Origin of the sequence: Gluconobacter sp. DsW_056 (genome assembly GCF_002153595.1) — a bacterium.
GTDB lineage: Bacteria > Pseudomonadota > Alphaproteobacteria > Acetobacterales > Acetobacteraceae > Gluconobacter > Gluconobacter albidus.
In genome coordinates, this window is sequence record NZ_JOPF01000010.1 from 57672 (window position 1) to 173014 (window position 115343).

Sequence of the window (115343 nt, forward strand, 5' to 3'; positions counted from 1 at the left end):
GACGTTCTTTCAGGCACTCGGCATTCCGGGCATTGGCACCATCATGAACATCGTGGTGCTGACGGCCGCGCTCTCCAGCCTCAATTCCGGCCTGTATTCCACAGGGCGTGTGCTACGCGCCCTCGCCCTTGGCGGCTCCGGCCCGAAGGCTCTGGGCAAGCTGAACAAGAGCTCTGTCCCCTATGTCGGCATTCTCACCACACTGGCCGTGTATCTGGTGGGCGTGATGCTGAACTACCTCATCCCGTCGCGCGTCTTTGAAATTGTTCTGAATTTCTCGGCGCTGGGCATCATCAGCACATGGGGTTTCATCCTGCTGTGTCAGCTCCGCCTGCGGGCCGCGATCAATCGCGGTGACATCATGCCGACGGGCTTCAACATGCCGGGCGCGCCTTATACGACATGGGCGACCCTCGGTTTTCTGGGCTTCGTTCTGGTTATGATGGCTTTCGACTACCCGGACGGCACGATCACGATCGGCGCCATCCCGCTGATCGGCGCCGTGCTGATCGGGGGCTGGTGCCTGCTGGACCGCAGCCGCCGCCACGGCTGACCCCGTTTTTCCGGCTTCCGGCACAAAAAAGGGCGCTCCAAGGAGCGCCCTTTTTCATGTCCGCATGATGCGACGCCTTACTTTGTCCGGCCCAGTTCGGACCACAGATAAGCGTAGCTGAGCGCCTGCGTCTGGGCGATTTCCTTCTGGCTGGCCCCGAAACCATGACCGCCCGCGACCTGCTCCCAGTAATAATAGGGGAGTTTAAGCTCGCTCATCCGCCATGCAAAACGCCGCGCATGAACGGGACCGACGCGATCATCCTTCGTCGTCGTCTCGATGAACGGCACGGGATATTTCACATCGGGCCTGAGGTTCTGAAGCGGCGAAATTCCGCGCAGGAATGCCTTCTGCTCAGGGATGGAGACCGTTCCATATTCCCCGACCCACGACGCCCCAGCGGACATGTGTTCATAGTTCATCATGTCCAGAAGCGGCACTTCGATATCGACGGCCTTCCAGAAATCCGGATGCTGCGTGAACTCGACACCCATCAGCAGACCGCCATTGGAACCGCCCTGAATCGCCAGATGCTGAGGCGAGGTTACCTTCCGGTCCATCAGGTCCTTCGCCACGGCAGCAAAGTCGTCATAAATCCGCTGGCGATTGGTCTTGAGACCGGCATCGTGCCAGGCCGGCCCAAATTCGCCGCCGCCGCGGATATTCGCCAGAACATACACCCCGCCGCGCGACAGCCAGTTATTGCCGATCCCTGCCGAATAGAACGGGAAAAGCGGCACTTCAAACCCGCCATAAGCATAAAGCAGCGTCGGGTTGGTCCCATCCAGTGTCATGTCCCGGGGGTGGACGATGAAATACGGGATGCTGGTGCCATCCTTCGAGCGAACCTCCTGCTGCTCCACCGCCATTTTCGAGGCGTCGAACTGCGCTGGCAGCGTATGGAGCTTCTGGACCGATGCCGTATCGCTGTTGATCTCCCACAGCGTGGTCGGGCTCAGGAAACCGCTGGAAACGGCATAGGCCACCGGGCTGTCCTCGTCGACACTGGCCAGACCCACCGACATGTTCTCCGGCAGAGGCAGATCCCGGTGCGTGAAGGCCGCGCCCGTGGGCGTGTAGATCGAGGCCTTGCCTCGCACATTGTCGTACAGCGTGACGATCAGATGGCCATGGCTCGTGGACACTTCCTCGATCATCTGACGGCCCGTCGGCGCAACCAGAAGCTGGGGTGCGACCGTTGCCGCAGCCGGATCGACCAGCACCACGCTCCCCTGCGGGAAGGACTGCGCCCCGACCTTCCAGTCTTCCTTGAGCTGAACCACCAGGCGGCCATTGAACAGCCCGGCGACATCCGCCTTCAGGGGAATGGCGACCTGCGTCACCTGACTGTCCCGATACAGGAACAGCTTCGATGAAAACGCATCCAGGCCTTCGCGGATCAGCGTGACCTGGTGTCCTGCGCCGTCATGCAGCACTTCCGGCCCGACTTCGACGTCCTTCCGGTTTCCGGTGAAGACCGTCTGCGCCTGATCGAGAGACTGGCCGCGCTTGAGAAGCTTCACGATGTATGGATAGGAGGATTCCGTCACATCCGCAGACGCCCAGGGATAGCTGACCAGAAGCGTGTCACGGTCCAGCCAGCTTGAATCCTGCTTGGCATGCGGAAGGTTGAACCCGCCCTCGACGAATTTTCCAGTCCGCAGATCGAATTCCCGAACGGTCTTGGCATCTTCGCCACCATCGGAAAGATGGAGCAGGCAGAGATTCTGCTGGCTGTGCAGGCAGTCCACCCCGCCATAGACCCAGTTACGCTTTTCCTTCGCCGCCAGCGCATCCAGATCCAGCGCGACGGTCCATTCCGGATGATCGGTCGCATAGGAATCCGGCGTCGTCCGACGCAGGACGCCCCGCAGATGTCGGTCATCACGCCAGAAATTGTAGATCATCCCGTCGATCTGGATGGGGGATGCAAGACGGTCATGCGTCTGAAGCAGTTTCAGAGACGTCGCATACAGGCTCTGGTAAAGCGGGCCATGCCCCAGAAGGCGCAGGGTACGGTCGTTCTGATCCTTCACCCAGGCCATCGCCTGCGCGCCATTGATATCGCTCAGCCAGGCGGGAATGGTGTCGGGAACATCCGCCGCATGAAGCGGCGTGAACATGCTGCCAGTCAGCAGAGCGGCCAGACCGGCACGGCGGAAACTGCGGAAAACTGTCACTGTAACAATACCTTCTGATTGTTTCAGAAGGAAACTGTCATTCCACCAGCGAAACCGCAAGTGTCGCCCCCGCAGGCGGCAGCCAGACCAGACAGGTCGTGCCCTTGCCCGGCGCGCTCGCAATCCGCAGACGGCCGCCATGCCGGTCCAGAATATGCCGCACGATGGACAGACCCAGGCCCGTCCCCTGCCCGGCTCCATCAGTCGGCGCACCCACACGATAGAAACGCTCAGTCAGGCGCGGCAGATGATGGGCTTCCATCCCGCAGCCATTGTCCTCGATCCCGAGAATGACGCCCCCATCCGCAGGCCACCGATCATCGGGGATGACGGCGCGCCGGGCCGACAATGTGATGGTCAGGGGTTCATCCTCCCTTGCACCATAGCGCAGGGCATTTTCGATCAGGTTGAGCAGCACCTGCACCATCTCATCCTCGTCGGCCCGCACCATGAGGTCGTCTTCGACTTCCAGGGTCAGCGTACGTCCTTCCTGTTCAAAACGCGGCGCGACCTCCCCAAGCACGACGGCCATCAGATCGGCGACATCCACCAGATCGCGGGGACGCTGATGCTCATGCGCCTGAACGCGCGACAGATACAGAAGGCGGTCGATCAGCCGTTTCAGCCGCTCGGACTGCTGTCGCATGATGTCGAGAAACTGCCGCCGCATGACCGGATTTTCCCCGGCTGCCCCCTGCAACGCGTCGATGAATCCGCTCAGCGATGCCAGAGGCGTGCGCAGTTCGTGGCTTGCATGCGCCACGAAGTCCGTCCGCATCCGGTCCGCAGCCCGGGCCTCGCTATGATCGTTCAGTACGACCAGCACACGCTTGTCCTGGCCTTTGCCGCCCGGCAGACGGCGCAGCATCAAGTGAAGCGTTCGCGGAACCGGCACATCGAGCGTGAAGGTCGTGGAGCAGACAGGTGGCAGGTCACTCCGGCTGCTACTCTCCCCCGTCCCGGACGGTGCCGGAACGCGCAGAGCCGCCGACAGGGCCGAGCGGGCCGCCGGATGACGCAGGATCGCGCCCACCGTCTCCCCGAACTGGGACGCCGCTGCCTCATTGACCTGCACGATGGCCCCGAGCCCGTCCAGCACCACGGCGCAGGCAGGAAGCGGATCGACCGGCAGATCAGCCGGAGACACGGGCTTCAGATAGTCGTCAGGAGGTGAGGTCGGAACGCGCGGCTGTCGCAGCAGGAGCCAGACTGCCAATATCCATCCCGCGAGCGCCACACAGACGAGGACCATGCCGACCTGCAACGGCAGCGTATCTGCTACAGGCGGAAGGCCCCCTCCCGGCAGTGCTCCGGAAAGCGCTCCTGCCGGCACCCGTCAGGCGCCGTCCGTCGTCGGGCCATCATCCAGCGCGTAGCCGGCCGCGCGCACGGTCCGCACCAGATCGACCTCGCCCGGCCCGTTGATGGCCTTGCGCAGACGCCGGATATGGACGTCGATCGTCCGGATCTCGACATGGATGTTCTGCCCCCAGATCCTGCGCAGCAGATCCTCGCGGGAAAATACCTTGCGCGGATTGCGGATCAGCAGGTCCAGCAGGCGATATTCCGTCGGCCCCAGAGACAGCATCCGACCGCCACGCTCCACGCGGTGCGTTTCAGGGTCGAGCGTGATATCCGCGAAGGACAGACGGTCATAGGACGACTGGTGCCGCCGCAACAGGGCGCGCAGACGTGCATCGAGCGTATCGACGCTGCACGGCTTCATCAGATAATCGTCCGCACCCGTGTCCAGCCCACGGATCGCATCCTGCTCGGCCGAACGCGCCGTCAGCAGCAGAACCGGCACGTCGCGCAGGGCAGGATTGGCCCGGATGCGACGGCACACATCCAGTCCGGACAGACCCGGAAGCATCCAGTCCAGAACAACGGCATCCGGACGGGACGTCTCCAGCGCCAGAAGCGCCGCTTCTCCATCTTCTGCCGTCTCGACGCGGTAGCCGCGCTGCTCGAGATTGTAGCAGGTCATCAGCAACAGGGCCGGATCATCCTCGACGAGAAGAACGAGTCCCTTGGCGCGCGCGGGGGATGGGGCCTTCACCGGACGTCCGGCTCCTGCATTGTTTCCGCCACGGTCAGAGCCGAGGCCGGCCCACCGCGCGGCCGCAGGGACGGCAGATTGTCGCCCGTCACGGCGTAAAAGACGCGCTCGGCGATATTGGTCGCATGATCGCCGATCCGCTCAAGGTTCTTGGCGATGAACAGCAGTTCCGTGCAGGCGCGGATGTTGCGGGCATCTTCCATCATGTACGTGACGAGTTCACGGAACAGGGCCGTGTAGTATTCGTCTACCGCACGGTCCGAGTGCCAGACTTCCATGGCCCGGTTGGAATCCTGCTGTGTGATCGCATCAATCGAACGGCGCAGGTTTTCCTGCACCAGACGCCCCATGCTGCGCAGCCCCGAGAGCGAAATCTGGTTTTCCGGCATCCGGATTCGCAGCGAACGGCGCGCGATGGAAGACGCATAATCGCCGATCCGCTCCAGATCGCCGGTGATCTTCAGGGCCGCCACGATCTCGCGCAGGTCGCCCGCCATCGGGCTTCGCAGCGCCAGAAGACGGATGGCAAGACCTTCGACCTCACGTTCGAGCTGGTCCACTTCCGGGTCCTGACGCGCCGCCGCATCGGCGGCTTCCTCGTTGCGGTCCGCAATGGCGGACAGCGCGAGGGCAACCTGATTTTCCACGATGCCGCCCATCTGCGCCATCATGGAGCGGAGCTGGCCCAGCTCCTGTTCGTAGCTTTTGACGATATGGGATCTGTCAGCCATGACGCGTTATCCAAACCTGCCGGTGATGTAGTCCTGGGTCTGCTGCTGCTTCGGATTGGTGAACATCCGGTCTGCGCTGTCCACTTCGATCAGACGCCCCATGTAAAAGAACGCCACCTGATCCGCACAGCGTGCAGCCTGCTGCATGTTGTGGGTCACGATCGCAATCGTGAATTCTTCCTTGAGTTCGTCAAGCAGTTCTTCGATACGCGCCGTGGAGATCGGGTCCAGAGCCGAGGTCGGTTCGTCGAGCAGCAGGACTTCCGGGCGCGTCGCAATGGAGCGCGCAATGCACAGACGCTGCTGCTGGCCACCGGACAGGCCGGAAGCCGGAGCATTCAGACGGTCCCGGACTTCGTTCCAAAGCGCCACGCGGGTCAGGACGTCCTGAACGCGCGCATCCATGTCCGCCTTGTTCATTTTCTCATGCAGACGCACGCCAAACGCGATGTTGTCATAGATGGACATCGGAAACGGCGTCGGCTTCTGGAACACCATGCCCACGCGTGCGCGCAGGATGTTCAGGTCCAGATCGTGATCGAGAATATTGCGCCCGTCGAACATCACCTCACCGGTCGCGCGCTGGCCGGGGTACAGGTCGTACATGCGGTTAAAAATCCGCAGCAGCGTCGATTTACCACAGCCACTCGGCCCGATCATGGCCGTCACGCGGCGGGCCGGAAAATCCACCGAAATGTCGTGCAGGGCGTGGTTTTCGCCATAATAGAAATTCAGGTTGCGGACAGCCAGCGCCACTTCAGGGCTCTTCGCCACCTGCGGATCAGTCTCGGTCATCATGGAATCCTGTGTCATCCCCTGCAGTGTTCCCGGGGTCATCCGCGTCGCGCCGAGACGCGGACGGCAATATTGATGGCCAGCACACCCATCGTGACCAGCAGCGCACCGGCCCAGGCAAGCTGTACCCAGTCTTCATAGGACGCGCCGGCATACTGGTAGATCGTCACCGGCAGGCTCGCCATCGGGCGGGTGAGGCTGAAAGACCAGTTCTGGTTGCCCAGCGACGTAAACAGCAGCGGCGCCGTCTCGCCACTCACACGGGCCAGCGCCAGCAGGATGCCCGTCAGCACGCCCGTCTTGGCGGAGCGCAGGCACAGCGAAAGCGTGACCCGCCAGCGTGTCGCACCCAGAGCTGCGCCCGCTTCGCGCATGGCGGTCGGGACGAGACGCAGCATGTCTTCGGTCGTGCGGACAATGATCGGCACGGCCAGAATGGCCAGTGCAACGGACCCGGCCAGCGCGGAGAAGTGGCCGAATGGCGCGACCATGACCTGATAGACGAACAGACCGACCAGAATGGACGGCACCGACATCAGCACGTCCGAGACGAACCGGACGCAGGATGCGAATTTGTTGGTGTCCGTGCCATATTCCGAAAGATAGATGCCGCACCCAAGCCCCAGCGGCGTCGCCATCAGCAACGCCATAAACGTCTGGATCAGACTGCCGACAATGGCGTTTGCCAGACCGGACGACGAGCCCGGCGGCCCCATCGGCTTCATGATCGCGGCAGCGGACAGCCCGGCAAGCCCGCGGGACAGAAGGGTCCAGAGAATGGATGCCAGAACCAGCACCAGAATGCCGGCCATGACCATCCCGAAAGCGGTCGCCACATGATCGGCGCTCCGACGGCGGGCGGCACGGGGATTGGGCTTCCAGCCGTTGGTGGAAACGACGGTATCGCTCATTTCGTATTCCCCCGCAGCATCCGAGCCAGCGCCAGACTGGCGAATGACAGCAGCATCAGGATGAAGCCCAGCGCCAGCAGCGCGGAAAGGCGCAGCGAACCGGCCGGACTCTCCGGAAACTGAAGAGCGATCAGGGACGCAACCGTGCTGCGCGGCGCAAACAGCGACCAGCCGACAGCCGTGACGTTACCGATCACAAAGGTTACGGCCATGGTCTCGCCCAGGGCACGGCCCATGCCGAGCACGATCGCACCGATCATGCCTGAGCGGGACCACGGCACCACGACTTTCCACATCACATCCCAGCGCGTGGCGCCAAGGCCATAGGCGCTTTCACGCAGCATGTTGGGCATGGCGGCAAAAACGTCGCGCATCACAGCCGTCATGAAAGGGGCGATCATCACGGCCAGCACCAGACCTGCCGTCATGAGGCCCGTTCCGAACGGCGCGCCGTGAATGATGAATTTAATGCCCGGAACATGCTTGAAATGATGCGTCAGGAAAGGCTGGACCGTCCGCGCCATGAAGGGGACGATCGTGAAAAAGCCCCACATACCGAAAATGATCGATGGAACCGCAGCCAGAAGCTGCACGGCCGTTCCAACGATCGCCGCAATCCGGGGCGGCGCCATCGCTGTCAGCCAGAACGCCGTACCAAAGGCCAGTGGCAGTGCAATCGCCACGCCGATCAGCGTGCTGACAATCGTTCCGAACAGCGGCGCCCAGGCGCCATAAAGATCGGCGACCGGATTCCAGACATCGTGAAACGCAAATCCGAGACCAAAGGTCCGAAAGGCCTGGCTGCCCCCAATGCCCATGAGGACCACGAGGCCGCCCAGCACCACCAGGACCAGCAGCGCCGAAGCCGCCACCAGAAAGTGGAAGGCAGTATCAGGCCCGCTGCGGCGGCTTCCACTTCTGGAAGCACCGGCCGTATCGCGGGCCTCTTCGGACGGCGTGGCTGTGGCAAGGGTCATGCGTGAGAAGCTCTGACTTGAAAAACGGGCATTATCCGGCAGCCGCAGCCACCACATCAGTGCATTAGCCCTCCTGTCAGGGAAGAACAACCGGAACAGGAACGACACCGGATGAAAGATTTATGTCATCACCGCCCCAGATACCCGAAACAGGCCTTGCCGAACCTTGGGAAAAGCCGGGGATGAGAGCCTGTCCTAAAACCGAAAACCATCAGGTCAGAAATGGAAAGCCCTTCATAAGGAACCACCCTGCGGATAACACGTTTGAGACACCGACAGCCCCGCATCACAGCGGAGTGCCAAGATATCTCAGCGGTTATGATGGCTCCCAAAACGGGCCTCAGACCAATGCTCAGGAGTATTCCCATGGTTTCCAGAACAGACCGTCACGTGACGCAGAACAACACTGCGGACAACACCAAGAATGTTTCCATCGAAACGCTCAACGCACGCCTGTCGGACCTGATTGATCTGGCACTGATCACCAAACAGGCACACTGGAACCTCAAGGGACCGCAGTTCATCGGGGTCCACGAAATGCTTGATGGCTTCCGCACCAGCATCGACGGTTATTCGGATACCGTTGCCGAACGTGCCGTACAGCTTGGCGGAACAGCACTCGGAACCGTGCAGGACGTGTCCAAGAACAGCGCCTGCACGCCCTATCCGAACAATATCTACCGCGTCGCCGATCATCTCGCAGCCCTGATCGACCGCTATGCGACCGTTGCGAACAACGTGCGTGAGTCGATCAAGACAACGGACGAAGCGGGCGATGACGATACGGCCGACATCTTCACGGAAGTTTCGCGCGGCCTCGACAAGCATCTCTGGTTCCTTGAAGCCCATGTTCAGGAACCGACCGGTGAGATGCGTGATGGCGACCACAAGGGCAGCCGCGGCTGATCCGAACGGCTCCACCGGAAAACACAGAACGCCCCGCAGGCCTCCTGCGGGGCGTTCTGACGTTCAGAGACAGTGTTCGAGATGTTCCAGAGCGAAGGCCAGATTGGTTTTCGTGTAACCCAGACCGGCCCCATCTGAACGTAGTTCAGACACGGGAGGCAGGAGCGCTGTCGGATCAGGAACATTCTGGCCCGTTTCCGAAGACAGCAGCTCTGTCATTCTCCTGAAGTCCTGAAGCTGCAATGGCTGCGATGCGGAATTCGGCCCCTGCTGGACGAGCCAGTTTTTCGTCATTTCCCTGAGGTTGCCCCACTCCCTCTCGCCATCGGCAGAGACCGGCGCTGACAGAGCTGCGTGCGTGGCTTGGGCAAGGTTGAGGATATCGGCATTCGTGAGCAGAGCCGGGCGGGAAAAGGCGTCTTTCCTGCACACCCAGCCGCCTAACACCGCCGTCAGGGCTGACGCGGCCTCATGCGCAACCCCGGCCGTTTTCTCCACCCCAGGAATATGTAAATCCTCCCAAACAGACCGCGCGCAGTCGCAGACAGAGCAAGACCCCTGCCAGAATGCAGACCATGCATCGGTTTAACTCTTAATTATTCCGCGTCTATTAGCAGAACATTGTTAACAAGATAATAATTGGATTCCGTACCCGGTCAGGGTCTGTGCATCTTTATGATCTGACTGACCAGATCGTCGTAGCGGTCCAGATACGCAGTCAGGCAGAGTTCAGCTTCGGCATAGCGGCGGGCTTCCTGCCCCAGCCGACGCGCGCTGCGACGGTCCTCCAGAAGCTGGAGCGTTGTCTCGGCAATTGCGGCTGAGTCCAGAAACGGCACCAGACGGCCTGTAACGTCATGCGTGATGAATTCCCTGACCGGCGCCGTGTCACTTCCGATGATCGGGCATCCTGTCGCCATGGCTTCGCGCAGGGACCAGGACGCAACGAACGGATAGGTCAGATACAGATGGGCGTCGGACCGCCGCAGCAGGGCCCGGAAATCATCGTACTCGACCTTGCCGACAAAATGCACGCGATCAAGGTCCAGCTTGCCTTCCAGTTCGCGGAGCATGAACTCGCGCCAGCTTCCACCTCCGGGAGGAAGCGTGCCGTAGCTGACCTTGTCGCCGCCCACGAGAATGATCTGGGCGTCCCTGCGTTCGGCCAGAATGCGGGGCAGTGCGCGCATGACGACGTGAAAACCGCGATAAGGCTCAAGGTCGCGGGCGACATAGGTGACAAGGGCGTCTTTCGGCGTGATCCGTACCCCGTTGATGACGAGATTGCGCCGTCTGGCCTGGGGTTCGGGGAAGCATAGGTCCAGATTGACGCCTTCCCGCAGCAGCGAGATCTTTTCCTGCGCCCATGCCGGATAAGTGCCGAGCTGAAACTGCGTCGGACTCTGGCCGTATCCGTTTTTCAGACAAAGAGCCTGCAGATTGATCGAATTCTTGACCCTTACCGCGCCCGCCAGTTCCGGCGAAGGCGGGAATTCCGGGTCGAACCCCACGTCATTCTGATCTGCGTGGTAGAAAAACTCGAAATACCCGAGAATCGGGCAGTCGGGAAAAACGTCGCCCAGATTGAGCAGTTCGCCCCAGCCGTGATGTCCAACGATGATATCCGGCTCATAGCCCAGCCCCTTGAGCGTGCGGGCCGCGGTTGCGACGGCTTCGGCACGGAGCAGGCCGTATTCGAACTCCCTCAGATGAGGGTGTGTCTCCATCGAAGGCAGACGCGGCACGCGGTAGATGGCGCGTCTGACGCCGGGAATATGGTTGTTGTTCGCCTCCGAAATGAAGACGATCTCATGATCCTGCGCGAGAAGATGACGGACAAAATGCAGGAACTGTCCCGGGAAATTCTGATGGACGAAGAGATAACGCACGACGTCTCCGGAGCGACTGGAAGCCTCCGTGAAGTCCTGTTCGCGCACGGAGAAGACAGCAGATGGCGGCAGTTTTCAAAGAATCCGGGGAAGAAAATCCTCCTCCCCGGTCACTGTGTCAGACCTGAACGGTTCAGGAGGCCGTGACGGATTTGCGCTTTCTGGGTGTGGCAGGCTTGGCCGGGGCCTGAGCCGCTTTTGCAGCGCGGGCCTTCGGGGCGGCCTTTGCAGGGGCTGCCGGTTTCGGAGCCTCTTCTCCTTCAGGCACGATCTCAAGCAGGAAGGCTTCCAGAGGTGCGAGGCTCTCTGCCTCAAGCGCTTCGGAGCCATCCACGGGGCCAAGGCGCGTCCCGTCGATGAAAGACGCCGTAAGACGGATCCTGAGCTTCCTTGCAGACTCGCCCTTCAGGCGGACGCGCAGCCCAAGGATCGGCAGCGCCATGCCACGCGAGCCGCAATACTGCCCCCCTTCCGCCCAGGGAGACAGCCAGCCTTTGCCCAGAACCGCCTGATATTCAATATCCGACGCAGGGATGCCCTTCTCGGGAGCAATGCTGAAACCCTCGATCCAGCCCTGACTGCCCGGGATCCCCATCCAGTGCCCGATACCGCTCGTAACGTCGCCACGACGCTGGATATGCGCGGAAATGTCCTTCGAAGCCGCCTCAGTCACGGGTGCAGCCACGGGTTCAAGAACTTTGGGTGCCGGGGGAACGGGAGCAGCATCCGGAACGACCGTCTGCGCCGGAGCTGTAGCCACAGGGCCCGCAAGCTGTGCGACCTGCAGGCGCGGCGCGGCGTGAGCGGTGCCCGGTTCCTGATAGGTCGTCACAAGAACGGCGGCCGGACCACGCATGACCCGGACGAGAGCCGCGCCGTTCGAACCGCCGATCCAGCCATCCTCTTCGAAGGTGCTGACGGTCACAATCCCGGGAGGCGTTCCCGGAGCGCGTGAAATCCTGACGCCCGGCAGCCCGGCGGGGCCGGCAGGGGCCTGACCGGCTGCATGGAAAATGCAGAAAATCCCTGCATCCAGCACCATCATATGTGCACCGGCCTTGAGGTCGATGACCCGGTTCTGTCGTGGTGCTTCGGCGGCGTTAGACATTCCCTACTCCCAATTGCATCCGTTCTTGCGGGCAATAATACTGGTATGTTTCATGAACTGTCACGAATGGTCGTCACAGTTATGAGCGGTATCCCGACGATGTGTTGCAACAGCCTTCGACAAATACCGGTTCCTGTTTGAACAGCATAATGGACTGTTTCGTTAGAAAAGGTAAACCACCCCTCACCGGGCGTCGCTCCATCGTCTGAGCAACAGCATGGCAAGCTGAAATGGGGGTATCCCGAGTGGTACGGCCAGACCGGTCCCGCTGCGATTGACCCGTTCTCCCTGCGCCCCCAGATCAAAACAGACAGCCTCCAGACCGCCGCGCCAGATCTGGCCCAGAGCGTAACACCAGGTCTCGGGCGCGATAGAGGGGATCAGCCCGACATCCGGCTGCTGCTGACGGATCAGCTCCTGCACTTCGTCCTCGCGATATTCCCCCGTCACCCGCACCCCGAGCGCCATCAGGGCATCGTCGTCATGCGTATGTCCGACCAGCGAGAGTTCGATCGACAGGTGGTGCATCTGGATTTCCGCCGCCAGAGCGAGCAGCGTGTCATATCCCTTCCACTGGCTGATCCCGCCCACGACGCAAACCCGGAGCGGCTGCCCATAAGCGGCGCGATGGTCTGTCCGGATAGACCTGTAAAGCGCGGTGTCGTCTTCCAGCGCCACAGCCGCGATCGTCAGGCCGGGAAAATGCCGCCGGATGCGGCGTACGGTGTCCTCACAAGGCGCCATAAGGCGACGGGCACTGGACAATTCCCGCCCTGAACGGGCCACCAGTTCGGGGACCGGAATATCTTCCCCAAGATAGCTACCCCAGCGCGTCACACATTGTTCACATCCCGCGATGTCGGGCTCACCGCAGTAACGGCCTTCTCCATCGCAAAGCGAAATGCGCGGGCAGAACCAGACGTGATCGTGAATGAACACGTCATACGGCACGCCCAGCCTTTCATGCAGCGTCCTGATGCAGGGCGCATGACCGATCAAATGATGCCATTCGACGGCTTCAACACGCACGGCCCGGAGCACTTCCAGCAACAGGGGCAGTTCATCGGGAAGGCGGAATTTCAGGTTGGGAAAACGCCTGTCGTCCAGAGCATCTTCCAGGCGGCACCCCTGTTCATGAGGGCGCAGTGCGAGTGCGAAGCCGCCCCCGGCATCAAACATTTCGGACCGCTCACGGACCACGCGCCCCACACCGCCCCCAGCATCATGCTGCACCATCAGGAGGGCGACCCTGTTCCCGGCCAGACGGATCAGACGGGCGATATCCAGCCTGCGTCGTATGTCGTGCAGCGGGTCGGCGTCGATAAAGCGCTGCACCAGCCGGTCATAGCCCGGATGCAGGGCGTTGAGGGTTTTCAGGTTGCGGGCGCCGAGAGACTTCCGGGCCGTCCCGAATGACGCCGATCCGACATGGCCCACAAACAGTTCTGGCGCGGCGACATGCCGGAACCCCTTCGCAGAGGCCCGGAGGCAGAAATCGTTTTCCTCGCCATAGCCCTGCGCAAACAGATCTTCCCTAAATAGACCAACCTCGGCCAGGCATTCTGCAGAAATCGCCATACAGAATCCGTGAGCCGTCGGCAGTTCCAGCCCGTCGCGGGATGACGCATCTTCGTGTCTGAACGTCGCCTGACACAGCCGGTCCAGCGCGCGCATCTCCGCAAGCGACGGAACCGGATTGGGACGGTCCACGGCGGGATAGGACAGGATCGTCGCATCATTGGACAGGGGAGTAGCTGTCCCGACATCCGTAAAGGCCAGCCTCGCCCGCAGGCGCTCGACCCAGCCTGCGGGAACGAGCGTATCGCTGTTGAGAAGGAGAATATCCCGCCCCTGAGCCGCCCTCATGCCGTCATTGGCGGAAATCGGAAAACCCTGGTTCTGAGCGTGACGGATCAGCGTAATCCGGCCCTGCTCCGCCAGTTGATCGAGCTCCCACGCCAGAAGAGGCTCAGGTGTGGCGTCGTCCACGACGATCACCGGCACATCGTCTGAACATGTCGCCAGGACAGTGCGCAGACAGGCCATCGTCCGGCGTAGATCCGCGTAAACCGGGATTACGACCGCGCAGCCGGGGCTGATGCGGGGACGACGCAGGCGCGCCTTCCAGACCCTGACCTTCACGGGTCGCAGCCGGGCCGGAAGAGTGCCGGGGCGCCCTGAAAGCAGTTGCCCCACGCGCGGGTCCACCGGCGCACCCGTCAGAAGACGCCCGTTTTCGTCCCGCAAATCCAGTGGACCAGCATCCTTTTCGGGAAGACGGCTGGCCGGGACGTGAAAGACCCTCGTGCGAGCCAGAGGAATGTCGCTGTCCACGTCCTCCGCCAGTGCTTCGGCCCGGGCGGTGGAGCCATCCCAGAGAAGGATACGAGGGCTGTATTCAGGCTCAGCCGGACTCCAGATCCAGCCATTCAGGCCATCTCCGGTAGCCTCGACAAAGGATTCACACCGCGTCAGAGCGGCAATATCCAGCGGACTGCCCAGAACATGCCGGCGACCGGCCCTGATTTCCAGAAAGCGTGCCGAGCGCCAGCCTTCCGGAAGGTCGTATGTACCCCCTCCCGTCCCCTGAAGGCGCTCCCGCCCATCCAGAAACAGCCTGAACGGTCGGGATGTCCCGACGAAAACAGTGCCCGTATTAGACGCCGTCATCCAGCCCGGACGCCCTGCCGCAGACGCGATCTGCCCGGCCAGAGGATGCGTCTGAGGCGTTGCGTGAAAGCGCGACAGGGCGTCCTGCATCCGAGATGTGGCGTCGTCCGTGCGCTGGAGCCGCACAAGGCAGATAACTTCCAGAAACGCCGCTTCCCGCAGACCGAAATCCTGCCGCAGATTTTCCATCCGCACCAGACAGTCCGTAATGCGCCCAGCAGACAGGCAGGCCAGACCCACAGCCCACTTCAGATTGGGATTATGCCGCGACATTCGCTCGGCCCGTTCCAGCCAGAACAGCCCGAGGGACGTATTGCCCACCTGAAGGGCGGCCTGCCCTCGTGCGAAAGCATCCTGCGCCCGGCGGCTCATGGCCTCGCGCCACCGGCGCCTGTCTTCCGCGCTGACAGTCCGGCCGAACCCCGCGAAAGAGGCTCCCGGTTTCCGTCCGCTGGGCACGGGACGATCAGAAGCCACGCAGATCAGTCATCGTCGTCAGGCTGCGCTTCGTCCAGAAGAGCCAGTTCGGCTTCGGCATCCCTGATGTTCTGCGCTTTCGCGCGTTCCAGCCAGATGCGTCCCTCGACAGGGTCAGTGACGCCTGCCAGTCCGCGACAGAGGTAACGACCCAGCATCATCTGGGCCAGTCCGTTGCCACGCTGGGCAGCCTTGCGGAACCATATCTGCGCCTGAGGCCGGTTCTCGGGAACATCATGGCCACCGCCGTATAGCGCGGCAAGCGAGAACATGGCGTCCACATTGCCGCTTTCCGCAGCGTTTCGATATAGCGTCAGGGCTTTCTCGTGATCCCGGCGTCCATTGATGTTTCCGTCAACGAGCAGCCCGGCAACCGCGACCTGCGCCTCGGCCATGCCGGCGTCGGCAGCCTTCTCCATCCAGTACAGGGCCTGTGTCGGATCGGGTTGAACGTCACGACCTTCGAGCAGCATCCTGCCATACCAGTACTGGGCGTTGACCACACCATCCGCGGCCTTCTGCATCCAGCGCGCGGCCTCACGGCCGTTCTGCTCGCCTGTAACGCCTTCCGCATAACAGACGCCAAGATTGTAAGCTCCGACAAGATCCCCTTTTTCCGCCGCTTTTTCGAAGCGGGCATGCAGGGCCTGCTTCTCGTCAGCTGTAGCGGAGGCGCCTGCAAGGATCAGGTTTCCGAAATCCGCATCCGCATGCGTGTCCCCTGATTCGGAGGCGACTTTGAACCAGTGCGCTGCGACGTCAGGATCCTGATGGACACCGCTCCCTGTCAGATACAGCAGGCCCAGAGCCCGCGCCGCGCCCGCGTGCTTCTGCTCAGCCGCCAGACGATACCACCTGGCCGCTTCAACAAGATTGGGCGGTAGGTCTCCCCCATTGGCGCACAGATCACCGAGGAGTGCCGCAGACTGCGTGTCACCATTCGTCGCGGCCCGCTTGAGCCAGGTTTCCGCACGTCCGTAATGTCTGCGGATCCCGATCCCTTCCAGAAGCATCAACCCGTACCGCGCCTGCGCCGTGACGATGTTGCGCTCGGCCGCCTCATGGAAACAGGTGGCGGCTCTGCCGAGATCGCGGGGCACGCCTGAGCCGGACTCGTACATCCGGCCAAGAATATCGAAAGCCGTTCCAAGGCCGCCTTTCGTCGCTTCCGTCAGATGCCGGGCGGCAGCGGCAAGCTGCTCGTCTGTCCGGGCATCCTCGAGAATGGCGAGGGCTACGCCGAGATGCCCCTGCGAACATCCAGCGGCGGCGGAACGGTCATACCAGGAGCGGGCCTGCGCCGGATCGCGCAGATCCTCCGGCCCATTCGTCAGGATATAACCCAGCAGCGCCTGTGCATCGGGCGATCCGGCCTCGGCAGCGATCCGGGCCCAGTGAATGCCAAGATGGAAATCCGGATGTCTGGGACCGGCCGAAGGCACGTGAGAAAGATCGAGCCCCTCATGTGTGGGCCGGATTTCAAATCCTTCCGGCAGCCCGACCGTATAGAGCGTCGCCAGAACAAAAGCCGCTTCGATATGACCTGTCTTGGCGGACTGATAGATCCAGCGGGCACCTTCTTCCAGACTGGGAGGAACGCCGATCCCATCCAGATAGGCCCGCCCCACACGGAACGCGGCTTCCCCGTCACCCGCAGCGGCAAGACGACTGAGAAGTGCAAACCCCTGAACTGTCTTGCCGCTTTCCGTCAGGCGGATCGCATGGTCCAGCTTCCCTTTCGAAGAAAACAGGGCAGCAAGGCGGGATTTGAACGACATGGGCAGTGCGGATCCTGAGTAACTGTCATGCTGGAACGCCCGGACGGGACCGGGCGTTCCCCTTGAGCGTTTTTAGGAACGCTCCATGTCTTTGTTATGGCTCCCTCATGCCGTTCGTCAGAGCAGGCGTGATCTTGTTGAACAGATACTGCATCACGGTCCGCTTTCCGACATCAATATCAGCCGTCAGGGACATGCCTGGCATCGGATGGAAGAACGAGGGCTGGCCGTGCAGTGTGTAACGATCAATCCGCAGACGGACACGATAGACACTCGAGCCGGTTGAATCTTCGGGAGAAGCGTTTCCACTTGCACCCGCCCCGCCGTTACCGCCCTGCGACGACGGCGTGAAGGCATCGGCACTGATGATACGGACCGTTGCTTCCGCACCGCCATACTGGTCATAGGGGAAAGTCGCGAATTTCAGGAGCGCATGATCTCCGACCTGAACGAAGCCAACGTCCTGCGACCGCATCACGGCTTCCATCTCCAGCCCGTATCCCGTGGGAACAAGGGTGATGAACTGACCCGCTGACTGCAGGACGGAGCCGACCGACCCCTGCCCGATGGTCAGGACGATACCGTCTTCCGGCGCCCGCAGAAGAACCAGGTCCTGACGAAGACGCGCTTTTTCAAACGAACTGCGGTACTCCGCCAGATGGTGCCCGGCTTCCGTCAGTTCCGAATAGATCTTGGCCTGCCAGTTACCGATATAGCCTTCACGCTCGGCCTTCATGGCGGCCAGCTTTTTTTCAGCCGAATTGGCGCTCTGCTGGGCAGCAATTTCCGAACGCTCGGCTTCCATCAGATCGGTCTGGGCCCCGAGGGTCGACAGGCGGGAGCCCACCTGATCGGCCTGTTCGCGCTGACGCATTTGCAGAACTTCGGACGCAACGCGCATCTTGCTGCCATACATGGCCGCATTGGCACGATAACCCTGAATATCGCTCTCAAGACCTGCGATCTGCTGATCGTAGTTGTCGACATGCCCCTGATATTCGGTCTTGCGGCGCAGGAATGCGGCTCCCTGCTCCACGGATGCGGGCTCGTTCAGATCGACTTTGTATTCCTGCCCGGCGGCTTCCGCTTTCAGACGGTCATACTCGGCCTGATAGGCATCACGCTGCACCCGCATGTTCGTGATGTCAGCTTCGGTTACGGTCGGATCGAGATGGGCAAGCACCTGACCCTTCTTCACGAAATCGCCAACCCGGACGTCAATCGAGCGGATGATCGCCGTTTCCAGCGGCTGCACGACGATGGTCGGCTGCGTGGAGATCAGACGACCGGGCGTCGAGACAACACGATTGATCGGAAAGAGCGCCATGGCTGCCAGAGACGCCATGAACAGGCCTCCGATCAGGAGGATGACGTAACGCGCCGAGGGTGTGGCTGGAAGATTGACCAGCCCTGCCGTCGGCGAGTGGAATTCCAGAAGTGCCAACGGAATATCGTCAGGCGCAAACGGATCCGTAGCGGTACGCGGAATGTGCTGGTTGAAGTCTTCGTCGGTCTGCCGGGGCGTCCGGTCATCCTTCGGGATCATGTCGGAAGAGCTCATGATTACTCTCCTTCAGTCAGTTGCCCGGCAGAGCCAGGAACGTCGTTGTCTGTCATGTGCCGGTTCTGCTGGAGCCAGAGCATGCGGTAGATCTCGCAGCGTTCGAGCAGAACCCTGTGCGGTGCGATATCGACCAGTTTGCCCTTGTCCATAACGGCGATCTGATGACAGTTCACAAGCGAGGACAGACGGTGGGAGACGATCACCATCGTACGCCCCTTGCCGATCCGCTGCAGATTGGCGTTCACGAGCGCTTCGGATTCCGGATCCAGAGCCGAAGTCGCCTCGTCGAGAATCATGAGCTTCGGATCACTGATGACAGCACGGGCAATTGCAAGCCGTTGCCGTTGTCCACCGGAGATATTGGTCGAACCTTCCTCGATCCATGTATCGTAACCGGCAGGCATGCGTTCAATGAACTCTTCTGCGCCTGCAAGACGGGCGGCGCGGATGGCGTCGTCAATCGTCAGTCCCGGGCGGCCAGCCGTGATGTTGTCGCGAATGGTACCGCGGAACAGGAAGTTGTCCTGAAGCACCACACCGAACGAACGTCGCAGATGAGTCAGATTGATTTCCCGCAGATCCACACCGTCAAGACGCAGATAACCGGTATAATTGCGGCTCACACCCTGCAACAGACGGGTGATCGTCGACTTGCCGGACCCTGAGCGTCCCACAAGACCGAGCATCGTTCCCGCCGGGATATCGAACGTCACATCGTTCAGGGCTTTGCTGGTCGATCCCGGATATGCGAAATCGACACTCGCGAAAGACAGCGCGCCCTTGATGACGGGGCGCATCCCACTTGTCAGCGCCTTGGTTTCCGTAGGCTGGTTCAGAACCGTTCCGGCCTCGCCAAGAGAAACGCTGACTTCGTTGAATGCTTCCATCAGTCTGGCAAGATTGACCAGCGGACTGGCAACCCGCCCGCCCAGCATCATAAAGCCCATCAGAGCACCAGCCTGAATTGAACTTGCATTCGTGAGAATCAGGTAGGCACCGATCAGGATGATGCCGCGGTTGATGAAAATTTCAAACGGCATGGCAAGCGTCTGCGGCCAGCTGCTCATGCGTCCGGCCGCCAGCTTCCAGCGGACCACTTCGGCCGTCCGGTCATCCCAGATCTCGCGTCGCGTTGATTCCAGGGCGAGTGTCTTGACCGTCCGGATACCGGCCACCGTCTCGTACAGGACAGAGCCACGCTTCATTTCCGCAAAAACCTGCCGGCCGATGGTCCGCGTGACGGGGGGCAGGAAGATCACCACGATAAGACCGATGCATCCGGCCGCAGCCAGTGTCATCCAGGCAAGGGTAGCGCTGATGACGAAGAGTACGGGAAGGATCACGACAAGTGTGAAAAGATCCAGCAGGGTTGTCATCAGCTGGCCGGTCAGAAAGTCCCGGACCTTGAAAATGGCCATGAACCGGCCAAGAATTTCACCCGTCTGTTCGCGTTCGTAGAATTCGAGCGGCAGGGCCAGCAGCCGGTTGAAGGCATGCAGCGAAATCCGGGCATCCAGACGGGTGGAGAGAATCAGGGAAAGCTCGCGCCGGGCATAGGTCAGCAGGATTTCATAGAACGACAGGATGATGACAAACCCACTCAGCGAGATGAGGGTCGCCATGGAATGGTAATTCACCACCCGGTCGACAACCTGCATCACGATCAGCGGCGGAAAGACCTGAAGAATGCTCAGCACCATCGAGGCAAAAGCGATGTCCCGCATGATCTGCTTTTCGCGGAGCACCATTTTGACGAACCACAGCAGGTCGAACTTGGCGTCGGCTTCGGATTCATCCCGGCGGCGTTTGACCAGCAGGACATCGCCGGTCCAGACCTGCATGAGCCGCAGTTCATCGACCGGAACCGGCGCATCCCCGTCTCCGCCCATCGGATCACGCAGCCAGACCACGCCCTTTTCGGCATCGGCACGGACCATGAGACCGGCCGACCCGTCCTTGAACATCAGGACGACAGGCGGGGCATTGCGGATCTTGACCAGGTAGCGCCACCGAAGACGCATCCCCTTGGCGACGGCGCCCTGATCGTTCAACCATCTCGCCAGAGTGGCGGGGGACGGTGAATCCTCCCCCGGCTCGGCCGCAAAATCGCGGATATCCAGTTCCAGGCCGTGATAACGGGCTGCGGCCAGCACGGCATAAAGCCGGATGACGGTCGGACTGACTCTTCCGCCCGGGCCTGACAAGCTCTGGGTATGCTCCACGAAATGTCCTCTATGCTGTTGTCGCGCCAAGGGCGGACCAAAGGGCGGCACCAAAGGCAGGAACGCCAGTTCGTCTTCTCATGAATAGAGAAGACTCTCTTTTCCGTCACCACCCCTACAGGCCGGAACGGAAAAATACCTGACGCCAGCATAGTCCAGAAGGATCAAAAACTCATTAACAGCTTCAGGAACAGTCCAGTCTTGCAGGCGTGTTTTTCCTGTACCCGCAATGCCGAAAACCCATTACTTCGTCGTATAGCCACCATTGACCAGGATAGTCTGTCCGGTCATCCACCAGCCGTCCGACACCAGGCAACGGACGATCGGAACAATGTCTTCAATATCAGTCAGACCCGTGCGGCTCAGCGACGAGAGGGCTGCTGCGCTCTTGTGATAGGCCACTGCTTCCGGCGCTTCCTGACCATAAAAGAACGGCGTGTCCATCGGGCCCGGCCCAATGGCATTGACCGAAATACCCCGGCTTCCGAACTCCTTCGACGCCGCGCGCGTCACATGCTCGACGGCAGCCTTGGAGCCTGCATAGGTTGAATAGAACGGCGTGTAGGCGCCCAGCAGGGACGTGACGATCGTGAGCAGCTTGCCGTTGTCGTTCAGATGACGTCCGGCTTCCTTGATGAAAAAATAGGCTGCCTTCGCATTGACCGCGAACATCTCGTCATATTCTTCCTCGGATGTCTCGAGGATTGGCTTCTTGAGGACTTTTCCGGCCGTGTTGATCGCAATATCCGGCCTTCCAAAGGCTGTGACGACCTCTTCGAACAGTCTGGAATTCGCCCCAGCGGTCGTCAGATCGGCCTGAAACGCTCGTGCCTGAACACCCCGTTCAGTGAGCGCCGCCACCGTTGCGTCCGCATCCGCTTTCGTGGCGGCGCTGTTGTAATGAATGGAGATGGCGGCCGCGCCCTGAGCGGCAAGGTCCAGAGCAATCAGCCTGCCGAGATTTTTGGCGCCCCCCGTGATGAGAGCGGTTTTTCCCTTGATGCTGTGATCGGCCATGAGAGGATGTCCTCGCGATGATGGATGATGACAGGGACTATGATTTGTCGGTAAATCCCGAAAAAGTCTGAAATTCTGATATCATCTGTCAGAATTTTCGAACAAAACACGGGAGCAATCATGGACCGGATCGACCTGCTCCGCATTTTCATCCGGGTTGCGGAAAGCGGCAGCTTCACGCATGCGTCCGATACGCTCCAGATGCCCCGCTCCACAGTCTCGACAGCCATTCAGGAGCTGGAAAACCGGCTCGGCACGCAATTGCTGGCCCGCACGACACGCTCGGTCCGCCTCACCGATGACGGGCAGATGTTTCAGCAGACGGCGCTGCGGCTTCTGGGCGATTTCGAAGAGGCCGAAAACCAGTTCCGCCTCCACAGCTCGCAGACCCGCGGCCATGTGCGGGTCAACCTGCCCAGCCGGATCGGGCGGCTGGTGGTCGCCTCCGCCCTGCCCGCATTTCTGGAGCAGTATCCTGGGCTGGATATTGAGCTCGGAATGACGGATCGCAGCATCAATCTGGCCGAAGACGGAACGGATTGCGTGCTCCGGGTCGGCCCCTTGCAGGATTCGAGTCTGATCGGACGCAGGCTCGGCCTTCTGCCGGTTTTCAACGTCGCAAGCCCGTCCTATCTGGAGCGCTTCGGCATTCCCCGGACGCCGGATGACCTGTCGGCCCATCAGGCCGTTCTCTATGCCTCCCCTTCCACCGGGCGGATCGAGGCCTGGGAATGGGAGCAGGACGGGCGGGAAGAAAGCCGCGCGGTTCAGGGGCGTGTGACGGTGAACAGCGCGGAAGGGGCGGTTGCCTGCTGTCTGGCCGGGCTCGGCCTCGCACAGCTTCCGGCCTATGACGTCCTCCCCCATCTCCGCCGTGGAGAACTCGTGGACGTCCTGCCGCAATGGCGGGCCGCGCCGCTGCCGATGACGCTGCTTTTCCCTCACAGGAAACATCTTTCCCGCAGGCTCGAGGTCTTTACGGACTGGCTGACGGGGCTTCTGGAGCAGCACTGCTTTCCGGATGACTTCCCGGGCTGAATCCGGAGGACGGGTCTTTCCTTTTCATCCTGCCTGGGCCATCTAAAGACAGACTTTTCCAGTCCTGATTGGATCTCCGATGCAGCTCTCCCGCATCTATGCGTCCCTGCCCGAACAGTTTTCCACTCCCCTCACGCCGGCGCCGCTCCGCAATCCGCAGATCGTGGCCCTGAACGAGCCTCTGGCGCGGGAACTGGGGCTGGACCCGGACTGGCTCCGCAGCCCGGCGGGACTGGCGTTTCTGGGTCAGGGAAGCCGCCCCGATGGCGCGCCTCCGGTCGCAATGGCCTATGCGGGGCATCAGTTCGGGCATTTCGTCCCAAGCCTCGGGGACGGACGGGCGATGCTGGTCGGGGAAGTCACAGATCGCGCGCAACAACTTCGGGACATCCATCTCAAAGGCTCCGGGCCGACGCCGTTTTCACGACGCGGGGACGGACGGGCGGCTCTGGGGCCGGTCCTGCGGGAATATGTGGTGAGCGAGGCCATGCACGCGCTCGGCATTCCGACCACGCGCGCGCTGGCCGCCCTGACAACGGGCGAAAGCGTGATGCGCGAGACGATGCAGCCCGGCGGCGTCATCGTGCGGATCGCGTCCAGCCATGTGCGGGTCGGAACGTTCCAGTATTTTGCGGCACAGGGAGACACACGGAGCGTTCGCATCCTCGCGGATCACGTCATCGGGCGTCTGTATCCGGAGTTGTCGGAGGCCGAAAATCCCTATCTGGCGCTGCTGGACGCCGTCACGGCACGTCAGGCGGACCTGGTGGCGCGGTGGATGCTGGTCGGGTTCATTCATGGCGTCATGAACACGGACAACATGTCCATCGCGGGCGAAACCATTGATTTCGGCCCCTGCGCCTTCCTCGATGCCTATGATCCGGCAAAGGTTTTCAGCTTCATCGACCAGAACGGTCGTTATGCCTACGGAAACCAGCCCGACATGGCCCTGTGGAACCTCGGACGGCTGGCGGAGACACTGTTGCCGCTATTGGACTCCAACCATGAAAGGGCTGTTGAACAGGCCAAAAGCGTGCTGATGCGCTTTGATGGCGTCTTCAACGAAACCTATCTCAGCGGCTGGCGCAGAAAGCTGGGGCTGGCTTTGGAAGAAGACGGGGATGCCCGGCTGGCGGGGCGACTGTTGACGGCCATGCATCGCGGAGAGGCGGATTTCACGCGCACATTCCGCAGACTTGGGGACGCCGTACGAAGCGGACGGACTGAGGACATCGTGTCGCTGTTCGGGCCGGGCTCGAAGATTGAAGAGTGGATCAGGGACTGGCAGGCGCGGCTGGATCGGGAAGAGCGCTCCGCAGAGGCCTGCCATGCCGACATGCAGGCCACGAATCCGCGCATCATTCCGCGCAATCACCGGATCGAGGAGATGATCCGCTCAGCCGTGGCGGGCGATTTTGCGCCGTTCCATCGTCTGACCGAAGCGCTGTCACATCCCTTCAAAGACGGGACGGACGGGTTTGAGACGCCACCGGCAGCTCATGAGCAGGTAAAAAACACCTTCTGTGGCACCTGATGCGCCACAGAACGACAGATCAGGCGGGCTGGGGCGTCAGCAGTCGACTGCGGTTGAACAGGCTTTTGACCTGGGCATAAAGCGCGCCAAAATCCGGCATGCAGGCATTGTGCAGCGCGCGCACGCTTTCATGCGTCGCATAAAACCGCAGGGTGTTCAGGCTTCCACACATGATGGCCGTTCCCAGAAAGACGCCATCAACATGAATGACCTTGGAACTCAGCATTGGTCTTCAACCTCGTCATGGCTCCCGCGTCGGGAGCACAGAATGTTTCCACGTTCCACACGGGCCCGGCTTCTGGGCTCCACCGATCCGGAACGCGTCACTAACGGGGCTCATGCCACATCGTTGCTTAATGGAACGTGACCTTTTTATGATACGGCGTGCCGTCTGCGGAACGATCCTGCCACTTCCCCAAGGCCCCACAGGGCGCGGGGGATGGACTCACCCCCGGCCATGCGGGAAAACGCAAACCATGTCTCGCAAAGCTCCTTCCGCTTCCCACACTGCCGCTGACCTGCCCCATCTGTGGCTGCCCTACACCCAGATGCAGACAGCCCCTTTCCCTGTGAAAGCCGTCCGCACCTCCGGCAGCCGGATCACGCTCGCGGACGGTCGCGAGCTTGTGGACGGCGTGGCCGCCTGGTGGACGGCATGTCACGGCTATAGCCACCCGCACATCCATGAAGCACTGGTCCGTCAGGCCGGGCAGATGCCCCATGTGATGTTCGGCGGGATGGTGCACGAACCGGCGATCCGTCTGGCTGCGCGGCTGGCGGCGATGCTTCCGGGGGATCTGGAGCGCGTGTTCTTCACCGATTCCGGATCGGTCGCGATGGAAGTCGCGATCAAGATGGCCGTACAGTACCACATCAACCGCGGAACCACGGGCCGGACAAAGATCCTGTCTTTCCGGGGCGGGTATCACGGGGACACGCTGGGCATGATGTCCATCTGCGACCCCGAGGAAGGCATGCACAGCCTGTTCGCCGGCGTCTTGCCTGAACAGGTTCTGGCCGATCTGCCCGTGGATGCGGACAGTCTGGTGCGGCTTGAAGCCCTGCTGGCGGAACGCGGCGACAGCATCGCAGCGATGGTCACGGAGCCGCTGGTTCAGGGCGCAGGCGGGATGCTGTTCCATGACCTGGAGGTTCTGCAACGTCTGCGCGACCTATGCGACAGGCATGGCATCCTGCTGATCCTCGATGAAATCTTCACCGGCTTCGGCCGCACAGGGACAATGTTCGCCTGCGAACAGGCCGGGATCGTGCCGGATATCGTAGCCCTTTCGAAGGCTCTGACGGGCGGCACCATGGCGCTGGCGGCCACCGTAGCCCGGCGGCATGTCTTCGAGGCGTTCCTGTCCGACAGCGCCGGGCACGCCCTGATGCACGGGCCGACCTTCATGGCCAATCCACTGGCCTGCGCGGTCGCCAACGCCTCGCTGGACCTGTTCGAGTCCGAGCCGAGACTGGAGCAGGTGGCGGCGATCTCGGCCCAGCTTGCGCGGGAACTGGAGCCCTGTCGAACGCTGCCCGGCGTGAAGGACGTGCGTGTCCTCGGCGCAATCGGCGTGGTGGAGCTTGAAACGCTGGACGATCCCGACGCCTTGCGCCGTGCCTTTGTGGAACGTGGCGTCTGGATCCGGCCCTTCCGCAACATCGTCTATCTGACGCCCGCTTTTACGATCACACCCGAAGAAGTCACACGCCTGACGACAGCCATCGTGGACGTGTTGCGGGAGGCCGCATGAGCCTGTTCGACAACCATTTCACAGCCGCCCTGAGCGAACGCGACGCCGCCGGAACACGCCGGACCCTGCGCCCGGTGGTCCGGCAGGACGGCATGATCGTCCGCGGCGGGCGGCGGATGCTGGATGTGTCGTCCAACGACTATCTCGGGCTGGCGGATCACCCCCTGCTGCGTGAACGGGCAGCGGACTGGGCGCTGCGCTTCGGGACAGGCGCGCGCGCCTCCCGGCTGGTCAGCGGAACGCTGGACCTGCACCGGCAGGTCGAGACGAAAATGGCAGCCTTCAAGGGCTGTGAGGACGCGATCCTGTTTGCGTCGGGCTGGCAGGCCAATGCGTCCGTCATGCCCGCTCTGTGTGCGCTCTCCGTCGCCCGAACAGGCGCGTCGGCGCTGGTGTTTTCGGACCGCCTGAACCATGCCAGCCTGCATCATGGCTGCGCGGCGGCGGGCGTGCGGCAGATCCGCTTCCGGCATAACGACCTGTCCCATCTGGAAAGCCTGCTGGCCCGCGAGGCCGAAAAACCCGGCCTGCGGATGATCGTGACGGAGAGCGTGTTCTCCATGGACGGAGACCGGGCAGACGTTCCGGCGCTGCGGGCACTGGCGGACCAGGCGGGCGCGTTTCTTTATATTGACGAGGCCCATGCGACCGGCGTTCTGGGACCGAAAGGTCGCGGCCTGTCCTGTGGGATGGCCGATCTGACGATGGGCACATGCAGCAAGGCGCTGGGCGGGATGGGCGCCTATATCGCGGGCTCGAAACCGCTCTGCGACTATCTGGCGAACCATGCCTCGGGCTTCATCTACAGCACGGCCCTGCCCCCTGCGGTTCTGGGCGCGATTGATGCGGCGCTGGATGTGATACCCGGTCTGGACGCAGAACGCGCCCGGCTGCTCGGACAGGCAGAGCGGCTCCGGACCATGCTGCACGGCGCTGGACTGTCCACGGCGGACTCCACGACCCAGATCGTGCCCGTGCTGATCGGGGAGTCCGAACGCGCCATGACAGTCGCCGCCCGACTTGAGGAAGCCGGGTTCCTGACCGTGGCCATCCGCCCGCCGACGGTCCCCGCGGGAACCGCAAGACTGCGGCTGGCGCTCCATGCCGGACTGGAGGATGCCGCGATCGACCGCCTCGGACAGGCCGTCATCGCTCTGACAAGAGACGTTGCATGACACGCGCGCTCTATCTCGTTCACGGCTGGGGCTTCGATATGTCCTTCTGGGCACCACTGCTGGCGCATCTGCCGGACGTGAACGCGCAGGTCGTGGATTGCGGTTATTTCGCCTCTGAAGATCGCCCTGCCCTGCCCGACATGCCGTATCTGGCGATCGGTCATTCCGCCGGATCGCTGGCGCTGCTGGGGCAGGATCTGCCGGGATGTGAGGGGCTGGTGTTTTTCAACGGTTTTCCGCGTTTCACCGCCGCCGCCGATTTCCCCAACGGCACACCCGAACGGGTTCTGACGCGGATGCGCGCACGCCTGAAACGCGATCCGGTCGCCGTATTGCACGATTTTCGGGCCCTTTGCGGAACAGAGGCGCCCCTCCCCGGTGCGCCGGATGTGGACGCGCTGGACCGGGGGTTGGAGGCGCTTCAGCATCAGGACCATCAAACGCGGGCAGCCGACTGGGGAAACAGGCTGCACTGGATGACGGGCACGGACGATCCATTCGGAGCCTCGCAGGCCGGGTTTACCTCACCGGGAGAACGGGTCGCAGGCGGGCATCTCCTGCCCCTCACCCATCCCGGACTCTGCGCGGACTTCGTGCGACGGAGGCTCGATGACGCGCCCTGACGTTCCCGACGCCGCCCTGCGCCGCAACAGCATCGCCGCGCGCTTCGATGCAGCCGAGGGCTATGACGCCGCCGCATATATCCAGCGCCGCTGCGTCACCGCTCTGATGGAGCGCATCCAGACGGCAACGGCGGAGCAGACCCCTGCCTCCATTCTGGAATTCGGCTGCGGCACAGGCTTCCTGACAGCCCGGCTTGCCGACCATTTCCCGCAGGCCTCCCTGCTGGCGAGCGATCTGGCCCCCGGCATGATCGCACGGGCCAGGCAGCACCTTGCTGAAAAATCCATCCGTTTTCACGTCATGGACGCCGAACATCCTGACGTTTCGGGACGGTTCGACCTGATCGCCTCCAGCCTGTGTCTGCAATGGTTTTCCAACAGGGCCGAGGGGTTACGCCGGCTCTGCGACCTGCTCGCGCCACAGGGGCGGCTGATGGTCGCGACCCTCCTGCAAGGCAGTCTGGACGAATGGAAACAGGCCTGTCTGGCGGAAGGCGCGCCCTGCGGCGTGCCGGACTATCCGTCCGTCCCGACCGTGGAAGCGGAATGGCCCGGCAGCGGTGTGGGGACATGGGAGGTGCTGACCCTGCACGATCCTGTCGGCAGCGCGCGGGCGTTCCTGCGGGGTCTGCGGCAGATCGGGGCGTCCCTGCCCCGCCAGGACAGCACGCCGGCCAGCATCGCAGCCCTGCGCAGGGCCATGCGTCATTTTGATCGCACGAGTTCCGGCGTGACCTACCGGATCGGCATCGGGACGTTTGTAAAGACGGAAAGAACAGAGCCATGAGGGACATCTCGACGAACTGGCAGCGTGGCGTCTTCGTCACGGGAACGGATACCGGCATCGGCAAGACTCTCGTCAGCGCCATTCTGTGCCGCGCCTGGAACGCCACTTACTGGAAACCGCTCCAGACCGGACTTGCGGACGAGGACGGCGATACGCCGACCGTGCGGGAGCTGGCCGGTCTGCCTCCGTCCCGCATCATCCCGCCCGCCTACGCGTTTCAGGCCCCGCTCGCTCCGCTGGCGGCAGGCGATCTGGAAAACATGACGGTCAATCCGGGACGGCTCGTCCTGCCTCAGGTATCGGGGCCGCTTGTCGTGGAAGGCGCGGGCGGGCTGATGGTGCCGGTGCGTGAGGACATGATGATCGTGGACCTGATCGGACGTCTGGATCTGCCGGTCGTTCTGGTCACGCGCAGCGGGCTGGGGACGATCAACCATACCCTTCTGAGCCTTGAAGCCCTGCGCCGTCGCGGTCTTCCGGTTCTGGGAGTAGTTCCGGTTGGGCCGCCCAATCCGGGCAATGAACGCGATATCGCACGCTTTGGCAAAACGCATATCCTGTTCCGGGTTCCGCAGCTTGACGCGATAACGGAAACAGTCATATCCGGATTATCCGGTCACGTTCCGTTACTTGATGTCTTGCAGCAACAGATTTCACAATAATGTGTCATCTCGGACGCATGCCATAAAAAGGCCGCGTCAGCCCTTGTGAAATAGCATCTTCGTCATAGAAGGACTCTTCGCAACGCAAGGCTTCCGGCGTATCGCTGGAACATCGGGCTTCGTTTCGGAGATGCCGACAGAAACTGGGATATTGGGAAAAGTATGAGTATCCTGCGCCGTGATCTGGTCAAGCTTGGGACCGGACTGACCCTTCTGGGAACAGCCTCCCGTATGGCCCATGCCCAGTCCACTGCTCCTCTGGCCACAGCTCCTCAGGCCGGCACCAAACCCGCTGGCACCCCTGCCCCGCAGGCGACGCCGTTTGATGACGGAACGGTTCGGCTTCTGGCGCAGCGCCTGTCGAAAAAGCCTTATTCCCCGCCGTCACAGACCCTCCCCAGTGCCATTGCGAACATGGATTTCGACCAGTTCCGCAGCATTGCCTTCAATCCAGACAAGGCCCTGTGGCACGGCCAGAATCTGGCGTTCGACGTGGAGTTCTTCCCGCGTGGCTTCCTCTACAAGCCGCGGATCGGCATGAACGAGGTCACCGGTGGGCAGTCCACGCCCATTCCCTACGATCCCGACCTCTTCACCTATGGGAACCCCGTTCTGCGCGTCACGGACGATCTCGGCTTCTCCGGCCTGCGTCTGCGCTACGCCATCAACACGGCGGGCATGATGGAAGAATGCGCGGTTTTCCTCGGCGCATCGTATTTCCGGGCGGTGGCCAAGGGCCAGAATTACGGTCTGTCAGCCCGCGCTTTCGCGAACGGCACCGGCAATCCCAAAGGCGAGGAATTCGCCCTGTTCCGGGAATTCTGGATCGAGAAACCGGAACCGGGCGTGGAGTCCATCGTCATTCACGCGCTGCTCGACAGTCCCTCTCTGGCAGGCGCGTTCCGCTTTACCATCCGCCCCGGCGATACGACCGTCTTCGACGTCCAATCCTCGCTGTTCCCACGGCAGGACATCACGGAGGCCGGCATCGCACCGCTGACCGGCATGTTCTATTTCGACGCGAACGAACGCAATCATGTCGATGACTGGCGCCCGGCCGCGCATGACAGCGAAGCCCTCCAGATCTGGACGGGCGCGGGTCAGCAGCTCTATCGCCCCCTCATCAACCCGACCGACCTCCAGTTCTCGGCCTTCGCGGACAGCAGCCCGCATGGTTTCGGCCTGATGCAGCGCAAGCGCTCGTTCCACGACTACGAGGATCTGGCGCTCAACTACCAGAAACGCCCTTCGCTCTGGATCGAACCGATCGGCAACTGGGGCGACGGCGCCGTCGATCTGGTGGAGATCCCCACCCCCAACGAGGTCAACGACAACATCGTCTCGTTCTGGCGCCCCAAACAGCCCATGAAGGGCGGTCAGGAATACAGCTACATCTACCGGATGTACTGGGGCTGGGACGCGCCCTGGCCAACACAGATGGCGCGCGTGGCAGCAACGCGGATCGGGAGCGTAACCGACCATCCGGACGCCCGCTTCTTCGCGATCGACTTTACGGGCGCGCCCTTCCAGAACGTCCCGCAGGGCACGAATTTCCATCTGATCTCGCAGGCCACCCCCGGCACGATCCGCAATGTGGTCGTCGAACCGAATCCGGAAATCCAGGGCTGGCGCGCGACCTTCGAATTCGTGCCGGGTGATGCGAAGACATGCGAACTTCAGGCCCAGCTCGCCAATGATCAGGGTCCGGTTTCAGAAAAATGGATGTATCGTTGGACGCCGTGACCGAATTGTCTTCTGCCCCTGCCCCGGAAGCTGCTCCGTTCCTGCCGCCTGAAGCGCCGCTGGCGATGAAGCCGCAGAACCTTCAGCAGCAGCCGGACCGTCATGGCCGCTCCTTCGATCCGCTGCCGACGACGCCATCGTTCCTGTGGGCACGCCGTCTGTTCGTCTTTGGTGGCGCAATGCTGCTGACAGGCTACGGAATTTACAGGATCAATCAGGTTTTCAACTCATTGGGCGTCTCGGCGCTCGGTGTCGTTATCCTGATCCTGTTCGCCATCCTCGCCTTCTGGATCGCCCTGTCTTTCATGTCCTGCCTCGGCGGCTTCCTCTCGCTGATCCGGCGGGGCGGTCTTGGGCTTGGCATCCACCGGACAGGACCACTGCCGGAACTGAAAAACCGTACGGCCGTCCTGATGCCGACCTACAACGAGGACCCGGCGCGCGTTCTCGCGGGTCTGCGCGCCATCCATGACAGCATTCTGGCGACGGGACAGATCGACGCTTTCGATTTCTTCATCCTGTCCGATACGACCAACCCGGACGTCTGGGTACAGGAAGAGCGCGCCTTCCTTGAATTTCGCAAAGCCACGAACGGCGAAAAGCGCGTCTTCTATCGCCGGCGTCACAAGAATACGGACCGCAAGGCCGGCAATCTGGGCGACTGGGTGACGCGGTTTGGCGCTTCCTACCAGCAGATGCTCACGCTCGATGCAGACAGCGTGATGGATGGCAGTCTGATCGTCCGGATCACCGCGGCCATGGAACAGCATGACGGCGTGGGCCTGATCCAGACGCTCCCCGTCATCGTCGGTGGCCGCACGCTTTTTGCCCGGATGCAGCAGTTTGCTGGCCGCGTCTACGGGCCTCTGATCGCGCATGGCATTGCCTGGTGGCATGGCTCGGAAGGCAATTACTGGGGCCATAACGCCGTCATCCGCACGCAGGCCTTCGCCGAACAGGCCGGACTGCCGCATCTGAAGGGCCGCCCGCCATTCGGGGGGCATATCCTGAGCCATGACTTCGTGGAAGCCGCGCTCATGCGCCGTGGCGGCTGGGCCATTCACATGGTGCCGGGACTGTTCGGCTCCTATGAAGAAAGCCCGCCATCACTCACGGACGTCGCCATCCGCGACCGCCGCTGGTGTCAGGGCAATCTGCAGCACAGCAAGATCCTCGGCACGAAGGGCATGCACTGGGTCAGCCGCGTTCACATGCTGACGGGGATCGGCTCCTACATCATGTCCCCGCTCTGGCTGCTGTTCCTGCTGTTCGGCATCCTGATTTCGCTCCAGTCCCATTTCTACCACCCCGAATATTTCGGCTCGAAACCGACGCTCTATCCGCACTGGCCGCGCGTCGATCCCGTGCAGGCCAAGCTCGTTTTCATCGGGACGATGGGCATCCTGCTGGCACCGAAGGCTCTGGCGTTCATTGCCATGATGTTCGATCGGGCGGCCCTGAAAGGTTCGGGCGGCGTCTTCCGGCTCGCGGTCTCCATCGTGCTGGAAACCCTGATCGGTGGCCTGATCGCCCCGATTGCCATGCTGATCCAGACGTCTGGCGTCATTTCGATCCTGCTGGGCCGGGACTCGGGATGGAATGCTCAGAACCGCGACGATGGCCGGGTTTCGCTGAAGGACGTCGCGCACGGCTACTGGATCTACACCGTGTTCGGCCTGCTTCTGGCCGTTGCGGCATGGTCTGTCTCGCAGGCGCTGTTCCTGTGGATGACGCCAGTGCTGCTCGGACTGGTGCTCGCCATCCCGCTGGCCGCGCTGACGGCGAGCCGGGACGTCGGGCTGGGCCTGCGTCGTGCCGGGCTTCTGTTGATTGAGGAGGAAACCGCCCCTCCGCCGATCCTTCAGCTCGCCGCCGCAAACGACGCCGCGCGTGAACGCGCAGCCCACGCCCCCGATGCGCCGCCGGAAGAAGCCTTTGCCGCCCTCCGGCAGAACGCGACCCTTCTCAACGCCCATGAAGGCGCCCTGCCCCCGCCCCGCAGCCCCGGCAGTCCGATTGACGCTCATCTGCTGGTGGGTCTGCTCAAGCTGCGGGAAGCTCCGTCGCTCCAGATCGCCTTGGAGCGCCTCTCCCGTCAGGAAAAGGCCGCAGTTCTGGGAAGCGCCGAAGGTCTGGAACTCATGGAAAAGCTCGCGGCCTGAACCCTGCAGGACGTCACAACACAAAAAACGCCCCGGCCATCACAGCCGGGGCATTTTTCATTGCAGACCTGTGGGTCGGATCAATTACTTGAAAGACTGGGCCTTCTTGACAAGGTCATTGCACGTCGTGACGCGCTTGTCCTTGGAGAGGGTGCCGATGTCAAAGACGTTGCCGTCCGTCATCTGAAGCAGGCCCTTGCCACCCAGCGAGTAAAACTCGTCACTGTGGACATCCGGACGCTTGGCGATGTTGCGGGCCGCAACAATCGGCGACGTTCCGAGCACCAGCTTATGGTGCGTACAGTAGTAGGTCAGACCGGCGACATTGCCAGCCTGTGCGCCCTCGATGGAGGGGAGACCATCAGCACCCAGAACGCCCGGCGACGCAGCGCTCAGGACATTCTTGCCGCCCGCGACGGCCTGAATATGAGCGCCAGGCAGCCGCGCCTGCGTCCCGGCGGGAATGGTCATCGCAGGGCTGCTCTGCGGAACCTGCGGCACTGTCTGGGCGACGGCTGCACCGGAAATGCTCAGGCCAGCAGCAGCAAGAACAGCAAAATACTTGCTTGAAATCATGATACTCTTCTTTCCACATCACAGGATGTCCTGTCTGCACCCCAAAAGGAGAAACAGAATTCATCCGGTCTGGAGCGTCCTGAAGAATGCTCCGTTGCCCTGAATAACACTTGAGACCAGTCGCAGTTTCTTGGGAGGGCTTCTTTTCCAGTCAAAGGCCGATTGAATGCCGGGCGTTTCTGCGTCACAGTTTGGTCATGTCACAGCGCCCCGATGCCCCTTCCGCCGCACCCGTTCCTCCCATCGCCCGTCGTGAACCCCTGAGCACCACGCAGCTTGGCCGCACGCGCACGGATTCCTATGCCTGGATGAAGGACGAGAACTGGCAGCAGGTCCTGCGGGACCCGTCCGTTCTGCGCGAAGATATCGCCACGCATCTGAAGGCGGAGAACGCCTATGCGGAAGCCGTTCTGTCCGGGATGGAGCCGCTGCGCGAGACGCTGCTTCAGGAAATGATCGGCCGTATTCCACCCGCGGAATCCTCGGTCCCGGTTCCTGACGGCCCGTGGGAATATTCCGTCCGTTTCGAAGACGGTGCCCAGCATCCGCTGCGGGTGCGTTCCCCACGCGGCGGCGGCGCGGAACAGGTTCTGCTCGATGCCGATGCGCTGGCCAAACAGCATGACTATTACGCGCTCTCACAGACGGACCATTCCCCCGATCACCGCTATTTCGTCTATGCAGAGGACATTCAGGGCTCCGAGGTCTATCGCATTCAGGTCGAAGATCTGGAAACAGGCACGCTCTGCGCCGAACCCGTCCCCAGCACCACGGGCAGCTTCGCCATTTCTCCGGACAGCCAGTGGCTGTTCTGGATTTACCGCGACGACAATGGCCGTCCCTCAAAAATCTATCGCCGCCCGCTGACGGGAGGCGAGGATGTTCTGGTGTTCGACGAAACCGATCCGGGGTTCTTCCTGAGCATCGGCGTCAGCGCTTCCCGCCAATGGATCGTTATCGAACGCGGCGACCACGATACGAACGAAACGCTGCTCATCCAGGCCTCCAGCCCGACGGCGCTGCCCGTCGTGGCAGCGCCGCTGGTGCGGGGCGAGCGCTATTCCCTGACGCACTGGAACGACCGCTTCATCATCCTGACCAACGCCGGTGGCGCCGTGGACTTCCAGTTCATGCAGACGCCCGACACGGCCACGAGACGCGAGAACTGGACGCCCTTCGTGCCCTACAGTGAGGGCCACTATCTGCTGGGCGCCAGTGCCTCACGCGGGCATCTCGCCTGGGCCGAACGGCGGGACGGGAACATCCATATTCTCGTGGTGCCCGAAGGCACGCAGGGCGATGTCCGGGCGCAGGCGAAAGCCATCGGGATGGACGAAGCGGCCTATGACCTAACGATGCTGGGCACACTGGAATATGACGCTCCGATCCTGCGCTACATCTACCAGTCCCCCACCAATCCGGCGCACTGGTACGATTACGACATGGCAAGCGGGGAGCGCCTCCTGCGCAAAATCCGCGAGGTCCCGTCCGGCCATGATGCAAGCCGCTACGAAACGCGCCGCCTGTTCGCAACATCGCCAGACGGCGCGCAGGTTCCCGTCACGGTGCTGATGCGCAAAGGTCAGGTTCTGGACGGCTCAGCCCCCCTGCTTCTGTATGGATACGGCTCCTACGGCATTGCCATGGACGCGGATTTTTCCACAACCGTGTTCAGTCTGGTGGACAGGGGCTGGATTCACGCCATCGCCCATGTCCGTGGTGGCTCCGAAAAGGGCTGGAACTGGTTCCTTGACGGTCGCGGGACGAAGAAGCCCAACACCTTCATCGACTTCATTGCCTGCGCCCGACATCTCGTCTCGGAAGGCTACGGCTCAGCCGGACGCATCGTCGCGCAGGGCGGCTCGGCCGGTGGTCTGCTGATGGGAGCGATCACGAACATGGCGCCCGAGCTTTTCGCAGGCATTGCCGCGCAGGTGCCGTTCGTCGACATGCTCAACACCATGTCCGACGTCTCCCTGCCGCTCACGCCGCCGGAATGGCCGGAATGGGGCAACCCGCTGGAAGACCCGGACGCGTATGACCTGATCGCCAGCTATTCGCCCTATGACAACATCGCCGCCAAAACCTACCCGCCGGTTCTGGCAATGGGTGGTCTGTCCGATCCGCGCGTGACCTACTGGGAACCCGCGAAATGGATTGCGAAACTGCGCGAAGTCACGTCCGGCGGCCCGTTCCTGTGCCGCATCAACATGGAAGCCGGCCACGGCGGCTCATCCGGCCGTTTTAAACGTCTGGAAGAAGTCGCCCTCGTTCAGGCCTTCGCCATCTGGGCCATCGACCGGCCCTGAAAAGACCAGACGAATAAAAGTTTTTGGGTTCCGCCTTTTTATAAAAAGGCGGAGAACGCCGAAGCTTTTTGAAAAAAGCTTCACCAAAAACTTTTATTCCAAAATCCTTATCTGTGGCCGAACAGATGCCGGATATCGTCACCGAAATGCTGGAAGGCGGCGTGGGTGGAGCGGTGACGGCGGTTGCCCTCTTCCGACACGACGGTCACGGTCGCCGTCATGCCGGCGGCCAGCGTCAGGTCATCCGGGATTTTGTCGATCTTCACGCGCACCGGAATACGCTGTGCCAGACGCACCCAGGTATAGACCGGGTCCACTTCCGGCAGGCCCTGCTTGTTCACCTGCGCGTTATTGCTGGCGATACCGCGCGTGATGCTTTCGACATGCCCGAACAGCGGATCGTGATACCCCATCAGATCCATGCGAACGAGATCGCCCTCATCAAGATCATGGACCTTGGTTTCCTCGAAATAACCGTCCACCCAGTAGGAGCTGGTGTCGATGATGTGGATGTTGACCACACCGGCGGTAGCGAAATCGCCGGGCCGCATGATGAGATTGGTCACGATGCCGTCGATGGAACTGCGGACCTGCGTTCGCTCAAGGTTGATTTCGGCCTGATGCTCCGCGGCTTCGGCTGCGGCGTACTGGGCCTGCATCTGCTGCGAAAGCGCTTCGTACTGCCGTTTTTCCTCGACTGAAACGGCAGTGCCGGGAATGGCCTTGCGCCACTGGGACTGCACGAGGCGGAATTCCAGATCGGCTTTGCGCTCGGCCACATGGGCCTTGGCCGTCTCCAGCGCCACCTTGAAATCGAACGGGTCGATGACGTAGAGCACCTCCCCCTTGTGGACAAACTGGTTGTCCTTCACCAGAACCTCGATGATCTGTCCCGAAACGCGCGGCGCGATATTGGCGACCTGCGCGCGCACCTGTCCGTTCCGCGTCCAGGGCGAGGCGGTGTAGTAATCCCACAGAATGACGACCACAAGCGCCGCCACTGCAAGGATGCAGAGCGTGATGGTCAGGCGGATCAGGCGATGGGCACTGGAAAGCACGGGACGGTCACCTTGGGTTCGGTTCGGGACAGGAAAAGGTCAGAGGATCAGGGTGTAAAGGCCGATCAGACAGATCAGGATGCCGAACTGGGCCAGAGGCGGATCCCAGACGAAACGCCACAGATCGAACCAGGCCAGAATCCAGCGCAGAACGGCCAGTGTCAGCAGGGCCAGCGCCAGGTTGATGACGAAAGCCGACACCAGCACGCCATCAAGGTCCACGACCTGTGTCGTCACCATCGCTTGCGTCCTATTCCATAGTGATGCACGGCCGAGCGGTTCAGACGCACCATTGTCCGCACCGATTCCAGACCGCCGATACAGTTAATGATCATGGACTGCTCCTCGCGGATGCCGTCTGAAAGCCGCTCGTAAAACATGGCCTGAAGCTCGGGAATTTCAGCTTCCAGAAGACCGAGCCTGTCATGCGCCAGCAGACGCCGCACATGGCGGACCATGGGCTTGAGGCCGGGAAGATGCGCGGCGTCATCCAGATAATGCCGGACGCGGGCAATGGTGCTGGAAAAATCCTCCAGCGCGACGAAACGGTTGAAAACCCGCCGGGAGCGCAGCCCCGGATCCTTCAACCGGTCCGTCCACATCAGGAACTGGCTCAGGCGTTCGTATTTCCGGCTCAGAAGCGGCGGCCCCATCCGCTCGCCATGCCCGGCAAGCTGCAGTTCCAGATCATGGGCAATGGAGACCGCCAGCCGGAACCGGTGCCGCCGCGCGGTCGGTGGCCAGAGCAGCACCAGCAATACGAAAGAAAGCACGGCCGCCATCGCATAGAATGTATTGCGCGTGATGAAGGCCAGCGGATCGTAGTTGTGATGGTTACCGAGCGCGATGAACACCAGAAAGAACACGCCATAGTTAAAGCCGATGGCATTGGTCTTCGGGTTCATCAGCAGCAGGCAGGAAATCACGGTCTGCGGCAGCAACACCAGCGCAAGGCTCAGCATGCTGCCCACATGCGGCAGGATCATGAAATCCAGCCACGCCGCCACGAGAATACCGGCGGGCATCCCGATGATGGCGCCCTTGCCGAACTCCGCGGTGTCGATCGCGGTGGAGGCCAGCGTCAGAACCAGCGCCGTCTGGGACAGGGATGTCACGGAGGCCGGAATGCTGGAGGCCAGACACAAAGCCGCCGCAACGCTGAAGCCCAGCAGCACGCGCATGGCGTTGATGAAGGCCGTCACGTAATCCGGATTGCTCGCAAGCTGCGCCAGTTTGAGCGCATCGCCCGCCGGGGTGGCGCGCAGGAGCGTGTTCATGCCGGTACGGATATGCAGCCGGTTGCTGAGAAGCGTCGAACACCGCTCCAGAAACCACGCCTCCCGTGCCGAGGGGACGAAATCCGGGTCTTCCGCACGGATTTTATCCAGAATCGTGTCCATCGTCTCAAGACGGGTCGTGCCGTCCTCGGAGCGCTCGTGCCAGGCCCGGACATGACGGATCAGGAGATCGGAAATGCCGCCGGTCTCCAGCAGCCACGCAATCGCACGGCTCGTGGTCAGAACCGTGAGCATGCCGATGATGCCCAGCCGTGCGCCCGCCATCCGCAGACGCCCACGCTCAACTTCCGTTCTGGCATAGGAAATCTGGGTCATGAGCGCGAGAATTTCGCCGCTCAGCCCGATCATCTGCTCAGGCGTCGCGATCGGATCGCCCATGATGGCGGATTTGCCGGTCTGCCGCACGCGATGCGACAGCGTCTCCATGGCCTTCGAAAGCCTGCGCCAGGCTTCGGGGGACCCGGAGAGAATGTTTACGACCGCAATGGACGCAACGCCGATGGCGATATCAGACGCACGCGCGATGCTGACAGGATAGATGTTCTGCGGATCATCCATGGTCGGGAGCGCCACCAGTGCGACGGTATATCCCGCCAGCAGCGCGCCGTAGGAGCGGAAATCGCGCTCAAGCGATCCCACAAACGCACAGGCCGCAATCCACAGGGCCGCGCCGCCGAGAAACAGGGCGCGCTCCTGATTGAACATCGCAACGAGAATGATAGAAACACCGACACCAAGCACGGTCCCGGCCAGACGGTAAAACGCCTTGGACAGCGCCTGTCCCCGCAGAGGCTGCGCGAGGATCATGACCGTCACACCCGCACTGGCGGGTGAATCAAGCTGGGACCAGAAGGCCGTTCCCAGCGCCAGCACAAGTGCAGACCATGTTCTGAGACTGAACTGGACCCATCCGGGACGGAAGACTGACTGTAGTGCAGCGGTCAAGAGCGATGCTCCCCACCCGACACAGACTTCATCAGAAACAGTCCCACGGCCCTCGTTACCAGAATCAGACTTCCGACCTTAAGAGCAGCGGACTGGAAAAGTTAGTCCTCGAATCTTCTGGACATGTTTTGACAGACGGCCCCGATCCCTCTGCCAGAGCGCGCCACTCAGTCTTCTTCGGCGGGCAGGGCGTTGCAGGCCGCTATCAGCTTGGGGTCAGGATGTGTGGTGGCCTTGCGGCAGTAGGTCCGCGCATCGGCACCACACATATTCGTGACATCCTCCATTTCAGAGGACAGGACATCGCGCGCAACGCCGATATCCTGATTGTGTTCGGGATCAATGCCCTCTTCCTTGCCCAAGGCCGTCTGGGCCTGATGCATTTCCTTGAGCGCGTTGATGCAGGAGTCGCCCGCGGCATCCGGATTGGTCTGGAGAACCCGGAGGATCTTGTTGATGGCGAAACCCTGCTGGTTGATCGTCGGATCGTCGTCGTTGGTCTTGGCCTCTCCGTCATCCGCTCTTGCGGCCACGGGCGCGGCAAGGGCGACGGCGAGAGGAAGAAGAGCCAGCAGCAGGGCCGGGCGGGAATGGCGCTTGATCATGAAACTGACGTTAGGAGAAAATCCCGGCCGGACAAAGACCCTGAACGACGCTGTTGCAGGTTGTTGCAAATCGGCAGCATCAAGGAATTCCGCCACACGGATGGCTTGTCAGCTTGACTCTACAGGGCGGGATGGGTAATCGGAGCCATTCTTTCGCGGGCGTTCCGGCCCGCTGTCCGGTCCGCAAGGGCCTTACCCGTCGAGAGCCTGCAACCATGAAGATCCGCAACAGCCTGAAGTCCGCCAAGGTCCGCGACAAGGACTGCCGCGTTGTCCGCCGCCGCGGCCGCGTTTACATCATCAACAAGAAGAACCCGCGCATGAAGGCTCGCCAGGGCTGAACCCCTTGGTCTGCCGGATGACGGACGGGCGGCGCTGGCTGATGGCTGGCGCCGTTCTGCTTTGTAGCCCGGCCCTTACTTTTCTGCCAGTTCACGCCGCACCCGCCGCAAATCCTGCCGCGCCCGGCCCCGCAGCGTCTCCGGCTGCCAAACCACCCACCTCCTCTCCCCGCCCGCCACGCAAGACGCTCCATGACCGCCTCATGGATGCGGAAAAAGCGCTTGCCATGGCCGGGAACGAAAAACAGGCTGGCGAAATTTCCGAACGTGCGGAAGGCCTCCGCAGCCGTGCCCTAACCGGCAGCGTGCAGATGCTCATCAGCGATTCGCATGATGCGTTGGGAAAACACGATTTCCAGCAGGCACAGGACGATCTGACTGCGGCCATCACCATCCAGCCCGACCAGCCCATCCTCTACCGTCAGCGTGCGGCCATCCGGCTGGCAGCAGGGGACAATAACGGCGCGATCACCGATCTGGGCGTCGTTCTTCAGGCCGACCCCGGCGACCCCACCGCATGGGGCATGCTCGCGGAAGCCGAACATGACCGGCACGAGCCCGAAGCCGCCCTGAGGGCGTTCCACCAGATGCTGCTTCTGAACCCGAAATCCCCCGATTCCGACACGCAGCTCAAAACACTGGAAAAGGCCCGCGACGGCCAGCAGGACTGACGTCTCTGCGCCATGGCTTGCACGTGCTGCTCTGGCAACCCCTTGTAATGTCGCGTGTTGATCCCCTGATTCCATTTTTCAGGAGATCCCCCATGACCAAGTCATCCCCCGCCCCCGAAACCGTCATCGCAGACGTCAGCTCCAAAAAGGGCTGCTGCTCCAAGATGAAGACCTGCTGTCAGAAGGCCACGCGCGCTCGTGAAATCGGCCTCGCCGGCATGACCGCCATGGCGACGTTCGGACCCAAGCGTTTCCGCCCGTATTTCCAGCAGATCCTGGCCGTCATCGCGGTCGTCACCGCTTCGGTCGAGTTCTTCCGCAAGCGCAAGGGCTGATTTTTCCAGCCTTAAAGGAAGGAAATAGGGTCGATATCAATATCGACCCTGGCTCCGCCCGTGGGTTTGATATCCCCCAGCCACTGACGCAGGATCGGCTGTACGGCAATGCCCCGCATCGTCCTTAACAACAGCCTGCGCCGGTGTCGTCCACGCAGGACAGCGAGTGGGGCCGGCGCTGGTCCCAGAACCTGCACCCCTTCCCGCTCCGGCGCGGAGAGCGCAATTTCCCGCGCCAGCGCGTCCGCCGCCTCCGCACTCGGCGCGCTCACGATCAGCGCGGCCAGCCGTCCGTAGGGCGGCCAGAACGAGGGCCGTCTCTGCTCGGCTTCCTGCTCCATGAAGGTCTGGAAATCGTTGGAGACCAACGCCGTCATGACCGGATGTTCGCCCACATAGCTCTGAAGCAGCACGCGCCCGCGATGCTCCGCACGGCCCGCACGGCCCGCAACCTGATGCAGAAGCTGCACCGTCCGCTCGGCTGCCCGCAGATCCCCGCCTCCAAGCCCCAGATCCGCATCCACGACGCCCACGAGTGTCAGTTTCGGGAAATGCCAGCCCTTGGCCACGATCTGCGTGCCGATGATGAGATTGACCTCACCGTCCGAAATCTTCCGCACGGCCTCCGCCGTGGCTGCCGGAGAACCAAGCGTATCGGACGACATCACCAGCAGTTTCGCTTCCGGAAACCGCAGTTTCGCCTCTTCCGTAATGCGCTCGATTCCCGGCCCGATGGGCACGAGCGAATTCTCGGCATGACATTCCGGGCAATCCTTCGGAATCCGCTCGTTATACCCGCAGTGATGGCAGGTCAGGATGCCCCTCGCCCGATGCTCCACCAGCCAGGCCGAACAGTTCGGACACTGCATCCGGTGCCCGCAGGCCCGGCACAGCGTCAGAGGCGCATAACCGCGCCGGTTGAGGAACAGCATGGCCTGCTCCTCTTTCTCCAGCGTCTCATCAATGGCGGTGCAGAGTTTGGGCGACAGAAACAGGCCGCGTTCCGGCGGGTCGGCCCGCATATCCACCAGTGAAACATCCGGCAGGGTCGCCCCACCATGCCGTGCGGTCAGAAGTTCGTGCCGGTAGCGTCCGCTCTCCACATTCGCAAGCGTTTCGAGCGATGGCGTGGCGGAGACGAGAATGGCCGGTGCATCCGCCAGACGGGCGCGAACAACCGCCATGTCCCGCCCATGATACATGACGCCCTCTTCCTGTTTGAAAGCGCTTTCATGCTCCTCGTCCACCACGACGAGGCCCAGATCGGCAAATGGCAGGAACAGCGCCGAGCGGGCCCCCACCACAACACGGGCACTGCCTTCCGCCACGGCGCGCCAGGTCTCGCGCCGCCGTTTGGCCCCGAGATCGGAATGCCAGACAGCAGGTTCAGCCCCGAAACGCCGGATAAAACGGTCCGTCCACTGGGCGGAAAGCGCGATTTCCGGCAGGAGGACCAGCACCTGCTTTCCCTTGGCCAGACAGGCGGCCACGGCCTCGAAATAAACCTCCGTCTTGCCCGATCCGGTCACCCCCTCCAGCAGCGTAACCTGAAACCGCCCGGCCTCGACGGGGCCGCACAATTCCTGCGCGACCTCAGCCTGTTCTTCGGAGAGTTTCGGCGCCCCATGCGCTGGGTCCGGCAGACCGAACGGAGCAGCCGGAGCAATGACGGCCTCCCGCAGCAGGCCGGCCGTAGCGAGACCGCGAATGACGGCCGCACTCGCCCCGCTGCGATCCCCCAGTTCGGCAGTGCTCAGGGGTGTGGAAGACGCAAAATTCAGCACGGACCGGCGCGCGGGCGTAATGCGCAGATCGCCTTCCGGCGCTTCCGTCCGCACCCAGCCCAGAGTGGGTTTGGGTGCATCTTTCAGATGAATGCGCGTCGCCATCGCCAGAACCAGCCCCGGCGGCGTGAGCGTATAGGCTGCCACCCAGTCGACAAAACGGCGCAGGCTCTGCGGGAGCGGGCGCACATCCAGCTTCCCGACAACGGGACGCAGACGTTCGAGCGGAAGTTCACGCCCGACCGGCAATGCGAAATCGGCAGGCAGCGTGCGATCGGTTTCCCACACGCAACCCACGGTTTCACGACGCCCCAGCGGGACCGTCACGAGGTCTCCCGGCTCAAGCGGCAGGGAAGCCAGATAGTCGAGCGGCCCCGGAAACGGCAGCGGCACGAGCACCGAAACGCGCGTTCCGGTGGAAGGTGGCTTTCGCCGGGGATCAGGCTTGGATAGGCTGCTGGATGCCATGACCGTGTCTAACCTCCCCTGCTGCGAAATGCCATGACCGCATCCCTGATGGCGCTCGATGCCCTGCGCGACTGGACCGAATGGCTGACGCATGAAAAGCGCTCCAGCCCGCGCACGGTCGAGGCGTATCGCCACGACATCCTGCTGGCGCTGACGTTTTTCCAGCAGCATCTGGGCGGGGAAGTCACGCTGGCCGATCTGGGAAAGCTGTCCCTTGCCGACCTGCGCGCCTGGCTCGCCCATGAAACAGCCCGCAGCGAAAAGCCAACCCGTCGCGCCACCAGTGCCGACTCGCGCGCACGCTCCCGGGCACGGCATGTCTCGGCCCTGCGCTCGTTCTTCCGCTATCTGGCCCTGCGGCATGATCTGTCCAATCCCGCACCGTCATTGCTCGCCACGCCGCGCATGAAAAAGCGCCTGCCCCGCCCTCTGGGGCAGGAAGCGGCCCTTGCCGCGGCCGATGGCATTTCCGATGACGCCGAAACCAGTCAGGCCGCCCTGCGGGACCGGGCACTGTTCACCCTGCTTTACGGCACAGGACTGCGGATTGGCGAGGCGCTCTCGCTCGACATCCGGGACCTGACGAATGCAGGGCAGAACATGCTTCGCGTGGTTGGCAAAGGTGGCAAGGAACGGCTCGTACCCCTGCTTCCGGCGGTTATCGAGGCGCTGGAAAGCTGGAAAGCGGCCCATCCTTCCCCCGCGCCCGATGCGCCCCTGTTCTGCGGCGTGCGAGGTGGCCGCCTCAATCCCGGCGTCGCCCAGCGCGCCATGCGAAACTGGCGCAAAGGCGAAGGCCTGCCCGATTCCGCAACGCCCCATGCGCTGCGCCATTCCTTCGCAACGCATCTGATGGAAGGCGGGGCAGACCTGCGCACCATTCAGGAACTCATGGGCCACGCCAGCCTCTCAACCACACAGGCCTATACGCTGGCCGACGAAAAACACCTGCTGGATGTCTGGCGCAAGGCCCATCCCCGCGCGGATCAGGGCTGATGAAACGCCTCCTGTCCGCCGTTCTGATTCTGGGCCTTTGCACGGCGACCGCTTCTGCGGTCCCGGTCTGCGAGATGAGCCGCGCCGTCGTGCTGCCACTGCGCGATGATGGCGGCTATCTGAGCGTCCCGGTGACGGTGAACAGCCACAATGCCTCGATGATCGTCGATACGGGATCCGAAGGCAGCCTCATGACGCCGGGCGGCGTCGCGGCCTTTCACCTGCCGCCCGACCCCGAACACCGCACCATGATGCAGGGCCCGAACGGCGCCCCGCGCGTCGTGCCGAACATTCGGATACAGGACCTCCGGCTCGGCACGCCTCATTCGGGAGAACTCGCGCTTGGGGCCGGAACGATGGCCGTCGGCATTCTGCCAGGTTCCCCCATGATCACGCCCCCCGTTTTCGGGCTGCTCGGTGCGGATGTGCTGGCGGATTACGATCTGGAATTCGACGTCCCCCACCAGCGCCTGATATTATGGCGCGTCCGCCTGGCCTCCCACGCATGCCAGCCTCCGCCCGCATGGACCGGCCACTGGACGACGATGCCCATGCACCGGATCTCAGGCCGCCTGACAGTGCCTTTCACGCTGGACGGGCTGAGCGGTACGGCCCTTCTGGACAGTGGCGCGCGCTCGCATATCGTCAGCACGGATTTCGCCCACCGCCTCGGCCTGACAGACGACCAGCTTGCCCTCGATCCGGGCGGCATGACCTCGGGCGTGGATCTGCGCGAACGTCCGTATCACTGGCACCATTTCAAACGCTTTGAACTCGGAAACACCCTCTGGAACCACCCCGTCCTGACCGTCGCGCCGGTCCACGATCAGGCCGACATGCTACTGGGCTCGGACTGGTTCGCCCACCACGAAATCTGGCTGTCCTACGCCAGCGGGCAGCTTTTCTTTCGATAAAACACAGGGGACTAGGCGATTTTGTCCGGATATTCGCGAATGCTGCGCTCAACATACGTCACAACAGCGAGCCAGAAAGCGCGGGCCGTCGGATAATCCCCCGGTTCTTCCTCACGCCGGAAATCATATAAAATCGCGGCCTCGGTCCAGCGCTCCAGCGTGACATCATCCCATGTCAGCCAGATCCGGGCATTATCAACAAGGATTTTTCTGTCGGGTCGGTAATGGCTGCAAAATGAGGCGAGGCATTCGACAAGATTATCGCCTTCGATATCCCAGTCCTGACCTAATATACCAACTCCAAGAGCCCATATACCCCGATAAATATCGTACGCTTTATCTTTGATGTCTTCTTGTGCGAGGAAGGCGCCTGATCCAGCCGTTGTCATGCTGCTTTTCAAAGTAAGGGCAGAGCAAAACAGGCCAATAAATTTGAATATTGTGAAAACTGGCTCAGAAAAAAGCCCCTTCCCGAAGGAAGGAGCCTTTTCGAAAAAACGGGATTTATTCACCCTTGAGGCGGGAATTGCACTGCGACCAGTAGCCGCCGCCCTTCTGGATCCACTTCAGGGAACCGTTGCCGCCATTTGCCTTGTTGGCGTTGTACTGGGCAACGCAGGTCTTCTGGCGCGCACGGCCGGCGGAAAGCTTGCTGAATTCCGGGGAAATAGCGGTGGGGAACACGACATTGCCCGATGACGCCGTAGACGTCTTGGGGGCGATCGGGGCTTTCGTACCGGCCGGAGACGAGTCTGCAGGCGCAGCGCTTGCCGGCGCAGCCGGAGCCGTCGTTGTGGGGGCAGCAGCCGTAGGCGTGGTGGCCGATGAAGCAGCCGGGGCGGCGGCCTTGGCCGTATCGCCACAGGAAGCGGCCTTGAACGCCTTGTAGGACTGCCCGTTCAGGGAGCCGTTCTGCTTGGCCGTCTTGAACGCGGCGTGGCATTCCTTGGCAGTCAGGGCATGGGCAGGCGCAACGCTCAGACCAGCGGCCAGCAGGGCTGCGAGGGAGAGGCCGGAAAAGGCTTTTGTAAACGTCATGCAGAAAGAACCTTCATTCTGAAATCGGCGGGAGATGACAGCCCCCCGCAGCTTGAACGCCCGACAAGCGCGATCAGTTGATGCGCTCACCGTGCAGAACCATGTCGAGACCTTCACGTTCCTCGTCCGGCGACACCCGCAGGCCCATCGCCAGATCCAGAACCTTCAGGATCACAGTCGTCATGATAACACACCAGACAACCGTCACACCGACAGCCTCGACCTGCGCGATGACCTGATGAACACTGGCAACCGTTCCTTCCGGATTGGAGGCCGTGGCCGAGAGCGGACCATAGGCGAACGCGCCGGTCAGAATGGCGCCGATGATGCCGCCCGTTCCATGAACGCCGAACGCATCGAGGCTGTCATCGTAGCCGAAACGATGCTTGAGCCATGTGGCGCTCCAGAAGCATCCCGCCCCGGCGATCAGGCCGATGACAACCGCGCTTCCCGGCAGCACGAACCCCGCCGCAGGGGTGATGGCGACCAGACCGGCCACCGCGCCCGAAATGATGCCCAGAGCCGTCGGCTTGCCGGTGCGGGCCCATTCCACGACCATCCAGGCCACACCGCCCGCAGCGGCGGCGACCTGCGTCGTCAGCATCGCCATGCCCGCGCGACCATTGGCGCCCAGAGCAGACCCGGCATTGAAGCCGAACCAGCCCACCCAGAGCAGGGACGCGCCGATAATGGCGTAGGTCAGGTTAAAGGGAGAAAAGTCTTCATGGCCCAGCCCCTTGCGACGGCCGAGAATGATGGCACAGACCAGACCGGCCACACCGGAATTGATGTGCACGACCGTCCCGCCCGCAAAATCCACCGCGCCAAGCCCGGCGACCCATCCCGTCGGGCTCCAGACCCAGTGCGCGACCGGGGCATAGACCAGCAGAAGCCAGGCAATACTGAACAGACACATCGCGGAGAACTTCATGCGATCCGCATAGGCGCCTGTGATGAGGGCCGGGGTGATGACGGCGAACGTCATCTGGAACATCATGAAGACGCTCTCGGGGATCGTCATCGTCACGGCGGCAGGGGTTCCGGCGCCGAGCGTGAAGGCGGAATCGACGCCAGCACGGAAATTGTCCGCCACACCATGCAGCATGACGCGCGACAGATCCCCGATCCACGGCGAACCGGTTGAGAACGCAAGGCTGTAACCTGCGACCATCCAGACGAGGCTGGCAATGCAGCAGATCATGAAGGACTGGATCAGCGTCGCCAGCACGTTCTTCTTGCGGACCATGCCGCCATAGAAAAGCGCAAGACCGGGAATGGTCATCATCAGCACGAAAGCCGTGCTGACGAGCATCCAGGCCGTATCGCCCGTATCAATCGGCGCGCGCATCAGAGCGCGCCCTCGCCGGTTTCTCCCGTGCGGATACGGATGAGCTGGTCGAGGCTGGAGACCATGATCTTGCCGTCACCGATCTTGCCGGTGCGGGCTGCGGTCATGATGGCCTCGATCACGTCCTCGACGATCGCGTTGGAAACGGCGACCTCGATCTTGAGCTTGGGCAGGAAGCTGACGTGATACTCGGCGCCACGATAGATTTCGGTCTGGCCTTTCTGGCGACCGAAACCCTTGACTTCGGTAACTGTCAGACCCTGAACTCCCAGCGGGGTCAGGGCTTCGCGGACGTCATCAAGCTTGAAGGGTTTGATGATGGCAGTAACGAGCTTCACGAACGGCATATCCTCGTTGCGATCGGGTAATCTTTGTCAGAGTATGCCCCAGATCATGCCAGTCTCATAATGATATTGGCAGCCCGATCATGCCGTTTCCGGTGAAATTCCCATGAATGAGAGACGCTGTTGCCCAAATACTCCGCCTCAGGGGCGTCCGGGCGTTGCAGCAGGAGGGGATGCCGGCATATCCGGGCCGCGATAGGGGCCATCCTGCGGCCGGTTAACGGGCGGGGCGACCAGAGCATCCGGCCATGCGTTCTGCTCGGGCGCGCCGGGGACGATGGCCGTGCGGCCACGCGGCAGACATTCCGGCATTTCAAGACGCAGCCGGCGCAGCATGCGCTCGCGGATGTCGCAGGCCAGATCCCACATGGAATTCGCATCAGGCGCACCGGCAATCAGACGGATGGACATGACCTGCGCGTTGCTGTCCGCGATCTGACAGCCGATGGAGGTCTTGTCCTGATCCCAGTCCGGGCACTTGGCCAGTTCCTCGAAATACATCTCCCGCAGGCGGTCTACCGGCGTCTGGTAATCCAGCCACAGGAACAGCGAGGCAATCAGGGACGGTGAGCTGTGCGTCCAGTTCTGGAACGGATTCTCCAGGAAGTACGAGATCGGCACGATATACCGGCGGCGATCCCAGGTCCGCAGAACAACATAGGTGGCGTTGATTTCCTCAACCCACGCCCAGTCCCCGTTCAGGATCAGCATGTCCTCCATCCGGATAGGCTGCGTGACGGCAATCTGGATGCCCGCGATCAGGTTCGTCAGCGCCGGACGGGCCGACAGACCGACGATCAGGGATGCCGCACCAGCAGACGCAAACAGCGACACACCGAATTTCTGGACCGAGTGAAACACCATCAGCGAGGACGCAACCGTCAGCACACCGAACGAGATCTCGATCAGACGGCGCAGGACGCGGATCTGCGTCTGATGGGAGCGGACGGTGATGTCATCCGCATGGTCCCTCGCACTGATCCGCGTCAGGTACTGATCCGTCAGCAGGCGGAACGTCCGGATGATGCCAAAGCCAAGATTGAGAATGAAAAGGCAAATGAAGACCTGTTCCAGAAACGACGTCGTCGCATCCGTAAAGCCGACCGTGGCCTGAAGGGCCGCACTGGCGGCAATGATCATCAGGAAATTGCGGATGGGCGCCCGCAGCCGCGCGATAATGGCATGAATGAACTGGATACGGCGCAGCCCCGGCAGACGCGGGAGAGCATCCGTAATGATACGGCTGGACAGAAGCGCAATACCCGCTGCGAACACCAGAACCAGAATCGAACCCAGCGGAGACGGAAGCCAGTCCAGCAGATGTCCGAGCCGCCTGATGGACCTGACGTAAGAGTTTTCAATCATGCGTTCTGCGGTTCCTTATCTTCTTGCTGTCTTGGAGCGGCTTTCCGCAAGACAACATCATCGGCCGCAGATCGTTCCCGAATCGCGTACCTAGAGTGAAATCATCAGGGGCCGTACCTGTCGAATTCCCTTCCATGAAAGCACAGAAACGTCCCTCAGAGGACCGCGACGCCTATTTTTCACGTAAAGAACACAGTTTGACTATGGCCCACAGATCCGTTTTCAGTTCGTCTTTAACGCTATAGTTAAGCAATTCAGGAAGGCCCGCATGGGGTACATTCTCGAGATTACGCGAAAACCCCTGTGGTCCGGCAGACCCGGACGCCCCCTGCTGCCGGAAGAGTGGTTCGACGTTATCCAGCAAGCATGACGAACGCCACTTCGCCGCCCGCCACCAGGACGGAAAAAGCGTGATGCCATTTAATCTGACGCCCGAAGTGGTGCGCGAAGATCAGGCCTTTCTCATCCAGTACTGCCGGGAACACCCCGAGTGCAGCTTCCATCAGGCTGCCCTCACGCTGCTTCAGATGCGTCTCGCCCGCTGCCCTTCATAAGGAAAGCGCCCCCTTCCGCTCGATCCATCGCAGGAGTAGGACAGGGGCAGGGAGATGAGTACGATGAAAAAAACCCATTACGACCTCTGCATCAACGGCGCCGGCCCTGTGGGCGCTACGCTGGCGTGTCGTCTGGCGGCAGAGGGCGTGCGCGTCCTGCTCATCGACCGCAACGCCCTGCCCGGCATGGAAGACCCCGCTCTGGACGGGCGGGCCTATGCCATCGCGGAAGGCTCCCGCAGGATGCTCGCGGACGCAGGCATCTGGGACAATCTGCCCAACGTGGCGCAGCCGATCCACGAAATCCGTGTGGCGGACGGACGCCCGCATGAGGCCCCCTCCCCGCTGACACTGCATTTCGGCCCGGAAGACGCCCCCGAAGGCCAGAGCTTCGGCTGGATGGTCGAGGCACGGGACCTCCGTCTGGCGATCAACCAGACGCTGAAGCAGTATGACAGCCTAGATGTACATGCGCCGGATCTGGGAAATTTCACGTTCCACCCCGATCATGTCTCCATCCGTCTGGCTTCAGGCAAAACCGTAACGGCGAAACTGGCCGTAGCAGCGGAAGGACGTCGTTCCCCGCTTCGCCGTCAGGCGCGGATCGGCCTGACGAAAATCCCTTATAATGAATACGGCATCGTCGCGACAATCGCGCATGAAAAGCCGCATCATGGCGTGGCGCTTGAACATTTCCTGCCGGAAGGTCCGTTCGCACGCCTGCCGATGCCCGGCACCGCTGAACACCCGCACCGCTCCGCCATCGTCTGGGCCGAAGGCGAAGGCCGCGCTCAGCGCTTCCATGACCTGCCGGACGAGATTTTCGCCCGTGAAATCAAGGCCCGTATGGCGGACGAAGATCTGGGGGAGATTACCCCGACCGGTCGTCGCTGGATCTATCCGCTCTCGGCACAGTACGCCCACAGCTATATCGGCCCCCGCCTTGCTCTGGCCGGTGACGCCGCACACGGCATCCATCCGATCGCAGGGCAAGGCCTGAACATCGGCTTCCGGGACGTGATCTCGCTCGCGGAGCTGCTGATCGAGGCGCATCGCAATCGCAAGGACATGGGAAGCCGCGACCTTCTCGTCCGCTATCAGCGCAACACCCGCCCCGGCAACATGGCAATGCTGGCCGCCACGGACGCACTCGAACGCCTGTTCGGCAACGACAACCCCGTCCTGCGCCGTCTGCGCGATATGGGCATCGCGGGCGTCCAGCGCTTCCCCGCCCTGCGCCGGGCCTTTGTCAGAAAGGCCATGGGCGTATGACGCAGGCCGCTACAGAAACCCCACCCGAGAGAACATCGGACCTCACGGCCTTCTGGCAGGATATGCAGTCCCAGGCGTGCAGTTGCCACGATCCGCTGATCCAGGATGTGTTTTCCACCAATATCGGAGACCATCCGGATTTTGCGTCCGCCCTGGCCTCCCTGCTGGGCACGAAACTTGCGGACCGCTCCATCCCGGCCACGACGATCACCCGTCTCGTCGCCTCGATCCTGAGCGCCGATCCCGACATCGCCGAAGCAGCGGCAGCCGATATTCTCGCGACCTATGACCGCGATCCGGCCTGCCCGGACCTCGTCACGCCCTTCCTGTTCTTCAAGGGATGGCAGGCGCTTCAGGCCTACAGGATCTCGCATCATCTCTGGACGAAGGGCCGCCAGCATCTGGCCCATCATTTCCAGAGCCGGATCAACGAGCTCTTTGCCATCGACATTCACCCCGCGGCCCGTCTCGGGCGCCGGCTGAGCATCGACCACGGAACGGGGATCGTCATCGGCGAGACCTGCATCGTCGAAGACGATGTGTCGCTGTTTCAGGATGTCACACTGGGCGGCACGGGCAAGTTGAGCGGCAACCGTCACCCCATCGTGCGTCGCGGCGCCATGATCGGCGCGGGCGCACGCATTCTCGGGCGCCTCGTCATCGGGGAATATGCCCGGATCGGCGCGGCCTCGGTCGTGCTGGAAGACATCCCGGCCTATTCCACGGCAGTCGGCAACCCGGCGCGGATCGTGAGTACCACCCCCCGGCCCGCCTGAAAGCCGGGCTTAAAGAAAAATCAGGGTCCGGAGCCTGCGCCCCGGACCCTGATGTCTTTTACTTGTTCGAGAACTTGAACGTCGTCGTGTAATCGAACGTCTGGCCCGGCTTGAGTTCAGTCGTCGGGAAAGACGGGTGGTTCGGACTGTCGGGATAATGCTCGGCCTCGAACGCAATCGCGTCGCCCTGACGATAGGCATGACCGGACACCCCGGCATAACCGCCATCCAGCGAGTTGGACGTATAGACCTGCAGCCCCGGCTGGTTCGTCAGGATTTCCATGCTGCGGCCCGAACGCGGATCATAGACCTTGCCCGCCAGACGCGGCGCCTGGCCAGATGGCCCGTTGACGACCCAGTTCATGTCATAGCCACGCGCATACATCATCTGCTGGTCGTTGCTGCGCAGACGGTCGCCAATGACGGTCGGCTTGCTGAAATCAAGCGGCGTCCCGGCAACAGGCGCGATCTGGCCGGTCGGGATGGATGTCGCGTCGGTCGGCGTGAAGCCATCGGCGTTAATCTGAAGGATTTCCGGCTCGATGGAGCCCGAGCCCTCACCGTTCAGATTCCAGTAGCTGTGGTTCGTCAGGTTCAGAACCGTCGGTGCATCGGTCGTGGCGACATAATGCAGCGACAGGGCGTTGTCAGTGCCCAGCGTGTAGGTCACATGCGTCGTCAGCGTACCGGGGAAGCCCTGATCGCCATCGGGGCTGACGAGCTTGAGCGTCACATACGCGCCACTGGAGTTGGTGCCGGTCTTCTCGATCGTCCAGACGTTCTTGTCGAAGCCCTTCTTGCCACCGTGCAGGGCATTCGGAGGCGCCGTCACATCCGTATGATAGATCTTGCCGTCCACGGGAAAGCTGCCGCCAGCGAGACGGTTGGCGTAACGACCGATGATGGCGCCGAAGAACAGACCACCCTTCGCGCTGTCGACCGTATAGCCCTTCAGATTGTCGAACCCGAGAACCACGTCCTGAACATGCCCTTCGCGATCCGGCGTCTCGACGGACTGAATGATGCCGCCGTAGGTGATGATGCGGGCCGTCGTGCCGAGACCGTTCTTGAGGGTCACGATCCGCACGGGCTTGCCATCCGGCGTGCTGCCCCAGGGCTGATTGGCCACGGTGGGGTGCGCCTGCGCCACACCGGCACTCAGGGCCAGAGCCCCGACAGTCGCGAGAAACGCACCCTTCGAACCGAAGAATCTGGACATTGAAAACCTCCCGGGTGTTGAGTTGAGGCCACACTGATCCCAAAAATCCCGAAGGGTCAAAGCCCTGAAAGCAGCCGCGAAGCATCTGGATCGTTAAAGCATCTGGCCTCTTCAAACGAGCAGCATTTGCAGACATACAGGGATGCACGCTATCGGAGGATACGTTATGACTACGCCCCTCCGCAGTTTTCCGCGACGGATGGCGCGTGGCCGATCGGGGTTCATGGAGTCCTTCAGGGAACGGATTACGAAAATTTCCGTTTTCCGGTGACTTCTTCGTGAGCACTGGGCCGGGAAGGGTATTTTGGGGATGGTTATGGACTTTCGGCAGGACGACAACGCAATCCGGGAGACGCGCTCACGTCGTGTGTCACGTCGCAGCAGGGCTCTCGCAGGTACGCTCGCCCTGCTAGCACTGGGCGCCTGTGGCTCACTGCGCAACCCGCCCCCGACGGATCCGGACGATCTTGCGGATTACAAGGCCGCAAACGACCCCTACGAGCCCCTGAACCGCAAGATGTACAACGTCCAGATGTGGGCCTATCACAAGGTCCTGCGTCCGGTCGGCAAGGCGTGGATCTGGGCCATTCCCAGGCCCGTGCGTCACTCCATCGCGAACATCAACGAGACATGGCGCGAGCCCGCGGTCTTCTTTTCCGACGTTGGTGCAGGCAAGCCGCGCCGCGCGGGCGACGCCTTCATGCGCTTTGCGATCAACATGAGCGCAGGCGTTGGCGGTTTCTTCGACGTCGCAGGACTGGTCGGCTACAACCAGCATGAAACCGATCCGGGCCTGACGATGGGCACCTGGGGCGTGGCGAGCGGGCCCTACCTGTTCATCCCGTTCGTCGGCCCGTCCAATTTCCGCGATGGCGCAGGTTACGGCATTGGCCAGGGCCTGACGCCGATCAACTATGTGCCCCGCGGCTATGATCTGCTAACCTTCAACTGGGCTTACAACGTGGCCGGGACCATGGAGGGCTATGCCAGCTCCATCGACCAGATCGACCATGTCGAACAGGACAGTCTGGACCCGTACTCCTATATCCGGAGTGCATGGCAGCAGAACCGCCAGAGCCAGATCGACACGATCAAGAACGACGACCGCGCAACCACCCCCGACTGGTACAACTGAGGACAACGACATGTTCAACGTATTTTCGCGCCGCACTGTTCTTGGGGCCGTTGTCTCCCTCGCCGTCGCCACCGGAGCCGCCCACGCCAACCCGGCGACGGACTTCGTCAACTCTTTCGGGGGCCGTCTGGCAGGCGTGGTCAACTCCAGCGAACCGCTTGAGCAGAAGAAGAAAGAAGTTCTCCCGCTGCTCAAGGAGAATGTCGACATTGCCGGGATCGGCCGCTACTGCCTCGGCAAATACTGGCGCACCGCGACCCCGGCCCAGCGTGACAAGTACCTCTCCCTGTTTGATCAGGTTCTGGTCAACACCATCACGGACCAGATCGGCAGCTATCAGGGCGTGAGCTTCCGCGTCACATCCACGACAAGCACGCCCGAAGGCGAACGCGTCAATGCGCTGATCGACCGTCCGGGCCAGCCGGAAGTGAACATGCAGCTGATCATCGGCGGCAACCCGCCCAAAGTCATGGACATGTATGGCGAAGGTGCCAGCCTGCGCATGAACCAGCGCGGCGATTACAGCTCCTATCTCGCGCGCCACAACGGCGACGTCGACGCCCTGAACGCCGCCCTCGAACGGCAGCTCTCAGCCCACAAGTAAGAACATCAGGCAGGACCGCGCCCGACACGGGCCGGTCCTGCCGGTGCGGCTCAGTGCACGGGGCGCTGCACCGTGACATGATAACGATAGATCGTATCCCGACCTGTAAACAGGACGTCTGTCCGCCCCTCCCGTCGCCCCATGATCTCCGCGACCTGATGGGAAACGAGGTTGATACTCAGAATATCCGGAAGTGGCGCCGAGGCTGACTGGACGTTTGAAGGCAGAGCCACAATCTCGCTCGCACCCGCCTGAAGCGTGATGGTCCGGTCCATGATATGAACGCCATTGACCACGCTTTCGACAGGCTTTGAGATCTCGGCAAAGGCCTGAGACGCAAAAGCCAGGACGACAAGTCCCAGACCTCGTGTGCAGACACTCATAAATCTCACGACAAAACTCCCGCCCCAATTGTAACAAAATTTTTCGATTTGTTATGGATAGGCAGGAGCCTCTGAAAACACAACGGCCACTTTGACCGTCCGGAAAAATCGGTGCAGGTTTGTCAGTCCGCCGTGATTTCGTAGAGAAACATTGTATCGCCATCGCGGTCGAAGGTCGCCGTATGGCGCAGTCCCAGACTGCCCAGAACCGTGCGGGAGGCCAGATTGTCTTCCCTGGCCACGGCCACGATGCGCTTCTCGCCCGTATCCAGCACATAGCGCAGGGCCGCGGCCGCGGCTTCACGGGCAATGCCGCGCCCGGCAGCCCACGGAAAAATGGAAAATCTCAGGCCCAGACCACGCCCGTCAGGGCGCTCGTGAACACCGGTAATGCCGACAAAACGGCCATTTTCGCGGATCGCAAAGATCCCCACACCGCACCGCGCCCAGAAACTGACGTCTTCCGCCATTTCCTGTTCGGTCGTGATCCGGTTGCGCACACCGCCCAGCATTTTGGCAAACGCCCCGGCATTGCCCTTGAGCGCAACCATGTCTTCAAGGTCCGGCCAGTTGACCGGAGTCAGGACAAGCCGGGCGGTTCGGATTTCACGCCCCAGCACGCAGCTCTCCCCAGACCGCAGAACCCCTCAGCGGACAGGACAGTCCCGTCCGCCGAACGCAGAATGCCGGATCAGCGGGCCAGCGGGCGGTACTTGATGCGACCAGGCTCGGTCGCATCCGGCCCCAGACGACGACGCTTGTCTGCTTCGTAGTCCTGGAAGTTCCCCTCGAACCATTCGACATGGCTGTCTCCCTCGAACGCGAGGATATGCGTGGCCAGACGGTCGAGGAACCAGCGGTCGTGGGTGATGATCACGGCGCAGCCGGCGAATTCCGCCAGAGCGTCTTCGAGAGCACGCAGCGTATCAACGTCAAGATCGTTGGTCGGCTCATCGAGCAGAATGACATTGCTGTCTTTCTTGAGCATCTTGGCCAGATGGACGCGGTTGCGCTCACCACCCGACAGGATGCCCACGCGCTTCTGCTGGTCGGAACCCTTGAAGTTGAACGCGCCCACATAAGCGCGGGACGGAACCGTGCGCTTGCCAAGCTGGATGACGTCCGTCCCGCCGGAAATTTCTTCCCAGACGGTCTTGTTGTCATCGAGCGTGTTGCGGGACTGGTCCACATATCCCAGCTTCACCGTCTCGCCGATCTTGAGCGAGCCGCCATCGGGTGTGTCATCACCCGTGATCATCTTGAACAGTGTGGACTTACCAGCGCCGTTCGGCCCGATGACGCCCACGATACCGCCCGGCGGCAGCTTGAAGTTCAGGTTGTCGATCAGCAGGCGATCGCCATACCCCTTGCTGAGGTTCTCGGCTTCAATAACCGTGCCACCCAGACGCGGTCCCGGCGTAATGACGATATCCGCCGTGCCGCCTGCGCGCTCCGCATTGGCGGCCAGCATTTCCTCATACTTCGTGATACGGGCCTTGCTCTTGGCCTGACGCGCCTTGGGCGAGCTGGAAATCCACTCCTGCTCAGCCGCAAGGGCACGCTGGCGCGAGCTTTCTTCCTTCTCTTCCTGGGCCAGGCGCTTGCGCTTCTGGGTCAGCCAGGACGAGTAATTACCTTCGAACGGATAGCCACGGCCACGCTCGATTTCGAGGATCCAGTTGGTGACGTTGTCGAGGAAGTAACGGTCATGGGTGATGACCATGACAGTCCCGGCGTAGTCACGCAGCGTCTTTTCGAGCCAGCTCACACTCTCGGCGTCGAGATGGTTGGTCGGCTCATCGAGCAGCAGGATTTCAGGCTTTTCAAGCAGCAGGCGGCACAGCGCCACACGGCGCTTTTCACCACCCGAGAGGTTCGTCACCGGGCTGTCAGCGGACGGGCAGCGCAGGGCGTCGAGCGCGATTTCGAGCTTGCGATCCAGCTCCCAGCCGTCGCCAGCGTCGATCTTCTCCTGAAGATCGGCCTGCTCGGCCAGAAGGGCCGTCATTTCGTCGTCGGACATCGGCTCGGCGAACTTCATCGAGATCTCGTTGAAGCGGTCCACGGCCTTCTTCAGCTCACCGAAACCCAGAGCCACGTTCTCACCGACCGTCAGGTTTTCGTCGAGCTTGGGTTCCTGTTCGAGATAGCCGATGCGCGCGCCTTCGGCGGCCCAGGCTTCACCACCGTATTCCTTCTCGATGCCGGCCATGATCTTGAGCAGCGTGGACTTACCCGCGCCGTTCACACCCAGCACACCGATCTTCACACCCGGCAGGAAGGACAGGGTAATGCCCTTGAAGACTTCACGCCCACCCGGATAGGATTTGGTAAGGTCCTTCATGACATAGACGTACTGGTAGGCGGCCATGGGAGGTCTCCTCGATCGGTGGGTGGGCGGGGAAAAAGCGGAACGGCGTTCCGCAGCAATCAGATTGGCACACCGTGCGCCCGGAGGGACTCGAACCCCCAACCAAGCCGTTATGAGCGGCCGGCTCTAACCAATTGAGCTACAGGCGCGCGGGTGCAGTCCGCAATCGCCCAACTCGGGTCTTTTTGCAAGGGCCGACATGGTGGAATGTGTCTTTTTAAGTTAGTGTGTCACGCCTTCCCGTTCCCTAAAGGCCGTTCAGGCGACCTTTGCTGCCGTTGCGAGATGGCCTCACTGGTCCGTATTGCCCGAAGGGATGTCCGATGCCTGCACATACCGCGAAAATACCCAGCAGTACCCATCAGACATGATACAGGCCGGGCCGGTCGCACTCATCCGCAAACTGCGATGGCTCTACGCCCCCGATCCGGTCATGGCCGGGTATGCGCTCCGGACAACCTGCACCTCCCTGCTCGCGCTCGGCATCGCGTTGTGGATGGAGCTCGGCAGCCCGCAATGGGCCGCCCTGACCGTCTGGATGGTCGCGCAGGGCACGCGCGGACGCAGCCTCGCGAAGGCCAAGTGGCACCTGTTCGGCATGGTAGTCGGCGTCATCAGCGGGATCGTACTGGTCGCCTCCTTTCCGCAGGCGCCGCTGATGTTCATTCTCCTGCTGGCGGGCGGGATTGGTGCGTTCTGCATGATCGGCACCTTCATGCCCGGTCCGGCATCCATGACGAACTACCGCATCCACGGCATGCGGGCCTCAGGCTTTACCTACGCCATCGTCTCGCTGGACGGCATCGCGGACCCGCACCATATTTTCTCCATCGCAATGGCGCGCGCCACCTATATTCTGCTGGGAATCGTGCTCGAAGCCTCGATTTCCGGACTGTTCCAGCTTGGCCTGACCAAGCGGACACGCCAACAGCTCGCCAGCACCTTCGAAAACACGCTCAAACCCGCCCTGACCGCCATCGCGGACATCCTGGTCGGCAAGGACGGAGCGATGCAGAACGTGCAGGGCATCTTCACCCAGATCACGACGCTCGGCGATCAGGTGGAGTTTGCGGAAGTCGAGCTTGGCCGCCGCGACCATGCCGGAGACCATGCCCGCGCGGCACTGGCAGACATTGCGGTCCTCCTCGCCCGCGCCCTCGATCTCGCAACCCTCATGCGCCTGCCGCTCAGTCAGGACGACATGTTCCATCAGGAAGCCGAGGCCATCCGGGACGTGTTTCTCAAACTCCCCGCCCGACTGGAAGGGACGGAGAATATGAGCGCCATTCTGGCCGACCTGCTGGCGCTGCGCCGTCAGTGCCGCCAGAAAGTGGTCCTCGATTTCAGCACTGCCCAGCCGAACGGCGCTGCGCGCGAGGCCGTCCTGCGCCACGGGATGCTCCAGCAGGCCCTCGTTGAACTGATCGACGCGCTTCGCATGGCGCTGGGCCAGTTCGAAGCCAGCCGCCATCCCGAAGCCCACGACCATTTCCATGCGCCGATCCGCTCCTACCGCGACTGGCAGCAGGCCGTCACAAACAGCCTGCGCTCTTCCGTCACGGTCTTCGGGGCGGGTCTCATCTGGATCTGCACCGCCTGGCCCAGCGGGCTGACCTTCATCATGTTCGTCTGCATCGTCTGCAGCCTGTTCTCCACGCTGGAGCGCCCCGCGCTGGCCACGCAGGCGTTCCTGCGCGGCGCGTGTTGTGCGGTCGTCGCGGCGGGTATTCTGAATCTGGCCCTGATGGGCAAATCCACGACGTTCGAAATGCTGGGCATGTGGTCGGGCCTTGCGATGATGATCGGCGGTCTGGCCTTCGCTTACCCGCCCCTGACCCTTCCGGCCGTGTCGTATAATCTTTTCCTGCCCATCCTGATCGGCCCGTCCAATCAGGCCAAAACCGACGAAATCGTCTATTTCAACACGGCCCTGCCCCTCGTTCTGGGGCTGCTCTACGCCTCATGGATGTACCGCGTCTTCCTGCCCTACGACCCGGCCCGCCAGCGCTGGACCATGCGCGAACACATTCTGCGCGACCTGCATCGCATCGCGGACGGCAGCGCCCGGGAGACGGTGGACAGCGTGGTCTCGCGCAATGTGGACCGCTTCGTCCGGCTCATGACCAATTCCGGATCCACCCCCTCGCCCGTTATCCAGGCCTATCTGACGGGAATCCTGTCAGGCATGCGCGTCATGCTCAACCTGCTGCGTCTTCAGGCCATCCGTCGCGATAAACGGCTCAGCCGGAGCGCCGCAAAGGCGCTCGCCCTCGTCATGGGGCGCATGAGCCATTTCAGCGGCCGCTATCACGGCCATTACGGCCGCACCCTGCGGGCAACGAAACTCGCGATCCTGAATCTGCGGACCTGCGAACGCACCGAATCCCGCCCCCGCGAGCGTTTCATCCTGATCGCTGCCCTGACCAGTCTGGACGTCATCGCCACGGAGCTGGACACGAACCGCGTTTTCTTCGATGCAAACAGCCCGTATCTCGACCCCTCCGTCCACTCCGAAGAACTGGAATCGACCGGCTGAACGCTGGCTGCCCCCTGACTGAATCCGGGCTGACACAATCCTCACGAACCGATCACGAAGAAATGTTCTGAAACACACTTCCCTTTTCCGGGAAACGGAGGAATTGTTCGTTTTCAGCCGCGGGATACCGCGGACGACAGGTTTAAGACCTACTGGGTTTCAGAACTAAGGATACCGTGATGTTTCGTCGTATCGTGCCCGTCCTCGGCCTCGCCCTCGGGCTCGGTCTGGCTTCCCAGGCCGCCATGGCACAGGAACAGTCCCCCCCGCCCCCGCCAGCCGTTCAGGGCACGCCAAGCAAGGACTTCACGGGCGTTTCGCCCGCCAATCTCGCCGGCATCATGAACTACTGCGTCGAGCAGCAGTACGTCTCCTATGACGAAGGCAACCCGGTTCTTTACGGGCTGAGCGAGAAGTACAAGGCAACCGAACAGACGGTCGGCAATTTCGACTACGCGCTCGGCACCGCCGGTTACTTCGACAGCAACGGCAAGCGCTTCTACCTCGTGGCCTACACGAACGAAGACGACCGCCGCGCCGCCTGTCACGCAGCCGTCAAGGCCGCACAGCCGATGCTCTGAGCCCTGCCCGCAGGACCCGGACTTTCGCAAAAACTCCCCTGCCCCACGGCACGGGGAGTTTTTTTTATGCCCACTTCCCACCGCCAGGCCGGACTTCGCCCCTTTCCGCTCTGGGCAGGGACCACAGGCGCCGGTAATATCCCCGCCTCTCCAAACAGTTCAGGACATGAACATCATGGACGTTTCCAAGATCTCGCCCGGCAAGGACCTGCCCAACGACATCAACGTCGTCATCGAAATCCCGCAGGGATCGCAGGTGAAGTACGAAGTGGACAAGGACAGCGGCGCCCTCGTCGTTGACCGTTTCCTCTTCACGCCGATGGCCTATCCGGCTGCCTACGGCTTCATTCCGGGCACGCTGGCCGCCGATGGCGATCCGGCTGACGCCCTTGTCCTGACGCCGTCCGCCGTCGTGCCGGGTGCCGTGATCCGTGCGCGCCCGATCGGCATGCTGAAGATGGAAGACGAAAGCGGCCAGGACGAGAAGATCATCTGCGTCCCGCACGACAAGGTGCATCCGCAGTTCTCCAACGTCCACTCCGTGGACGATCTGCCGGAAATCACGAAGAAGGCGATCACGCATTTCTTCGAGCGCTACAAGGATCTGGAACCCAACAAGTGGGTCAAGGTCACGGGCTGGGCTGACAAGGCCGCAGCCGGCGAAGTCATCATGGCTTCGGTCGCCGCCGCCAAGTAAAACTCCGGCTCCGGTCGAAGGAATGCCCTATGGAGCCTCCGACCGGCACCCCGATGCATATGCTTTCAAAACCCCCTGCCTTCCGCCTGAAGGCAGGGGGTTTTTGTTCGATATCACATATATTTGTGAGAAATCATGATACATGTAACATTATATTATGATCTTTACCGGTAAATATATGTTACCTCTGAGACGCTAACCTGCTTTTCCAAGGAATCAGCGGCTTGTCTCGAGTCCATCTCCACGCAGCTTTCTGCCTGGCCACCTTTCTTCCGTCCTGCGTCATGGCCCAGAGTGTTGGGACCCAGAACGCCACAGGGACCTCCTCAACGTCCAGCACGGGATCCGCATCTTCACATCGGGTACGCCCGACCTTCCCGACCTTTAATCCGGCCGGAAAAGTCACCCAGATGAAGGTCACGGCCCCATCGCAGCCCATCCCACCGGTCATCTGGCCCTCCGAAAACTCGGAACTCCCCAGCGAGCGCGTCAATACGCCCCTGAACCAGATCTATTTCGGCAATGAATGGGTTCCGCCCCTTCCCCGGCCGGAAGCCCTTCTGGTCGACCCGTTCGGCTGGAATACCTGGCTGCGCGACCGTGGCATTGCGTTAACGATGGACACCACCAACGAGTTTTCCGGCGCCATCACCAGCCCGACGCCGGGCTATGGTCTGAAACAGGGCAGCAGCAATGCAGGCCAGTACAGCCTAGAGAACGATATCGACTGGGAAAAGCTCGCCAATGTCCGCGGCTTCTCGACCCATGCGCTCGTCGTGGGCCGGTACGGCATCCCCGCCAGCCGCATGTTCGGCGACAACCTCAACCCAAGCTCCGAAATCTACGGCGCAGGCGGTAACGTGGTCGTCCATCTCGTCTACGCCTATGCCGAAGAGACCATCGCCAAGGGACGTGTGGACCTTGCGGGCGGCCGGATTCCGTTCCTGAACGATTTCTCGTCCAACCCGCTGTACTGCACCTTCCAGAACAACGCGTTCTGCGGAAACCCGAAAGCCTCATCCGACAATACGACCCATTCGTCCTACCCTGATGCAAGCTGGGCCTTCCGCGTCCGCACGCGTCCGACCATCAGCACCTACATCCAGACGGGCGTGTATTTCGCGCAGGCCGGGATCTACGGCAACACCCAGTTCCGCACGGGCTTCAAGTTCAACGGAGCAGACATCCACGGCGAGGCAATCCCCGTTGAAGCCGGCTGGGAGCCGCTGTTCGGCAAGGACAAGCTTCCCGGCCACTACAAGGTCGGCTACGCCATCGACAACGCACCCCACAAGGACAACTACTACGACGTAAACGGGCAGCCTTATGCCATCAGCGGCCTGCCCGCCCGGACCGTGAACTATTCATGGTCGGCCTGGGTTCTGGCTGACCAGATGGTCCTGCGCCATCACGTCAAGGGCAATGCCGATGCCGGCCTGATCCTGCTGGGCGGCATGTACGCCAACAGTCCGCGCACCCAGCTCCGTGGCCAGCAGTATTTCGCGGGCCTGATTGATACCGGATTCTGGGCCGCACGCCCGCTGGATACGATCGGTATCAACTTCTCCTACGTCCGCGTGGCCAAGAACGCGACCGCGACGGAACGGCTTCAGGCCCTGTACGGCATGCCGCTCATGGCAGGCTCCCTGACGCCCCAGACATTCGGTGAGGTTCTGGAAGCCACATACCGCATCCATGTAATGCGCGGCGTCACCTTCGCGCCTGACTTCCAGTATTACTTCCGTCCGGGCGCACAGAAAGCCCTCAAGGACGCCGCAATGCTTGGCTTCAAGAGCCACATCCAGTTCTTCTGAACAACACTTCGTCCGGGAAGCACGACCTCACAGGCGGCTTCCCGGACGAACCGCCTGTCCGCGCGGCGTTTTTCCAGACCATCCCGAGCTTCGAACAGTGTTCGAAAACGCAGCAGAAACTCTCCGCCCGCAACGCGGAAGAGACTGGCCGATCACTTCAATATGTTGGATTTTTTCTGGAGCGGGCGATGGGATTCGAACCCACGACCCCAACCTTGGCAAGGTTGTGCTCTACCCCTGAGCTACGCCCGCACTCCGTGGAGGGGCTTATGGCCGAAACAGACAAACCGCGCAAGAGAGAAGATGTCCTCCCGAGGCCACGTCGCGGCAGGATGCAGAAACGAAAAAAGGCACCCGAAGGTGCCTTTTTTTCACTGGAGCGGGTGATGGGATTCGAACCCACGACCCCAACCTTGGCAAGGTTGTGCTCTACCCCTGAGCTACACCCGCACTCCGTGGAGGGGCTTATGGCCGAATCAGACAAAGCGCGCAAGAGGGATTTTTCGATTCTGATGCAATATCCGCTTCCCCGCCCCCTCCGACAGGGTGTGGACTTGCACCAGGGGCAGACACATCCGATCTTTCAGGGAACTTGTCTTCCCAGCGAACGGTCCCCGCCCCCATGAGCAGCACATTCGACGAACACCTGATCGGCCAGTCTCCCAACATAGCCCCGGCAGGGACAGCCCCGACAGGCACAACCGCCACCATTATCGACGCAAATCAGTCCAGCTTCATGGCAGAAGTCGTGGAAGCCAGCCGCACGATTCCGGTTCTGGTCGATTTCTGGGCCCCCTGGTGCGGCCCATGCAGACAACTAACGCCCGTTCTGGAGAAAATCGTCCGCGCAGCCGGAGGGCGCGTCAAACTCGTCAAGGTGGACGTGGAAGCCAACAAGGCCCTGGCAGCACAGCTCGAACAGCTCGGCCTACCGCTCCAGTCCATTCCCGTCGTCGTGGCCTTCTGGAAAGGGCAGGTGCTGGATCTTTTTCAGGGCGCCCAGCCGGAAAGCGAAATCCGCCGTTTCGTGGAGTCCCTGCTCAAACTGGCCGGAGACGTCATGCCCGCCACGGAAATTCTGGCAGCCGCCCGTCAGGCGCTCTCAGACGGACACGCGGATCAGGCAGCCGGTTTGTTCTCGCAGCTTCTGGAAGCAGAGCCGGAAAGCCCGGAAGGCTGGGGCGGCATGATCCGCGCGCTCCTCGCCCTGAACGAGCCGGAAGCCGCCGAAGATGCCTCCTCGCAGGTCCCGGCCAAACTGGACACCCATCCGGAAATCACCGGTGCCCGCGCCGCGCTGGCGCTTCATGTGGAAGGCGCCAAAGCAGCCTCGGAACTCGATGCGCTGCGCCAGCAGAGCGCAGCGGCACCCGATGATTTCGATCTGCGCCTGAGACTGGCCGCCGCTCTCAATGGCGCCGGTCAGCGGGCACAAGCCGCCGATACGCTCCTGGACATTCTCCGCGCCGACCGGAACTGGAACGAGGGTGCGGCAAAAACAGAGCTTCTGCGCTTTTTCGAGGCGTGGGGACATACAGATCCTGATACGCTGGCGGCAAGACGCAAACTCTCTTCCCTCCTGTTTTCGTGAGCCGATGACCGACACGCCCGATCTCCCGCCCGGCAACGCACCGGAAGAGCTTCCTGAGGACTTCCCCCGGCGCGCTCCTCCCCTGACAGAGCTGACGCTTGCGGATATTCCGCCCCGCGTCGGCCTGTTTCCGCTGTCAGGGGCGCTTCTGCTGCCCGGCGGCCATCTGCCGCTGCTGGTCTTCGAAGCGCCTTATGTGGCGCTGCTGGAAGATGCGCTGGCCGGACGCCGGATGATCGGCGTGATCCAGCCCCTCATGGACCCTGATACGGACGAGCACCCCCTGCTCTACCGGACCGGAACGCTGGGCCGCATCACGGAATTTGCCGAACATACGGATGGCACCTTCACCGTCACCCTTCTCGGCATTTCCCGCTTCCGCCTGATCCGCGAAACCCCGACAGAACGCGGATGGCGCGAAGGCATCATCGACGCGACCCCGTTTGCCGCGGATCTGGTCGAGGAAGACCCGATGCCGATCAATCGCGAACTGCTGCTGGAAGGCCTGAAAACCTATCTCGATTCCCGCGACCTTCAGGCAAGCTGGCCGCTGATCGAGGATATGGACGATGAGACGCTACTGGTTGTCCTGCCGATGCTCGTGCCTTTCACACCAGTGGAAAAGCAGTCCCTGCTGGAAGCCATGACGCTGGATGAGCGTGCCGGGCTCTTGCTGGATCTGCTGGAGAGGGGCATGGAATAACCATGACGACTGAACTTGATCCCCGCCTCCTTTCCCTGCTGGTCTGCCCCCTCACCAAGGGACCGCTGACCTATGACCGCGAGACACAGGAGCTCATCAGCCCCCGCGCCAAACTCGCCTTCCCGATCCGGGACGGGATTCCGGTCATGCTGGCTGACGAAGCCCGTCCGATCGAGGCCTGATTTCTCCAGACCTGCCTTCCGGGCCTGACCTCAGGACCTGATCGTCAGACTTTTTCCCTGATGCCGTTGTGGGACGCCATTTTCGGAGCAGCGGGCTGCGTTCCCCGCTGCAAGGGGCGGGAATGGGCTTTGCGGACCTTGAAATTCCGCACCACGCGCGTCAGCTCCCCGGCATCGCCCACCAGTTTCTGGCTGGCGCTGCTGGTCTGATGGACAATCGCGGCGTTGCTCTTGGTCACGCCCTCCAGCTGCGTCGTGCTGGCGTTGATATCCATGATGCGCTGGGCCTGTGCCTCGGCGCCCGAGGCGATCTGCCCTACCGCCGTTCCCAGACGTTCGACCGACGTACTGATGTTGCCAAGGGCCGTACCGGTCTCGTCGACCATCTGCACGCCGCGCTGCACATCCTGCATGCTGCTGGCGATCAGGGACTTGATCTCCTTGGCCGCCGTGGCGGAACGCTGCGCCAGAGCCCGGATTTCCTGTGCGACGACGGCAAAACCACGCCCCGCATCCCCCGCATGCGCGGCTTCCACACCGGCATTGAGCGCCAGAAGATTGGTCTGGAACGCGATTTCGTCGATGACGCCGATGATCTGGACGATCCGGTTGGAGGACGAAGAAATCTTGGCCATCGCCTCGACGGTCTTGCCGACGATTTCACGGCCCTGTTCGGTTTCCTGACAGCAGTCCGCTACAGTCGTATCGGCCTGACGGGCCTCATCGGCCACGGCCTTCACCGAAGACGTCAGTTCAGCGATATTGCGGGCCACGGCCGCCAGCGCATCGACCTGTTCGGCGATGCGGCCGGTGATGTCTTCCGTGGAACCGCTGATTTCGCGGGCTCTCTGTTCCACGGCGCCCGAAGTTTCGCGAACGGCATGGACGATCCGCCCAAGTCCTTCACAGGCACGATGAAACGCACCGCCCATGCGACTTGAGCCGTTTTCCAGAGACGGGTCGATCTGCTGGACCAGATCGCCACCTGCCATGCGATCCAGCGCATCGGCCAGCGCATCCGACAAAGCGGCGAGGCTCTGGATCCGCTCGTTTTCCGCACGTGAGCGTTCCTGTACGTCCAGATTCTGGGTGTAGGTTTCCAGCCCGAGCTCCATATCCAGCAGGCCACACCGGATCAGAAGCCCGATCTGAGCAGCCGCTTCCTCGGCGGACGTGCCCTGAGCCGGGCGACGCAGGAGACGGTCCAGAAAGCTGCGGCGTGGCTCGGGCCAGTGCTGACGGAGCAGCTCTGTCACCATGCCTTCGATCAGCAGGGCATAACCGCCGACATACCACTGGGGCTTGAGGCCGATCCGGGCATGCGTATTGCCGATCGCACGGGTACTCGCGACGTAATCGGCACCGAACTCGCCTTCAAGAATCTGCTTCCAGTGCTTTTCCTGCTGGCTGCGCGCGCCATTGCGGTGCTGTTCGCTGGAAAAGAACTTGTTCAGGGCCGGGGTCTTGAGGATCCGACCATAGAAATGGTCCAGCGCAGCCCCCAGAACGCTCAGGGCCTGCGGGCGGATTCTGGCCAGATGGGCTTTCTCAGCCGCGCCGATGCCAAGAAAAAGCAGTCGTTCGGCAATGTCTGCCTTGACCTGCTCAGTCATAGTCGGAGTCTCCAGAGCGTGGATTTGGCGCATGTTCAAGCCAAAGCCCCTAACACGCCAAGTGTTACGCAATCATGAAGAAGCCCCGACGGATTTCCCGTCAGTTGGGCGTATTGTTTTTCCCGTAAGAAACTTCGGTATCAGGCGTTGCGGGGTGTGGCGCGATATCGACGCTGCCATTCTGACCGCCGAAGGACATGCTACCGGAGGATGGGCCGCTGCCGGTGTCCCGTGAGGGCGACGCTGGACTTTCCGCACCCGGCGGCATGGGCATGACCGGGGCATCATCAGCGTAAGACACGCCGCTTCCCTGACGGTGACGGGCGCTGGCATGGGAATGCGATCCGTGACCGGGGCCTGCACCCGGCGGCGGAAGGGGGGCCATGTCCGGGGACGGCCCGCTGAGCATGGAGCCGCAGCCTGTCATGGCAAGAAACGACAGCAGGAAGAGGGAAGAAACGAAACGCATGGCAGGTAACGTAGCACTTTTCAGCGGTTGACGCATCCCTTTGCGGGATGGGACACAGCGCGTTCCCGCCGCGACCAGCGGCCTGTCCAGCAAGGATGCACTCTACCATGTTCGAAGGCCGGATTACGACCCCCGCTACACGGCGGCGCGCCTGGTGGGACAGTCTGTTCGTGGACCATTCCATCTTCCGGCTCGGCTGGACAAATCTCGCCCCCGTCGTGCCGGGCAAGGTGTGGCGCTGCAACCACCCCACGCCCTCGCGGCTGCGGAGCCTGAAGCGGCGGCTGCATCTGAAAACGCTCGTAAACCTGCGCGGACATCGCAAATGCGGCTCCGATGCGCTGTCCCGCGGGGCAAGTGCGAAGCTGGGACTGGTGCATCTGGACATGGCATTCGAAAGCCGGGGCGCCCCGCACCGTGACCGCATCCTGCGGTTTTACGACATGTACCAGACGCTGGCTTTTCCCATGCTCATGCACTGCAAATCCGGCGCGGACCGCGCGGGTCTGGCATCCGGACTGGTGCTGATGTTCGAAGGCGGCTCGGCTCAGGACGCTCTGGGGCAACTGCACTGGCGGTTCGGGCATTTCAACCGTTCCCGCACCGGCATTCTGGATGCGTTTTTCCTACGCTACCAGAAGGAAGCCGAGGGACGTCTGCCGTTCATGGACTGGGTACGGAACGAGTATGACGAAGACCGGCTCCGCGCCGATTTCAAGGCCGGAAAGCTGGCCTCCTTCGTCAATGACAGCATCCTCCGCCGGGAGTAACGCTCCGGGAGTGAGGTGCTGGCCGGTCAGTCCGTTTTCGGGTCTGCCGCGCCGAGGGAGCGGATCAGGTCCAGCATCCGCTTGCGGACCGCGGGGTCCGGGATGCGGTAATAGGACCGGACCAGATCAACCGTCTCGCGGCGGCTGAACAGGGCCGCCTCGTCCACCGGCAGATCGAACAGACGCGGCGACGCAGCGCTTCGGGACGGAAGAGCGCCAAATGCGGCCTGTGTTTCGGCGAACCCCGTAACGGGCCCCTTGAAAGGCTTGGGCTGGCCAAAAACCGGGGTGAACGGCCGACCGGTCTCGGGAAAAGGCCGCGACGCAAACTCCCGCGACTCCTGAGCCTCCCGCATATCATCGAAAAAGAAGCCGACCGGGACGTCCAGAATCTGCGCCAGATCGTAAAGACGGCTGGCGCCAACGCGATTGGCGCCACGTTCGTACTTCTGGATCTGCTGGAAGGTCAGGCCCAGCGCCTCGCCAAGCTTTTCCTGCGACAACCCCATGAGGGTACGGCGCAGCCTGATACGGTTGCCGACATGGACGTCTACAGGCCCGGCCGCAGCGGAGCTGCGGGTTTCGGAGCGAGCACGATCCGAGGAAGAGGACTGTTTTTCTGGCACACCATGATGGTTAATAAAACTACAACAGCTTGTCAATGTTAACCTTTTTGTGTCCTATCTGTGTCGGCTCCGAACCGCAGGAAACAGGGCCAGAATCATACACAGGATCGCCAGCGCCAGTGGTGTGGCGCGCCCGAAACGGGAGAAAAATGTCGGGGGAAGCGGCGACGGAATATCGCTGACCAGAACATCGGCCAGCCCCCAGCCCAGACGGGCGGTTTCGTGCCCGGTCGCGTCATAGATGGCGGAAATTCCTGTATTGTTGGCAAAGACAACCGGCAGCCCCTCCTCCACGGCGCGCATCCGCCCGGTGGCGAGATGCTGGCGCGGACCGGCGCTGTTGCCGTACCAGGCATCATTCGAAATCGTGACCAGCCAGTCCGGACGATCGTTGCGGGCCGTGACGGAGCCGGAGAAAATGATCTCGTAACAGACCATCGGCCCCACGCGGCCCAGACCCGGCAGATCCCATGTCTTCAGACCCGGTCCCGGCGTCAGGACACCGGGCAGCACGTTGAACGGCAGGATCCAGGGCTGGTATTCGCCGAACGGCACCAGACGGCTCTTGTCATAGATGCCCGCAATACTGCCATCGGGAGCAACCGCGATCAGACTGTTGAACCAGTCCTTGCCGGACTGCCGGTCCGAGCCAACCAGAGACGGCGCACCGTCTGCGGCCCGGGCGATCATCTGCCGGGCGAGCGTGTCTTCGTCCAGAAGGCCGGGAAAGCCGGATTCCGGCCAGATCACCACGGGCGATCGGCCACCCTGCGCATAGGCTTTCTGCACGCCCCGTGCCGTCAGACTCAGATAGCGGCGAAAATTTCCGACCGCATCCGCATGGCTGATGACTTCAGCTTCCGGCACGTTGCCCTGCACCAGAACGGCACGGGGATTGGTGATGCTCAGAGGCGTTGCAGAGGACAGACGCCACGCGCCCGCACCGATCCAGAGCACGCAGACTGCCAGCACCGCCAGCGCCGCGCGCCTGCCGCGAAACACCGCAAGCGAACCAAGCACGAGGGCCAGAGACAGCCCGTCCACACCCAGAACGGCTGCGGGCTGGATCAGAACGTCTCCGGCAAGACCCGGCAGTTCAAGATCGCTCCCCAGCGGATTCCACGGAAACCCCGAGAACATGAAGACGCGCCCCATGTCCATGACGGTCCAGCTTCCCGCGAACATCAGCACCCGCCGCCAGCCTGACGGCACCACGCGGCACAGCACGGCCGGAACGCAGATGAACGGGGCGATCAGCAGCGACACGCCGGGAGACGCAAACGGCACGACCCACCAGAATTCGTGAACGCGCGTCAGGATCGCATTTGTCAGCCAGTAGAGCCCGACTGTGTGAAAACCCATCCCGAACAGAAAGCCGCACCATGCCGCCTGCTTCCACGACCGCGCATCTTCCGACACGCGATACAGGACCATCAGTCCCACGGGCAGCAGAAACAGGAAATGGACCGGAGGCAGGGACAGGGCTGCCAGCGCTCCAGCAAGCAGCATCAGTCCGGCGAGCCGCCAGCCACGGACAGGGAGCGTCGAAATCATGAGAAAACCGTCCGGCTGACGAAGGGGCTGAAACAGAAAACAGCCGACTTTCTGCAATGTTCTGCGAAAAATCCGGCTGCAAGGCAGGCTGTCAGTCGAGGGCGTCGCGCAGGCGGCGTTCGTAATGGCGGTAATACTTGTCCGCCAGCAGTTCGCTCTTCACCAGAACAGCCACATCCGTTGTGTTGAACTGCTCGTCCACCACGGCGCCATCACCGACATAACCGCCAAGACGCAGATAACCCTTGATCAGCGGCGGAAGCTTGTTGAGGCAGGCGCGATAGTCCAGCACATGCGGATCGGTCCGCTGCATTTCCACATAACGGTCCGGCAGCGCGCGGATACGCAGCGCCGGCGGGGCCAGATGGTTATGATGCATGTAGGTGAGCTGGTCGGCCAGGGCATCCGGATTGGTGCCCGGAAGACTGCCACAGCCAAACAGCACGTCGATCCGGTGCAGGAAGATGTAGGACGCAATGCCACGCCACAGAAGCTGCATGGCGGAGCGGCCGCGATACTCCTTCGCCACGCAGGAGCGCCCGACTTCAAGCAGACGACCGGGAAATTCCGTCAGGGTCGAGATGTCATATTCGGAGGACGTGTAAAAACGCCCCACCTTCTCCGCGGCATCAGAACGCAGCAGACGATAGGTTCCAACGACACCGGCGGCACCAGGGCCCTTGTCGTGGTCAATGACCAGAAGGTGATCAGCCGCCTCATCGAATTCGTCGACGTCCCGCTTGGTACGGAAGGCGCGTTCGTCCGGATGGGCGCCAAGTTCTTCGAAAAAGACACGGTACCGCAGGGCCTGGGCAGCGTCGCGCTCTTCATCCGTCTCGGCGATGCGCACACCCAGCGTACCGCCGCGCAGTTCCTGAAACCCGCCTTCGCGGTTCAGGGACAGAGAGGAGAGCGTTTCCATCTGACGCAGGGTTTCTTCGCTGCTGACCAGCGTATGTGGAGCGGAAATGGGGGTGCCATCCAGTTTGGTGGTCATGATCCGCTCTTGTTCCTGTTTTCTGGAGGAGATTTTGTCCTGTCCTCGGGCTCGGCACGACGGCCGAACAGCTCGATACGGTGGGAGACAAGGTCAAATCCCAGACGCTGGGCAAGCTGGGCCAGAAGACGGACAGGTTCGTCGTCCTCGAATTCGATGACCCGCCCGCTGTCCACGTCGATCAGGTGATAATGGTTGCCGCTGTCGCTGGCTTCATAACGCGCCCGTCCGCCGCCGAAATCGCGACGTTCGAGAATGCCTTTTTCTTCAAGCAGACGCACCGTCCGATAGACGGTCGCCACCGAGATCCGGCTGTCGATCTCGGACGCGCGGCGATAAAGTTCCTCGACGTCGGGGTGGTCGTCGGCAACGGACAGGACATGTGCGATGACACGTCTCTGGCCGGTCATTTTCAGACCGCTTTCCACACACAGGCGGGCAATGTGCGAATCATCCGGAACGGGGGAGGACGGGGCCTTCCGATTCCCGGGGCTGCTGCGTCTCTCAGCGGTTTTCGTATCTGCGACCATATCTGCGGCCTAGCCGAAAAACAGGCGTGTTGTCTACTTTATGGAGCCTGTCAGGTTTTCCCTGTCGCCGGGATGAAGAAACCGGCGACAGGGAAAAAAAGTCTCTCAGTCTTCGCGACGACGGCCGAGGCCGATCTTGCGGGCCAGCGAAGAACGGTGGTTCGCGTAGTTGGGAGCAACCATCGGGTATTCCGGCGGCAGGCCCCAGCGCTCACGATATTCCTGCGGCGTCATGTTGTAGGCTGTCTTGAGGTGACGGCGCAGCAGCTTCAGCTTTTTCCCGTCTTCAAGGCAGATGATGTAGTCCGGGAAAACCGACTTGCGCGGCGAAACGGCCGGGACCGGCTTCTCGGCAGGAGCCTCTTCCGGAACATTCACCGTTGCAAGAGAGTCATGAACGGACCGGATCAGGGCCGGGAGAGCGTCAGCCGGGACATCGTTGTTTGATACATAGGCCGTAACGATCTGCGCGGTCAGCTGATGCAGTTCGGGAGCATTTGTCTCTTGCGACATGGTAGATAAGTCCTTCATCCTTGAGCGAGTGAGCATGTAGCAGTCATAAATTGCTTCATTCAAGCATAAAAAGAAAGAAACGGACCCGTGACAGAAAATGAAACATTTTTCATAGATATAACGGAGAAAAAGTGCCCCATGACGACTGTATATGTCCGGGCCAAACTCGATGCCATGACTTCGGGACAGGGACTTGAAGTGTGGCTCTATGGAACAGAAACTCGCAAGAACGTCAGGGCCTCAGTGCAGGCACTGGGACATACAATTCTGGCGGATTCACCTGTTGCAGACAGGACGGATCTTTACTGCCTGAGTATCAAAAGGCGCTAGAAACAAGGACCTGCGCGTCACTTCCGTCCCTGTAATAACCGCGACGCAGGCCAGCTTTTACAAACCCGCATTTTTCATAGAGCGCCGCAGCCGGATTGTTACAGACTGCTACTTCCAGAAATACTTGCCCTTTGGGCAGAATGGCCTGCACCAAAGACCTTCCCACACCTCTGCGGCGAAAATATGGATGAACCGCAAGTGTCAGGATTTCCGTTTCATCCAGAACTGTTCGCGAGAGAATGAAACCGGCAGGAATATTGTCGATCAGCGCAATAACGGCCTCGGTTCCCTGCATGGATAGTAAATCAATAAAGGACGCCGCGCTCCAGACTTCTCCGCCACGAAACGTGACTTCATGAAGCTCCGCCAGAAGCGGCGCACATTCGATCCCCATCGTCTGCAGCTGGAACTCCTTTTCAGGGCCGTTCACAGGGGTAACGGCCTCAGACCCGCCGCGGGCGGTTTGGCTTCGGGCGGATCAACATAGAGCGGCATCAGGGAGCCTGCGGGGACGCTCTGTGCAGCTTGAATGATGCCCAGAGCGGTCGGGGCGTCGCAGGACAGCACGGGGCATGGCCAGTCCGGTTTTTCGGACACGGCATCGCCCGTCACACAGGCCCAGTCCGCGGGATCGAGATCGACGGTCTGGCTGGCCGTGACGGGACCGTGCGGCGGGTCCACGAACACCCGGCCCCGGCGCGCGATGCTGACGCAGACAGCGTCCGAACGGCAAAGTGTGGCGCGGATCGCCTCACCCAGCGTGACGCCGATCGTGGGACAGTTCCAGCCTGCCGCCAGACCAGCGGCCAGTGACAGGGACGAGCGCAGTCCGGTGAACGATCCCGGACCAAGGACGGCCACGACGCGATCCGGAGCCGTGGTCCAGTCGTTCTGTGTCAGGAGGTCACGGATGGCAGGCGCGAAATGCTCGGAAGCGCCGCGTCCGGCCATCAGCTTTTCCGCGACGACCCGACCGTCCTCGACCAGCGCCACCAGACTGGTCAGACCGGCCCCTGCTCCGGCCCCATTAAAAACGACTGTCCTTGAAGACCCCGTCCTTACAGGCACAGACAGGCTTCTCCGAAGTCCAGACGGGGCGCACGCGGCTCGACATGGTCGGGGGCGGGTTCGTTTTCCGCCGGATAGCCAAGCCCGACGAGGAAGTTCACGCGCCAGCCGGTGGCGTTCAGCAGCGTGTCTTCGACCATGAAACAGTCAAAGCCGGACATCGGCATGGCGGACAGGCCCAGCATCCGGGCGGCCATGATGAGATAGGCGCCTTCGAGCGTACCGTTGCGAAAGGCCGTCTCATCGGACAGTCCCACATCGGCAGCAAACCAGTCGCGCAGGCCCTCCTGCGGGTTCAAACGGGGCAGCGCCTCGAAAAACAGAGGATCATGACAGACAACGGCCAGAACCGGAGCGGCCATGGCGCGGGCCACGTTTCCCGGCGACAGCGCGGGGCGGATGCGCTCACGGGCATCCTGCGTCGTCAGGAAAACGAAACGACCCGGCGAGCAGTTACCGGACGTCGGCCCCAGCTTCACCAGATCGTACAGACGGCGCAGGACATCTTCCCCGACCGGGCGCGGCGAGAAGCTGCGCGGCGTCCGGGCCTGCGTGAACAGGGCTTCCGCGCCCGGAACCGGTGCGCAATCAGGATATGTCTGGCCGTCCATGGTTCAGTCCTCGACCTGTTCGACCGAAACGACTTCGGGAACATAATGCCGCAGCATGTTCTCGACGCCGTGCTTCAGGGTCGCGCGGGAAGACGGGCAGCCGGAGCATGCACCCTGCATGGCCAGGTAGACCACGCCGTCCTTGTAGCCACGAAAAGCGATGTCGCCGCCGTCACCGGCTACGGCAGGACGGACACGCGTGTCGAGCAGATCCTGGATACGGCTGACGACTTCGGCGTCCTCGGGAGCCACGTCATGTTCGGGGGCGGACTGCGTTCCCGAAAGAACCGGACGGCCGCTTTCGAAGAACGTCGTGATCGTTCCCAGCACGACGGGCTTGAGGTCGCCCCAGCTGATGTCGTCGGACTTCGTGACGGAGACGAAATCGCCGCCAAGGAAGACGCGGCGCACGTTCGGCTGGTCGAACAGCGCGGTCGCCAGTTCGGAGCGTCCGAGGGCAACATCCGCATCGCCGAAATCGACGGGACGGGCATCGCCGGTCACGCTGCGGCCGGGCAGGAATTTCAGGGTAGCGGGATTGGGAGTGTCTTCGGTCTCGATGAACATCGTGGTCATGTCCTTGCGTTCCAGTCCGCCCTGACATGTGCCACTTCGTCGCAAGGTGCAAGTGTCGGGACTGCATTGGTCCGACTTCCCGTGTTTTTAACGGCAGGGCACGTCTTTTCAGACCTGCTCGCCCTGCCCCTCGGTTTTCCTTGACGGAGAAGGGAGTCCCTTCGGCAGGATGATGGTCGCACACAGCCCGCCATAGCCTTTCGAGGCATCTCCGCGCCCTAGCACCAGAGACCCGCCTTCACGCGAGATTTCGCGTTGCACGATCGCAAGCCCCAGCCCGATTCCCCCCGTGGCCCGCGAGCGCGACCCCTCCAGCCGATAGAACGGAGCCAGCACGCGTTCGTATTCGCTCTCGGGGATTCCGGGGCCGCTGTCGCTGATGGCAATTTCCAGCGCGCCGTCCTCGCGGGTGCGGAGGGTAGCCAGAACGTTGCCGCCATAGTTGATGGCGTTTTCGATCAGGTTCGACAGGACGCGTTTCATGGCAAGCGGACGCACATGCACCAGCGCGCGATCCGGCCCTTCGTAATGGGCTTCATGCCCGCGATCCACATGGTCATCCACAAGCGTTTCCAGCGTGGCGACAATATTGATGGTGCGGGGGACCTCCGGATCATCGGCACCGGCCAGATAGGCGAGAATGCCGTTCACCATGGCTTCCATCTCGTCCAGATCCGCCTCGATGGCGGCCTGTGCCTCACCATCATTGAGGAAGCCGCAGCGCAGCCGCAGCCGTGTCAGCGGCGTCCGAAGATCGTGCGAGACGGCCGCCAGCGCCTGTGTCCGGTCGTTAATCAGGCTCTGGATGCGGTCCTGCATCGCGTTGATGGCATGGGCGAGGCCCCGCACTTCGGGCGGCCCACGCTCGGCCAGAGGCACCCATTTTTCGCTGGAACCAATACGGTCGGCGACCGAAACCAGCGCGCGAAGCGGCATGCTGAGGCCGCGGATCAGCATGGTCGCCGCAATGGCGACTGCTCCGGCCGCAATGGCAGCCGAGGCCAGACCACGCGTAACGCGATGGTGGCCAAGCATCCCCGGCACCCGGAAATGAATGTAACTCCCATCCGGCAGACGCTGTGACCCCAGCACATCCGCACTCCCCGGCCCCAGCGTATAGAGGTCCAGATGCGCCTGTTCGAGAATAGGGTCGTCCGCCGTCAGACGCCGGACGAGCTGGGTGAGCGCGACGGGAGGATGTCCCGGCAGCACGGGCGTGATGGAGGCCGGCTGCCAGGCCACGCTGAGCTCGCTGCCCGACAACATGACGGCCAGAAACGATCTCTGGCTGACGGGAGCCGCAGCCAACACGCGCAGATCCGTGCTCAGCGCCTCGCCAAGCTGGGCGATGCGCACGTCATCAACGATATAGGTTTCTGCCTGACCGTAGAAAATGGCGTTCGTCAGGAACACCAGGGTCACTGCGACGGTCAGGACAACGCAGACGCGCCCGACCAGCCCCAGTGGCCACAGCAGAATGCGATTCTGAATGTTCAGACCCGTTCAACCTCTGCGACGAAGATGTATCCGAGACCGCGCACGGTCCGGATGAGCTGGTCGGCGTCCGAACCCAGCTTGCGGCGCAGTCGGCTGACCAGAACGTCAATGCTGCGGTCCGACACGTCGCCCAGACGGGTCCGCGACAGTTCCAGCAGGCGATCGCGGGCGATGACCCGCTGCGGGTTGTCCAGAAAGCTGGTCAGCAGATCATGTTCCGCACCGGAAATATCAACGGTCGCGCCCGACGGGTCCGTCAGCTCCCGGCGGCGCAGATCGAGCGTCCAGCCCGCAAAACGCAGCGTCTCACGGCGGACGCGCTCCTGCGGCGCACCGGTCGTTGCGATGCCGCGACGCAGCACGGCCCGCACGCGCGCCAGAAGCTCGCGCTGTCCGAACGGTTTGGGCACGTAATCGTCAGCACCCGATTCGAGGCCCGTGACGCGGTCGCGTTCCTCGCCCCGAGCGGAGACCATGATGATCGGCACCTGGGCCGGGGGCGTCTCGTTTTCATGCAGCGCACCCTGCCCGCTGCGCAGCGCGCGGCACAGTTCGATGCCGCTTTTGCCCGGCAGCATGATGTCCATGATGATGAGATCGACGGGTGCCACTTCGAGCGCGGCCCACATCTCCTCACCACAGGCAACACCCCGCGCACGGAAGCCGCCGCCCTGAAGGGCACGGAGAATGAGGGTCCGCATTCCGGCGTCATCTTCGACGACGAGGATACGGGCGGGAAGATCTGGGTCGGAAAGATTTGGCACCATGTTTTTTCCATAGTCTCCACAGGGCTGGCATCACAAGCAACAAATCCTGACAATAAATCTTTCAGCGATTTGAAGGCTCATGACGAAAAGCAATTGGCATCGTACAGTACAACGCAACACGGCCGCACCCGTTTTGCTGGCCTGTTTCATGCGTTCAGTTGGAGCCGCCAATGTCAAGAGTTTCACCCGGCGTCGTCAGTGGCGCCAGTTATACGGCCCTTATCAAGGCCTGCCATGAAGGGGGCTATGCCCTTCCCGCTATCAATGTCGTCGGCACCGACAGCGTCAATGCCGTTCTGGAAGCGGCGGCCCAGAACGGATCGGACGTCGTCATTCAGGTCTCGAATGGTGGCGCGCGTTTTTATGCCGGCGAAGGCCTGCCCGACGCCCATCGCGCCCGCGTGCTCGGCGCGGCCTCGATGGCACGACACGTCCATCTTCTGGCGAAGGAATACGGCATCGCCGTCATCCTCCACACCGATCATGCCGACCGCAAGCTGATCCCCTGGCTCGACGATCTCATCACGCTGAGCGAGGAAGAGTTCCGGACGACCGGCAAGCCGCTGTTTACGTCCCACATGCTCGACCTGTCCGCCGAACCGCTCGAGGATAACCTTGCGACATCCGCCGCGATGCTCAAGCAGCTTGCCCCGCTGGGGATGGGGCTGGAAATCGAACTGGGCGTGACCGGTGGCGAGGAAGATGGCGTGGGCCACGACCTCGAGGACGGTGCGGACAACGCCCATCTCTACACGCAGCCCGAAGATGTTCTGAAGGCCTGGAGCCTGCTCTCCCCGATCGGCACCGTGTCGATTGCCGCGTCTTTCGGCAACGTGCATGGCGTCTACAAGCCAGGCAATGTGCAGCTTCGCCCTGAAATCCTGAAGAACTCTCAGGAAGCTGTCGAACAGGCTACGCAGAGCGGCCCCAAGCCGCTACCGCTGGTGTTCCATGGCGGTTCAGGCTCAACGATTGCGGAAATCGACGCCGCCGTTTCCTACGGCGTGTTCAAGATGAACCTCGATACCGACATCCAGTTCGCGTTCGCACAGGGCGTGGGCCACTATGTTCTGGAGCATCCGGTCGCGTTCCAGCACCAGATCGACCCCAGCACCGACAAGCCGATGAAGTCCCTTTACGATCCGCGCAAATGGCTGCGCGTGGGAGAGAAATCCATTGTCAGCCGACTGGACGCAGCCTTCGAGATTCTAGGCTCCAAGGGCCGGTCCGTCGCGCGCAAAGCCTGATGGAAAGGGACTGACGGAACCAATTGCCGGGAGGCCTGCACCTCCCGGCTAAGAACTTCCCGTTCAGGGACCGGGCGTTGCGGAGGCGAGCTGCGCTTTCGCAACGTCCGGGTTGTTGGGAAGAGCGTCTTCCCAGCCCCCGCCAAGCGCGTTGTAAAGACGTGTCAGGTTGGTCGCCAGCGTGGCGTCGCTGCTGACGAGGTCGAGCTGGGCGGACTGAAGCTGCGCCTGCGCGTTCAGAACGTTCAGATAGTTCGTCAGACCGCTGCGATACTGGCTCTGTGCCAGATTGAGCGCACGGCTGTTGTCATCAACGGCGTTCTTCAGCCCCTGACGATGCAGCTGCTCATCCCGATACGCGATCAGCGCGTTGTCCACGTCATGCCAGGCCTTGATGACCGTCTGCTGATAGGAAATCGCCGCCGCCTTCTGGGCGTATTTCTTCAATTCGAGCTGACCGTACAGGCGTCCACCCTGAAAGATCGGGAGGGAAATGGACGGACCAACATTCCAGGCGCGCGCGTTCCAGAACCCCAGATCGCGGAACGACAGGGTCTGGAACCCGAAATCGGCGTTGATCGTGACCTTCGGATAGAAATCCGCCGTGGCCTCGCCCACTTCGGCCACCGCACCACGCAGATGGGCCTCGGCCTCGCGGATATCCGGACGGCGCTGGGCCAGTTCGGACGGAATGCCAACGGGCACCACAGGCGGCACGACCGGCACGCCGGCGTTCTTGTCCAGCTCGGCATTCAGGCTGCCCGGAGGGGCACCCAGAAGCAGCGCAAGCGCGTTTTCTTCCTGAGCAACCGCCTGTTCGAGCTGCGCTTCCTGACCCTGCATGTCATGCAGACGGCCCTGAGCGGAGTCCACGTCCAGCTCCGTCACCAGACCGCCATGATAGCGCTCCTGCGCGATGGAGGTGATCTGCGTGAGAATCCTGAGGTTGTCGCGCAGGATCTTCAGGCGCTGCTGGTCGCCACGCAGGCCCATATAGCCCCGCGCCATGTCGGCCTGCTGGGCGATGAGGATGGAACGGCGCTCCTCGTCCGTCGCCTGAAGATCGGCCTTGGCGGCATCGTACTGGTGCGCGACACGGCCCCACAGGTCGATTTCATAGGTCGCATCAATCGCGCTGCGCCACTGGTTCAGCAGCGGAACCGTGGCACCATCGGCCGCGCCCTGAAGCAGGGGACCAACCGAAGCTCCAGCGGTGTTCCCCGCGGACTTCGCGATATTGCCGCCCACCCGGCTGATGATCTCCTGCATTTCCTTGGTGCTGTACTGGCTGCGCTGATACGAGCCCGAGGCGCTCAGGGCCGGGAAGCGCTCGGCCCCCGCCATGATGAGCTGCGCACGGCTCTGCGCCAGATTGGCGGTCGCAAGGCGGAAGGACAGGTTCTGGTTGACCAGACGGGCTTCCAGAGACGTCAGCTCGGGATCGTGAAAAACCTGCCACCAGCGGCTGTCGGCCTTCATCTCGCTGATGATGCTGTCAGGCGCCCCAGCCCGATGAGCATCGGCCACATGGTCGGTGTAATGCGCAGGCGACCAGGGCTTGGGCGCGTGATATTCAGGCCCCACCATGAGGCAGCCGGACAGGGTGAACAGGGCGCAGCCGCAAAGCAGCGCGCGGGAAGTGAAGGCTGCGCTCACAAAGAAACTCCTGAAGCGGAAATGATCTTGCAGTGACCGACCGGTTCGGTCAGCATGTTAGAGAGACGACCTGACGGACAGAAGGATTTTTCGCTCACATGACGGGCATCACGGACGACGGCCACGCGGACACTCCCGACGGATCCGGCAACACCGATCCTGCGGGAAGCGCCAAGCGCGAACAGATCCTGAAAGGAGCCGGGGCGATCTTTCTGGCGGACGGCTACGAAGGCGCGTCCATGTCCCGGATCGCGCAGATGGCCGGCGTGTCCAAGGGAACGCTCTACAACCATTTCGATGGCAAGGCGTCCCTGTTTTCCGCGTTCTTCGAAGAACAGGTGCGCTGCCGTCTTTCTCCCATCGAGACGCTTGCGCGCAGCAACGAACAGTCCGTGCGCGTGACGCTGACCCGCTTTGCCGAAATGACGGTTCACCTGCTGATTTCGCCTGTGGCGCTGGGGCTGTATCGCATCATCGTCAGCGAGGTCGACAAGTTTCCCCATCTGGCCGATACGTTCTGGCGCTACGGCTTTGGCCGGACGCTCAGCAATCTGACCGAATATCTGGCGCGCAGCGAGACGCAGGGAGAGCTGGATATCGCCGACCCGAACCTGTCGGCCGAGCAGTTCCTGCTCATGTGTCAGGCCCGCATCATCCAGCGCCGGCGCTTCGGGCTGCCGGTCGATGACAGCGATGCCGCCATCGCGGAATTCGCCGCCTTTACCGCCGACAGTTTCCTGAAGATCTACGAACCGCGCCATCAGTGACCGCCGCCTGAGGCCTGGGCCGCCTTCTTGCCGTTGGGAGACAGCAGGAAGCACAGCGGCACCACAAACAGTGCAATCACGCCGATCCAGTCAAAAACCTCGTTATAGGCCAGCATGGCGACCTGAGAGGTGAACTCCCGGAAGGTCTGGTAGAGGGCGAATTTATGCGCCTGCGCGGCCGGGAACCCGTGCGCCTCAGCGACCTTCTGCGCATTGGCGATATAGGAATTGAGGCCCGGATTGGCCGCCGTCATGTGATCCGTGACATAGGTCTGATGACGCTGCCGGGTCTCGATGATCGCCGCCGTCGCCAGAGAGATGGCGAGGGAGCCGACATAGTTCCGGGCCATCGAGAACAGGGCGGACGCATCGGCATTCAGTTCGCGCGGCAGGGTCGAGTACGCGATTGTCGAAATCGGCACGAACAGGAACGCCAGCGAGGCCGTCTGGCTGATGCGGTAGAGCATCAGATGTCTGAAATCAATCGCGGCATAGAGGTTCGAAGCCTGGAACATCGCCATGCCCATCGCGAAAAACCCGAACGCGATCAGATATCGCATCTGGATGAACTTCATCAGGATGCCCACGATCGGGATCAGACAGATCACCGCAACACCGCCCGGCGCCAGAAGCAGACCCGAGGTGGTCGCGGTATAGTCGAGAACCTGCTGGGCAAACTGCGGCACGACAATCGCCGAGGCATAGAGCGTCGCCCCCACCATCGAGATCAGCAGCGTGCCGACCGCGAAGTTGCGATCCCTGAAAACCGACAGGCGCACAAGCGGGTTCTTCGCATAGCACAGCCACAGAATGGCTCCGACAACACCGATCACACCCAGCACAGCCATGGTGGTGATGAAGGGCGACCCGAACCAGTCGTCATCCTCGCCGCGGTCACACATGACCTCGAGACAGCCGAGGCCCAGCGTAATCAGACTGATGCCGATCACGTCCACCTTCTCGCGCTTCTGGCGCTCCCACGGCGGGTCCTCGACGAAAGCCGTCACCGCCATGACCGTCAGGATGCCGAAGGGCACGTTGACGAAGAAAATCCAGCGCCAGGAGAAATTATCGGTCAGATACCCCCCCAGCATCGGGCCCAGAACCGGCCCGACAATGGTGGCAATGGCAGTCAGGCCGAACGCCGCCCCGCGTTTTTCAGGCGGGAACGTGTCCAGGATGATGGACTGCTGGCTGGGTTGCAGACCGCCCCCGAAGAAGCCCTGCATGAGCCGGAACACCACCAGCATCGGCAGCGATGTCGCCAGTCCGCACAGGAAGGACGAGACGGTGAACATCGTAATGCAGATCAGGAAGTAGCGTTTGCGGCCAAAGAACCGCGACAGCCAGCCCGAAATCGTCAGCACGATGCCGTTCGCCACCAGATAGGACGTCAGCGCCCAGGTGGCGTCATCATACGAACTGCCGAGCGATCCCGCGATATGCGGCAGCGCCACGTTGACGATGGTGGTGTCCAGCACCTCCATGAAGGCCGCCAGCGTGACCGTGACGGCCACAAGCCACGGATTGTGACTGGGTTTCCAGTCCTGATGCCCGGCAGTATCGCTCATTTCACATAAACCGTCGGCTCGACAGACAGGCCAAGGGCCAGCGGAAGGTTCGGATCAAGCCCGCTGTCCACCACGATCTTGACCGGGATGCGCTGCACCGTTTTCACGAAGTTTCCGGTCGCGTTTTCGGGAGGGAAGGCGCTGAAGGATTCACCTGAGCCAAGCTGGATGGAATCCACGTGGCCATGCAGTTTGAGCTGCGGATAGGCATCGACGTCAATATCCACCTTCTGGCCGGGGCGCATGTGGGTGAGCTGCGTTTCCTTGTAGTTCGCCACGATCCAGACTTCCGGCTCGACGATGGAGAACATCTCCTGCCCGACCTGCATGTAATCGCCACGCTCGACGTTACGCTGGGAAATCCAGCCGTCATGCGGAGCGCGGACTTCCGTCCATTCGAGGTTCAGGCGGGCCTGCGTCAGCTCTGCATTGGCGGATGCGAGGGATGCCTGTTCCTGCGTGACACGGGCATCGGCACTGGCCACGTTTTCCTTGACCGGCTCGGCCTGCGTCAGCTGACCCTGGGCCTGAAGGACGCGGGCTTTCGCCTGATCCAGCGCGGCGCGGGCATAGTCGATATCCTGCTGCGACGTAGCAGCACGGGCCACCGAACGCTGGCGACGGTAATCGGCTTCGGCCTTGATAAGTTCCGCCTGAACGGCAGCGAGGTTGCCCTGCGCCGTGACGAGCTGTCCGGGGAAGTTCTTGTGCGCCACGGCCAGCATGAGCTGATAGGCGTCAATATTGGCCTTCGCCTGGGACACGGCGGCTTCGGCCTTGTTCAGGGAAGCGGCATAATCCCGGCTATCGATTCTCACGAGCAGGTCACCGGCGTGGACGAACTGGTTATCGTTCACCAGAAGCTGCGTAACGTACCCGTTGACGTGAGGGGCTATGGCGATCTTGCGACCGGCCGTGTAGGCGTCATCCGTCTCGATATTGTTGCGGGTCAGGAAAAGATAGGCCCCGATACCCACGAGAACCAGAACCACCAGCAGGATCAACGCGATCCGGACAAGGGGATTGCGCTTTTTCTGCGGCTTTCCGTTCTTGTCGGATGTCGTGCCATCCTGCGCGTGATCGGCCTGATCGCCTTGCGCCATAATGTTTTTCTCGCTTTGAAAACAGGTCTGTCAGATCGTGACCGGGTTGACTGTGCAGGGCCTGAAACCCTCGTACTGACCGATCGGTTCGGTCATCCATGACATATCGTCTCGCGGGCTTCAAGCTGGAAAAAACTGATCCGTTTCCAATTGTCCGTTCTTCACGCGTCCGGACGCCCGCAAAAATCCCGCAGACGCTCGAGACCCTCTTCGAACCGCTCCCGTTCGATCTCTCCCTGCGCGCTGTCCCCCAGCCGCAGCAGCCATGACGGGTGGGCAAGCGCCAGACGCTGGACGGCATTTTCGCCCTCTCCCGCCGTCCAGAGCGTTCCGCGTCTCTCTGCCATCGCCCTGCCCGGACCATCCAGCGCCTTCAGCGCCGTAGCCCCCAGCGAGACGATGAGTCTGGGCCGGACCAGCGCGATTTCCCGTTCCAGCCAGGGGCGGCAGGCCGCCACATGCGCCTCATCCGGGCTCTGATGGATGCGGCGCCGCCCCTGAAGACGGAAACGGAAATGCTTGACCGCGTTTGTCAGATACAGCGTGCTGCGCTCGACCCTGACCTTTTCCAGCGCCTCCTGCAACACCTGTCCCGCCGGGCCAACGAAGGGCCGCCCCGCCAGATCCTCCTGATCGCCCGGCTGCTCGCCAACGACCATAATCCGCGCCTCAACCGGCCCCTCCCCGACGACAGCCTGCGTGGCCGCACAGTGCAGCGGACAGGCGGTGCAGCTCCGAATTTTCGCAGCCAGATCTTCAGGCGTATGCGAAAGCGGCTGGAGTGGAAGACTGTCACGGGAGCGCAGGCGTTCGTGAAAAGCCGGAGCCGGCAGAGGCACCTGTTCGGCCATCGTCCGGACGCGCGCCTCGGCCCCGGCCACAAGCTGCGGGATCAGGCGCGTTTCGGGCAGGTTTTTCCAGTAGCGACCCGGCATCTCACGGCGCATGGCTTTCGTGCGGACGCGGGCGGGATTGAACGTGGAGGCATAATAGGTGTTCCACAAATCCCCAAAGCCGTCATCCAGCTCCGGCTGTTCGCAGGGTTCAGAGGAGTAGGCCAGATCCTTCCCGTTCCAGCGGATGGAGCCACGAGGCGTCAGGATCATCCAGTCCATGTCCGTAAAGCGCTTTGCAAAGAACGGGGCGACCCGTTCGAGAATATGGTGCTGCGGCTCGAACCAGGCGAGGAACCGCCGACGCCCGTTGCCCTCCCCCCCGACCTGCGCCGGCACTTCGCGAAACCGGACGAAGGCCGTCATCTTGTGACAGTCCTGCCGGTTCTGCCGGATCATGATCCGCGCTTTTGCGATATCGGCATCCGTCGCCACATCCAGCAGATGCGGATTGCCCTGAACGCGCCAGGCGATCCGATAAGCCAGCGCGAACCGGCCGGGATCGGAATGGCACAGCATGTCCCGCAGCAACGCGATGCAGGACGCGCGCAATGTCACGCTTTTCAGAACCGGCCCCTCCGTCAGCGCCACCATGCCGTCGCTGTCATTGGTCTGCTGCCCGAACAGATCCGTCTCGCCCCCCCTGATCCGCCAGTCGAGGGCCTCGGGCGGAATCGCACGCTGCAAAGCCGCGCGCGCCATCTCCCGCCAGAGCTCGAACACGGCGCTGTCCTCAAGGGTCAAGACGTAGCGCGTCACAAAAGATTCATCTGTTGGGGGGCGGGGCTGAACAGGCTGCGCAGGTCGTGCCGGTCGGTCAGACGGGCGGGACTCCAGCCCGGCGTCTGCACGAAGGGCCGGACCTTGCGGATGGACACGTTCAGCCGCGCCAGATCCTCCAGCCGTACGGCCTGATGCCGCCGCGCCCTGAGAATGGCGGCTACGGCCTTCACCCCCAGCCCTGGCACCCGCAGCAGCATCTCCTTCGGCGCCCGGTTCAGATCCAGCGGAAACAACGCCCGGTTATCCAGCGCCCAGGCCAGCTTGGGGTCCAGCTCCAGATCGAGCATCCCGTCCGCACGCCCGGCCGTCAGTTCCCCGAAAGCAAAGCCATAGAACCGGAACAGCCAGTCCGCCTGATAGAGCCTGTGCTCGCGCTGAAGCGGCGGACTTGTCGCCGGCAGCAGGGCGGATGCATCAGGAATAGGACTGAAAGCGGAATAATAGACGCGCCGCAGCCCGTAAGAGCCGTAAAGATTGGCGCTGCTGGCCAGAACATCCTGATCGGACGCCGCATCCGCCCCCACGATCATCTGCGTGCTCTGCCCCCCCGGCGAAAACCGTTCGGCCCGGCGCCCGGTATGGCTGCGGTCCTTGCCCGCGTCGATCTTCAGCCGCATCTCCCCCATGGCCTGCCGGATACCCCCCGCCTTTTTCTGCGGCGCATACTGCTCCAGCCCGGCTACGGTCGGCATTTCCACATTGATCGACAACCGGTCCGCATAGCGCCCCGCCTCTTCCAGCAGACGCGGCGACGCATCGGGGATGGTCTTGAGATGGATATAGCCCCGAAACCCGTGCTTCAGCCGCAGATCCCGCGCCACCTGCACAAGCTGCTCCATCGTGTGGTCAGACGAGCGGATAATGCCCGAAGACAGGAACAGCCCCTCGATGCAGTTGCGCCGGTAAAACTCCAGCGTCAGCCACACAACTTCCTCGGGCGTAAAGCGCGCACGCTCCACATTCGAGGACGACCGGTTGATGCAATAGGCACAGTCATAGACGCAGAAATTGGTCAGCAGGATCTTGAGCAGCGACACGCACCGCCCGTCCGGCGTATAGGAATGACAGATCCCGTTTCCCGTGGTGGAGCCAAGCCCCCCGCTCTTTGCGGAATCCCGACGCGTCGAGCCGCTCGACGCGCAGGAGGCATCGTATTTCGCCGCATCGGAGAGAATCGCCAGTCTCTGGGAGAGTGTTTTCTTCATGCTGTGTTCTTATTTCGTTCCAGATGATGGAACGCAAGAGAAACCGTGAAATTAACCTCTTGTTTCCCGGTATTCCGTTATTTTTGAAGGGCTTTTTTTAACGAAACCGATTCAGCTTCCGTTAACCACTCCCCCCTATCCTGAGGTCGCAAACCTGCACCGACGGAGAACAGATTCAATGTCATTGTCCATCAATACGAACACTGCGGCAATGGCCGCACTCCAGAGCCTCAATCAGACGACGGCTGACCTGAACAAGACCGAAAACACGGTCTCTACCGGCAAGTCCGTCAACACGGCGTCCGATAATCCCGCACTGTATTCCATTGCCCAGAACATGACCGCCCAGATCTCGACCCTGTCGGGCGTCTCCACGGGCCTCCAGTTCTCCGCTCAGGTGTTGAACACAGCAACGACGGGTCTGTCGAGCATTTCGAGCGCCCTTCAGTCTCTCGCCACCACCATCGGCACGAACACGACAGGCGTCGACAACTCGACCCTGAACGATGCCATCACCAAGACGCTGGCCTCCATCGACTCCGCCGCTACGGGCGCGAAGTTCCAGGGCGTAAACCTGCTCTCAGGCCAGACAGGCAACGGCACGACCTATACGAGCCTGTCGACCGCCATGGACGCACAGGGCTCCACGTTCACGCAGAACGGCTTCAACGTAACCTCCGCCGGCCTCGGCCTGACGAACCTGAGCATGGACACGGCGGGCATGGATATTGCCCTGGGAAGCACAAATTACACCGGCTCCCAGTCTCTTCAACTGAGCAGCGTACCTGCGGTTGCATCGACAGGAACAGGAACGGCTGCGACCGCCGCCATGGGAACTGCAACGGACCCGCTGGTGAGCTACAACTTCGTCATGGATGAAGCCGGCACGAAGGCCGATGCGCTTACGGCACTCAATTCTGCTGTAGGGGGCGGTACCGGCTTCAGTCTCGATACCAACGGCAAGCTGACAAACAGCACAGCTGGAACCACATCAACCACAGCCTCGGATGGCTCAGTGACGTTTTCTCTGGCCAATGGCAAGAGCGTCGTGGCCTCGAAGGACGGCAATGGCAACGCGGTCTACACCGTTACGACAGGAACGGACGCAAACGGCAATGCAACGGCCAAGACCGTAATCTCCGATGTTGATCTCAGCGGCGCAACGGGCAACGCGACTGCCACAACGACCGGCTCCCCGAGCCAGCTCATGGTCAACAAGACCAACCTGCTCACACAGGCCATGCAGTATCAGGGCTTTGCCGTAAGCCGTGATTCTGACAACCACCTGACGGTTGCCGGTAACAACCTCGACACGTCGAGTGCGGCCTTAACTGCGGCCACTACGGCCAATACCCTTAACAAGGATGCAACACCGCCGGCTATCACAGCCGTCACCGGCGCTGCCGTTGTGAGCGCCGTCGTGCAGTCTGCGATCTCAAGCGTGACGCGCACTGCGGCTTCGATTGGTTATTCCAGCACGACGATTTCCAACCTTCAGACCACGACGTCCAGCCTGTCCGACGCCCTGACGACGGGTGTTGGCGCGCTGACGGATGCCGATCTGGCAGCCGAGAGCGCCAAGCTGACCTCGCTTCAGACGAAGCAGCAGCTCGCTGTTCAGTCGCTGTCGATTGCGAATTCGCAGTCGTCCACCCTGCTCAGCCTCTTCCGCGGCTGATCAGGTTTCTGGAGGGGGACGGTTCATCCGGCCCCCTCCAGATCCCCCCTGCCACGACAGGACTGCTCCAGAAGCCTGATGCCTTTCCTGCACAGGCTTTCGAAACAGTCTTTCCCGAAAGGAGTTTGCCTCCGTGACCTATGCAGCCTCACAGTACCAGAAACAGTCCGGAAGCTATCTGTCCTCCCGGGAAGTCGAGGTTATGGCGTTCCGGCACGTCAATACGCTGCTGACGCAGGCGAAAGATCATGAAAAGAAGGTCGCGGCGCTGGCAGCCAACCTGAAGCTGTGGAGCATCCTGTCCCTGAGCGTCGAACGGGTCGATTGCCCCCTACCGCCCGTGCTGCGCGATGACATTCTCAAGGTCGGGTCGTGGTCCATGCGCTATTCCAATGCGGCCTTCAACGCACCGAAAGACCTGCAGCCCCTCGTCGATGTCAACAACGACATGATCGAAGGTCTGTCCACGGAACCCGCGCCTTATGCCATGACGCCGTCTGCGTCTCAGGCCTATGGCGGGTCGGCCGCGAAGTCCTCTCTGGAACTGGTGGGCTGAGAGTTTCCGGCAACGAAGTGTTTTCATGACTAAAAAAGGCGCCCGGTCGACCGGGCGCCTTTTTTAGTTCCGAAGCAGAAACCTGCGAGACGTTTTCGTGCCTCGCAGGTCGTGACGATATCAGGGAGTAATCGCCAGCCGGTTATCCGAACGGTCGATATCCGGAATGACGTGATCAGGGTCGAGCGTCACGGCCTTGAGGCCGTCATGAACCGGCAGCGAAACCACAATGTCGCTGTTCTGGCGCCAGGCTTCCGTCGGGATGCGAAGCTCTTCCGATTTTCCATCCGCATAATCGGCGCGCAAAACCACCGGCAGTGGGAGCCCCCCGTAATTGCGGACCTGCACGGTCGCAGGCTTTCCGGCGTCATGATGGACGTCTCCGAGCGCATAGTCCGGAGCGGCATTGGTGAAATACCAGCCGCGCCAGAACCAGCCCAGGTCCTCGCCCGCTTCGCTGCTCATCAGCCGGAAGAAATCTGACGGAGACGGGTGTTTAAAAGCCCATTCCGCAATATAGCGCCGGAATGCCGCGTCGAACCGGACCGGTCCGAGGATCTGTTCGCGCAGCAGTTTCAATCCATAAGCGCCCTTGAAATACGTCACGCCATGACGGTATTTCTCCGACACGCCATCGGCGGCCGTCATGAGCACCGGTGCATCCGGATCAGTCAGAACCGGAACGATATCCTGCGCGGGGTTGCCGGTTTTGGGCGCAAATTCAGAATCGCGCTTGGGGGCGAACTCGCCATTATTGAAGTGATCGGATGCATACACATCAATGAATGTGTTGAAGCCCTCATCCATGAAGGCATTGCGGCGTTCATCCGTCCCCACAATCATCGGGAACCAGCCATGACCCAGTTCATGCGTCGTGATCCAGAACAGTTCCGGGTCCCGGTCGCTCATGCCGTCAAAAACAATGCCGGGATATTCCATGCCCGCGCCATGACCACCCAGATTGATGGCGTTCGGCCAAGGGTATTCAAACCACTGCGACGAGAAATATTCGATGGCGTGTTTGACGTAATCTGTCGAGCGGTCCCAGCCATGCGGCCCGATCCCCTCACGCGGATAGACCGACATCGCAAGCCTCGGCACGGCATGATAGTTCGTCCAGGGCACAACCGGCGGCAGATTGATACGCGCGGCATCCCAAACGAATGCCGGTGAAGCGGCAAACGCCACGTCGCGCGTGTTGCGCATCCCATAATGCCAGGTGACTTCGCCGCTCTGCTTCAGATGGCTTTTCGGATCGGTGATGTCATCGAGCGTGCGGATCATAACACGCGTGTCGCTCTGCGCGGCCTGCGCAAGGCGGTTCCGCTCAACGGAGGTGAGAACCTGTTCAGGATTGAGAAGCGCGCCGGAGCCTACCAGCGTGTAGTTCCACGGCACCGTCACGCTATAGTCGAAGCTGCCATATTCCAGAAAGAACTCCTGCCCCAGATAAGGCAGCGTGTTCCAGCCACGACGGTCATCATAAACGCTCAGACGCGGATACCACTGCGCCACTTCATAAATATCGCCTTCGCGGGTCGGCGTGACAGCAGTACGACCACCCCAGGGGCCCGGCAGCGTGTAGTGCCAGTCGATCTTCACGAACGCCACGCCATGCGGGTCAATCGTACGGGGAAGCGTGAGCTGCATCCGCGTATCGGAAATCAGCGGCGTCACATCCACGTCCCGACCACCCTGCACGACCGAGACATGCTCGATCACCATGCCGTCGGTGTGGTTGCCCGTCATCATGTGACTACCCGGAATCGCGCCAACCTCACCCCGTGTATCGGCGCGATAGATGTTCTGGTCGAGCTGGAGCCACAGAACGTCCAGCGCCTCGGGGCTGTTGTTGCTGTAGGTCACGGTTTCGGACCCATGCAGGACATGCGCCTGAGTGTCGATCCGCGAATGGATCACGTAATCCGTGCGGTTCTGCCAGTATTGCGGGCCCGGAAGCCCGGACCCCGAGCGGTAGACGTTCGGAGCGTCGGGAAGGGTCAGGGGTGCGAAGACGGTGGCCGGGTCAGCGAGAGTTTTCGCAAAAGTGGTCGCAGGCAACAGGGCGGCGGGAGCGAGTACACCTCCCAGCAGGGGAAGCAGAAAAAGGCGCACAGACATCCGGGGCAGGCCCTCCGTTGGGTAAGTTCGATGTTACCCCGTTATAATGTCGCCAAGCGCTCCCAGATAGGATGCCAGATCAACTTTCAGCGGCATCAGATAGGCATTGTCGTTTTTTGCGGTCACGACAGCCAGCATCCGGCGCGCAAAAGCGATGTTGCCGTCGAGCGTCCCGTCGTAATCGCGCGGGAAGATCACATGGTTCATGCGCTCCCAGTACCGGCGCGACTTGTCGCCCAGAACGGGGGAGATACCCCAGAACACCGTGTCGTCCCGCAGCCAGTCCATGCAGTATTCGAGCATCGGAATGTCGAAAAGCGGCTGGGTAAAAAAGCCACAGGCCCCGGCATCGCGTTTGCGGGCGATCTCCTCGAGCTCCTGATACGGCGCGCGGCGATAGGGATCGAACACCGCATAAACCTTCAGATGCGGGGCCTCGCGGCGGTAACGTTCGATGATCTGCGCGGACGTGTTGGGATAGACCACCCGGTCGCTGCCGGCTGGCGGCGGATCTCCGGCGACGACCAGAATGGAGGTCAGCTCCGGCCGGTCCACACCCGGCAGCGGCGCATTCGGGGCGATATCGGTCGCACGGACATGCGCGATCACCTCAAACGGCGTCTGTTTCACAATCAGCGATGCGGCGTCATGGCTGCGCAGGTCAAAGCGTATCAGGTCCGGGACGTTCAGCGTGCTGACCTGCGGCAGGATATCCCGCACGGTCTGCACATCCGCCATCAGGGATTCGGGCGTGCGCGGAACCAGTTCAACAGAAACGCGCGTCATGAGGAGGCATCCGCAGAGGTTGCGGAGGATGTAGCGCGGGCGGCCTGAAGCGTATTGTGCAGCAGGCAGGCAATCGTCATCGGCCCAACGCCACCCGGAACCGGCGTGATGTGCCCGGCAACCGGAAGCGCTTCGTCAAACACCACGTCCCCAACCAGGCGCGTCTTGCCGTTTTCCGCTGCAACGCGGGTGATGCCAACGTCAATCACGGTCGCCCCCGGCTTGATCCAGTCCCCGCGAACCAGACCACTCTTGCCGGTCGCAACGACCAGAATGTCCGCCTCGCGCGCCAGCTCTTTCGTGTTGCGCGTATGGATATGCGCAACCGTGACCGTGCAGTTCTCCTTGAGCAGAAGCTGCGCCATCGGCTTACCGACGAGATTGGACGCGCCGATCACCACAGCATGCTTGCCGGTCATGTCCTTGTGGACGGACTGAAGCAGCATCAGACAGCCCAGCGGCGTGCAGGGCACGATCCCGTCAATCCCGAGTGACAGACGGCCCGCATTGACTTCGCCCAGACCGTCCACGTCCTTGTGCGGCGCAATGGCGTTCGTCACCACAACCGGGTCGATCTGTGCCGGCAGGGGAAGCTGGACGAGAATGCCGTGAATCTTCGGATTGGTGTTGAGCTGCGCAATCAGGTCCAGCAGTTCGTCCTGCGCCGTGCTCTGCGGAAGCATGTGCATGAAGGAACGCATCCCCACGCGATGGGTCTGGATCGCCTTGTTCTTCACATAGACTTCCGACGCCGGATCGTTGCCCACCAGCACCACGGCGAGGCCGGGGATCGTATTGCCCTGCTCGACGAACTTCGCCACTTCACGCCCGACCTGATCGGTCAGGGCACGGGCGATGGCCTTGCCGTCGATGATCCTGGAGGCCAGTTCGGACTGCTTCTCGGGGGACAACGTGCTCATGGGCTCTCCGGATGACAACAGGCGGTCGTTTCAGTTACGCTGGCAAACAGGCCGTAACGGCTGCAGGAACTGAGGATGGTCTCGTGACCGACGAAATACGCAAGAACTTCGCCAGTGACAATGTTTCTCCCGCATGTCCCGCCGTTATGGACGCCATGATGCGCGCCAATGCGGGCAATGTCGGCTCTTATGGCGACGATGCGCTGAGCCGGTCCCTGAATGCCCGGTTCGGCGCGGTTTTTGAAACGGACGTCGCGGTCTTCCCGGTCGTGACGGGAACGGCGGCCAACAGTCTGGCGCTGTCCTCGCTGGTAGCACCCTACGGCGCGGTTCTGTGTGACCAGAGCGCGCATATCAGCAACGACGAGGGCGGCGCCCCCGAATTCTTCATGCATGGCGCCAAACTCGTCACGCTCCCCTCCGCCGACGGCCGCATGGACGCCGAAGCCCTGCGCACGGGCCTGCGGGTCAATGCGCAGGGCGGAATTCTCAAACCCCCCATCCACGCCCTGTCGCTGACGCAGGCCACGGAATGGGGCACGGTCTATGCGCTGAAAGACCTCGCGGATCTCTGTGCCATCGCCCATGACCACGACATCCCCGTCCATCTGGACGGCTCGCGACTGAGCAATGCCATTGCCCATCTGGGCTGCACGCCAGCAGAGGCGACATGGAAAGCCGGGGTGGATGTCCTGTCGTTCGGCGGTACGAAATGCGGGGCCATGGCAGCAGAAGCGGTCGTGTTCTTTGTCAATGACCGCACGCGCCCGGTCCTGAAGGATTTCGAGCGTCGCATCAAACGCAGCGGGCATCTGTGGTCCAAGGCCCGCTTCCTGAGCGCGCAGCTTCTGGCGCTGCTGGAAGACGGGCTGTGGCTGAAAAACAGCGCCCATGCCAACGCCATGGCCCAGCGCATCGTCGAAGGTCTGCGCCGTCACGCGGGTGCACAGCTTCCGTTCGAGACGCAGGGCAACGAAGTGTTCGTCATCCTGCCGGACCGGCTGGTCGAGGAGCTTGAGGCGGCGGGATACGGATTTTATCGCTGGCCCACGCCGGAAGGCGTCTCGGGCACGCTCATCCGCCTCGTGCCAAGTTTTCACACACGCATCGAAGACGTCGATGCGCTGCTGGCTGAAATCGCTGCCTGAATGATCAGCCTGTTCGACCTGTTCAAGATCGGCATCGGGCCGTCCTCGTCCCATACCGTCGGCCCCATGCGCGCGGCCACCCGCTTTGCCGAGAGCCTGAACGACACGCCGGACGTGGCGCGACTGCGCGTGACGCTCTATGGCTCGCTCGCCTGGACAGCCCGGGGCCATGCCACGGACCGCGCGGTCATTCTGGGTCTGGCGGGAGAAAAGCCCGACACGATGGACCCGGCGCTCGCAGACGGCATTGTGCAGTCCGTGACGCAGGCGCATCTGATCCCGCTCAACGGCCACCCCACGCCGTTCAACCCGGACACGGACATCGTTCTCGACACGAAGACCGTCCCGCCGGTCCATCCCAACACGCTCCAGTTCGAAGCATTCGATTCCACAGACACCCTGCTCGCCTGCGCGCGCTTCTGTTCGGTCGGCGGCGGCTTCATCGTACCGGAACAGGCCACCGAAACCGCGACCTACGCCCAGCCCGACATGCCGTATGACTTCACCAGCGGCACGGAGCTTCTGGAGCGCACGCAAAACACGGGGCTCGATATCGCAGGCATCGTTCTGGCGAACGAAAGCGTGCTGCGACCCCGCGCCGAGGTCGAAGCCTATCTGGACCGGATCGTCTCCGTGATGATGGACTGCGTGGACGCCGGGCTGCACCGCTCCGGCACGCTGCCGGGACGGCTGAACGTCCGCCGACGGGCCGCCGCACTCTACGAACGGCTCAAGGACCAGAGCCGCAGCAACCAGCCCTCCGCGCACGGCATCATGGACTGGATCAGCCTGTTCGCCATTGCGGTGAACGAGGAAAATGCTGCCGGAGGGCGCGTCGTCACAGCCCCCACCAATGGCGCCTCGGGCGTGATCCCGGCCGTGCTGCGCTATTACAGGGAGTTCTGCCCCGAATACTCGCTCGACGGACAGCGCCGGTTTCTGCTGACGGCCGCGGCCATCGGCGGACTGTTCAAACTGAACGCGTCGATTTCAGGCGCGGAAGTCGGCTGTCAGGGCGAGGTTGGCGTTGCATCCTCAATGGCGGCGGCAGGGCTGGCGGCGGCTCTGGGCGCCACACCACTTCAGGTGGAAAATGCCGCAGAAATCGGCATGGAACATCACCTTGGCATGACCTGCGACCCGGTGGCCGGGCTGGTGCAGATTCCGTGCATCGAGCGCAATGCGTTCGGCGCGATCAAGGCCATCAATGCGGCCTCCCTCGCCATGCACGGCGACGGCGCACATCACGTCTCGCTCGATCAGGTCATCCGCACGATGGCCGAGACGGGGCGCGACATGAACCACCGCTACAAGGAAACGTCGCTCGGCGGTCTGGCCGTCAATTTCCCCGAATGCTGAAAAGCCTCACGCTGCGGCCATGAACTCCGCAATGGCGTCCGCAGCGCGTTGCGATCCCCCCAGAAGCGGGGTGCCAAAGGTTTCCTGAAACAGACTTTCCTGCGCCGGACGATACGCCGCATGACGCTCCCGCGCGCGGGCAATGGCAGGCATCAGATCGTCCAGATCCTCCACCACCTCGCCCAGCGTCCAGTGCAGGAAGTACGGATCATCCCGCCAGGGCAGTTTGCGCGGATTGAGGAAAACGCAGGGACGCGGAATGCCGAGGAACTCGTAAACCTGACTGCTGACATCGCCGATATAGAGCGCGGCCTGAGACGTGTAGGTCATGTCCAGCATGGCGGAAGACCCGGTATCGACCATCACTTGGGGGCTACGCTGCCGCTTGAGCTGACGCTCGCGAATACCAAACCCTTTGTGAAAGGTCTTGATATGCGGCGCCACAACCAGATTGTAATCGCTCTCCCCGGTCTCGCTCTGGGCCTTGAACCCCCGGATCAGCGGCATCATCCAGCCTGATGCGGAGGTCAGTTTGCGCTGGTAATGCGGGTTATACAGCGCAAACGGGCGACCATTGCCGAACGCGATCGTCTTTTCGCGCTGCACGGCCTCGAACACATCGAATTTCGGATAGCCCACAACCCGCGTGGTTTCCTGCTTCAGAAGGCCCTTGTCCTGAAAATAGCTCTCGACCTTGGGGCCGGGAACGAGCGTCAGGTCAAAATCCCGCACCAGATGTTCGTCATTGACGTAGCGGTCCCCGGCACCATGCATCAGCAGAATGAGCTTCGGGCCGCAAAGCCCCATCTCCCTGAGCACACCGGCCGTATATTCCGTCGCCACCACCGCATCATACTGGTTCAGCTCGGCAATATTCTCCCGCAGCACCACCAGACGCTCCTGATCGAGGCGTCTTGCGCGCTTCAGAAGACGGGCTTTCAGCGATTTCGGAAAAGCCTTCAGCGGCAGGTCAGGCACATCCAGCGCACGGCGGATGCGGGCGAGATGCTTCACCGTCTCGGGAAAGCTGTAATATTCCACCACCTCATGACCGGGGATCGCCGCCAGTGCGCTGGCGACGGACGCCGTATGATAGCACTGGTAGGGCTCGGCAATATAAATGAAGGCGATTTTCATGATTGATCAGATGCGTCCTGCCTGAAAAACAGGCCGGAAACCTGCGCTTTTCGGGATGGGGCCTTCAGGAGAAGACGGGTCGCCGCAAGATCCCGTCCGCAGAAATCCTGACACCGAAATACGTAACATTTTCTTCATAATCCCTGACCTTTTCGTGTCAAGAAACCTTCTCAAAATGCTACAATTCGTTACTGGCATAGACACTCTGGCGGCTTTGTGGTCAGTAAGGCCCGCATGTCCGGCGAACGCTCCGTTTTCAAATCCATTTTCAAAAATGTCAGTGTTCTCACCCTCGGTCGCATCGCCAATGCGCTGTGCAGTTTCATCTATATCGCCGTGGCCGTCCGGGCGCTTGGACTGTCCGATTTCGGACTGCTGATCCTGATCCATTCCCTGGCCTCGACCGGCTCCGTCCTGTCGCGGATGCAGTCCTGGCAGACGCTGATCCGCTTCGGCAGCGACAGCTTCAGCAGCAATGACACTGATCTCCTGCACCGGGTCGTCCATTTCTGCATCCGTCTCGACACGCTTTCGGCGGCCTTCGCCATCGCTTTCGGCCTCGTGGGCGTGCAGATCTATGGACACACCGCAAACTGGTCCGCGCATGTACGATTTCTGGCGGATCTGTATGTCTGCGTCAGCCCGCTGATGTATTCAGGCTGGGCGAACGGAATCCTGCGGATGGCAGGGAAATTCCATCTCGTCCCGATCATCGACAGCTGCGCCGCCATCGCCAAGACTTTCGGCGTGCTGCTGGGCTATGTCCTGCATCTGAAGCTCGGATATTTCCTGTTCGTCTGGGCCATGACGATTGTCATCGACTACGGCTTTTACATTTATTATGCGCTGGACATCCTGCACCGGAAATTCCGCTTCCGGTATTTCCGGGCGTTCCGGCACTGGCGCTGGCAGATCCCGGGCATGTGGCAGTTCACACGCGCGGCCAGCATCAACCAGACGCTGGGCAACATCTCGGGCCATGTGGCAACGCTGGTTGTCGGAACGGGCCTCGGCCCGGCGGAAGCGGCCGTTTTCCGCGTCTGCCGCCAGATCGCGGACGGGATCGTCACCCCGGCGCAGCTCATCTCCCCTGTCCTCTATCCCGAACTGGTCCGGATGCGGGACCGGCAGGACTGGCGCGGCCTCAAGCGCGTAACCTGGAAAATGTTCGGCGTTCTGGGCGGCCTTTCAATCGTCCTTCTGCTGCTGTCCGCCTTCTTCGGATCGACGATCTTCCGCTTCCTGCTGCATGTCCATGTGCATCACACGTCGCTCTATATTTCCATCATGCTGCTGGCGGCGGTGTTCAGCCTGCTGGTCATCCCGCTTGAGCCGCTGCTGATCGTCGTGGGGCATGTGAAGTTCCTCATGAAGAACCGCACCGCCGTCATGGCGATCTATTTCCCGGCGCTCTATGTTCTGACGCGGCATTTTGGTCTCGCAGGAGCCTGCCTGTCGACGGCGGCGTGCAATGCGACGATCCTGCTGTCGCAGATGCTGGGCGTCTGGTTCTTTTACGACCGGATCGGCAAGGCGGAGCGCTGACCCCGCATCAGTGCAGAAGATGTGTGGCGTGGGAAGAATGATGGAACACGGCATACCCCGTCACCGCCATTTCCACAAAGACCAGCTCCAGAACGAGCAGGACCTTTTTGCGAGTTGAAAGCCCTCTGAAACGGGTTTTGATCTTCGCATCGTCTCCAGTCGCGGCCCATGCAATGGCGGCAAACCAGCCTGCAAACGTGAAGGCAAACGCCAGATTGACCACAAACGCCTCGCGCCAATGAACCTTGCGGGTACAGAGGGCAATGATCGTTGGGAGAAACGTCAGCGCCAGCAAAGCCAGCGCTCCACTGACGAACTTCATGACAGTAATCAGGTGCACGACAACACGGTCCCGAACGGGTGAAAGCCCGACAGTATTTCGGATCCGATACGAAAACAAACATAAAAAAGGCGGGAAGGTCTGACCCTTCCCGCCTTTTCTGGTTTTGGCGTGCCTCTTACTGGGCGTCGTCGGAGCTGTCGTCATCCGAACCGGTCGGGGAGACGGCCACGAAAAGCTGCTGCCCGTCACGCAGGATCCGCAGAAGCGGCGGCTGCTTGCGACCCAGAGCATCATGCACCTGCGCCACGACAGCCTTGGGCGACGGCGTGACGTGATTGCCAACCGCCACGACAATATCACCCGGACGGATCCCGGCCTGATCGGCAGGCGAGCCCTGCACCACATCAGCCACGACCGCACCCTGCACACTGTCATCCAGACCCAGTTCCTGACGCGCGCGCGGCGTCAGGGAGGCCAGCGACACGCCCAGCTTGCCCGCACCTGCCTGTGCGCTGTCGGCGGCATCGCCGGAAGCATGATCCTGCGCGGACAGGTTACCGACCGTGAAGTTCACCGTCATCGGCTTGCTGTCACGCAGCAGGCCCAGCGTCGCGACGGTACCCGGCGCGATGGACACAACCTTCACCGCCAGATCATGGCCGTTCTTGATCGGTTTGCCATTCAGCGTGGTGACGACATCGCCGCTCTTGATGCCGGCCTTCTCGGCGGGGCTGCCCTTGGAGACGGACGCCACCAGAGTTCCGCGCGGCGGGGCACCCGGCTCGGGGGACTGGAGGTTCAGCGCCTGCGCCATCGTGGGCGAGATGTCCTGCCCCTCGATGCCGAGATAGCCGCGCGTGACATGACCGGTCTTTTCAAGCTGGCTCACGACGGATCTGACAGTGTCGGACGGGATGGCGAAACCAATACCGATCGAACCGCCCCCATTGGGCGAGATGATCATGGAATTGATGCCCACGACCTTGCCGTCCTGCGTGAACAGCGGACCACCGGAGTTGCCATGATTGATCGGCGCATCGACCTGGATGAAGTCGTTATAGGCGCCCGAATGCAGGTCACGCCCCAGTGCCGAGACGATACCCGCTGTCACCGTACCCCCCAGACCATAGGGATTGCCCACGGCAATGACCCATTCGCCCGGCTGGACCTCGTCGGAATCCCCCAGCTCGATGAACGGCAGCTTGCCGGTCGGCTTGACGCGCAGAAGGGCAACGTCCGTCTTCGGGTCACGCCCGATGATCTTGGCCGGCAGCGTCGTGCCGTCATCGAGCGTGACCGTCACCTTGGTCGCGCCGTTCACAACGTGGTTGTTCGTCACGACATAGCCGTCAGACGAGATGATGAACCCCGAACCGCGCGCCTCGACCGTGCGGTTGGGCTGCTGCTGCTGCGGCATCATCTGGAACGGGAAGGGAAACGGGAACGGCGAACCCTGGCCCATGCCACCGCCACCGCCGCCCGGACCGTTTTCCTCTTCTTCCGCCACGTCCGCCTTGATGTGGGACGTGATGGATACGACAGCCGGCTTCACCTGCTTGACGAGCGTGACGAAATTGGGGAGCGCCTGAACGCCCGTCTGGGGCTTGATGGCGCCACTGGGTGCGACGGCTGCGGGTGCCGTGTCCGCGAAAGCGAACGGGGCCGCGACCAGCATGGTGGTTGCAGCGAGAGCGGACAGGGACGTGCGAAAGCGTGTGGTCATATCAATCCCGACTTGTTGCAAAAACATCGTGGCTTATAGCGTTGAACTATGAACCCCGTTCCCGTTCCACAAGCTGGCCGCAGGGTGAAACATCCGTAAGTTCGTGACGGACTGTGAATTCAGCCTTCCGCAGCGTCATTCTGCGATGGGTTTGCGGAGTTTGCGAAAGAAGTCTTTCAGAAGCCCGGACGCCTCGCGTTCACACACGCCGCCGATGACCTCGGGGCGGTGCAGACAGGACGGACGCTCGAAAATGCGCGGCCCATGCTCCACGCCCCCGCCCTTGGGATCATAGGCCCCGAACACGACACGCCCGATCCGGAAATGCACGATCGCCGCCGCACACATCGGACAGGGCTCCAGCGTCACAACCAGCGTGCAATCCGTCAGACGCGGATTTTGCAGACACGCGGCCGCCTCGCGCATCGCCAGAAGCTCGGCATGGGCAGATGCATCATGCGCGCCCTCCACATGATTGCGCGCCACCGCCAGAACACGTCCGTCAGGTGCCAGCACAACCGCACCCACCGGCACTTCCCCGGCCGACGACGCCTCCCGCGCAGCCTGCAACGCGGTCTGCATCGCCGGGCCGATATCCGTCTGAATCCTTGTCTGATCCTGAATCATGATGCGATGATGCGGCGCATGACCCTCCCCCGTCCATCCCCTTCGCATCGCGCGCCGCTGATCGGTCTGACGCTGGATCATGAACCCGGCGGCCTAGGGCAGTTCTCGCGTTACCCCTTCCACGCCCTGCGGGAAAACTACCTGACAGCCGTCAGCGATGCGGGTGGGATTCCGGTCTGTCTGGGTTACGGCTGCGACGCCGAAGCCCTGATGGCGCGGCTGGACGCACTGATCGTCACAGGCGGTGCCTTCGACGTCGATCCCGCGCTGTATGGTGAAACACCCCATCCGCTGACCAGCCCCCGCCCATCCCGCACCGCCGCCGAACTGGCCCTGCTGCGGGCCGCACTGGCACAGGGCAAGCCGGTTCTGGGCATCTGCGGCGGCATGCAGCTTCTGGCCGTACAGGCCGGCGGCACGCTGATCCAGCACCTGCCCGAAAGCCTGCAACACGAACAGCCCAACCCCCGCCACGAACCCGGCCATGCCGTCGAGATCGTCCCCGGCACGAAACTCGCGCAGATCGTGGGGGCGGACCGCATGAGCGTGAACTCCTCACATCATCAGGCCGTGCGCGACCCCGGACGGGCCAAAATCTGCGCTTATGCGCCGGATGGTACCATCGAGGCGATCGAGCTTGATGGCCCCGGTTTCGCCCTTGGCGTACAGTGGCACCCCGAATTCTCCCTCGACCCCGGCGACCGTCGCCTGTATGCGGCGCTTGTGGAGACTGCACGATGACCGACGACAACACCGAAAACACCGCCCCCGAGATGCCCGAGACCGAGATGCACGAGAGCACCGGCTCCGAACCGGAAACGGCCGCCCCGAAAGGTGAACGCATCGCCAAGGCGCTGGCCCGCGCCGGCGTGGCGAGCCGCCGTGATATCGAGCGCATGATCGAAGACGGACGCATCAAGCTGGGCGGGCAGATCGTCACGCATCCGGCGACTTTCGTGCAGCCGGGCGACATCATGCTGGTGGACGGCAAACCCGTGGACTCCCCCGAGCGCACGCGCCTGTGGCGGTATCACAAGCCCGACGGCCTGATGACGACCCACAAGGACCCGGAAGGCCGCAAAACCGTGTTCGACACGCTGCCCGAAGGCCTGCCGCGCGTCATCAGTGTCGGGCGCCTCGACATCAATTCCGAAGGTCTGCTGCTGCTGACCAATGACGGCGAACTGGCCCGCCGCCTCGAACTTCCGGGCAATGCCTGGGTCCGCCGCTACCGCGTGCGCGTGTTCGGCGTCGTGGACGAAAAGCGTCTGGCCTCGCTGGTCAACGGTTTCGAGTATGACGGCGTCCGCTACGGCTCCATCGAAGCGGCGCTGGACTCGAAAAAAGGCGACAACGCCTGGCTCACGGTCAGTCTGCGCGAAGGCAAGAACCGCGAAATCCGCCGCGTCATGGAAGGCCTGAACCTGCATGTCAGCCGCCTGATCCGCCTGTCCTACGGCCCGTTCCAGCTCGGCTCGCTCAAGGCGCGCGAACTGGAAGAGGTCCCCGGCAAGACCCTGCGCGAGCAGATGCCGGACCTCCCCGCCCCAAAGCGTCAGCGGACGCGCTGATCCATGCGGATCGTTGGAGGAGACAACAAGGGCCGCGCCCTGACCGCCCCGTCGGGAACCAGCACACGCCCCACATCGGACCGCACGCGGCAGGCGATTTTCGACATGCTCGCCCATGCGCCTTGGTACGGGCAGGAGGAGCTGGAGAAGGCCCTCGTGCTGGACTGCTACGCCGGAACCGGCGCACTGGGGCTCGAAGCCCTCTCCCGCGGCGCGGAAAAAGCCGCGTTCATCGAACGCGACCGCAGCGCACTCGCGGCCCTGCGGATCAATCTGGACATCTGCAAAGCCCGGGACCGTTCCCGCGTGCTGAGTTGCAGCGTCACGCATCCGCCCAAGGCGCAGGAACCCTACACGCTGGTTTTTCTGGACCCGCCCTATGGCAAGGGACTTGTCGAATCGGGTCTGCGGGCGCTCGCGCGGAACGGCTGGCTGGCGCAGGGCGCGCTGATCGTGGCCGAAACGGGCGCCACGGAAGAATTTACGCCCATCATGCCACCTTCCGAACACTTTATGCCCACACTCACGCCAGAAATCCTCTGTGAACGCCGTTTTGGCGCGGCAAAGGTGACGATCTGGAAGCATTCCTCCACTTTTCCTTAATTTTCCCTCTGTATTCAGTACCCTGTCGGCTATAGTTCAGAGTGAATTTTACAAGCCGCAATCCAGAAAACCGACGGGGTGACGAGACTTGGCCGCGTTCAGCCGATCGACCAGTACAGTGCGCAACATCGTCCGCGACGCGCATGACCGGCACATGACACCAAAACTGCGTAGCGCCCTGCGCGCCCGCTGCATGGAGCTTCTCGGGCTGGTCCTGCTGATCTTCGCCGTAGCGGTCGGGATCGCGCTGTGGAGCTTCAATCCGCACGATCCGTCCTTCAACACCTCGACAGGAACGCAGCCGACGAATCTTCTGGGGCGCACGGGCGCGACCATTTCGGATGGTCTGATCCAGTGGCTCGGCCTCGGCAGCGGCATGCCGATCGTCATCCTGCTGGCCTGGGCCTGGCGCATGGTCCGCCATCACGGCATGAGCCTTCCGATCCTGCGGATCGTGGCCGCCCTCGCCCTGCTCCCCGCCGCCGCGACCTTCATCGGCACGCTCCAGCTTCTCATCCCCGGCCTCCAGGTCGGCTGGCCAACCGCCAGCGGTCTGGGCGGGGAAATGGGCGTCTCCTTTGCCCACCGCCTGCTTGATGCCGCCCATGCCGAAGCCGGGGCCGCCGGAAATGCGATTGCCGTTCTTCTCGTCCTGCTGCTGATGGGCCTGCTTCTGCCGCTGGCAATGGGTCTCGAAGCCCGCGAATGGCGCGCTCTGGGCAAGACGGCCATGGTTCTGGGCCGCCAGCCTTTTGCAATCGCAAAACGCATGAACGGCCCGCAGACATCCGATCGCCCCGCGCCCGACCCGCGCCTGTACGAATTCCAGCCAAGCCCCACCGGTGGCGCTCCCGCCGCGGATGCAGCGCCCCTGTCCTTCCTGCGCCGCAGCTTCGGCAAAAGCGATCCGCAGTCGCGTCCGGCGCCATTCGTGCCGCAGAACACCGGCTGGATGCAGCCCCCCATGGACACGCAGGACGATCCCTACAGCCAGCCCGCCGCGGAGACGCGCCTGGTCAGCCGGACGGAAGCCGCAGCCGCCCGCGCCCGCCAGATCACGCCTGCGGAAGAAGAAGACGCGCCGTCCAATCCCTATGCCGAACGTCTGGCCCAGATCGCCCGCCAGCGCGACACGCCGCTGCCAGCCGTGCGCCGTCAGATCGACGACGAAATGGACGAGGAACTGCCCCAGAGCAGCATCGACACGCCCCCCGAACCCGAGCCGCAAAAGCGCGGCCTGTTCGGAATGCGCCGTCCGGAACGTCCGCCCGAACCTGTTGCCCCCCGCCCCGCCGCGCCGCGCAATGCCGTGGCGACGGGCTGGGAACTGCCCCCGCTCGCCCTGCTGAACCCGCCCCCGCCGCATGCCGTGACGGGCCCTTCGCAGGAAACGCTGCAATCCAACGCCCGCCTGCTGGAGAGCGTTCTGGCCGATTACGGCGTGCAGGGCACGATCGGCGATATCCATGCCGGTCCGGTCGTCACGCTATACGAACTCGAACCCGCACCAGGCATCCGCTCGTCCCGCGTGATCGGGCTCGCCGATGACGTGGCACGCTCGCTTTCGGTTCTGAGCGTGCGTATCGCCACCGTGCCGGGACGCAACGTCATCGGCATCGAGGTGCCCAACGCCAAGCGCGAGACGGTCTATTTCTCCGAACTGCTCCGCACGCCGGAATGGCAGAACGGAAACGGCCGCCTGCAGATCGCGCTCGGCAAGGACATCGCCGGCGTTCCCGTCTATACCGACCTTGCGAAAATGCCGCATCTGCTCGTCGCGGGTACGACGGGTTCGGGTAAGTCGGTCGGCGTGAATGCCATGATCCTGTCGCTTCTCTACCGGCTCAGCCCGGAAGAGTGCCGCCTGATCATGATCGACCCCAAAATCCTCGAACTGTCGATCTATGACGGCATCCCGCATCTCCTGACCCCGGTCGTGACGGAACCGACCAAGGCCGTCAGCGCGCTCAAATGGACCGTGCAGGAAATGGACCGCCGCTATCGTCTGATGGCGCAGCTTCAGGTCCGCAACATCAACGGCTACAACGAGCGCGTGAACCAGCTCCGCTCTTCGGGCGAGATGGTCACCAAGCGCGTCCAGACCGGCTTTGACCCCGAAACGGGCCGCCCGGTGTTCGACGAACAGCAGGTCGCCACGGAAAACCTGCCCTATATCGTCGTCGTCATCGACGAAATGGCCGACCTCATGATGGTCGCGGGCAAGGAAATCGAAACGGCCGTGCAGCGTCTGGCCCAGAAGGCCCGCGCCGCCGGCATCCATGTCATCATGGCGACGCAGCGCCCGTCCGTTGACGTCATCACCGGCACCATCAAGGCGAACTTCCCGACCCGCATTTCCTTTCAGGTCATCAGCAAGTTCGACAGCCGCACGATCCTTCAGGAACAGGGCGCCGAACAGCTTCTGGGCCAAGGTGACATGCTGTTCATGCAGGGCGGCGGCCGCATCACGCGTGTCCACGGCCCATTCGTGGCCGATGATGAAGTCGAAGCCGTCGTGGCCGATCTGCGCTCCAAGGGCGACCCGATCTACAACGACGACGTGGTCTCGGGACAGGACGACGACAGCGCGGGCGGCCTGACGGCAGGAACCGGCTCGGGCGGTGACGGTGAAGGCACCCTCTTCGACCAGGCCGTGGACATCGTCATGCGCGAAGGCCGCGCGTCCACAAGCTTCATCCAGCGCCACCTCTCCATCGGATATAACCGCGCGGCCAAGCTGATCGACCAGATGGAAAAGGAAGGCATCATCGGTGCCGCAAACCATGTGGGCAAACGCGAAATCCTTGTCCGCCGCAAGGAAGACCATGAAGACTGACCGGAAAGACCGGATCCGACGCGCAAAAGCCGCGCGCAACTCACACAAACCCCGCCGTCTGCCGGAACAGACCGCCCCCAACGCTCCGGAAGGCCCACGCACCCCGTTTCATCCGGGAGCGGACCTTCCCATCCTGCTGGAAACCCCGCGCTTCCTGATTCTGGACAAACCCACCGGTCTGGCCGTCCACCCCGGCCCCTCCACGCAGGATTCCGTTGAAACGCGGCTGCTCCCACATCCGCGTGGAGGACCGTGGCTGGCGCACCGGCTGGATACGGACACGTCCGGCTGCCTGCTGGTTGCACGACGCAAGACAGCGCTGATCGAGGCGCAGGCGGCGTTTCAGCAACGGCAGGTTCGCAAGCTCTACTGGGCGGTTGTGGTAGGAAATCTGACGCAGGACAGCGGCGAGATCGACGCGCCGCTTCTGCGGAAGTCCGGTCCCTCGGGCTGGCGCATGGTTGTGGACGCGAAGGGCGATGAGGCCCGGACGCGTTGGCGTGTGCTGGGACGTGGCAAAAATCTGTGCTGGGTGGAGCTGGAGCTGCTGACGGGGCGGACCCATCAGGCGCGTATCCATTGCGCGGAACTGGGAACGCCGATCCTTGGCGATGCGGTTTACGGTCCTCGCGCAGGATCTTCTTTACCGGGGCTGCATCTTCTTGCCCGTAGTCTGGAACTGAACCTGCCGTCCGACACACTCGTCGCGGAGGCGTCACCGCCGGATTTCATGGCGGAGACGCTGCGACGGATGGGCTGCGAGGGCGCGGCTCAGTCCTGAACGAGCTTGAGGGTTCCGAGTACGCTGTGGATAATGACGTGATCGCGGCCATCCCCGACCTTGCCGGTGGCCGTGATCGTACGGACTTCTTCTGACCCGCCGGATTCCTTTTCCCAGTTCCCTGTCTGCACCGTCAAACCGAGCGACTGCTCAAGCGGCAGCGTCTTGTCCGAGCGGCGCTGTCTCAGGTGGATGTCAAAGGTCCCGCCAAAGCCATGAGGCAGGTTGAGCGTCATGTCGCCGCTAACCGTGCCGATATCAATCGTGCGCATCTGCGGCGCGGCATCAAGCGTGAGGGTCGTATCCCCACTGACGCTGCGGAGCATGACATCACGGGTGGCATGGTTGAGCGTGCTGTCACCGTTCATGGTACGGATCGAAGTCGCGCCGTCAGAGTGATCGAGCGTGACATCGCCGCTGGCGCTGCGAATTTCGACGGCAGTCGTCGCATGGTCCACATCCAGCGTACCGTTGACCGTATGAACGTCGAGCGGCCCTCTGGACTGCCTGATATGGATGTCGCCGCTGACGGTCCTCACGGACAGTGCGCCATCTGACGTCCCGATGCTGACATCTCCGCTGATGCTGGAAATTTTTCCGCCCTCTGGCAGGGCAGACAGGGAAATGTCGTCCGAAGTCGAGGACTGGCTCAGGGGCGCGGCGCAGACCGGAAAGGCCAGTGCGGTGCCAAGTGCGAGGACAGGGAGGGAAAGCGCAAAGCGGTTCATGGTCAGGACCTTTCGGACTTCAGCAGCCTGCGACAGGGCGGTTCAGCAGGGCGGCGTGCACACCACGGGCAATCGCCCAAGCCGTCAGAATGCCCCAGGCGAGGGTCAACCCCCACGGCACCACCATGAACACCAGACCAAGACCGCCTGTGATGGCCCCCAGCCCCGCGACCATGAAATGGATCGTCCCGATCACAGTCAGGGCGAGCAAACCGTACCAGAACATCCGCACCTGCCAGTCGAGCTGCGTGCGCGTCAGGCCCGTGGCGGAACGACGGCTTTTATGCGCGATCATCACGCCAATCAGGGCCGTCACGCCCGTGAAAAATCCGGCGACATACAGCGCGTAGATCAGCAGGACCAGATCGCGGCCGCTCCGGGCGTCATCGCCGCGGCCATAGCGGCCTGCGGGTTCGTAAGGGGCGTAGGATGCGTACATGAGGGAGATATTCCTCTGAGAAAAACTCGACAGCAACCCTGATGCAGGAACCGTGCCAGATCCGGATTCCAGGCATTCTGAGGAATGGAGTCCGTATGTCCGTTCCGGAAAATGGCGGATTACGCCAGTTCCCGGCAGACCTATTCCGCCAATCCCCGGAAACGTTCAGGAAGCGGCCCGCTTCCTGCGAGAATCCCCCGTACGCCCACAACCAGCGAGACCAGCAGAACAATGTTCCAGATTGCGAAAATGCCGATCGGCAGCAGGAACAGAAGCTGGCCGGGGCCGGAACTTCCGGGCGGTTCCGTCAGGAAGCACGCCAGAAACAGGGCGGCGGAACCAATGATGAAGGCGACATCATACCAGAACAGGCGCACCAGCCAGTTCAGATGCATCCGCTCAACCCCGACGCTTGATCTGCGCAAAAGATAGGCCACGATCACACCCGCCAGAAGGCTGATCCCCGTGAAGAAACGGGCGATGTACAGCGCATAGACGAGCAGGACGCCACTTCTGCCGATGACCGGGCTGGAGCCTTGGGAGGATCTGGAAAATTCGCTCAAGCGCGTCTCCTGATGGAAGGTTCAAATGAAAACGCCCGACCAGAGAGGCCGGGCGCAAGATCACGCGATGGTGATGGCCCGCAGATGTCAGCGGCCCAGTTTGCGGAGTTTCACGCCCGACATGAGCCGCTTTTCAATGACGGCAAGGGACATCCCCCGCGTCTCTGGGACGAACAGGATTGTCAGCAGCAGGAACAGGGCATTCAGTCCGGCAAACAGCCAGAACGTGCCAGCCGTACCGAGGGTCTGCATGAGGGTAAGGAAACTCACCCCGACCAGAAGATTGGTCATCCAGTTGGTAAAGGTCGAAATGGCGATCCCGAAGTCACGACCGCCGAGCGGCTGGATTTCGGAGCACAGCACCCACATCAGCGGGCCGGCCGACATGGCAAACCCTGCACAGAAAATCATCAGCAGGAATACGGCCGCGATCTGGGAGGACTGCGTGGTCATGCCGGTCTGGAGCAGGAGCGCCAGAATGCCCATGCCAAACGCCATGACGGTAAAACCCGCATAAAGGATCGGCTTGCGACCCCAGCGATCGACCAGCCCCACGGCCACGAAGGTCGCCAGCATGTTCACCAGACCGATGATGGCCGTGCACCACATCTGGGACTGCGGATCGAAATGCGCCGCCGCGAGAATGTTGGGCGCGTAATACATGACGATGTTGATGCCTGCGAGCTGCTGCATCATCTGGAGCATCACGCCCAGCGCCACGGAGCGGCGGAAGTTGGGATTGGTGCGGAAGAGCTTGAAACCCTCCTGCTTCGTCTCGAGCTGCTCGCGGATGGCGCGGATTTCCTTGGCGGCCGTCAGCGGGTCATCCCGCAGGTCGAGCAGGATCTGCCGCGCTTCCTTGTGACGTCCCTGCGCCATCAGCCAGCGCGGGCTGTAAGGCAGGAACAGCACGCCGATCAGGAACAGAATGGCCGGAATGCCCGCCACGCCAAACATCCAGCGCCAGTTGCCGCTATAGGAAAAATACGTGTCGGACAGGAAGGCGATGAAAATGCCGACCGTCACCATGAGCTGATAAGTCGAGACCATCGCCCCGCGCGCATCCTCGCTGGCAATTTCGGACAGGTACAGCGGGGCGGTGAAAGCGGAAATCCCGACCGCGATGCCCATGACAACCCGAAAGGAAATCATGGACGCGACCGACCAGCTCATGGCGCAGCCGATCGTGCCGATCACGAAAATCGTGCCGCCCACAATCAGTGAGTGTTTGCGTCCGAGCGTCTTGGACATCCAGCCCGCACTCAGAGCCCCTGCCGCCGCCCCGGCCATCATGGAACTGACAACCCATTCCAGCGCGATGGTGGAAGCGTTGTATTCCTTGCCGAACAGGTCCAGCGCCCCTGCCACCACACCGATATCAAGCCCGGACATGAGACCCGCCAGCGCGGCGATCACACCGATGGCAATGATCTTGAAGCGCGTTGCGTCGAAAATGGATGTACTGTTGTCATCCTGCGGCGAAATGGTCTCTGTCATTCCGGGCTGATCGTTCATAGGGCAGTGCGTTCCTCTTGCTCATTCATAAAATGACATCAATCTTTCAGACGGATGTCATATCCGTAACCTATAACACAAAACCGTTTACAGCGTGAGCGCACTGCGGAGTTCGCCGACGGTGAACCCGTTCCAGTTCCGCATGGTCTGCACAGCGGTTGCGTCCAGAATATCGCGGTCTGCGGCGTCCCGGCACAGCGTCTCGCCGCCGAAGCGACGCAGCAGGGCAGACAGGGCGACTTCCGCCGCGCGGTTGGCGCCATCATCGGTCTTGATGGCCAGACCCAGTCCCAGCTCCGGCAGGGACGCGATCATCACGCCTTCCGCGCCCATCTTCACAAAAGCCCGCGTGCCGAACTGGTCCATGATTTTCGTGTCATAGCGCCCCGTCCCGGCGACCATGAACGGATGGGCCGCCACGGCCTCACGAAGACGTGTGGCCGCACGGAAACGCCCTTCGGACAATCCGGTTCCCGCTCCAAATCTTGCAAAACCTTTCGCAAGCGCTTTCAGCGGAACAGCATAGGTCGGCATGGAACAGCCATCCATGCCCCGGTTGGCGTCATCATGCGGCGTGTCCATCATGGCGGCCAGCACATCCGTCACGCGGCGCTGGATCTCGTGGGACGGGTCGATATAGCCGGTCGGATCGACGCCCTGATCGCAGGAGAGGCACACCATGCCCGCGTGTTTGCCCGAACAGTTGTTATGCAGCGGACAGGCCTCCTGATGCGCGGCCGCCAGCGCCCGGCCAGCCGGTTCATAGGTCGGCCAGTGCGTTCCACATTCCAGAGACCCGACATCGTGGCCGACCGACGCCAGCATCGTGGCAGCCATTTCGGCATGGGCTTTCTCGCCACCATGCGAGGCGCAGGCAAGCGCCAGGGCATCGCTGCTCAGGCCAAGACGGTCCGCCGCACCGCTTTCCACCAGTTCGATCGCCAGCAGGGATTTGACGGTCGACCGCGGAAACACCGCTGCGTCCACATCCCCACACGACCAGACCACGCCACCATCGGCATCCACGACGACCGCCCGGCCCAGATGATGGGATTCGACGCGTCCGCCGCGCGTGACTTCGGCCAGAAGGCCCGACTGTGCTGCCATATGATACTCTCCCTGCCTCTCATGATGTTTCCGGACCGAGCACATAGCACGGACGGCCGTCCTGACGATCCGCCGTCAGCCAGGGCTGGATCAGACGCCGCCGGACACGCACGATGCCCAGATCTTCCGCAACCGGAACATCCGCAAGATCCTGCGCCAGATGCGCGGCCGTGCGGAACATGAGGCTTTCCGTCAGAGGCAGGCCATTTTCCGCGAACCTCCTGGCGCTGACGATATCCGTCAGATGATACACAAACGCCTCCCCCGACGGAGCACGGAACCCGACAGGGTTCAGCAGACAGGCCTCGACCTCATTTGCGTCCAGATGCGTCAGCGGTGGCGTCCAGCCCAGAAGATCAGGCTGGTCGGTCGGGGTGGAAGAAACGCGAGGCGGCGTGTTCTGCGCGCGCGGGCGGCGGGACTGGGGCAGCGTTTCAAACAGTGGCGCCGACGACGGGGAACGACGGCGGCCCATGCGTCTCAGCCTGCAGCGGTTTTCGGGCGGCGTACCGGCTGGATACCGGCTTTCTGGCAGGCCACGCACAGGCCTTCGATCTCGACGGTCGCCGCCTCGGCCCTGAAGCCCATGCTTTGCGCCGCACGGGTCAGGACCGGAGCAATGGATTCCTGCTCCAGCTCCCACGCCCGGTCACAGCCCCGGCAGATCAGAAACTGCGCCCGGTGCATTCCGCCTTCGTCATGGTGGTTGCAGCCATGTGGACACTCCACGGCATGCGAACAGCCCACGAAGGCGCTCAACCGCTCCAGACGGTGGATCAGGCTGTTTTCCAGCAGGAAATCCAGCGCCCGGTACACGGTGGGCGGGGCGGCTTTCGGGTGGGCCGGGCGCAGTCTGGCCAGAAGATCATAAGCCCCGGACGGCTTCTCGCTGGACAGGATCAGCCCCAGCACCTGACGACGCGTCTCGGTCAGGCGCTGCCCGTTGCGCTGGCACCACTCGGCCGTGAGGTCGAGGCGCTGTGTGACCTCGGGCGAAAAGACGAGCGTATCAGCAGTGGCAGAAGAATCCGGCATAAACGTCAATATGGCATCCCCGCCCCGCTTTGCCGAGAGACCCACGCGCAAACAGTGTCAGGTTGCGAACTGCCGCACCAGATCCTGGATCACCGCCGGATCGCTTTCCAGCATGACCTGGCGGCGAAGCTGGTCGCAGCCTTCGAGCGTCAGGGTCCGGATCAGGCGCTTCACACGCGGCAGGGAGGCTGAATTCATGGAAAAAGACCGCAGACCCAGACCGATCAGCAGCGCCACCACCCGCGGATCAGACGCCATTTCCCCGCAGACCGAAATCGGACGCCGCGCCCTCAGGGCCGAATCCGCCGCCGCCTCGATCAGCCGCAGCACCCCCGGATGAAGAGGGCTGTAGCGGTCCGCCACCATGGAATCCGAACGGTCCACGGCAAGCGTGTACATCGTCAGGTCATTGGTGCCGAGCGCCATGAAATCGGCATGCCGGGCCAGTGTATCCACCGTAAGTGCCGCGGCGGGGGTTTCGATCATGATTCCCAGCGGCGGCAGCGGATCGGGCAGGGTATGGCCCTTGCGCCTGAGCCGCCGCACGACACGGTCATAAATCTCCCGCGCTGCCACGACTTCGTCGGCGGACGTCACCATGGGCAACAGAATCCGCACCGGCCCGATGGCCACACCCGCTTCAGGCTCGGCGGCCCGCAGGATCGCGGCGAACTGCGTCTCCAGCACGTCCGGCACCCGCAGAAGCAGACGCACGCCTCTCAGGCCCAGCGCGGGATTTCCACCATCCGCGACCTGCTCCGCCAGACCCAGCCTGCGCATGCAGGCCCGGCCTTTCTCGCCCCCCCAGTCCAGCACGCGTATCGTGACGGGACGGCCGTCCATGGCCTGCACGATGGCGCGATAGGCGTCGGTCTGGCCGTCTTCGTCCGGCAGGTCCTCGCGTTCGCCGAACAGGAACTCGCTACGCAGCAGGCCAATGCCCTTCGCGCCGTTGCGCAGGAGCATCGGCATTTCCGCCGGCAGTTCCAGATTGGCCGCAAGCTCGATGTCCTCGCCGCTCTGAAGCTGGGCTGGCAGGCGCTTGAGCCGCCCGAACGCCCGCTTTTCCCTGACTTCGCGCTGCGCGGCTTCCGCCGCCAGACGCAGTTCGGTGTCGTTGGGCGACAGCGTGACGGTCCCCAGATGCCCGTCCACGACCAGCATCTCGCCTTCCTGAACCTGCGCCATGAGGTTCGGCACGGCGAGGATGGCAGGAATATCAAGCGCGCGCAGCAGGATCGCAGTGTGGTCCGCCCCGCCCCCGCCCTGCGTGACGACCGCCGCGATGCGCGCGGGGTCGATCATGGCGACATCGGCCGGCCGAAGCTGCTCCGCCACCAGGACGGAGCCGGGAGGCAGGCTGGAAAAAGCGCGGTAGGAAATTCCGGTCAGGTTCCGCATCAGGCGACGCCCGACTTCCTCGAACTCACCCGCGAGACGCAGATTGGCGTCGGCGTCCTGTGCGCTGTTCTCCCGCGCCACGGCCTCCGCCATGCGCGAGACCTGCGCCGCCAGCTCCTCCGTGACGTCCGAAACGGCCGCCTCCGCACAGAGCCCCTCACCCGCAATCCGCTCCCGCACCTGACGCACCAGCCGCGATGGGCCGAGCATGCGTTCATAGACCGTCAGAAGGGAGGCAATTTCCGCCCGGCCCTCTTCCGGCAGGCCGACCAGCCGGTCACGCATCTTCTCGATCTGGTGGAACGCCCGGGCGATGGCTTCGTCCAGACGGACGTTCTCCGCCTCCGGACCGATGGCGCTGTAGCGTTCGGTGATGTCGGGAAGAGGAAGTTCCTCAACACGTCCGGCGGGACCGAGCGCCATACCGGGCGTGATGGCCTTGCCCTGAAGGAACGTACTGGACGATGCGCTGCGGCGGGACGGCCGGGAAGAGCGGCGCCGGGGTGGAGCTTCAGTCACGCTCACCAAATCCATCCGCGATCAGGGCTTGCAGAGCGTCGAGCGCCTCGACCGCCTGAGGCCCGTGCGCACGGAGCGTAACGCTCTGTCCTTCCCCAGCCCCCAGCATCATCAGACCCATGATTGACAGGGCGGAGACGACATTGGAGCCATGGGCAATCGTGGTCTCGGCATCGAAACGCTCGGCAGTGGTCACGATCTTGGCGGCAGGTCGGGCATGAAGGCCCAGATGGTTGACGATGCTGACAGTGCGCGGCGGAACGGACAGGGTCGTATCACTCATTCAGCGAACTCGATTCAATGAACCGGCAGCGTACAGGCACGCGGCCCTCCATGGAGGCAGGGAGCGGGAAGCTGTGACGCCACGGCGATATACTTCCGCCCCGCCATTGTGGCCTTTTCCACGCAGCCTGCAAGATCCAGATCGCGGCGCGTTTTCGCCAGCTTGACCAGCATCGGCACATTCACGCCCGACACGACCTCGACATGCCCCGGCTCCCGCAGTGACAGCGCCAGATTGGAGGGCGAACTTCCGAAAATATCGGTCAGCACCAGAACGCCATCGCCAGTATCGAGGCGCTGGAGCAGGCGCTCAGCCGCCGGGCGCAGCATGGCGGGATCATCGTCATCTGCAACGCCGACAACACCGACCTGCGTCTGCGGACCCACGACATGGACCAGCGTTTCCAGCAGGACATCGCCAAGACGCCCATGCGTTATCAGCATCAGTCCGATCATACCGTTCTGTCCTGTAAAGAAAGATCCTGTGACGGGTCCTGCGGGGGGACGGCCCAGCGCCGGGGGGCCAAGCCTTTGCGGGCGAGTTCGCGGTGCAGCACCATCATCGGCCCGACCGGCATGGCTTTGGGGAGAATACGGGCCAGTTCTTCCACGATCGTCACCGAACGGTGGCGCCCGCCACTGCATCCGATGGCGATGGTGGCATATTTCTTGCCTTCCGCGACGAAACGGGGAAGCACGAGCTCCAGCAGGCTCTGGATATGTCCGAAAAACGCGGGATAGGCCGGGTCTGACTTCACGTACTGCACCACTGCCTCATCCAGTCCGGTCATGGGCTGGAGGAGCGG

The 115343-nt window shown here is 62.2% G+C and carries 110 protein-coding genes and 3 tRNA genes (2 of these 113 cut by a window edge); 43 read left to right on the forward strand and 70 right to left on the reverse strand.

Annotated elements, in window-relative coordinates; translation table 11 throughout:
• A protein-coding gene (locus tag HK22_RS09945; protein ID WP_062108084.1) for an amino acid permease crosses the window boundary here: on the forward strand, positions 1 to 553 show its final stretch. Its footprint begins 866 nt before the window's first position; only the last 553 of its 1419 coding nucleotides appear in the window; the start codon falls outside the window, past its left edge; its stop codon occupies positions 551 to 553.
• A gap of 77 nt (positions 554 to 630) precedes the next feature.
• Here HK22_RS09945 and HK22_RS09950 read toward each other — a convergent pair whose 3' ends face one another.
• From HK22_RS09950 to pstC, 7 genes are read right to left on the reverse strand one after another with little or no spacing between them, the layout of a single operon-like run.
• Positions 631 to 2733, reverse strand: a complete 2103-nt coding sequence (locus HK22_RS09950) for a prolyl oligopeptidase family protein (RefSeq protein WP_231878073.1) — start codon at positions 2731 to 2733, stop codon at positions 631 to 633.
• A gap of 37 nt (positions 2734 to 2770) precedes the next feature.
• On the reverse strand, positions 2771 to 4066 hold the full coding sequence (locus tag HK22_RS09955; protein ID WP_233142559.1) for a cell wall metabolism sensor histidine kinase WalK: 1296 nt from the start codon (positions 4064 to 4066) through the stop codon (positions 2771 to 2773).
• Positions 4067 to 4069: 3 nt separating this feature from the next.
• Positions 4070 to 4792, reverse strand: coding sequence for a response regulator (locus tag HK22_RS09960; RefSeq protein WP_062026990.1), 723 nt, complete (start codon positions 4790 to 4792; stop codon positions 4070 to 4072).
• Positions 4789 to 5523: a phosphate signaling complex protein PhoU gene (phoU, locus tag HK22_RS09965; protein WP_077803403.1), complete on the reverse strand. Its 735-nt coding sequence runs from the start codon at positions 5521 to 5523 to the stop codon at positions 4789 to 4791. Before phoU ends, HK22_RS09960 begins: the two co-directional genes overlap by 4 nt.
• A 6-nt stretch (positions 5524 to 5529) precedes the next feature.
• The gene (pstB, locus tag HK22_RS09970; RefSeq protein ID WP_369827246.1) at positions 5530 to 6336 is read right to left on the reverse strand and encodes a phosphate ABC transporter ATP-binding protein PstB; all 807 of its coding nucleotides are present in this window, start codon (positions 6334 to 6336) and stop codon (positions 5530 to 5532) included.
• 20 nt (positions 6337 to 6356) lie between these two features.
• Positions 6357 to 7229, reverse strand: coding sequence for a phosphate ABC transporter permease PstA (gene pstA / locus HK22_RS09975; protein ID WP_062108080.1), 873 nt, complete (start codon positions 7227 to 7229; stop codon positions 6357 to 6359).
• Positions 7226 to 8206: a phosphate ABC transporter permease subunit PstC gene (pstC, locus tag HK22_RS09980; RefSeq protein WP_062027847.1), complete on the reverse strand. Its 981-nt coding sequence runs from the start codon at positions 8204 to 8206 to the stop codon at positions 7226 to 7228. The genes pstA and pstC overlap by 4 nt, the downstream gene beginning before the upstream one ends.
• 366 nt (positions 8207 to 8572) lie before the next feature.
• On the opposite strand from pstC, the gene dps reads away from it, so the two are divergent.
• Complete coding sequence (gene dps / locus HK22_RS09985; RefSeq protein ID WP_062027843.1) at positions 8573 to 9112, forward strand: DNA starvation/stationary phase protection protein Dps; 540 nt, start codon at positions 8573 to 8575, stop codon at positions 9110 to 9112.
• 63 nt (positions 9113 to 9175) lie between these two features.
• Here the strand turns inward: dps and HK22_RS09990 are convergent, their stop codons facing one another.
• The 8 genes from HK22_RS09990 to HK22_RS10025 form a co-directional block, all read right to left on the reverse strand.
• A complete protein-coding gene (locus HK22_RS09990) occupies positions 9176 to 9610 on the reverse strand; it encodes a hypothetical protein (protein WP_086649165.1) in 435 nt (144 codons plus the stop codon).
• A gap of 158 nt (positions 9611 to 9768) precedes the next feature.
• A complete protein-coding gene (locus HK22_RS09995; protein WP_086649334.1) occupies positions 9769 to 11001 on the reverse strand; it encodes a glycosyltransferase family 4 protein in 1233 nt (410 codons plus the stop codon).
• 133 nt (positions 11002 to 11134) lie between these two features.
• The gene (locus HK22_RS10000; RefSeq protein ID WP_086649166.1) at positions 11135 to 12109 is read right to left on the reverse strand and encodes a hypothetical protein; all 975 of its coding nucleotides are present in this window, start codon (positions 12107 to 12109) and stop codon (positions 11135 to 11137) included.
• A gap of 183 nt (positions 12110 to 12292) precedes the next feature.
• Positions 12293 to 15238, reverse strand: a complete 2946-nt coding sequence (locus HK22_RS10005; protein ID WP_233142560.1) for a glycosyltransferase — start codon at positions 15236 to 15238, stop codon at positions 12293 to 12295.
• Between the two features lie 23 nt (positions 15239 to 15261).
• Positions 15262 to 17034 carry a tetratricopeptide repeat protein gene (locus HK22_RS10010; protein WP_086649168.1) on the reverse strand — a complete coding sequence of 591 codons (1773 nt, stop codon included), beginning with the start codon at positions 17032 to 17034 and terminating at the stop codon, positions 15262 to 15264.
• 94 nt (positions 17035 to 17128) lie between these two features.
• The gene (locus tag HK22_RS10015) at positions 17129 to 18595 is read right to left on the reverse strand and encodes an HlyD family type I secretion periplasmic adaptor subunit (RefSeq protein WP_062027830.1); all 1467 of its coding nucleotides are present in this window, start codon (positions 18593 to 18595) and stop codon (positions 17129 to 17131) included.
• 2 nt (positions 18596 to 18597) lie between these two features.
• A complete protein-coding gene (locus tag HK22_RS10020; protein ID WP_062108131.1) occupies positions 18598 to 20748 on the reverse strand; it encodes a peptidase domain-containing ABC transporter in 2151 nt (716 codons plus the stop codon).
• Between the two features lie 315 nt (positions 20749 to 21063).
• Positions 21064 to 21837: an SDR family oxidoreductase gene (locus tag HK22_RS10025; RefSeq protein WP_086649169.1), complete on the reverse strand. Its 774-nt coding sequence runs from the start codon at positions 21835 to 21837 to the stop codon at positions 21064 to 21066.
• Positions 21838 to 21957: 120 nt separating this feature from the next.
• Between HK22_RS10025 and HK22_RS10030 the strand changes: the two genes are divergently transcribed.
• Both HK22_RS10030 and HK22_RS10035 read left to right on the forward strand, forming a co-directional pair.
• Positions 21958 to 22875 carry a LysR family transcriptional regulator gene (locus HK22_RS10030; RefSeq protein ID WP_086649170.1) on the forward strand — a complete coding sequence of 306 codons (918 nt, stop codon included), beginning with the start codon at positions 21958 to 21960 and terminating at the stop codon, positions 22873 to 22875.
• 79 nt (positions 22876 to 22954) lie between these two features.
• On the forward strand, positions 22955 to 24409 hold the full coding sequence (locus tag HK22_RS10035) for a YdiU family protein (RefSeq protein ID WP_086649171.1): 1455 nt from the start codon (positions 22955 to 22957) through the stop codon (positions 24407 to 24409).
• 19 nt (positions 24410 to 24428) lie between these two features.
• Here the strand turns inward: HK22_RS10035 and HK22_RS10040 are convergent, their stop codons facing one another.
• Positions 24429 to 24635 (reverse strand): hypothetical protein, encoded by a 207-nt coding sequence (locus HK22_RS10040; protein ID WP_062027824.1) that lies wholly within the window; start codon positions 24633 to 24635, stop codon positions 24429 to 24431.
• Positions 24636 to 24885: 250 nt separating this feature from the next.
• On the opposite strand from HK22_RS10040, the gene HK22_RS10045 reads away from it, so the two are divergent.
• The 7 genes from HK22_RS10045 to mdoH all read left to right on the forward strand — a co-directional run bounded on the left by HK22_RS10045 (position 24886) and on the right by mdoH (position 33315).
• Positions 24886 to 26163 carry an adenosylmethionine--8-amino-7-oxononanoate transaminase gene (locus tag HK22_RS10045; protein ID WP_086649172.1) on the forward strand — a complete coding sequence of 426 codons (1278 nt, stop codon included), beginning with the start codon at positions 24886 to 24888 and terminating at the stop codon, positions 26161 to 26163.
• A complete protein-coding gene (locus HK22_RS10050; RefSeq protein WP_086649173.1) occupies positions 26160 to 27338 on the forward strand; it encodes an 8-amino-7-oxononanoate synthase in 1179 nt (392 codons plus the stop codon). Before HK22_RS10045 ends, HK22_RS10050 begins: the two co-directional genes overlap by 4 nt.
• Positions 27335 to 27961, forward strand: a complete 627-nt coding sequence (locus HK22_RS10055) for a biotin synthase (protein ID WP_086649174.1) — start codon at positions 27335 to 27337, stop codon at positions 27959 to 27961. The genes HK22_RS10050 and HK22_RS10055 overlap by 4 nt, the downstream gene beginning before the upstream one ends.
• On the forward strand, positions 27948 to 28748 hold the full coding sequence (locus HK22_RS10060; RefSeq protein WP_086649175.1) for a methyltransferase domain-containing protein: 801 nt from the start codon (positions 27948 to 27950) through the stop codon (positions 28746 to 28748). The genes HK22_RS10055 and HK22_RS10060 overlap by 14 nt, the downstream gene beginning before the upstream one ends.
• Complete coding sequence (gene bioD, locus HK22_RS10065) at positions 28745 to 29410, forward strand: dethiobiotin synthase (protein WP_086649176.1); 666 nt, start codon at positions 28745 to 28747, stop codon at positions 29408 to 29410. Before HK22_RS10060 ends, bioD begins: the two co-directional genes overlap by 4 nt.
• Before the next feature lie 162 nt (positions 29411 to 29572).
• On the forward strand, positions 29573 to 31153 hold the full coding sequence (locus HK22_RS10070) for a glucan biosynthesis protein (protein ID WP_062108052.1): 1581 nt from the start codon (positions 29573 to 29575) through the stop codon (positions 31151 to 31153).
• Positions 31129 to 33315, forward strand: coding sequence for a glucans biosynthesis glucosyltransferase MdoH (mdoH, locus tag HK22_RS10075; RefSeq protein WP_086649177.1), 2187 nt, complete (start codon positions 31129 to 31131; stop codon positions 33313 to 33315). Before HK22_RS10070 ends, mdoH begins: the two co-directional genes overlap by 25 nt.
• A gap of 84 nt (positions 33316 to 33399) precedes the next feature.
• On the opposite strand, the gene HK22_RS10080 is transcribed toward mdoH, so the two are convergent.
• On the reverse strand, positions 33400 to 33891 hold the full coding sequence (locus tag HK22_RS10080) for a DUF2501 domain-containing protein (RefSeq protein WP_086649178.1): 492 nt from the start codon (positions 33889 to 33891) through the stop codon (positions 33400 to 33402).
• A gap of 197 nt (positions 33892 to 34088) precedes the next feature.
• Between HK22_RS10080 and HK22_RS10085 the strand changes: the two genes are divergently transcribed.
• Positions 34089 to 36200 carry a S9 family peptidase gene (locus HK22_RS10085; RefSeq protein WP_086649179.1) on the forward strand — a complete coding sequence of 704 codons (2112 nt, stop codon included), beginning with the start codon at positions 34089 to 34091 and terminating at the stop codon, positions 36198 to 36200.
• Between the two features lie 107 nt (positions 36201 to 36307).
• On the opposite strand, the gene HK22_RS10090 is transcribed toward HK22_RS10085, so the two are convergent.
• The 4 genes from HK22_RS10090 to HK22_RS10105 form a co-directional block, all read right to left on the reverse strand.
• Positions 36308 to 37258 (reverse strand): HlyD family secretion protein, encoded by a 951-nt coding sequence (locus HK22_RS10090; protein WP_062027419.1) that lies wholly within the window; start codon positions 37256 to 37258, stop codon positions 36308 to 36310.
• A 39-nt stretch (positions 37259 to 37297) separates the two neighbouring features.
• Positions 37298 to 37498: a DUF1656 domain-containing protein gene (locus HK22_RS10095; RefSeq protein ID WP_062027417.1), complete on the reverse strand. Its 201-nt coding sequence runs from the start codon at positions 37496 to 37498 to the stop codon at positions 37298 to 37300.
• Positions 37492 to 39501 (reverse strand): FUSC family protein, encoded by a 2010-nt coding sequence (locus HK22_RS10100; RefSeq protein WP_062108044.1) that lies wholly within the window; start codon positions 39499 to 39501, stop codon positions 37492 to 37494. The genes HK22_RS10095 and HK22_RS10100 overlap by 7 nt, the downstream gene beginning before the upstream one ends.
• Positions 39502 to 39668: 167 nt before the next feature.
• On the reverse strand, positions 39669 to 40106 hold the full coding sequence (locus HK22_RS10105; protein WP_086649180.1) for a hypothetical protein: 438 nt from the start codon (positions 40104 to 40106) through the stop codon (positions 39669 to 39671).
• A gap of 215 nt (positions 40107 to 40321) precedes the next feature.
• On the opposite strand from HK22_RS10105, the gene ykgO reads away from it, so the two are divergent.
• The 3 genes from ykgO to HK22_RS10120 all read left to right on the forward strand — a co-directional run bounded on the left by ykgO (position 40322) and on the right by HK22_RS10120 (position 41453).
• Positions 40322 to 40447: a type B 50S ribosomal protein L36 gene (gene ykgO / locus HK22_RS10110; protein WP_007281615.1), complete on the forward strand. Its 126-nt coding sequence runs from the start codon at positions 40322 to 40324 to the stop codon at positions 40445 to 40447.
• Positions 40448 to 40464: 17 nt separating this feature from the next.
• The gene (locus HK22_RS10115; protein ID WP_233142562.1) at positions 40465 to 41118 is read left to right on the forward strand and encodes a tetratricopeptide repeat protein; all 654 of its coding nucleotides are present in this window, start codon (positions 40465 to 40467) and stop codon (positions 41116 to 41118) included.
• A gap of 92 nt (positions 41119 to 41210) precedes the next feature.
• Positions 41211 to 41453, forward strand: coding sequence for a hypothetical protein (locus HK22_RS10120; protein ID WP_086649182.1), 243 nt, complete (start codon positions 41211 to 41213; stop codon positions 41451 to 41453).
• 11 nt (positions 41454 to 41464) lie between these two features.
• Here the strand turns inward: HK22_RS10120 and HK22_RS10125 are convergent, their stop codons facing one another.
• Positions 41465 to 43705, reverse strand: a complete 2241-nt coding sequence (locus tag HK22_RS10125) for a primosomal protein N' (RefSeq protein ID WP_086649335.1) — start codon at positions 43703 to 43705, stop codon at positions 41465 to 41467.
• A gap of 45 nt (positions 43706 to 43750) precedes the next feature.
• Here HK22_RS10125 and HK22_RS10130 point away from each other — a divergent pair, with 45 nt between their 5' ends.
• Both HK22_RS10130 and HK22_RS10135 read left to right on the forward strand, forming a co-directional pair.
• A complete protein-coding gene (locus tag HK22_RS10130; RefSeq protein WP_062030069.1) occupies positions 43751 to 44701 on the forward strand; it encodes a tyrosine recombinase XerC in 951 nt (316 codons plus the stop codon).
• A complete protein-coding gene (locus HK22_RS10135; protein WP_086649183.1) occupies positions 44701 to 45615 on the forward strand; it encodes a retroviral-like aspartic protease family protein in 915 nt (304 codons plus the stop codon). The genes HK22_RS10130 and HK22_RS10135 overlap by 1 nt, the downstream gene beginning before the upstream one ends.
• An 11-nt stretch (positions 45616 to 45626) precedes the next feature.
• On the opposite strand, the gene HK22_RS10140 is transcribed toward HK22_RS10135, so the two are convergent.
• The 5 genes from HK22_RS10140 to HK22_RS10160 all read right to left on the reverse strand — a co-directional run bounded on the left by HK22_RS10140 (position 45627) and on the right by HK22_RS10160 (position 49710).
• Complete coding sequence (locus HK22_RS10140; protein WP_077803423.1) at positions 45627 to 46004, reverse strand: hypothetical protein; 378 nt, start codon at positions 46002 to 46004, stop codon at positions 45627 to 45629.
• A gap of 115 nt (positions 46005 to 46119) precedes the next feature.
• The gene (locus tag HK22_RS10145; RefSeq protein ID WP_062030041.1) at positions 46120 to 46653 is read right to left on the reverse strand and encodes a hypothetical protein; all 534 of its coding nucleotides are present in this window, start codon (positions 46651 to 46653) and stop codon (positions 46120 to 46122) included.
• Positions 46654 to 46726: 73 nt separating this feature from the next.
• Positions 46727 to 48001: an ammonium transporter gene (locus tag HK22_RS10150; protein WP_062030039.1), complete on the reverse strand. Its 1275-nt coding sequence runs from the start codon at positions 47999 to 48001 to the stop codon at positions 46727 to 46729.
• Positions 48001 to 48339 (reverse strand): P-II family nitrogen regulator, encoded by a 339-nt coding sequence (locus HK22_RS10155; protein WP_174694216.1) that lies wholly within the window; start codon positions 48337 to 48339, stop codon positions 48001 to 48003. Before HK22_RS10155 ends, HK22_RS10150 begins: the two co-directional genes overlap by 1 nt.
• 147 nt (positions 48340 to 48486) lie before the next feature.
• Entirely contained in the window at positions 48487 to 49710 is a 1224-nt protein-coding gene (locus tag HK22_RS10160; protein ID WP_086649184.1) for a mechanosensitive ion channel family protein, read from the reverse strand.
• A 413-nt stretch (positions 49711 to 50123) separates the two neighbouring features.
• On the opposite strand from HK22_RS10160, the gene HK22_RS15105 reads away from it, so the two are divergent.
• The 3 genes from HK22_RS15105 to cysE are packed head-to-tail and all read left to right on the forward strand — an operon-like array spanning position 50124 to position 52312.
• Complete coding sequence (locus HK22_RS15105; protein WP_158093556.1) at positions 50124 to 50264, forward strand: hypothetical protein; 141 nt, start codon at positions 50124 to 50126, stop codon at positions 50262 to 50264.
• 54 nt (positions 50265 to 50318) lie between these two features.
• A complete protein-coding gene (locus tag HK22_RS10165; protein ID WP_086649185.1) occupies positions 50319 to 51536 on the forward strand; it encodes a UbiH/UbiF/VisC/COQ6 family ubiquinone biosynthesis hydroxylase in 1218 nt (405 codons plus the stop codon).
• Positions 51533 to 52312, forward strand: coding sequence for a serine O-acetyltransferase (gene cysE, locus HK22_RS10170; protein ID WP_086649186.1), 780 nt, complete (start codon positions 51533 to 51535; stop codon positions 52310 to 52312). Before HK22_RS10165 ends, cysE begins: the two co-directional genes overlap by 4 nt.
• Before the next feature lie 58 nt (positions 52313 to 52370).
• Here the strand turns inward: cysE and HK22_RS10175 are convergent, their stop codons facing one another.
• Positions 52371 to 53531, reverse strand: coding sequence for an aldose epimerase family protein (locus HK22_RS10175; protein ID WP_062108025.1), 1161 nt, complete (start codon positions 53529 to 53531; stop codon positions 52371 to 52373).
• A 316-nt stretch (positions 53532 to 53847) separates the two neighbouring features.
• Between HK22_RS10175 and HK22_RS10180 the strand changes: the two genes are divergently transcribed.
• The gene (locus HK22_RS10180) at positions 53848 to 54666 is read left to right on the forward strand and encodes a VacJ family lipoprotein (RefSeq protein WP_062030023.1); all 819 of its coding nucleotides are present in this window, start codon (positions 53848 to 53850) and stop codon (positions 54664 to 54666) included.
• A 10-nt stretch (positions 54667 to 54676) separates the two neighbouring features.
• Positions 54677 to 55270 carry a phospholipid-binding protein MlaC gene (locus tag HK22_RS10185; protein WP_062108023.1) on the forward strand — a complete coding sequence of 198 codons (594 nt, stop codon included), beginning with the start codon at positions 54677 to 54679 and terminating at the stop codon, positions 55268 to 55270.
• A gap of 50 nt (positions 55271 to 55320) precedes the next feature.
• On the opposite strand, the gene HK22_RS10190 is transcribed toward HK22_RS10185, so the two are convergent.
• From HK22_RS10190 to HK22_RS10205, 4 genes are all read right to left on the reverse strand, one after another.
• The gene (locus HK22_RS10190) at positions 55321 to 55653 is read right to left on the reverse strand and encodes a pilus assembly protein N-terminal domain-containing protein (protein WP_086649187.1); all 333 of its coding nucleotides are present in this window, start codon (positions 55651 to 55653) and stop codon (positions 55321 to 55323) included.
• Positions 55654 to 55775: 122 nt separating this feature from the next.
• The gene (locus tag HK22_RS10195) at positions 55776 to 56273 is read right to left on the reverse strand and encodes a GNAT family N-acetyltransferase (RefSeq protein ID WP_062108019.1); all 498 of its coding nucleotides are present in this window, start codon (positions 56271 to 56273) and stop codon (positions 55776 to 55778) included.
• A 71-nt stretch (positions 56274 to 56344) separates the two neighbouring features.
• The gene (gene ettA, locus HK22_RS10200) at positions 56345 to 58024 is read right to left on the reverse strand and encodes an energy-dependent translational throttle protein EttA (protein ID WP_062030016.1); all 1680 of its coding nucleotides are present in this window, start codon (positions 58022 to 58024) and stop codon (positions 56345 to 56347) included.
• Between the two features lie 75 nt (positions 58025 to 58099).
• Positions 58100 to 58173 (reverse strand) — tRNA-Ile (locus HK22_RS10205).
• Between the two features lie 167 nt (positions 58174 to 58340).
• On the opposite strand from HK22_RS10205, the gene HK22_RS10210 reads away from it, so the two are divergent.
• From HK22_RS10210 to HK22_RS10225, 4 genes are all read left to right on the forward strand, one after another.
• Positions 58341 to 60560, forward strand: coding sequence for an FUSC family protein (locus tag HK22_RS10210; RefSeq protein WP_233142564.1), 2220 nt, complete (start codon positions 58341 to 58343; stop codon positions 60558 to 60560).
• A 179-nt stretch (positions 60561 to 60739) separates the two neighbouring features.
• Complete coding sequence (adhS, locus tag HK22_RS10215; RefSeq protein WP_062030014.1) at positions 60740 to 61141, forward strand: alcohol dehydrogenase subunit III; 402 nt, start codon at positions 60740 to 60742, stop codon at positions 61139 to 61141.
• 175 nt (positions 61142 to 61316) lie between these two features.
• Positions 61317 to 61838, forward strand: coding sequence for an inorganic diphosphatase (ppa, locus tag HK22_RS10220; protein ID WP_062108125.1), 522 nt, complete (start codon positions 61317 to 61319; stop codon positions 61836 to 61838).
• Between the two features lie 410 nt (positions 61839 to 62248).
• Entirely contained in the window at positions 62249 to 63652 is a 1404-nt protein-coding gene (locus HK22_RS10225) for a carbohydrate porin (protein ID WP_233142566.1), read from the forward strand.
• A gap of 177 nt (positions 63653 to 63829) precedes the next feature.
• Here HK22_RS10225 and HK22_RS10230 read toward each other — a convergent pair.
• Positions 63830 to 63904: transfer RNA gene (locus HK22_RS10230), tRNA-Gly, on the reverse strand.
• Between the two features lie 123 nt (positions 63905 to 64027).
• Positions 64028 to 64102, reverse strand: a tRNA-Gly gene (locus HK22_RS10235).
• Positions 64103 to 64274: 172 nt separating this feature from the next.
• On the opposite strand from HK22_RS10235, the gene HK22_RS10240 reads away from it, so the two are divergent.
• The 3 genes from HK22_RS10240 to HK22_RS10250 are packed head-to-tail and all read left to right on the forward strand — an operon-like array spanning position 64275 to position 66128.
• The gene (locus HK22_RS10240) at positions 64275 to 65243 is read left to right on the forward strand and encodes a co-chaperone YbbN (protein ID WP_086649189.1); all 969 of its coding nucleotides are present in this window, start codon (positions 64275 to 64277) and stop codon (positions 65241 to 65243) included.
• A gap of 4 nt (positions 65244 to 65247) precedes the next feature.
• On the forward strand, positions 65248 to 65946 hold the full coding sequence (locus tag HK22_RS10245) for an LON peptidase substrate-binding domain-containing protein (protein WP_062107458.1): 699 nt from the start codon (positions 65248 to 65250) through the stop codon (positions 65944 to 65946).
• A 2-nt stretch (positions 65947 to 65948) separates the two neighbouring features.
• On the forward strand, positions 65949 to 66128 hold the full coding sequence (locus tag HK22_RS10250; protein WP_249208348.1) for a Trm112 family protein: 180 nt from the start codon (positions 65949 to 65951) through the stop codon (positions 66126 to 66128).
• Positions 66129 to 66172: 44 nt separating this feature from the next.
• On the opposite strand, the gene HK22_RS10255 is transcribed toward HK22_RS10250, so the two are convergent.
• Together HK22_RS10255 and HK22_RS10260 are read right to left on the reverse strand one after the other, a co-directional pair.
• On the reverse strand, positions 66173 to 67741 hold the full coding sequence (locus HK22_RS10255; protein WP_086649190.1) for a globin-coupled sensor protein: 1569 nt from the start codon (positions 67739 to 67741) through the stop codon (positions 66173 to 66175).
• 100 nt (positions 67742 to 67841) lie between these two features.
• Positions 67842 to 68210, reverse strand: coding sequence for a hypothetical protein (locus HK22_RS10260; protein WP_062030003.1), 369 nt, complete (start codon positions 68208 to 68210; stop codon positions 67842 to 67844).
• 107 nt (positions 68211 to 68317) lie between these two features.
• Between HK22_RS10260 and HK22_RS10265 the strand changes: the two genes are divergently transcribed.
• Positions 68318 to 68980 (forward strand): tyrosine-protein phosphatase, encoded by a 663-nt coding sequence (locus HK22_RS10265; protein ID WP_062030001.1) that lies wholly within the window; start codon positions 68318 to 68320, stop codon positions 68978 to 68980.
• A 26-nt stretch (positions 68981 to 69006) separates the two neighbouring features.
• On the opposite strand, the gene HK22_RS10270 is transcribed toward HK22_RS10265, so the two are convergent.
• From HK22_RS10270 to HK22_RS10290, 5 genes are all read right to left on the reverse strand, one after another.
• Complete coding sequence (locus tag HK22_RS10270; RefSeq protein WP_369827260.1) at positions 69007 to 69489, reverse strand: helix-turn-helix domain-containing protein; 483 nt, start codon at positions 69487 to 69489, stop codon at positions 69007 to 69009.
• 171 nt (positions 69490 to 69660) lie between these two features.
• A complete protein-coding gene (lnt, locus tag HK22_RS10275) occupies positions 69661 to 71160 on the reverse strand; it encodes an apolipoprotein N-acyltransferase (RefSeq protein WP_086649337.1) in 1500 nt (499 codons plus the stop codon).
• Between the two features lie 91 nt (positions 71161 to 71251).
• A complete protein-coding gene (locus HK22_RS10280) occupies positions 71252 to 72082 on the reverse strand; it encodes a GNAT family N-acetyltransferase (RefSeq protein WP_174694456.1) in 831 nt (276 codons plus the stop codon).
• Between the two features lie 71 nt (positions 72083 to 72153).
• Entirely contained in the window at positions 72154 to 72687 is a 534-nt protein-coding gene (locus HK22_RS10285; protein ID WP_062107466.1) for a Fur family transcriptional regulator, read from the reverse strand.
• Between the two features lie 105 nt (positions 72688 to 72792).
• Positions 72793 to 73200: a MucR family transcriptional regulator gene (locus tag HK22_RS10290; protein WP_062107468.1), complete on the reverse strand. Its 408-nt coding sequence runs from the start codon at positions 73198 to 73200 to the stop codon at positions 72793 to 72795.
• Between the two features lie 87 nt (positions 73201 to 73287).
• On the opposite strand from HK22_RS10290, the gene HK22_RS10295 reads away from it, so the two are divergent.
• Entirely contained in the window at positions 73288 to 73530 is a 243-nt protein-coding gene (locus HK22_RS10295) for a sulfurtransferase TusA family protein (protein ID WP_077803435.1), read from the forward strand.
• Here HK22_RS10295 and HK22_RS10300 read toward each other — a convergent pair.
• The 6 genes from HK22_RS10300 to HK22_RS10325 form a co-directional block, all read right to left on the reverse strand.
• Positions 73517 to 73960, reverse strand: a complete 444-nt coding sequence (locus tag HK22_RS10300) for a GNAT family N-acetyltransferase (protein ID WP_233142567.1) — start codon at positions 73958 to 73960, stop codon at positions 73517 to 73519. The genes HK22_RS10295 and HK22_RS10300 overlap by 14 nt on opposite strands.
• Positions 73957 to 74598, reverse strand: coding sequence for a tRNA (adenosine(37)-N6)-threonylcarbamoyltransferase complex dimerization subunit type 1 TsaB (gene tsaB, locus HK22_RS10305; RefSeq protein WP_369827248.1), 642 nt, complete (start codon positions 74596 to 74598; stop codon positions 73957 to 73959). The genes HK22_RS10300 and tsaB overlap by 4 nt, the downstream gene beginning before the upstream one ends.
• Complete coding sequence (locus HK22_RS10310) at positions 74589 to 75209, reverse strand: malonic semialdehyde reductase (protein ID WP_086649191.1); 621 nt, start codon at positions 75207 to 75209, stop codon at positions 74589 to 74591. The genes tsaB and HK22_RS10310 overlap by 10 nt, the downstream gene beginning before the upstream one ends.
• A gap of 3 nt (positions 75210 to 75212) precedes the next feature.
• Positions 75213 to 75776 (reverse strand): NifU family protein, encoded by a 564-nt coding sequence (locus HK22_RS10315; RefSeq protein ID WP_062107571.1) that lies wholly within the window; start codon positions 75774 to 75776, stop codon positions 75213 to 75215.
• A 117-nt stretch (positions 75777 to 75893) separates the two neighbouring features.
• Positions 75894 to 77258: an ATP-binding protein gene (locus HK22_RS10320; protein WP_062029985.1), complete on the reverse strand. Its 1365-nt coding sequence runs from the start codon at positions 77256 to 77258 to the stop codon at positions 75894 to 75896.
• Positions 77259 to 77278: 20 nt separating this feature from the next.
• Positions 77279 to 78049, reverse strand: a complete 771-nt coding sequence (locus HK22_RS10325; protein WP_062029983.1) for a response regulator — start codon at positions 78047 to 78049, stop codon at positions 77279 to 77281.
• A 170-nt stretch (positions 78050 to 78219) separates the two neighbouring features.
• On the opposite strand from HK22_RS10325, the gene fbaA reads away from it, so the two are divergent.
• Entirely contained in the window at positions 78220 to 79296 is a 1077-nt protein-coding gene (fbaA, locus tag HK22_RS10330) for a class II fructose-bisphosphate aldolase (RefSeq protein ID WP_086649192.1), read from the forward strand.
• A 63-nt stretch (positions 79297 to 79359) separates the two neighbouring features.
• On the opposite strand, the gene HK22_RS10335 is transcribed toward fbaA, so the two are convergent.
• Positions 79360 to 80952 (reverse strand): efflux transporter outer membrane subunit, encoded by a 1593-nt coding sequence (locus HK22_RS10335; RefSeq protein ID WP_086649193.1) that lies wholly within the window; start codon positions 80950 to 80952, stop codon positions 79360 to 79362.
• Positions 80953 to 81050: 98 nt separating this feature from the next.
• Here HK22_RS10335 and HK22_RS10340 point away from each other — a divergent pair, with 98 nt between their 5' ends.
• Positions 81051 to 81719 (forward strand): TetR/AcrR family transcriptional regulator, encoded by a 669-nt coding sequence (locus HK22_RS10340; RefSeq protein WP_086649194.1) that lies wholly within the window; start codon positions 81051 to 81053, stop codon positions 81717 to 81719.
• On the opposite strand, the gene HK22_RS10345 is transcribed toward HK22_RS10340, so the two are convergent.
• The 4 genes from HK22_RS10345 to HK22_RS10360 form a co-directional block, all read right to left on the reverse strand.
• Positions 81713 to 83290, reverse strand: coding sequence for a DHA2 family efflux MFS transporter permease subunit (locus HK22_RS10345; RefSeq protein WP_086649195.1), 1578 nt, complete (start codon positions 83288 to 83290; stop codon positions 81713 to 81715). The genes HK22_RS10340 and HK22_RS10345 overlap by 7 nt on opposite strands.
• Positions 83287 to 84393: an HlyD family secretion protein gene (locus tag HK22_RS10350; protein ID WP_062029973.1), complete on the reverse strand. Its 1107-nt coding sequence runs from the start codon at positions 84391 to 84393 to the stop codon at positions 83287 to 83289. The genes HK22_RS10345 and HK22_RS10350 overlap by 4 nt, the downstream gene beginning before the upstream one ends.
• A gap of 161 nt (positions 84394 to 84554) precedes the next feature.
• On the reverse strand, positions 84555 to 86045 hold the full coding sequence (locus HK22_RS10355) for a UdgX family uracil-DNA binding protein (protein ID WP_086649196.1): 1491 nt from the start codon (positions 86043 to 86045) through the stop codon (positions 84555 to 84557).
• A complete protein-coding gene (locus tag HK22_RS10360; protein WP_062029971.1) occupies positions 86042 to 87274 on the reverse strand; it encodes a putative DNA modification/repair radical SAM protein in 1233 nt (410 codons plus the stop codon). Before HK22_RS10360 ends, HK22_RS10355 begins: the two co-directional genes overlap by 4 nt.
• 178 nt (positions 87275 to 87452) lie before the next feature.
• Here HK22_RS10360 and HK22_RS10365 point away from each other — a divergent pair, with 178 nt between their 5' ends.
• Both HK22_RS10365 and HK22_RS10370 read left to right on the forward strand, forming a co-directional pair.
• Positions 87453 to 88952, forward strand: a complete 1500-nt coding sequence (locus HK22_RS10365) for a flagellin (RefSeq protein WP_062029970.1) — start codon at positions 87453 to 87455, stop codon at positions 88950 to 88952.
• Between the two features lie 133 nt (positions 88953 to 89085).
• Positions 89086 to 89508 (forward strand): flagellar biosynthesis regulator FlaF, encoded by a 423-nt coding sequence (locus HK22_RS10370; protein ID WP_086649197.1) that lies wholly within the window; start codon positions 89086 to 89088, stop codon positions 89506 to 89508.
• A gap of 120 nt (positions 89509 to 89628) precedes the next feature.
• Here HK22_RS10370 and HK22_RS10375 read toward each other — a convergent pair whose 3' ends face one another.
• The 3 genes from HK22_RS10375 to folD are packed head-to-tail and all read right to left on the reverse strand — an operon-like array spanning position 89629 to position 93335.
• Positions 89629 to 91629, reverse strand: coding sequence for a M1 family metallopeptidase (locus HK22_RS10375; RefSeq protein WP_086649198.1), 2001 nt, complete (start codon positions 91627 to 91629; stop codon positions 89629 to 89631).
• Positions 91630 to 91662: 33 nt separating this feature from the next.
• On the reverse strand, positions 91663 to 92415 hold the full coding sequence (locus HK22_RS10380; RefSeq protein ID WP_086649199.1) for a 5,10-methylenetetrahydrofolate reductase: 753 nt from the start codon (positions 92413 to 92415) through the stop codon (positions 91663 to 91665).
• A complete protein-coding gene (folD, locus tag HK22_RS10385; RefSeq protein WP_086649200.1) occupies positions 92412 to 93335 on the reverse strand; it encodes a bifunctional methylenetetrahydrofolate dehydrogenase/methenyltetrahydrofolate cyclohydrolase FolD in 924 nt (307 codons plus the stop codon). The genes HK22_RS10380 and folD overlap by 4 nt, the downstream gene beginning before the upstream one ends.
• A gap of 83 nt (positions 93336 to 93418) precedes the next feature.
• On the opposite strand from folD, the gene HK22_RS10390 reads away from it, so the two are divergent.
• The gene (locus HK22_RS10390; protein ID WP_233142568.1) at positions 93419 to 94483 is read left to right on the forward strand and encodes a low specificity L-threonine aldolase; all 1065 of its coding nucleotides are present in this window, start codon (positions 93419 to 93421) and stop codon (positions 94481 to 94483) included.
• Complete coding sequence (locus tag HK22_RS10395) at positions 94484 to 95842, forward strand: L-serine ammonia-lyase (RefSeq protein WP_086649201.1); 1359 nt, start codon at positions 94484 to 94486, stop codon at positions 95840 to 95842.
• A 6-nt stretch (positions 95843 to 95848) separates the two neighbouring features.
• Here HK22_RS10395 and HK22_RS10400 read toward each other — a convergent pair whose 3' ends face one another.
• Positions 95849 to 96979 carry a CDP-glycerol glycerophosphotransferase family protein gene (locus HK22_RS10400; protein ID WP_086649202.1) on the reverse strand — a complete coding sequence of 377 codons (1131 nt, stop codon included), beginning with the start codon at positions 96977 to 96979 and terminating at the stop codon, positions 95849 to 95851.
• Positions 96980 to 97213: 234 nt separating this feature from the next.
• Between HK22_RS10400 and HK22_RS10405 the strand changes: the two genes are divergently transcribed.
• The gene (locus HK22_RS10405) at positions 97214 to 98524 is read left to right on the forward strand and encodes a lipopolysaccharide biosynthesis protein (RefSeq protein WP_086649203.1); all 1311 of its coding nucleotides are present in this window, start codon (positions 97214 to 97216) and stop codon (positions 98522 to 98524) included.
• Between the two features lie 7 nt (positions 98525 to 98531).
• Here HK22_RS10405 and HK22_RS15110 read toward each other — a convergent pair whose 3' ends face one another.
• The 3 genes from HK22_RS15110 to HK22_RS10420 all read right to left on the reverse strand — a co-directional run bounded on the left by HK22_RS15110 (position 98532) and on the right by HK22_RS10420 (position 101157).
• Positions 98532 to 98864, reverse strand: a complete 333-nt coding sequence (locus HK22_RS15110) for a superinfection immunity protein (protein ID WP_158093557.1) — start codon at positions 98862 to 98864, stop codon at positions 98532 to 98534.
• 118 nt (positions 98865 to 98982) lie between these two features.
• Positions 98983 to 100530: a Do family serine endopeptidase gene (locus HK22_RS10415; protein WP_086649204.1), complete on the reverse strand. Its 1548-nt coding sequence runs from the start codon at positions 100528 to 100530 to the stop codon at positions 98983 to 98985.
• A 135-nt stretch (positions 100531 to 100665) separates the two neighbouring features.
• Positions 100666 to 101157, reverse strand: coding sequence for a nucleoside deaminase (locus tag HK22_RS10420; protein ID WP_198945532.1), 492 nt, complete (start codon positions 101155 to 101157; stop codon positions 100666 to 100668).
• Between the two features lie 6 nt (positions 101158 to 101163).
• Between HK22_RS10420 and HK22_RS10425 the strand changes: the two genes are divergently transcribed.
• The 5 genes from HK22_RS10425 to HK22_RS10445 all read left to right on the forward strand — a co-directional run bounded on the left by HK22_RS10425 (position 101164) and on the right by HK22_RS10445 (position 106948).
• Positions 101164 to 101898, forward strand: coding sequence for a gamma-glutamyl-gamma-aminobutyrate hydrolase family protein (locus HK22_RS10425; RefSeq protein WP_086649205.1), 735 nt, complete (start codon positions 101164 to 101166; stop codon positions 101896 to 101898).
• Between the two features lie 47 nt (positions 101899 to 101945).
• Positions 101946 to 102728, forward strand: a complete 783-nt coding sequence (locus HK22_RS10430) for a pseudouridine synthase (protein ID WP_077803955.1) — start codon at positions 101946 to 101948, stop codon at positions 102726 to 102728.
• Between the two features lie 3 nt (positions 102729 to 102731).
• Complete coding sequence (gene rsmD / locus HK22_RS10435) at positions 102732 to 103331, forward strand: 16S rRNA (guanine(966)-N(2))-methyltransferase RsmD (protein ID WP_062029944.1); 600 nt, start codon at positions 102732 to 102734, stop codon at positions 103329 to 103331.
• Between the two features lie 118 nt (positions 103332 to 103449).
• Complete coding sequence (locus HK22_RS10440; RefSeq protein ID WP_086649340.1) at positions 103450 to 106167, forward strand: DNA translocase FtsK; 2718 nt, start codon at positions 103450 to 103452, stop codon at positions 106165 to 106167.
• A complete protein-coding gene (locus HK22_RS10445) occupies positions 106157 to 106948 on the forward strand; it encodes an RluA family pseudouridine synthase (protein ID WP_086649206.1) in 792 nt (263 codons plus the stop codon). Before HK22_RS10440 ends, HK22_RS10445 begins: the two co-directional genes overlap by 11 nt.
• Here the strand turns inward: HK22_RS10445 and HK22_RS10450 are convergent.
• From HK22_RS10450 to rapZ, 11 genes are all read right to left on the reverse strand, one after another.
• On the reverse strand, positions 106939 to 107676 hold the full coding sequence (locus tag HK22_RS10450; RefSeq protein WP_086649207.1) for a DUF4097 family beta strand repeat-containing protein: 738 nt from the start codon (positions 107674 to 107676) through the stop codon (positions 106939 to 106941). The genes HK22_RS10445 and HK22_RS10450 overlap by 10 nt on opposite strands.
• 19 nt (positions 107677 to 107695) lie before the next feature.
• The gene (locus HK22_RS10455) at positions 107696 to 108115 is read right to left on the reverse strand and encodes a hypothetical protein (protein WP_077803452.1); all 420 of its coding nucleotides are present in this window, start codon (positions 108113 to 108115) and stop codon (positions 107696 to 107698) included.
• A 140-nt stretch (positions 108116 to 108255) separates the two neighbouring features.
• Positions 108256 to 108678 (reverse strand): hypothetical protein, encoded by a 423-nt coding sequence (locus HK22_RS10460; protein ID WP_062029939.1) that lies wholly within the window; start codon positions 108676 to 108678, stop codon positions 108256 to 108258.
• Positions 108679 to 108765: 87 nt separating this feature from the next.
• Complete coding sequence (locus tag HK22_RS10465; protein WP_077803453.1) at positions 108766 to 110193, reverse strand: sugar porter family MFS transporter; 1428 nt, start codon at positions 110191 to 110193, stop codon at positions 108766 to 108768.
• Positions 110194 to 110280: 87 nt separating this feature from the next.
• Positions 110281 to 111300 (reverse strand): asparaginase, encoded by a 1020-nt coding sequence (locus HK22_RS10470; RefSeq protein ID WP_086649208.1) that lies wholly within the window; start codon positions 111298 to 111300, stop codon positions 110281 to 110283.
• Between the two features lie 19 nt (positions 111301 to 111319).
• On the reverse strand, positions 111320 to 111775 hold the full coding sequence (locus tag HK22_RS10475) for a hypothetical protein (RefSeq protein ID WP_086649209.1): 456 nt from the start codon (positions 111773 to 111775) through the stop codon (positions 111320 to 111322).
• Between the two features lie 5 nt (positions 111776 to 111780).
• On the reverse strand, positions 111781 to 112335 hold the full coding sequence (locus HK22_RS10480) for a Fur family transcriptional regulator (RefSeq protein WP_062031242.1): 555 nt from the start codon (positions 112333 to 112335) through the stop codon (positions 111781 to 111783).
• A 57-nt stretch (positions 112336 to 112392) separates the two neighbouring features.
• Positions 112393 to 114261 (reverse strand): phosphoenolpyruvate--protein phosphotransferase, encoded by a 1869-nt coding sequence (gene ptsP / locus HK22_RS10485; protein ID WP_255376044.1) that lies wholly within the window; start codon positions 114259 to 114261, stop codon positions 112393 to 112395.
• On the reverse strand, positions 114248 to 114538 hold the full coding sequence (locus tag HK22_RS10490) for an HPr family phosphocarrier protein (RefSeq protein WP_062031235.1): 291 nt from the start codon (positions 114536 to 114538) through the stop codon (positions 114248 to 114250). Before HK22_RS10490 ends, ptsP begins: the two co-directional genes overlap by 14 nt.
• A gap of 14 nt (positions 114539 to 114552) precedes the next feature.
• Entirely contained in the window at positions 114553 to 114993 is a 441-nt protein-coding gene (locus HK22_RS10495; RefSeq protein WP_062031232.1) for a PTS sugar transporter subunit IIA, read from the reverse strand.
• On the reverse strand, positions 114990 to 115343 hold the end of the coding sequence (rapZ, locus tag HK22_RS10500) for an RNase adapter RapZ (protein WP_062031228.1). It continues 627 nt past the right edge of the window; 354 of the gene's 981 nt are visible here — the last part of the coding sequence; its start codon lies off the right edge, out of view; its stop codon occupies positions 114990 to 114992. The genes HK22_RS10495 and rapZ overlap by 4 nt, the downstream gene beginning before the upstream one ends.

Coding starts and splice junctions, on each gene's coding strand:
- HK22_RS10120 (WP_086649182.1), top strand. CDS start 41,211: ATGACCAAGTCATCCCCCGCCCCCGAAACCGTCATCGCAGACGTCAGC.
- HK22_RS10260 (WP_062030003.1), bottom strand. CDS start 68,210: ATGCGTTTCGTTTCTTCCCTCTTCCTGCTGTCGTTTCTTGCCATGACA.
- HK22_RS10420 (WP_198945532.1), bottom strand. CDS start 101,157: ATGATTCAGGATCAGACAAGGATTCAGACGGATATCGGCCCGGCGATG.
- HK22_RS10325 (WP_062029983.1), bottom strand. CDS start 78,049: ATGGTGCCAAATCTTTCCGACCCAGATCTTCCCGCCCGTATCCTCGTC.
- HK22_RS10245 (WP_062107458.1), top strand. CDS start 65,248: ATGACCGACACGCCCGATCTCCCGCCCGGCAACGCACCGGAAGAGCTT.
- pstB (WP_369827246.1), bottom strand. CDS start 6,336: ATGACACAGGATTCCATGATGACCGAGACTGATCCGCAGGTGGCGAAG.
- HK22_RS10340 (WP_086649194.1), top strand. CDS start 81,051: ATGACGGGCATCACGGACGACGGCCACGCGGACACTCCCGACGGATCC.
- HK22_RS10380 (WP_086649199.1), bottom strand. CDS start 92,415: ATGACGCGCGTTTCTGTTGAACTGGTTCCGCGCACGCCCGAATCCCTG.
- HK22_RS10265 (WP_062030001.1), top strand. CDS start 68,318: ATGTTCGAAGGCCGGATTACGACCCCCGCTACACGGCGGCGCGCCTGG.
- HK22_RS10270 (WP_369827260.1), bottom strand. CDS start 69,489: ATGGGGTTGTCGCAGGAAAAGCTTGGCGAGGCGCTGGGCCTGACCTTC.
- HK22_RS10145 (WP_062030041.1), bottom strand. CDS start 46,653: ATGACGTTTACAAAAGCCTTTTCCGGCCTCTCCCTCGCAGCCCTGCTG.
- adhS (WP_062030014.1), top strand. CDS start 60,740: ATGTTTCGTCGTATCGTGCCCGTCCTCGGCCTCGCCCTCGGGCTCGGT.
- HK22_RS10375 (WP_086649198.1), bottom strand. CDS start 91,629: ATGTCTGTGCGCCTTTTTCTGCTTCCCCTGCTGGGAGGTGTACTCGCT.
- HK22_RS10495 (WP_062031232.1), bottom strand. CDS start 114,993: ATGATCGGACTGATGCTGATAACGCATGGGCGTCTTGGCGATGTCCTG.
- lnt (WP_086649337.1), bottom strand. CDS start 71,160: ATGATTTCGACGCTCCCTGTCCGTGGCTGGCGGCTCGCCGGACTGATG.
- HK22_RS10115 (WP_233142562.1), top strand. CDS start 40,465: ATGACGGACGGGCGGCGCTGGCTGATGGCTGGCGCCGTTCTGCTTTGT.
- HK22_RS10415 (WP_086649204.1), bottom strand. CDS start 100,530: ATGACCACACGCTTTCGCACGTCCCTGTCCGCTCTCGCTGCAACCACC.
- HK22_RS10040 (WP_062027824.1), bottom strand. CDS start 24,635: ATGCTGAGTTCCAAGGTCATTCATGTTGATGGCGTCTTTCTGGGAACG.
- HK22_RS10490 (WP_062031235.1), bottom strand. CDS start 114,538: ATGAGTGATACGACCCTGTCCGTTCCGCCGCGCACTGTCAGCATCGTC.
- HK22_RS10095 (WP_062027417.1), bottom strand. CDS start 37,498: ATGGTGACGACACAGGTCGTGGACCTTGATGGCGTGCTGGTGTCGGCT.
- HK22_RS10085 (WP_086649179.1), top strand. CDS start 34,089: ATGTCACAGCGCCCCGATGCCCCTTCCGCCGCACCCGTTCCTCCCATC.
- HK22_RS10455 (WP_077803452.1), bottom strand. CDS start 108,115: ATGTACGCATCCTACGCCCCTTACGAACCCGCAGGCCGCTATGGCCGC.
- HK22_RS10445 (WP_086649206.1), top strand. CDS start 106,157: ATGAAGACTGACCGGAAAGACCGGATCCGACGCGCAAAAGCCGCGCGC.
- HK22_RS10280 (WP_174694456.1), bottom strand. CDS start 72,082: ATGGAAACGCTCTCCTCTCTGTCCCTGAACCGCGAAGGCGGGTTTCAG.
- folD (WP_086649200.1), bottom strand. CDS start 93,335: ATGAGCACGTTGTCCCCCGAGAAGCAGTCCGAACTGGCCTCCAGGATC.
- HK22_RS10250 (WP_249208348.1), top strand. CDS start 65,949: ATGACGACTGAACTTGATCCCCGCCTCCTTTCCCTGCTGGTCTGCCCC.
- mdoH (WP_086649177.1), top strand. CDS start 31,129: ATGGATGTATCGTTGGACGCCGTGACCGAATTGTCTTCTGCCCCTGCC.
- HK22_RS10290 (WP_062107468.1), bottom strand. CDS start 73,200: ATGTCGCAAGAGACAAATGCTCCCGAACTGCATCAGCTGACCGCGCAG.
- HK22_RS10135 (WP_086649183.1), top strand. CDS start 44,701: ATGAAACGCCTCCTGTCCGCCGTTCTGATTCTGGGCCTTTGCACGGCG.
- pstC (WP_062027847.1), bottom strand. CDS start 8,206: ATGACCCTTGCCACAGCCACGCCGTCCGAAGAGGCCCGCGATACGGCC.
- HK22_RS10210 (WP_233142564.1), top strand. CDS start 58,341: ATGTCCGATGCCTGCACATACCGCGAAAATACCCAGCAGTACCCATCA.
- phoU (WP_077803403.1), bottom strand. CDS start 5,523: ATGGCTGACAGATCCCATATCGTCAAAAGCTACGAACAGGAGCTGGGC.
- HK22_RS10030 (WP_086649170.1), top strand. CDS start 21,958: ATGGACCGGATCGACCTGCTCCGCATTTTCATCCGGGTTGCGGAAAGC.
- HK22_RS10185 (WP_062108023.1), top strand. CDS start 54,677: ATGTTCAACGTATTTTCGCGCCGCACTGTTCTTGGGGCCGTTGTCTCC.
- HK22_RS10475 (WP_086649209.1), bottom strand. CDS start 111,775: ATGGGCCGCCGTCGTTCCCCGTCGTCGGCGCCACTGTTTGAAACGCTG.
- ppa (WP_062108125.1), top strand. CDS start 61,317: ATGGACGTTTCCAAGATCTCGCCCGGCAAGGACCTGCCCAACGACATC.
- HK22_RS10165 (WP_086649185.1), top strand. CDS start 50,319: ATGAGTACGATGAAAAAAACCCATTACGACCTCTGCATCAACGGCGCC.
- HK22_RS10175 (WP_062108025.1), bottom strand. CDS start 53,531: ATGTCCAGATTCTTCGGTTCGAAGGGTGCGTTTCTCGCGACTGTCGGG.
- HK22_RS10450 (WP_086649207.1), bottom strand. CDS start 107,676: ATGAACCGCTTTGCGCTTTCCCTCCCTGTCCTCGCACTTGGCACCGCA.
- fbaA (WP_086649192.1), top strand. CDS start 78,220: ATGTCAAGAGTTTCACCCGGCGTCGTCAGTGGCGCCAGTTATACGGCC.
- HK22_RS10315 (WP_062107571.1), bottom strand. CDS start 75,776: ATGTTCATCGAGACCGAAGACACTCCCAATCCCGCTACCCTGAAATTC.
- HK22_RS10060 (WP_086649175.1), top strand. CDS start 27,948: ATGACGCGCCCTGACGTTCCCGACGCCGCCCTGCGCCGCAACAGCATC.
- HK22_RS10190 (WP_086649187.1), bottom strand. CDS start 55,653: ATGAGTGTCTGCACACGAGGTCTGGGACTTGTCGTCCTGGCTTTTGCG.
- HK22_RS10070 (WP_062108052.1), top strand. CDS start 29,573: ATGAGTATCCTGCGCCGTGATCTGGTCAAGCTTGGGACCGGACTGACC.
- HK22_RS10470 (WP_086649208.1), bottom strand. CDS start 111,300: ATGGCAGCACAGTCGGGCCTTCTGGCCGAAGTCACGCGCGGCGGACGC.
- HK22_RS10480 (WP_062031242.1), bottom strand. CDS start 112,335: ATGCCGGATTCTTCTGCCACTGCTGATACGCTCGTCTTTTCGCCCGAG.
- HK22_RS10010 (WP_086649168.1), bottom strand. CDS start 17,034: ATGTCGTTCAAATCCCGCCTTGCTGCCCTGTTTTCTTCGAAAGGGAAG.
- pstA (WP_062108080.1), bottom strand. CDS start 7,229: ATGAGCGATACCGTCGTTTCCACCAACGGCTGGAAGCCCAATCCCCGT.
- HK22_RS10405 (WP_086649203.1), top strand. CDS start 97,214: ATGTCCGGCGAACGCTCCGTTTTCAAATCCATTTTCAAAAATGTCAGT.
- HK22_RS10430 (WP_077803955.1), top strand. CDS start 101,946: ATGCACGAGAGCACCGGCTCCGAACCGGAAACGGCCGCCCCGAAAGGT.
- HK22_RS10105 (WP_086649180.1), bottom strand. CDS start 40,106: ATGATCAAGCGCCATTCCCGCCCGGCCCTGCTGCTGGCTCTTCTTCCT.
- rsmD (WP_062029944.1), top strand. CDS start 102,732: ATGCGGATCGTTGGAGGAGACAACAAGGGCCGCGCCCTGACCGCCCCG.
- HK22_RS10310 (WP_086649191.1), bottom strand. CDS start 75,209: ATGGACGGCCAGACATATCCTGATTGCGCACCGGTTCCGGGCGCGGAA.
- HK22_RS10255 (WP_086649190.1), bottom strand. CDS start 67,741: ATGACTGAGCAGGTCAAGGCAGACATTGCCGAACGACTGCTTTTTCTT.
- HK22_RS10150 (WP_062030039.1), bottom strand. CDS start 48,001: ATGCGCGCGCCGATTGATACGGGCGATACGGCCTGGATGCTCGTCAGC.
- HK22_RS10125 (WP_086649335.1), bottom strand. CDS start 43,705: ATGGCATCCAGCAGCCTATCCAAGCCTGATCCCCGGCGAAAGCCACCT.
- ettA (WP_062030016.1), bottom strand. CDS start 58,024: ATGGCCGCCTACCAGTACGTCTATGTCATGAAGGACCTTACCAAATCC.
- HK22_RS10365 (WP_062029970.1), top strand. CDS start 87,453: ATGTCATTGTCCATCAATACGAACACTGCGGCAATGGCCGCACTCCAG.
- HK22_RS10240 (WP_086649189.1), top strand. CDS start 64,275: ATGAGCAGCACATTCGACGAACACCTGATCGGCCAGTCTCCCAACATA.
- bioD (WP_086649176.1), top strand. CDS start 28,745: ATGAGGGACATCTCGACGAACTGGCAGCGTGGCGTCTTCGTCACGGGA.
- HK22_RS10285 (WP_062107466.1), bottom strand. CDS start 72,687: ATGGTCGCAGATACGAAAACCGCTGAGAGACGCAGCAGCCCCGGGAAT.
- HK22_RS10160 (WP_086649184.1), bottom strand. CDS start 49,710: ATGATTGAAAACTCTTACGTCAGGTCCATCAGGCGGCTCGGACATCTG.
- HK22_RS10025 (WP_086649169.1), bottom strand. CDS start 21,837: ATGGCCGATCACAGCATCAAGGGAAAAACCGCTCTCATCACGGGGGGC.
- HK22_RS10465 (WP_077803453.1), bottom strand. CDS start 110,193: ATGAACGATCAGCCCGGAATGACAGAGACCATTTCGCCGCAGGATGAC.
- HK22_RS10055 (WP_086649174.1), top strand. CDS start 27,335: ATGACACGCGCGCTCTATCTCGTTCACGGCTGGGGCTTCGATATGTCC.
- HK22_RS10045 (WP_086649172.1), top strand. CDS start 24,886: ATGTCTCGCAAAGCTCCTTCCGCTTCCCACACTGCCGCTGACCTGCCC.
- ykgO (WP_007281615.1), top strand. CDS start 40,322: ATGAAGATCCGCAACAGCCTGAAGTCCGCCAAGGTCCGCGACAAGGAC.
- HK22_RS10035 (WP_086649171.1), top strand. CDS start 22,955: ATGCAGCTCTCCCGCATCTATGCGTCCCTGCCCGAACAGTTTTCCACT.
- HK22_RS10395 (WP_086649201.1), top strand. CDS start 94,484: ATGATCAGCCTGTTCGACCTGTTCAAGATCGGCATCGGGCCGTCCTCG.
- HK22_RS10350 (WP_062029973.1), bottom strand. CDS start 84,393: ATGGCGCAAGGCGATCAGGCCGATCACGCGCAGGATGGCACGACATCC.
- HK22_RS10425 (WP_086649205.1), top strand. CDS start 101,164: ATGATGCGGCGCATGACCCTCCCCCGTCCATCCCCTTCGCATCGCGCG.
- HK22_RS15105 (WP_158093556.1), top strand. CDS start 50,124: ATGCCATTTAATCTGACGCCCGAAGTGGTGCGCGAAGATCAGGCCTTT.
- HK22_RS10400 (WP_086649202.1), bottom strand. CDS start 96,979: ATGAAAATCGCCTTCATTTATATTGCCGAGCCCTACCAGTGCTATCAT.
- HK22_RS10050 (WP_086649173.1), top strand. CDS start 26,160: ATGAGCCTGTTCGACAACCATTTCACAGCCGCCCTGAGCGAACGCGAC.
- cysE (WP_086649186.1), top strand. CDS start 51,533: ATGACGCAGGCCGCTACAGAAACCCCACCCGAGAGAACATCGGACCTC.
- HK22_RS10345 (WP_086649195.1), bottom strand. CDS start 83,290: ATGAGCGATACTGCCGGGCATCAGGACTGGAAACCCAGTCACAATCCG.
- HK22_RS10000 (WP_086649166.1), bottom strand. CDS start 12,109: ATGTCTAACGCCGCCGAAGCACCACGACAGAACCGGGTCATCGACCTC.
- HK22_RS10360 (WP_062029971.1), bottom strand. CDS start 87,274: ATGAAGAAAACACTCTCCCAGAGACTGGCGATTCTCTCCGATGCGGCG.
- HK22_RS10015 (WP_062027830.1), bottom strand. CDS start 18,595: ATGAGCTCTTCCGACATGATCCCGAAGGATGACCGGACGCCCCGGCAG.
- HK22_RS10140 (WP_077803423.1), bottom strand. CDS start 46,004: ATGACAACGGCTGGATCAGGCGCCTTCCTCGCACAAGAAGACATCAAA.
- HK22_RS10225 (WP_233142566.1), top strand. CDS start 62,249: ATGAAGGTCACGGCCCCATCGCAGCCCATCCCACCGGTCATCTGGCCC.
- HK22_RS10080 (WP_086649178.1), bottom strand. CDS start 33,891: ATGATTTCAAGCAAGTATTTTGCTGTTCTTGCTGCTGCTGGCCTGAGC.
- HK22_RS10180 (WP_062030023.1), top strand. CDS start 53,848: ATGGACTTTCGGCAGGACGACAACGCAATCCGGGAGACGCGCTCACGT.
- dps (WP_062027843.1), top strand. CDS start 8,573: ATGGTTTCCAGAACAGACCGTCACGTGACGCAGAACAACACTGCGGAC.